Below are 114,637 nucleotides of genomic sequence, written 5' to 3'. Positions count from 1 at the left end.
GCTCTTGAATGAGACCAACATGACGGTGGCGGAGATTTCAGCCGCCACCGGCTTCAGCAGCGCAACCCAGCTGTCGATCCGCTTTAAGAAGCGCTACGGGCAGTCGCCCGCGTCCTTCCGCAAGAGCTGGGCGGAGAAGGCCGCGAAGGAGTAAGCTCAGCCCTCGTCGGAGGCGAGCGCGGTGCTGAGTTCGGAGATCTTTTCAAGCCGCGCCGAGATCCGGTCCTGGAACTGGCCCAGCTCATCAATGATGGAGTTCAGCGATTCCCCTACGTTGCCCAGCCGGGCGCATTCGATCTTGCACAGCACCCGGGTGGTGGTCAGCGCCATGAAATGGCGGTGCAGGGTCTGGCAGGCCTTTTGGATGCGGTCGGCCTCGAACCGGACTGCCTGCAGGCTGGCGCGCGCCTTGGTGAACTGGATTTCCGTCAGGTCGCTCAGAATGCCCTGCTCGCGGGAGATATCCGTGGCGGCACTGCCGTCTTCCTGCTCCAGCTGGCGGGCGCATTCGGTGAGGATGCGGGCAAGGCCCTCCACAAAGATGGCGGCGGTCACGGTGCCCTTGATGGCCCGGAAGTTGCTGTCCTTGCCCCAGACGTGCGCCTCGAACCAGCCCGACATGTCCCGCGACATGGCGCTGTAGTTCTGCGACAGCACCGTCACCGGCCCGCCCGCCGGTTCGATGCGCGAGGCGATGACCCGCAGGTTATGGGGGATGGTGCGCATGGATTCGAATTCCTGCACCAGCGCCTCGGTTTCCTCGAACAGCTGCCCGGCGGTTGCATGCATCGCCCGGCGTTCGGCCAGGCGGGCGCAGGGCGGGCGGTTGAGACCTGCATCGCGCGCCAGCAGCTCCTCTGCCAGGGCGTGGCCGGCAAAATCGTCGTAGGTGGCAAAGCCCAGTTCCCGCAGGCGGGCCAGCAGCCGCGCGGCGCTGTCCTCTGGGCTCAGTTCCCCGGCCTGCTCTGCCTGGAGCAGGCTGGCGTATTCCTGCGCCACCGTCCTGAGCAACGGGCTGGTCGGCTTGATCCGGGCGGAAAGATAGCCGCCGTCGCAGGGGGTGACCACGGCAAACACCCAGTAGTAGCTTCCGTCGCTGGCGCGGTTCTTGACATAGGCGCCAACGGTGCCGCCGCCCTTGATCGTCTCCCACAAAAGCTGGAACACCGCGCGCGGCATGTCCGGGTGGCGGATAATCTTGTGCGGTGCCCCCAGCAGGTCTTCCAGCGGGTGTTTGGCGACCCGGCTGAACACGGCATTGCCGGCCTGGATCACACCGCGGCTGTCGGTGCGGGAAAAGAACACTTCATCAAGGGCAAAGGGAGATTCCCTGCCCGTGGTCCGGGCAGCCAGCGTGCGGTCTTCAAAGGACACGTTTCAATTCCTGTCAGTGGTTCGCTCGTGCCTGCCCTGTTTACCGGCCTGAGCTTGCCAAAATGCTAATGCGGGGCGGGCGGCGCATGTTTTCCCGCCCCGGCAGTTGCGCCAGTCAGGCTGCGGAGCTGCGGGCCTGCGGCGGTGCCTGACGGCTGTCCTCCAGGGTCAGACCGAGGCTGTCGCAGAGCGGCAGGCGGCGGGCGGCGAAATTGCCGGCGCGGGCGCGCAGCAGTGCCAGGTTTTCCTCCGCGCTCTCCAGCACCCGCCCCTCGTGCTGCAGGCGCTGGCCCTGCGGCGCCAGAATGCGCCAGACCAGATCCGCCCACTCCGCGGGCGTTTGCAGCCCCTCGCTGCGGGCCAGCAGGAACAGCTGTTCGAAGCGGTCAAGCTCGACCCCGCCGCCGGTGACGGGCGAGGCGAGATAGCGCAGGGCATCGCTGTCCTCGGCCCGCTTGCAGACCGCCAGGTTGAAGGCACGGCAGGCGGCGGTGCGGCGCTCCTGCCCGTCTTGCGGCAGGCAGGGCGCAATGCAGCCGCTGGCGGCCAGCACTGTCAGCATCCGGGTGATGCCTGCCCACTCCAGAGTGCCGAACACGCCCTGGTCCAGCAGGCTGCGCACCGTGGCCGGCCCGTTTGCGAGCGCTTGCAGCACCGGAGCGTATTGCGCCTGCTCCAGCGGCACATCCTGGCCGCGGTGGTGGAACTTGAGAGCGCCGCCGCCATAGGGCCGGGTTAGCGCCAGCGTGGTGGCAAACCAGGCGCCGATTTCGCCGCGCGGCGTATGCGGCAGCTTGCCCTTGACGAAAATGTCGGTGCGGAAATGCTCATTCAGCATCACGTCGCGCAGGCCCTCGCGGCGGACCGGGTCGCTTTCGCTGTCCAAGAGGGCGCGCTGTCCGTCAGTGAACCGCACCTCGTCGAGGTTGTCGAGCAGGCTGGCCGAGGCAGCAAAGCTCAGCTTTGCGGCGGCCAGTTCGGCGGCCAGATCCTCGAAGAAGAAGGGCGTCCAGTCCTTGTTGAAATACTCATGCGCCAGATAATTCGCGGGCATCGATTTCATGTGCTCCAGCCGGTCTGCCGCCGCCGGGTTGCTGCCGAAAAAGCCCGCACCGGTTGCCGCCAGCTGGCCGGCGAACTCCATCGCGGCGCTGATCCGGTCCGGCAGCGGGCCGCTGCCCTGCTCCACCCGGCTGGTGAGGATTCGGCGCAGCGGCATGGCGGCCGCCCAGCCGGGCTGGGTGTTGCAGCTGACATAGACCAGCCCGCCTGGTTTCAGCCGGTCTGCGATAAAGCGCAGAATGTGCTGGCGGTTCTCCTGCGACACCCAGCTGTAGACGCCGTGCAGCGCGATGATGTCGAAAGACGCAGGCAGGCCGGACGTATCGCCGAAATCCTCGAAGCTGCGTTCGTGGAAGTGCATGTTTTCCAGCGCCGCCTCCTGCGCCAGCTCGCGGGCGCCGGCAATGTGCGAGGGGCTGAAGTCCATCGCGTGAAACTCGATATGCGGGTTGGCCGCCGCCAGCAGGTTGGCGGAGAAGCCTTGGCCGCAGCCTAGTTCGCAATAGGTGAGGTGTTCGCCGTCCAGCCCGTGCCGGTGGCCCTGGGCGGTTGCCGCGAAGCCCAGCAGCGAGGGTGTCAGCTGGCGGTGGAAGTCGAAGGTGTAGTCGATGCCGGCGACATAGCCGGAGGTCCAATCGGTCACGGAGAATCCTGCTGTTTGGGTAAACGTCATGCAGGGCAATTTCGGAAAATTTGGTGAGAATTGGGTTAAGGGCGGAGGGATTGGTACAGGGAAGGCGTGAATACAGGCGGCAAAGCCTGACTGCACCGCCGTTGTGCCGCGCACTTCTAGACCTGCAAAGGTCAGGTCTGAGCCCTGATCAGCCGTTGCCATCTTACCAAACGCTGCAGGTGCAGTGGGTCGGTGTCAGCCCGGAGATCCCACACCTACGTGGAAAAGTCGTCATTCGTTGCGTCACACACCAACGGAAAAAGCGCACATGTGGCCTCGGCTGTTTGAAGCAGCCGACTTGACAGAGCTGTCGTTTAGGTTGTTGGTGCTGATGGCTGCCCCTCCCGTATCGTGTTCAGTTCAGACAGTTAGGGTCAGCGGCGCAGGCGGCTAATCCGTCCAGGAGGGCATTGTCGCTCTCTCCGTCGGGCCAATCACTGTAGTAGCCGACTGATTGCAGGCGCAATTGCCACAAGGAAACATCCATTGCGCGTTCTTTTGCCAAGGCATTCCGCCATGCAGTCAGAGCAGCTCTGGCATTGCCGAGACGGTTGTGTGAATTGCCAAGCCTTGCGTGCATTTGATCAATCATCGCACCCCACTCTTTGGCTTTATCCTCCTGAGTGGCAACCGCTGCGAAGAAATCAGAGATCGATGTGATAGCAGCTGCATCATTTCCCAAGTCATAGTAGATTTTTGCCCTGCCTGCATGGGCGAAAACGTTATTCGGGTCCGATGCAAGAACCGCTTCATACTCAGCAAGGGCGCGGGCTGTTTCACCCACCTTCGCAAAATTTCCGGCCAAAAGCGTTCCAAAGGCTGGACCTGTAATCTTGCGGCCTTCCGGAGTGCTCAGTCTTGCGTTCCTCAGGTGCCGCTCCTCGGCTTCAGATTCCGCGCGATCCAACCCGCGGCGCGCATATTTATAGTCCGATTTGATCGCCAACGCCTGCTCAAAGGCGTCAATAGCTTCGGGGTAGCTATCCAAGCGCAACATAACATATCCTAAGAGTGCAAGGGCGCGACGATTTTTTGGATCGCGTGTCAGCATATGGCGCAGATCAACTTCTGCGTGGTAGGGCAATTTAAGGTGCCGGTAGTAGAGCCAGGCGCGTTCCCGACGCGCCCGCGCATTATCGCCATCATGAATGATGATCCTGGAAAAAGCCTCTAGCGCCAAGTCATATTCGCCTAACTCTTCCAGACTACGTCCACGAAATAACTGCACGCGTAAGTTATCCGGATCGGACTTCAAAGCGATTTCGGTATCCGCGAGTGCCTCATCGTAGCGCTCTAGCAAAAAATAGGCTTCAGCACGATTTTCGCGGAGGTCGAGGGCGTCTGGCTTAACATCCAAACCCCTGTTTAGGTATTGAAGTGCAGTTCCCGGATCATCCTTGTTTAAGTAAATCACACCAAGGTTGTTGAGTGGAGCCTTCCAATCAGGCCAAATTTGAAGAGCAGCGAGATAATCAGCCTCAGCCTGTGACGGATTATTTGGCTCTACTCTATATGCACGGCGGAATAATGCCTTTGCACGATTTTCATTTCCTATATCATCGCGCTCCAACAGTGCAGTGCAAATGGCGACAATCTGAGCCTCTGACTTGTCCTTGGATTGACATGCCCTTAGTTCGGCATTCACACCAAACTGTCCTGAGGAATAGATAAAGGCAGCAGTAATAATCACTGCGATGGAGATTAATCTTATTTTGGTCATAAAATGTCACATGTAAGAATAGCAGCAAGTATTGTAATATACCACAACAATAGCGGTCAAAATACGGCGCTAGATCGTCGTTTCTGCGAAGTTTCCATTCCGCGCTTCTCAGGCCTGCATTGGGGCAAACCGACCGCTCGTTTGAAGGGTCACCAAAGTCGGCACAGGGCCGCTCGTTACGCTTTGCAAGAGTTACTCTTTGCGCAAAGCGGACGCTCTACGTTGCCCAGGCTGCACCCGCAGCGAATGTCAGCAAAGTCCCGCTAATTGCCCCAGGTTCTCCGCTCTTATTGACAAGGAATGGAACAAGGCCCCCTGTAAAGGTCAGCCAACCGCCCCTGCCCTCCTTCCCGCCCCGTTTGCTCCCAACAAAAAACCGGCCCCCAACGGGAGCCGGTTTCTAAATCGTCCAATCCGCGTCTGGATCAGAGGGACATATGGGTGCCCAGGGCTTCCATGTCGGCGAGCAGCTTGGCTGCGTCCTCGACCAGGCCGTGCGGCTGGTCTTCCTCTTTCGCGGTCTTGTACATCTCGCGGGCTTCCTCGATCAGGTCGTTCATCTGATCGCGGGTCATCTCGGCCATCGGGATCGCGCGTTCGGCCAGAACCGACAGGCTGTCGCCTGCGATTTCGGCAAAACCGCCGGTCACCAGATATTCCGAGTTGCCTTCCGGGCTTTCGACCTTCAGCACGCCGGGGCGCAGGGTGGTGATGGTCGGCGAATGCTGAGGCATCGCCGTCATATCACCCTCGGCTCCGGGGATCTGAACCGCGCTGGCCTGCAGCGACGCCAGGGCGCGCTCGGGGCTGACGAGGTCGAATTGCATCGTTTGTGCCATTGGGGCCTCCTTTCAGGGTTCCCCCGCACCGCGAAGGCGCGGGGGAAAATCCGTTCTTAGGCGGCTTCCGCAGCCATCTTCTCGGCTTTGGCGATCACTTCGTCGATGCCGCCAACCATGTAGAAGGCGCCTTCGGGCAGGTGGTCGTATTCGCCGGCCACAACAGCCTTGAACGACGCGATGGTGTCTTCCAGCGGAACCTGGACACCGTCGGAGCCGGTGAAGACCTTCGCAACGTCGAACGGCTGGGACAGGAAACGCTGGATCTTACGCGCACGCGCAACGGTCAGCTTGTCCTCTTCCGACAGTTCGTCCATGCCGAGGATCGCGATGATGTCCTGCAGCGACTTGTAGCGCTGGAGGATCTGCTGAACGTCGGACGCCACTGCGTAGTGCTCTTCGCCAACGATCTGCGGGTCCATCAGGCGCGAGGAGCTGTCGAGCGGGTCCACAGCGGGGTAGATGCCGAGCTCGGAGATCGCGCGGTTAAGAACGGTGGTCGCGTCCAAGTGGGCAAAGGTGGTTGCCGGTGCCGGGTCGGTAAGGTCGTCCGCGGGAACGTAGACGGCCTGGATCGAGGTGATCGAGCCGTTCTTGGTGGAGGTGATGCGTTCCTGCATCGCGCCCATGTCGGTTGCCAGGGTCGGCTGGTAGCCCACAGCCGAAGGAATACGGCCCAGAAGCGCCGACACCTCGGAACCCGCCTGGGTAAAGCGGAAGATGTTGTCCACGAAGAACAGAACGTCGGTGCCGGACTGGTCGCGGAACTGTTCGGCCAGGGTCAGGCCGGTCAGCGCAACGCGGGCACGGGCCCCCGGAGGTTCGTTCATCTGACCGTAAACCAGGGCCACCTGGGAATCTTCCAGGTTGTCCGGCTTGATCACGTTGGATTCGATCATTTCCCAGTAAAGGTCGTTGCCTTCACGGGTCCGCTCGCCAACACCGGCGAACACGGAATAGCCCGAGTGCACCTTGGCGATGTTGTTGATCAGTTCCATGATGAGAACAGTCTTGCCCACGCCGGCGCCGCCGAACAGGCCGATCTTGCCGCCTTTGGAGTAAGGCGCCAGCAGGTCGATCACCTTGATGCCGGTCACGAGGACTTCGGACTCGGTGGACTGGTCGCTGAATTCCGGTGCCGGCTGGTGGATCGCGCGGGTCTCGGTTGCGTTCACCGGGCCCTTTTCGTCCACGGGCTCACCCACGACGTTGAGGATGCGGCCCAGGGTCGCGTTGCCGACCGGGATCGAGATCGGCGCGCCGGTGTCTTCGACGGCCTGACCGCGGACCAGGCCCTCGGTCGCGTCCATCGCGATGCAGCGGACGGAGTTTTCGCCGAGGTGCTGGGACACTTCCAGAACCAGTTTTTTGCCGTCGTTCTCAGTGTTCAGTGCGTTCAGAATTGCGGGCAGGTGGTCGTCAAACTGGACGTCCACAACGGCGCCGATGATCTGAGTCACCTTGCCTTTTGCTTGTGCCATTTGTTGGTCTCCGGTTGTCTCTTAGAGCGCCTCAGCGCCCGAAATGATTTCAATCAGCTCGTTGGTGATCACGGCCTGGCGGGAGCGGTTGAACTCGATGGTCAGCTTGTCGATCATATCGCCCGCGTTGCGGGTTGCGTTGTCCATTGCGCTCATCCGGGCACCCTGTTCGGATGCGCCGTTTTCCAGCAGGCCAGAGAAGATCTGGGTCGCCACGCCGCGCGGCAGCAGGTCCGCAAGGATCTGCTCTTCGCCGGGTTCGTAGTCGTAGACGGCGCCAGAGCTTTCGCCTTCCTCGGCTTCGAAGGAAGCCGGGATGATCTGCTGCGCGGTCGGGATCTGGGTCACGACGTTGACGAACTCCGAGTAGAAGATCGTGGCGACGTCGAATTCACCAGCATCGAACCGGGTCAGGATGTCCTTGGCGATCTCCTGCGCATTGGCATAGCCGATCCGCTTGAACTCGCTGAGGTCCACATGGCCGACGAAATCACTGCCGAGGTCGCGTTTCAGGGCATCGCGGCCCTTTTTGCCGACGGTCAGGATCTTGACCGTCTTGCCCGCGCCCTTCAGCTCGGCCGCCTTCTGGCGGGCGAGCTTGGCAATGTTCGAGTTGAAGCCGCCGCACAGACCGCGCTCAGCGGTCATAACGACGAGCAGATGGGTCTGGTCGCTGCCGGTGCCGCGAAGCAGCTTGGGAGCTGACTCGCTGCCGCCGACCGAGGCCGCCAGCCCCGCCATCACGGCATTGAACCGCTTGGCGTAGGGACGGGAGTCCTCGGCAGCTTCCTGGGCGCGGCGAAGTTTCGCCGCGGCCACCATTTGCATGGCTTTGGTGATCTTGCGGGTCGATTTGACCGACTCGATCCTGTTTTTAAGGTCCTTGAGAGAAGGCATGTCCCGTCTCTCTCCTTATGCGAAGGTTGCGGCGTATTCGTCGATCGCTGCCTTGAGTTTGTCAGCGGCGTCGCCCTTGATCTTGGGATCTTCGTTGGTGATCCAGTCCAGGGTCTCCTTGCCTTTGCCGCGCATATGCGCCAGCAGGCCTGCTTCCCAGCGGCCGACATCCTTGAGGGCGATCTTGTCGAGGTAGCCGTTGGTGCCGGCGAAGATGACGCAGACGATTTCCGCGTTGGTCAGCGGCGAGTACTGCGGCTGCTTCATCAGCTCGGTCAGGCGCGCACCGCGGTTCAGCAGCTGCTGGGTGGCAGCGTCGAGGTCGGAGCCGAACTGGGCGAAGGCCGCCATTTCGCGGTACTGGGCCAGCGACAGTTTCACCGGGCCGGCAACGGTTTTCATCGCGTTGGTCTGAGCCGAGGAGCCCACACGCGAAACCGACAGACCGGTGTTCACGGCCGGGCGGATGCCCTGGTAGAACAGTTCGGTTTCCAGGAAGATCTGGCCGTCGGTGATCGAAATCACGTTGGTCGGAATAAACGCGGACACGTCGCCGCCCTGGGTTTCGATAACCGGCAGAGCGGTCAGCGAGCCGGCGCCGAAGTCTTCGTTCAGCTTTGCCGAACGCTCCAGCAGGCGGGAGTGCAGGTAGAAAACGTCGCCCGGGTAAGCTTCACGTCCCGGCGGACGGCGCAGCAGCAGGGACATCTGGCGGTAAGCCACGGCCTGCTTGGAGAGGTCATCATAGATGATCAGCGCGTGCTTGCCATTGTCGCGGAAGTACTCGGCCATCGCGGTTGCGGCATAGGGCGCCAGGAACTGCAGCGGCGCCGGGTCGGACGCGGTTGCGGCCACAACGATGGAGTATTCCATCGCGCCGGTTTCTTCCAGCTTCTTCACCAGCTGCGCCACGGTGGAACGCTTCTGGCCGACCGCGACGTAGACGCAGTACAGTTTCTTGGACTCGTCTTCGCCGGCGGCGTCGTTGTAGACCTTCTGGTTCAGGATGGTGTCCAGAGCCACGGCGGTCTTGCCGGTCTGACGGTCGCCAATGATCAGCTCGCGCTGGCCGCGGCCGATCGGGATCATCGCGTCAACCGACTTGAGGCCGGTCGCCATCGGCTCGTGCACCGATTTACGCGGGATAATGCCCGGCGCTTTGACGTCTGCCACTTTGCGCTCAGCAGCGTTGATCGGGCCCTTGCCGTCCAGCGGGTTGCCCAGACCGTCGACAACGCGGCCCAGCAGCTCGGGGCCAGCCGGAACGTCCACGATCGAGTTGGTGCGCTTGACGGTGTCGCCTTCTTTAATGTCGCGGTCGGAGCCGAAGATCACGATACCGACGTTGTCGGCTTCCAGGTTCAGCGCCATGCCCATGATGCCGCCCGGGAATTCGACCATTTCACCGGCCTGAACGTTGTCGAGGCCGTAAACGCGGGCAATACCGTCACCAACGGACAGCACGCGGCCGATTTCTGCCACCTCGGCTTCTTGACCAAAATTCTTGATCTGGTCTTTCAGGATCGCAGAAATCTCTGCTGCTTGGATACCCATTTATCCGACCTCTTTCATTGCATTCTGTAGGGAGTTGAGCTTGGAGCGGATCGAGCTGTCGATCATCTTCGAGCCCACTTTAACGACAAGACCGCCGATGATGGAGGCATCGACGGAAGCATTGATGGTAACTTTCTTGCCCACGCGCTCGGCCAGGGTCTTGGCCAGCTTTTCGCTCTGGGTCTTGGTCAGCGCCTTGGCGGACACCACCTCTGCGGTGATCTCGCCGCGGGCTTCGGCCAGGCGGTCGCGCAGCGCGCTGATCAGCGCGGGCACCACAAACAGGCGGCGCTTGTCGGCCATCAGAGCAAGGGTATTGCGCAGCACGGGGTCCAGGCCCATCTTGTCTGCCACCGCAGTGATTGCGGCGCCCTGCTCATCGCGCGACACCAGCGGCGACTGGATCAGGCTGTTGAGATCGTCGCTGTCAGCCAGCGCGGCTGCCAGGTCATTAATGCTGGTTTCAAGGCTGTCGAGCGCCTTGTTCTCTTCCGCGATGTCGAACACCGCCGTGGCATAGCGCGCGGCAATGCCTGCAGAAATCGAAGCTGGTTCGGACACGTCCACCCTTCCGATATGTTTTTGGCCCCGGTTGGCATACCTGGCCTCAGGCGGCGTCCGGGGGCGTGAGTCATCCCCCATTGGCAGCGGGGCGTTGAAATCAGCGTGGGTCTAGCAGAGCGGATGCGACCTATCAACTGCCTATAACGGTAACAGATGAAAGCATGTTTCCTGCGATTTCAATGGCTTGCCGCAAGTGCGGCCCTTTGACCACAGTCGATAAATAAAAAAGTGCGGGTAAACTGCAGGATTTTGCGATTCCGGAAAGCGGCGTTTGCACCAAAAAACGTCACACAAGGGTGCAAAACCACCTGAACGGGCAGTTCCGGTCATTTTCGGGAATCGAAATCCGGCACCTGCGCCCGCCTCCCGCGTCAGGCCGGTTCCGGCATCGGGTTGGACAGGCCTTCCAGCACCCGGATGCGGCTGGGCGTCTTGGTGCGGATCATGTGGCCCTTTTGGGGATAGGTCTGCTTGCTGACCTCGACCATGAACACCCCGCCGGCCAGCATCGCGGGCAGTTTGCGGCCCATCTTCTCCAGCATGGCGCCGGATTTCAGCCAGAACCGCCTGTGGCTGGGCAGCCGGTAGAGCGCCGCGGTGTGCTGCTCAATGGCGAACTGATGCTCGCGCAGCTGGCCCTCCAGCTGGCGCAGCGTGTAGGGGCGGCCGTAGCCGAACGGCGTCAGGTCCGAGCGCGCCCAGAACCCGGCCCGGTTCGGCACGATGAAAATCGCCCGCCCCCCCGGTCCCAGCGCCCGCCAGCATTCCTCCAGCAGCTTGCTGGGCCGTTCCGAGGTCTCCAGCCCGTGCATCACCACCAGCCGGTCGGCCCGCCCGGTGTCGATGGGCCAGCTGGTTTCCTCGCACAGGACCGACACGTTGGGCATCCCTGCGGGCCACTGCATCACCCCCTGCGGCCCCGGCATCAGCGCTATAACCCGGCGTGCCTCCGGCAGATAGGGACGCAAGAGCGGCGCCGAGAAGCCGAACCCCGCCACGGTCTGCCCGCTGGCCTCTGGCCACAGCTCCAGCAGGCGGCCGCGGATCGAGGCCTGCGCCGCACGCCCCAGGGTGCTGCGGTAGTAGAAATTCCTGAGATCCTGAACATCAAGATGCATTGCGGGCGCCTGCTGCTTCGGCCAATCTGGGCGCAGTTTAGCAATGTAAAGGCGAATGACCATGCCTGTTGAAATCATCACCCTGCCCTGCCTGTCGGATAACTATGCTTTTTTGATCCATAATCCCGGCTCCGGGGAAACCGCGCTGGTGGACGCGCCCGAGGCCGCCGCCATCAAAACCGCGCTGGAGGCGCGCGGCTGGGGGCTGGACTGGATCCTGCTGACCCACCACCACTGGGACCATGTGGACGGGGTGGCAGAGCTGCAGGCGGCCTATGGCGCCAAGGTGATCGGCGCAAAGGCGGATGCGCACCGGCTGCCGCCGCTGGACATGGCCGTGGAGGACGGCGGCACCTTTACCCTGATGGGCGAAGAGGTGCAGGTGACGGATGTTTCGGGCCACACGGTGGGCCATATCGCCTTTTACCTGCCGGGCGCGGCGGCGGTTTTCACCGCCGACAGCCTGATGGCGCTGGGATGCGGGCGGCTGTTTGAGGGCACGCCGCAGCAAATGTGGGCCAGCCTGTCGCAACTTGCCGCGCTGCCGCCGCAAACTATGGTTTATTCTGGACATGAATACACCCAGACTAACGGTGCTTTTGCGGTCACCGTCGACCCCGGCAACCCGGCGTTGCAGGCGCGGGTACGCGATATCGCAACGGCCCGGGACAACGGCAAACCGACGGTGCCGTCCTCCTTGCAATTGGAACTTGACACCAATCCGTTCCTGCGCGCCGGTGACAGTGCCGTGAGAGCATGCCTGGGCATGCAAGACGCTGAAGATTCAGAGGTTTTTGCCGAAATCCGCAGCCGAAAGGACAATTTTTGAGCAAATCGGGCGCGGCGGCGTGCAACAGCGGGAAAATAATTGTGACCCCAAAATGAAGAAAAGACCTTGAAGCCGGCGCGCTATCAACCAAACTCTAACCTTATAAGCACATGGTTGAACTGAGGGGTTGGTTAATACCGCCCCACCGGCCAACCCAAGATCAGAGGAGCACGCCCGTGCCTTCATTCTCGAGCACCCTGGAACAGGCCATTCACGCAGCGCTGGCGCTGGCGAATGAACGCCGTCATGAATTCGCAACCCTGGAACACCTGCTTCTGGCCCTGATCGACGAGCCCGACGCGGCCCGCGTAATGCGCGCCTGCAGCGTCGACCTGACCGAACTGCGATCCTCTCTGGTGGAATTCGTGGATGAGGATCTTGCCAACCTTGTGACCGATATCGACGGATCCGAGGCGGTGCCGACCGCCGCCTTCCAGCGCGTCATCCAACGCGCCGCGATCCACGTGCAAAGCTCTGGCCGCACTGAGGTAACGGGGGCGAATGTGCTGGTCGCCATCTTTGCCGAACGCGAAAGCGATGCCGCCTATTTCCTGCAGGATCAGGAGATGACCCGCTATGACGCGGTGAACTTCATCGCCCATGGTGTTGCCAAGGACCCGGCCTACGGGGAATCCCGCCCGGTGAGCGGCGCGACGGAGCAGGAAGAGGACAACCTGACCACCGCCCCCGAGGGCGAGAAAAAGGAGTCGGCGCTGGCCAAATACTGCGTCGATCTGAACGCCAAATCCCGCGACGGCGATATCGACCCGCTGATCGGCCGCGACCACGAGGTGGAGCGCTGCATCCAGGTGCTGTGCCGCCGCCGCAAGAACAATCCGCTGCTGGTGGGCGACCCCGGTGTCGGCAAGACCGCCATCGCGGAAGGCCTGGCGCGCCGCATTGTCTCCGGCGAAACCCCGGCAATCCTGTCGGAAACCACCATCTACTCGCTCGACATGGGTGCGCTGCTGGCAGGCACCCGTTACCGCGGCGATTTCGAGGAACGGCTGAAGGCCGTGGTCACCGAGCTGGAGGACCACCCGGACGCGGTGCTGTTCATCGATGAGATCCATACCGTGATCGGTGCCGGTGCCACCTCTGGCGGTGCGATGGATGCGTCCAACCTGCTGAAGCCTGCCCTGCAGGGCGGCAAGCTGCGCACCATGGGCTCCACCACCTACAAGGAGTTCCGCCAGCATTTCGAGAAAGACCGCGCGCTGAGCCGCCGGTTCCAGAAGATCGACGTGAACGAGCCGACGGTCGAAGACTCGATTGAGATCCTGAAGGGGCTGAAACCCTATTTTGAGGAGCATCACGGCATCAAGTTCACCGGCGATGCAATCAAATCCGCGGTGGAGCTGTCGGCGCGTTATATCAATGACCGCAAGCTGCCGGACAAGGCGATCGACGTCATCGACGAGGCCGGCGCCGCGCAGCATCTGGTCATCGAAAGCAAGCGCCGCAAGACCATCGGCGTCAAGGAGATCGAGGCTGTTGTAGCGAAGATCGCCCGCATCCCGCCCAAGAACGTCTCCAAGGACGATGCCGAGGTGCTGAAGGACCTGGAACGTTCGCTGAAGCGCGTTGTGTTCGGCCAGGACGATGCCATCACCGCCCTGTCGAGCGCCATCAAGCTGGCCCGTGCCGGCCTGCGCGAGCCGGAGAAGCCGATCGGCAACTACCTGTTTGCAGGCCCCACCGGCGTCGGCAAGACCGAAGTGGCCAAGCAGCTGGCGGACCAGTTGGGGGTGGAACTGCTGCGTTTCGATATGTCGGAATACATGGAGAAACACGCGGTCTCCCGCCTGATCGGCGCGCCGCCGGGCTATGTCGGGTTCGACCAGGGCGGCCTTTTGACCGACGGTGTCGACCAGCACCCGCACTGCGTGCTGCTGCTGGATGAGATCGAGAAGGCGCACCCGGATGTCTATAACATCCTCTTGCAGGTGATGGATAACGGCCAGTTGACCGACCACAACGGCCGGACGGTCAATTTCCGCAACGTGATCCTGATCATGACCTCCAACGCGGGCGCCTCCGACATGGCAAAGGCTGCCATCGGCTTTGGCCGCGACCGCCGCGAGGGCGAGGACACCGCCGCCATTGAGCGCACCTTCACGCCGGAGTTCCGCAACCGCCTGGATGCGGTGATCTCCTTTGCGCCGCTCGGCAAGGAAGTGATCCTGCAGGTGGTCGAGAAGTTCGTCCTCCAGCTGGAAGCGCAGCTGATGGACCGCAACGTCTCCATCGAGCTGACCCGCAAGGCGGCCGAATGGCTGGCCGACAAGGGCTATGACGACCGCATGGGCGCGCGTCCCCTGGGCCGGGTGATCCAAGAGCACATCAAGAAGCCGCTGGCAGAAGAGCTGCTGTTCGGCAAGCTGACCAAAGGCGGCGTCGTCAAGGTCGGCATCAAGGACGGCAAACTGGACCTGCGCCTGGAAGGGCCGGGCAAGCCGCGGATTTCCGGGGACAAACCGCCGCTGCTGACCGCGGACTGATGCGTCTCGCGACGCTACTAGCCACATTACCGCTCGCCGCGCCCGCCGCGGCGGGCGATTTACGCTTGCAGTTGCCGCTGGATTGCACCCTGGGCGAGACCTGCCACATTCAGCAGTTTGTGGACCGCGACCCTGGCCCCGGCGCGCGCGATTTCACCTGCGGCACGCTCAGCTACGACGGCCACAAGGGCACCGATTTCGCCCTGCCCTTTCTGTCGGACATGCAGGCCGGCGTGCAGGTGCGCGCGGCGGCTGACGGCGTGGTGCTGGGCACCCGCAACACGATGGCGGACCAGTATGCCACGCCCAAGAATGCCGCTGGGTTTGAGGGCAAGGAATGCGGCAACGGCGTAGTGCTGCGTCACGGCGGCGGCTGGGAAACCCAGTACTGCCACATGAAGCGCGGTTCCGTCCGGGTGGAAAGCGGCGAGAAGGTGAAAGCCGGAGATGTGCTGGGCGAGGTCGGGCTGTCCGGCAAAACCCAATTCCCGCATCTGCACCTGTCGGTGCGCAAGGACGGCGCGGTGGTGGACCCTTTTGCCCCGCTGGCGCTGGAAACCTGCGGCACCGGGGATGGCAGCACGCTCTGGGCGGATCCGCCGGCCTATCAGCCCGGCGGGGTCATGGGGGCGGGCTTCGGCACCGCGGTGCCGGAGTACGATGCCGTCAAGTCCGGGCTTGCCAATGAGGCGCCGCTGGCCGCGGACGCGCCCGCCTTTGTGTTCTGGGCCTATGCCTTTGGCGGCCAGGCCGGCGACACGCTGGAGCTGACCGTGACCGGACCCGGAGGGGAATTCGTCTCCCACAGCGAGGCGCTGAACAAGAACCAGGCGCAGTTTTTCCGCGCCGCCGGGCGGCGCCTGCGCGGCGGCCAGTGGCCCGCGGGCAGCTATACCGGCATCGCCCGGCTGCTCAGGGACGGGCAGGAGGTCGGCCGCCTCGTCCGCAGCATGGAAATCACCGCCCCTGCAAATCCGGATACCCAGTAACCTTGCGCTCTGCAGCCGCGCAGCGGCTGCCCGGCCCAACGGGCGCAGCCGCCCTGGCAGGGCGGATTGGCGCCGGGCGGGAGCCGCCGCCGCACCGGCCAGCCGCGCCACGGCCGGAAATCTGCTGGCTGGATTTGATTTTTCCCGCGCCTGCAATAGTTTATAGCTAGCCCTGCTGCCCGGTGGGGCCGCAACCCGCGTGTAACTAGTAGCTTGTCTCCATTAGTGAAGCGGGTTGCACTCCGCGGCGGCTGACAGGCTGGCCGGCACGGGGTAATAAAACCGGTCTGACAGGGCGGTGGCCCGGTTCATTTCTCTGTGAATTTCAACTCGATCCGCCGGTTCTGCGCGCGGGCCTCTGGCGTGTCCGCAGGGTTGACGGGCTGGTATTCCCCAAAGCCGTTGGCTGCCAGACGCGAGGGCGGCACGCCCAGCGCCTCGACCATATAGCGCACCACCGACAGTGCCCGGCCCTGGCTAAGTTCCCAGTTGTCGGCAAATTTCGGATGCGTCCCCAAGGGCGTGCTGTCGGTATGCCCGTCGACCCGTATGATCCAGTTGATTTCCGGCGGGATCGCCGCCACCACGCTTTGCAGGATCGACACCACCTTGGCAATTTCCACGCGGCCCTCAGGCGACAGGGTGGCGCTGCCCGGGGTGAACAGCACTTCGGAGGCAAAGACAAAGCGGTCGCCCTGGATCCGCACGCCCTCTTGCGTGCCGAGGAGATCGCGCAGCCGACCGAAGAACTCGGAGCGGTAGCGCTCCAGATCCTGCGCCTTGGTGGCGAGCACTGCCGCCTCCGCCTCAAGCCGCTTGCGTTCCTGTTCTTCCAGAAGCCGCCGCTTGCGCTCTTCCGAGGCGGCGCGGGCCAGGGCCGCATTCAGGTCCTGGCCCAGGTTCTGCAGCTGCACCTGCTGCGCCGTGTCGCGGGCCTGGTAGTCGTCCAGAATGGCCTGCAGCCCGCCCAGCTGCTCGCGCAGAGCCGCGACCTGCTGATTGAGCAACGCGGTTTCGCGGCGGGCTTCCTCTGACACCGCCTGCTCTTTCGACAAGGCGTCCCGCGCCTGCGCCAGCAGAGCGGCGCGTTCTTCAGCCCGGCTGAGCTGTTCGGAGGCGGCGGCCTCTGCCGTCTCCTGTGCGCCTACCGCTGCCAGCAGGCGCTGGCGCAGCACGTCCAGTTCCTCTGCCTGGGTGTCCGCTGCAGCGAGGGCAGCCTTGGCCTCAGCCAGCTCTGCTGCCAGCTGTCCGGCCTCGGCGTCGGACTCCGCCCGGGCGGCCTCCAGCTCCGATATCTGCGCATCCAGCTGTTTCTTTGCTGCCTCTGCCGCCGCCAGCAGGGTCAGGGTGTCCTCTGCCTGCTGCCGCTGCGCCTCCAGTGCCAAAGTCATCGCGGTCAATTCTGCGTCCGCAGACTGGAGCTTTTCGCGCAGGGCTTCAGCAGCGGCGGCCTCCACCAGCCGGGCGGCTTCCTCCGCGCTCAGCTGTTCCTGAAGCCCGGCGATTTCTTCGGTTTTCGCAGCTTCTTCGGCCTTCAGGCTGGCAATCAGTGCTTCCATCGCCTCGCGCTCGGCTGCCGCCAGCCGGGCAGCTTCGGTTTGGGCGTCGATCTCGCCGCGGGCCTGGGCCAGCGCCAGGTTCAGGGCCTCCTGCTCGCTGAGAAGTGCGGCGCGGGCGGCTTCGAGGGTTTCGCGTTCGGTGTCCAGATCCGCAACCCGCGCCTGAGCGGCGTCGCGGCTGGCGATCAGGGCGGCCACCTGCGCCTCGAAACTGGTGATGCGGCTGGCGGCTTCGGCCAGTTCTCCGGCCTGGCGGTCGCGTTCTGCGGTCAAAGTGGTGATCAGGCTGCGGGCCTGCGCCAGATCTTGTTCGGCAGTGTTCAGAGTCGAGGTCAGCGCCCCCATCCGGGCGTTCAGGCGCCTGTTCTCGCGCTCCTCCAGCCCCAGGGCGGAGGCCAGCGCGCTGACTTCGGCCGACAGCTCATCCAGCTGGCTTTCCTGGCCGGTGATGGTTTCGCGCAGCACGAACTGCACCACCATAAAGATGGTCAGCACGAACATCAGCACCAGCAAAAGCCCGGTCATCGCATCAACAAAGCCGGGCCATATAGAGGCCTGGAACCGCTGTCCTGTGCGCCGGGAAAGGGCCATCGGTTACTCCCCCGCGCCCCGGTCCGGCCGGCCGCCGCGGGACAATCCGCGCGGGCGGGCAAAGGCCTTGATCATCAGGTCGATGTCCTTGCGCAGCTCAGCCAGGCTTTCCTGGCGGCCTGCGGAAATTTCCTCGAGGATGCGCAGCATCTGCACGTCAATCGAGCGCAGGCGCATCCGGCTTTCGGCATCGATGCCGCCTTGCTCGCTTTGGCTGCGCAGGATCTCGGTTAACGCCTCCTGCCCCACCGCGACCCGGTCCAACGCCGCGGTGATGGTGCCCGTCTGCTCCTGGCGGCGGTTCATCTCCTGGATGGTCTCCACAAGCTCCGTGAGCCGCTGATCCACCGCCGCGCGGCCTTCGGCGGTCTCAACAAACATCTCCTGCAGCATCTCCATCTGCTCAGCCATGGTATCGAGCACCTGCGAGACCACGCCGCTGTCGCCGGCGCCATCCTCGCCTGAGGAGAAGCTGACGCGGGTGATGGAGGACAGCCATTCCTCCAGCTCGCGGTAGAAACGGTTCTGGCCGTGGCCTGCGAACAGCTCCAGCAGGCCGACGATCAGCGATCCGGCAAGGCCCAGCAGCGAGGAGGCGAAGGCCACGCCCATGCCGCCCAGCTGCGCCTCAAGACCTGTCATCAGGCGGTTGAAGACAGACAGGCCTTCTTCCCCTTCTTGCGGCGCCAGGCTGCGGATGGTGTCGACAACCGCGGGTACGGTGGTGGCCAGGCCATAGAAGGTACCCAGAAGGCCCAGGAAAATCAGAAGGTTGACGATGTAACGTGTGATCTCCCGGTCTTCGTCGATGCGGCTGGCGACCGAGTCCAGAATGGAGCGGGTGGAAGAGGAGCCCAGCTGCATCCGCGCGCTGCGTGAGCCCAGGAGCGAAGCCAGCGGCGCCAGTATTGACGGCGGGCGGCGGTGCTCCTGATTGTCGCCAGCGGCGAAGCGTTCGATCCAGCGCACCGAACCGATCAACTGCACCACCTGCCAGAAGCAGGCCAAGACGCCGATCACAAAGACAAAGACGATGAACCCGTTGAGCCACGGATTGGCCTGGAACACCGGCAGCACCCGCGGCAGCGCCACAAAGGCGCCGAACCCCGATAGCCCCAGTGCGATCAGCATCATGATGATCTGCCGCACCGGCTGGGAGAACTGCGGCCGGGTCTTGCGGTCTGGCTGCGCCATATTGCTTGGCTCCTGACTCTTTTTGACTGCTCGTATTGCGTCCGCAGCCTATAAGCAAAGTGTCAGAACCGCCAAGGCTTTATGCGGTGATTTCCCGCACCCTGCCCGCCAGCCAGTCGAGATCATTGTCGTGCAGGCCGATCTCAGCCAGATGCTCCGCCGTGTTGTAAAGGTATTCTGTATTGGGGCCGCGCCCGCCAACCGCATGGGCGATGATCTGGGCCTGCTCCTCAAGGCTGAGGCTGCCGCAATACTGCACGTGGTGCGGGTCGATCACATAGGTAACCGCCGTGACAACGGAGCCATCGGCCAGTTCCACCTCCAGATCGCGCTCCAGATAGGCAGAGGAAATCAGTTCGCGCTCGCGCAGGTCTGCAAGGGTCTGCTCTTCGTGGCCAGCCTCCACCGCTAGGGCGATGCCCTTGCAATGGGCGTCTTCGGTCTCGTCCAGCGCCAGCACCAGGCCGGGCTTTTCTTCGCTGCCGCGGTGATGGATCGAGGACATGCAGAAGGACCGCGCATAGCCGTGCAGCACCGCCACCTCGCGCCGCGCCACCGGGAAGCCCGGGTTCCAAAGAAGCGATCCGTATCCGAATACCCACATGGTCATGTCATCTGGCCCTTTTCGTGCCCTCCCTATAAACAGCAATCCTGATCCGGACAAAAGAGGCTTTCCAATGCGCCTGGCGAAACTGCTGATTGCCGCCCTGCTGGTGTGGAGCCTTTATTGGGGGGCCGCGGCCTGGGGGCTGAAAAACGGCATTGCAGGCTGGTTCGATGTGCAGGAGCAGCGGGGCTGGCAGGCGGAGTATTCGGTGCTGGAAACCCGGGGCTATCCGTTCCGGCACCAGACCCGGATCAGCCGCCCTGCCCTTGCGGATCCCCGCACCGGTGCCGCCTGGCGGGCGGACTGGCTGGAGCTGGACAGCCCCGCCGCCTGGCCAGGCCGGCTGGAGCTGCATTTCCCGGAAACGGCGCAGCGGCTGTCCTATTTCGACCAGACCGCGGTGATTGCCGCGGACGGGCTGCAGGCCAGCCTGCACCTGAAGCCGGGCGTGGCGCTGGAGCTGGAGCAGATGGCCGCCGTGGCGGACAGCTGGCAGATATCCCGCGGCGGTGAAACGGTGCTGAGCGGCGCGGCGCTGGACCTGCGTATGGCGCAGACGGACCGTACCGGGGTTTATTTGGTCACTGCGGACGCCAGAGAGTTCGCGCCGCGCGCTGCCTGGCGGCGGCTTCTGGCCGCCAGCGCGCCGCTGCCAGAGCGGTTCGACACGCTGGCGCTGGACATGACCGTGGGTTTTGATGCGCCCTGGGACCGGACTGCGCTGGAACAGCGGCGGCCGCAGCCGCGCCGGATCGATCTGAAGCTGGCCGACGCCCGCTGGGGCGACTTGCGCCTCAAAGCGACAGGCGCGCTGAATGTCGACGAACAGGGGCTGCCCGAGGGCGAAATTGCGCTGCAGGCGGAGAACTGGCGCGGGCTGGTGCTGATGGCCGAACGCAGCGGCGTCCTGGCTCCGGCGCTGCGCGGCACGGTGGAGCGGGTGCTGGGGCTGCTGGCCGAAACCAGCGGCAGTCCCCGCAATCTGAATATCACGCTGGGATTTGCGGAGGGCTATGTGACGCTTGGACCGCTGCCTCTGGGCCACGCGCCACGGCTGATCATCCGCTAGGCCAAGCGCCGGCCCGTATCCGGCCGAAGACGTATATGCGAGGCGCTGCCTCGCGCTCCGGGATTTTTTTGGCCAGAAGAAGAATAGGGGTCAGGTGAAACCGCAGCCCTTAGCGGCAGTAGGAGCCGCCGCGGTGGCGCGCCACGTCCAGGTGGAAGTGGTCCTTATGATAGCGGTCGGCCTCTGGCCCCAGCACGGTGCCGAAGGGGCCGCAGGCGGCACGCCAGATCTTTTTCAGCTTCTTGCGGGTCTTGCGGGTCTGCCAGCCGCGCAGCACGGTGACAGTCTCGCCGCTGGCGAGGGTGAAGCCGGAGATATCGATCGCCCGGCCCTTGCCGTGTTCGGAGATCTTGGCACCGGGGCGGTTGTTGCGCGTGCGGCAGGCGTAATGCGCGGCGACACGCAAGCCTACCACCTTGTTACGGCGGCCAAAGGCGGTTTCGACTTCGCGGTTGATCCAGGTCTTCAGCGCGCGGGCAGTGTTGCAGGTCATCAGCGAGGCCTGGCTAAGGCGCACTCCGGCAATCTCGCGCACCCGCACCGCGTCCTTGGCACCGCAGCCGGGCAGCGTGCCGGAGACATGGCCGACGCTGTCGCCCTGTATGTCAATGTCGCCGCAGACTGAGCCCTTGCGCAGCTTGCGTCGTTTGAACAGCACCTGCTCTGCCAGGCTGTCCGGGCGGGCCGAGGGCATAAGCGAGGCACCGGGTGCCAGCAACGGCAGTTCTGCGGGGCGGGCGGCTGCCGCCAGGCGCTGTTCCGATTGCGGGCGGGACACGGGCCGCATGCCGGGTACCGGAGCCGCTGCCGGCTTCGGCCCTGCATTTTCCGCTGGGCGTGCGGGCGGCGTCATCGAGGTATCCGGCGCCGCGGCCAGCGCGGTCCCGCCAAAAAATGCTGCCAGTATCAGCACGCCCGCGCGGATCATTTCTTTTGCCCCCGGCCAAAGTCCGGCGCGTCGGTGTCCTGGCCGGCCTCGATGATGCCGCGGCGGATCGCGCGGGTGCGGGTGAAGTAATCGTGCAGGTGCTGCCCGTCGCCGGTGCGGATGGCGCGCTGCAGGGCAAAGAGTTCCTCCGTGAAGCGGCCAAGGATTTCCAGCGTGGCGTCCTTGTTAGTGAGAAACACATCGCGCCACATGGTAGGATCCGAGGCAGCAATCCGGGTGAAGTCGCGGAAACCGGCGGCGGAATACTTGATCACCTCGCTGTCGGTCACCCGGCGCAGGTCGTCGGCAACGCCCACCATCGTATAGGCAATCAGGTGCGGTGTGTGCGAGGTGACGGCCAGCACCAGATCGTGGTGGTCGGCATCCATCTCGTCGACATGAGCGCCCATGCCTTCCCACAGCGCACGCAGGCGTGCGGTGGCCTCAGGGTCGGTGCCCTCAACCGGGACCAGCAGCGACCAGCGGTTATCGAACAGTTCGGCAAAGCCGGATTCCGGGCCGGAGTGCTCAGTCCCTGCCAGCGGGTGGGCGGGCACGAAATGCACGCCCGCGGGGATATGCGGCTGCACAGCCTCGATCACATGGCGTTTGACCGAGCCCACATCCGAGACCGTGGCACCGGGTTTCAGCACCGGCGCGATATCCTCCATCACCGGTCCCATGGCACCGACGGGGACACAAAGCACCACCAGATCGGCATCCTGCACAGCGTCACGTGCGCTGTCGCAGACGCGGTCGCAAAGACCTATGCGGCGGGCGGTTTCGCGGGTTTCGGCGCTGCGGGCATAGCCGGTGACCTCACCTGCAAGCCCTGCGCGCTTCATCGCCCAGAACATTGAGGATGCAATCAGGCCCAGGCCGATCAGCGCGACGCGGCCGTAAACTTGCTCGCTCATGCCTGGCCCTCTTTGAATGCCTTGACACCTAGCGCGATGCGGCGGCAGGAGTCCTCGTCGCCGATGGTGATGCGTAGCGCAGTGGGCAGGTTGTAGCCCGCCACCCGGCGCACGATCAGCCCTTGGGCCTGCAGATAAAGATCGCAGGCCTCCGCCTCTGCCTGGCTGGAGAAGCGGGCCAGGATGAAGTTGGTGCTGGACACATCCGAGGGCACGCCGAGTTCCGCCAGCGCACCCGCCAGCCAGGCGCGCCATTTGGCGTTTTCAGCGCGGCAAAGATCAACATAGTCCGTGTCGCGCACCGATGCCTCGGCCCCTGCCAGCGCGGTGCTGGAGACGTTAAATGGGCCGCGCACCCGGTTCAGCACGCTGATGATCTCTTTGGGGCCGTAGCCCCAGCCGATCCGGGCCCCGCCCAACCCGTAGATCTTGGAGAAGGTGCGGGTCATGAAGACGTTGCTGCGGGAGGCAATCACGGCCGCGCCTGCATCAAAGCCGTCGACATATTCGGCATAGGCCCCGTCGAGCACCAGGAGCGCGCCCGCGGGAAGGCCGTCGGCCAGACGGGCTACCTCCGCCTCGCTGATCATGGTGCCGGTGGGGTTATTCGGGTTGGCGATGAAGACCAGCTTGGTTCTGGCGGTGCAGCCCGCCAGCAGCGCGTCCACGTCGGTGACACGCTCGCGTTCCTTCACCTCCACCGGAGTGGCCCCGGCGGCCAGGGCGCTGATGCGGTACATGGCAAAGCCGTGTTCGGTATAGAGCACTTCATCCCCCGGGCCGGCATAGGCCTGGCACAGGAAGGCGATGATCTCGTCGCTGCCGGCGCCGCAGATGATCTGCTCCGGCTCCAGCCCGTGAACCTCGCCGATTGCCTGCCGCAGCGCCGCGTGGTCCGAGCTGGGATAGCGGTGCATATTGGCCGCCGCGTCCTGCATCGCCTGGACGGCGCGCGGGCTGGGGCCAAGGGGGTTCTCGTTCGAGGAGAGCTTCACAACATTGCTCACCCCTTTCACATGGGCAGCCCCGCCCTGGTACAGAGCGATGTCCATGATACCGGGCTGCGGTGTGAGTTGGGTCATAATACGGGCTCCTTAATTCCAACCCGTCATAACGGCCCAAACGCTGGCGGGGAAGCACCAAGATGATGCTTCCCCTGCGCCGCCGCCCCCCAGCAGCAGCCTGCCGCAGTCCGCGGGCCCGCGTTAATGCGCGGCCGCAGTCTTGGGCATTTTGCGCTTGGCCTCGGCCATGATGATTTTCTGGATCTGCTTACGCAGCTCCATGTCCTTGCGCATCGCCTCGTTGGCCTGTTTCTGCATGGTTGAGGCTGATTGCGAGCCATCGGCACTGTTCAGAGCCTCGCCCGCGTATTTGCTGAGCGTCTTGCCGGAGATTTGCTTGGCAATCTCGCCATAGACCGCGTCACCGTGCAGCTTGATGAAGTCCTCGGTGGCCTTGGTGCCGTATTTGGCTATCAGGTCCTTTTTCACTGCCCCCTCCATTGCGGCGGGTGCCAGCTTGGTCTTGAGGAACTTCTCTGCGCCCGACGTGAAACCAGAAGAGAATTTGTCCAGCGCCTTGCCCGCGCCTGCGGACATGATGCCGGCGGTCAGAATCTTGGCGATGCTTTCCTTGATCTCCTTGGTGTTGGGCGGGCGGCCCTTTTCAATCAGCGGTTTGGCCAGGCCGATGGTTTCCTTCAGCGCCTCTGTCACCATGGCTTCGCCGGCTTTGGATTTCAGAAACTTCTCAAAGAAGACTTTGACCGCCTTCTTCGGCATCTCGCGGGAGAGTTTTGACGCCGCGGCCTTGGCCAAGTCATCGGCAAGGCCTGCGGACAGCTTGGCAGTCAGCTTGCCGCCCGCCGCCCCCGCAAGGCCCGCGATAAAGCTGTCGATGAACACCTTCTTGGCGGCGCCGTCCCAAGTCACCTTGTTGCCCGCCAGGTGCTCACCCAGCTGCCCGGCACTGGATTTCAGCGCCTCGGTGCTGGCAGCGGCAATGGCGTGGGCCTTGGCCGGGGACATGCCCTTGGTCGCCACCAGACGCGCGGTCATATAGGTTTCGACCACAGCAAAGGACACCTCGCGCACAACCTCCAGTTTCCAGACAATGGCGCCTGCAGTGCTGATGCGCTGGTCAATGAACTTTTTGAAAGCCTTGCCGCCCTTATTATAGGCCTTGGACGCCTTGACGTCCTGCTTGTAGACCTTTTTCCAGTCCGGCTTCTTCTTGCTGGTCAGGGTCTTGAGGAAGCTTGCCTCGGAGCGGGCGTTGAGGATCGGTGTCCAGGGCGGATCGGTCTTGTCGTTGACCACGCTGACGGCAAATTCGGTCAGCGCATTCAGGAAGGTTTCGTTGCCCTGGCGGGTGTTCTCAACCTCGTTGCAGAAATCGACCCAGGATTCCGCCTGGCCGTACATCATGTTGGCCTTCGCCAGCAGCTTGCGGCGCAGTTCCTCCTGTCCGGCTTCATACTCCGCCACCGTTATCATCTTGGTCTTGCCGTTCTCGACAACCTCAACCCGTTCGATCTTGGTGTCCGCCGCATATTGAGCGGCCAGTTTCGGCAGACCTGCGTTCCAAGTGCGCATGCCCGGATCGACAATACCGTCGGGTTTCTTGAACCCCAGTTTCTTTTTCTGGAAATCCTTGATGGTCTTGATCAGCCCGGCGTCGCATTTGGTGCTGATATCGACAGAATAGCCGTTTGCCTTGAGCATCAGACGGACCAGTTCGACATCTGCAGGGGCGTTCTTGACCGGTTTGAATTTGCTTTCGCCGGTTTTCGGGTCCGGCTTGGTAATCCGTTTCTTGTCGCCGACAGGGGCGGAAAGCTTGAGAGCCATGTGATTGCTCCAACCAATTAACTACTGGTTCAAGCGTGCCATGGCGATGCGGTTCCGTCGCGGGGGATTTGGAATAGACTTTCCCCCTTTAAATGCGGCGGGAGCCTGCCTACATGTCACAAGCATGTGAGGTGCTTTCCTGCGGCAGGAAAGCACCCGGTGCGGTTGGCCTAGGCCGCCTGCACCTTGAACCGCGCGGTCTGCGGGTCGGCGTCGTAACGGGCCGCGATCTCCCCCGCCTTCAACGTCAGCTCATTGACGCAATCGATGATGTGCTGTGCTGTCTCCTCCGCCATCAGGTAGGAGAAGTTGAGCCGCACCCAGCCGGGTTTCTTCATTTCCTCACCTGCCTGCAGGTCGGCAAACAGGGTTTCCGATTCCGGCTGGCTGATGCCCAGCAAACGGTGTGCATAGGGGCCGGCGCAGGCGCAGCCGCCGCGGGCCTGGATGCCGTAGACGTCGCTCAGCATGCGGGTGAACAATTGCTGGTGCACCGGGTTGCCATCGCCGTCGGAGACCAGGAAGGAGAAGATCGGCAGCCGGTGCGCATCGCGGTGGCCGAGGATGCGCAAGCGCGGATTGGCGGACCAGCCTTCCCATGCCATCTGCGCGAACTTGGCCTCGCGGGCCTCGATCTGCTCCTGGCCTACGGCCTCCTTAACCAGAAAGGCCAGTGCTGCGCGGATGTCGCCGATCACATTGGGGGTGCCGGCCTCCTCGCGGGCGGCCAGATCCTGGCTGTATTCATGGCGCCAGGGAGACACAAAGCTGACGGTGCCGCCGCCAGGCCAGGACGGGCAGCGGCGGCGTACGGCGGTCTGGTTGACGATCAGCACGCCAGAGGCACCGGGGCCGCCCGGGAATTTGTGCGGCGAAACCACGACGGCGTCCTTACGCTCGCCCCCCATGGCGCCCATATCGATGGGCAGATAGGGACCGCCGCCTGCGTAGTCCCAGACAGCAAGCGCGCCATGCGTGTGCAGCACGCAGCTGATGGCGTCGGGAGCGGTGACGATGCCGGTCACGTTGGAGGCGGCAGAGAAGCTGCCGATCTTCAGGTCGCTGTCCGCGTGCTGTTTCAGCGCAAGTTCCAGCACCGCCAGATCCGGCCCGCCCTCTGGCGCTTCGGGGATCTCGACCACCTCGGCCTTGCTTTCGCGCCAGGGCAGGATGTTGGAGTGGTGCTCATAGGGGCCGATGAAGACAACCGGCCGGGCGGCCTCATTCACGCCAAACAGGCTAACCAGACGGTTGAGGCCCGCAGTTGCGCCCGAGCCGGTGAAGATCACCGCATCCTGTGCCGTGGCGCCAGTGATGCGGGCGATTTCGCTGCGCGCCTCGCGGCGCAGGCGGGTCATCCGGGTACCGCAGTAGGAGGCCTCCGTATGGGAATTGGCGTAGAACGGCAGTACCTGGTCCGCCACAAAGTCCTCCACCTGGCGCAGCGCGCGGCCGGAGGCGACGTAATCGGCATAGACCAGCGGCACGTCGCCATCCAGACCGGGGATCATCACGCCGTCGCCGATGACACTGCGGCCCAGAGCGCCGTCCTGTGCCGCTTGCCGGATTGTCTGTTTGAATGCTGCCAGGGTCATGTCGCGCCTCCGAAATCTGTTGAGACACAATGAACGGAATTTAGCGCGGAAACTTAATCAATTACTGAGTGGATTGCGCTACATTTGTGTCATATGATCGCATAATGAGCAAAAATGCAGACAGTATTGATCGCGCCATCCTGCGCGCCCTGCAACAGGACGCCAGTCTGTCGCAGCGGGAGCTGGCGGACAAAGTGGGGCTGTCGCAGAACGCCTGCTGGCGGCGGCTGAAGGCGCTGAACGAGAGCGGCCTATTGAAGGGGTCCACTGCGCGGCTGGACCGCAAGCAGCTGGGGCTGGATCTGGTGGTGTTCGTGCTGCTGCGCACCCGGCACCATTCGGCGGACTGGCTGCAGAAATTCCGCCGCCATGTGCTGACCATTCCTGAGGTGGTGGATTTTCACCGCATCGGCGGCGATTACGATTATCAGCTGAAAGTGGTGACCGAGGACATGGCCAGCTACGACAAGGTCTATCAGCGGCTGATCTCAGGCGTGGAGCTGGACAGCGTCACCTCCTATTTCGCGATGGAGGCCATTGCCGAAGGCCGACCGCTGCCGTTGTGAGGATGCTGGCAGGGGTCAGCCCCCTGCCCCGCGGCCAAGGCTGTCAGTGCCCGAAGGCGCTGTCCTTCATCCATTTCGGGCGCTTGCCGTCCGGGCCCATGCGCATGTGCAGACAGGCAGTGCCCAGGCGCTGGAAGTAGAGGATATCGACCGGATACCAGCCGGCCGAGGGCACCTCGACCCGGGTCACGATGGTGCTGTCGCAGGACTGGCGGCCGTCGAATTCGCCCACCACCTGGCCGCCGATTTTGGCAAGCAGCCCGTCGTTGGTCAGGAAGTCGATGTTGTGGACGCCGGGAGTATCCAGTTTCACGTAGCCGGTAATGCGCGCGGCCACATGCATCGGCCGCTTGGAGGTCAGCGTGTTCTGCCCTTCCTCAGTATCGCGGTTGTCCAGCCCGGCAATCGGGCGCCCCGGTTCGCTGCTGATCTTCAGCGCGGAGGAGGCCTCAGCCAGTGATTTAACATCCTGAGGATAGGCGTAGACCACCGCAAGCCCGGGCTTGACGCCGGAGGGTTGCGGGTTTGCAGGTGTGAGTTTCAGCGGTGCCGCGCCTGCCGCCGCCGCCAGAACCGTGAGCCCCGCCGCAGCGGCTGCTTTGATCAAGAAATTCATTGGTCGCTCCCTGTCGTTTCGGATCAGGATAGACCCAATGGCCCTGCCGGGCCACCGCTTTTGGAGAGGCCCGCCCCGTGCGGTGCTGGCCCGGCAGACCGGCAAAGAAAAAGGGCTGCCCCGCAGGACAGCCCTTCCGCCAGATGCCCCTTGGGCAGCAGGCTTAGTTCTTGGCGTAGAATTCGACGACCAGGTTCGGTTCCATCATAACCGGGTACGGCACGTCGCCCAGGGACGGGGTGCGCACGAAGGTTGCGGTCATCTTGGAGTGGTCGGCTTCGATGTAATCGGGCACATCGCGCTCAGCCAGCTGGACGGCTTCCAGAACGGCAACCATCTGCTTGGATTTGTCACGGACCTCGATCACGTCACCCTCTTTCACGCGGTAGGAGGGGATGTTCACGCGCTTGCCGTTCACGGTCACGTGGCCGTGGTTGACGAACTGGCGGGCCGCAAAAACGGTTGCCACGAACTTGGCGCGGTAGACGACAGCGTCCAGGCGGCGCTCGAGCAGGCCGATCAGGTTTTCACCGGTGTCGCCGGAAACACGCACGGCTTCGCCGTAGATGCGGCGGAACTGCTTCTCGGTCAGGTCGCCATAGTAGCCCTTGAGCTTCTGCTTGGCGCGCAGCTGAATGCCGAAGTCGGACAGTTTGCCCTTGCGGCGCTGGCCGTGCTGGCCCGGGCCGTAGTCGCGGCGGTTGACCGGGGACTTCGGACGGCCCCAGATGTTTTCGCCCATGCGGCGGTCGATTTTGTACTTGGCAGACGTGCGTTTGGTCACGGCTGATCTCCTTCGTTTAAGGTTTCGAAGGGCGTTGTCCTCTTGCCTTGCGGCATGACAGGGATCCCCTCGCGGGGGCCACCAACACCAATGAAGCCGCGCTTATATAGGGGGATGGCGCAGAGTCAACACGGCGTTTGCCTGTTTGGCAGGAAAATCCGCTTGCGGGACAGGCTAGCTGCCTGCCCTACGCGGCATCATGCCCCAGAATGGCGGCCTCTGAGGCGCTGAGGTTGCGGCGGGCATGAGGGCCGTAGGACAGCGGGTCGCGCTGCAGATCCGGCTGCAGGCGGAACAGGCGCGCCCTGTCTGCGTCGCTGAGTGCTGTAAGGGAGGCGTTTGACGGGTGGAAGCTCTCTGTTTCTACCCCGTTAGCCCAGAGCACCTGATGACTGGCCAGCATCAGATGGATATAGGAGACTTCGCGCACCGAGGTATCAGGCAGGATGGTGCGGCCGTTGACCAGATCGCCGGCCGCGACCAGAACTTCCGGCGTGTTGAACAGCTCCCGCACACGCGCGCCGCGCAGCAGCATCCGGTGGCCGGGGGACACCAGCAGCTCCTGTTCCGGGCGGTCGATTCCCAGGGCGCCTGCGTGGATGCGGACCGGACGCAGCCGCGGCATCACGTAAAGCCGAGCGCCGCTGACCCGGCGGGAGCCGATCCACAGGATTTCCTGGGCGCCGTTGTCGCGGGTCTGAACCCTTTCGCCTTCGCGCAGCTGTTCCACCGGTTTCGGGCCGTTCGGGGTGGCGATCAGGGTTCCGGGGGTAAAGCAGATCACCCCGGTGCTGCCCGGAGGCTGGTCCGGACGGGCGTTCAGGGCGTGGCTGACCACCCACATATCTGCACCGCGCGGCGGCAGCTTATCCATGAACATCAGAAGCGGGCGCTTGCCCTGCCCGGTTTCGATCAGGGTGACAGTGAAACTTTGAACCCCATTGGTCACGACAAAGCTGCGGTCCATTAGTGGCTCGTCCACCTGAATCGCATGCACATCGGTGCGATTCTGAACGGCAGCACCGACCAGCCTGCGCACTGAACGTGCAGCACGGCGCCGCAAATCTTCTGCACTGTCTGCCAAATCCTGACGCAACACCCCGGCCGGGCCATCCACCCGCACAGCATCGCCATGCCAGCACCACGACGCGCCCACATCCAAAGCGTTCGCCGGCGCGGCCGGAAGGCCATCGATTTCGGTCTGCGACCAGGAAACAACAAACGTGCCGCCAATGCCCGTTCTCATCTGCCTGTATGCCTGCTCATTCTCGTATTTTTTCCAATACGGTAACAACGCACCCGCCGGCAGGAAACAGTGCGGCTGGAATAATCATGAAGACGTGCCCTTTACGCACCAATCCTCGGTCAGGCGAATGCCGCCCTTGCGTCACTCAATTCAAAGCTGTGCGGGCCAGGTGACGGAGCAGACCACACTTGCGGCCAGTGCTTCAACTCATCGGACGGTAGCTGGAGCGCAATCCGTCCGCGGCCTGCCTGACCACGTCTGCTACTTGTATCAGCTGCCGGGCCAGCGGATTGCTTCGCCGCCAGATCATGCCGATGGTGCGTGCCGGCTGCGGGTCGCGGAAACGGGCAACAGACACCGCTGCTGAGCGCGTTTCCACCGGCACCGCCATTTCGGGGATCAGCGTCACCCCGATCCCGGCGCTGACCATCTGCACCAAAGTTGACAGGGAGCTGCCGTCCAGCAGTTCGCGCGGTGCTGCGGACTGCATCTTGCAGAAAGACAGCGCCTGATCGCGGAAGCAATGCCCCTCCTCCAGCAGAAGAAGCCGCATCTGGCGCAGGCCTTCGGGACCCGGAACAGGTGTTCCGCCATCTTCGCCGGGGCGCACCAGAACAAAGTTCTCAGAGAACAGCGCGACCTCCTCAAACGAAGGTTCAGAGACCGGCAGCGCCACGATGGCGGTATCCAGACGCCCCTCCCCCAGTTCCTCCAGCAGTTTGGGCGTGACGGTCTCGCGCACGCGGATGTCGGCCTCGGGGTATTGCCGGGTCAGATTGCCGACGATGGAGGGCAGCAGATAGGGCGCAATGGTGGGAATCACTCCGATGCGCAGACGCCCGGCCAGCCCGTCGCGTGATGCCCGCGCGAGTTCCCCCAGCTCATCCACTGAGCGCAGGATGCCGCGCACGCGGAAGGCCAGGTCCTCCCCCAGGCCGGTGAGCCGCACCTGGCGGGCGCCGCGCTCCACCAGCTGCACCCCCAGCGTTTCCTCCAACTCTTTGATCTGAACGGACAAAGCCGGTTGGGACACGGCGCATGCGTGTGCCGCGCGGCCGAAATGGCGATGCTGGGCCAACGCCTCGAAGTAGCGCATCTGGCGGAGGGTCACGTTTATCATAGGGTTTCATTATCAGAGCGATGAATAAATGCAACTTATCCCAATGATATTTCCCTGCTAGCCTCCTCTCCAGGAAGACAGGGAGACCCGGCACTGGCAGCCATGGCCCCGCTTGCATTTTCAGGCGGCACGGGCTGCTGGGCTGGTTCCGGGGCGCTTCCGCCGCGACGCAGTTCAATAATTTGAAGCCACGATCGGAGATGGAAATGGACGGAAATACCCCCGCAGGAAAATGCCCTGTGATGCACGGTGCAGCGCTGAACACCGACAGCGGCGGCACCTCGAACCAGGATTGGTGGCCGAACCAGCTGAACCTTAAGATCCTGCATCAGCATTCCCCCAAGTCGGACCCGATGGGGGCGGATTTCAACTATGCTGAGGAATTCAAGAAGCTGGACCTGGAGGCAGTGAAGAAGGACCTGTTTGCGCTGATGACCGACAGCCAGGACTGGTGGCCGGCGGATTACGGCCATTATGGCGGGCTGTTCATCCGCATGGCCTGGCACAGTGCCGGCACCTACCGCACCGCGGACGGGCGCGGCGGCGGCGGCACCGGCAACCAGCGGTTTGCGCCGCTGAATTCCTGGCCGGATAACGGAAATCTGGACAAGGCGCGCCGCTTACTGTGGCCGATCAAGCAGAAATACGGCAACAAAATCTCCTGGGGCGATCTGATGATCCTGGCAGGCAACTGCGCCATTGAGTCGATGGGCGGCCCTGTGTTCGGCTTTGGCGGCGGCCGCGAGGATGTCTGGGAGCCTGAAGAGGATGTCTACTGGGGGTCCGAGACTGAGTGGCTGGCCACCAGCGACCAGGCCAACAGCCGCTATTCCGGCGACCGCGACCTCGACAACCCGCTGGCGGCGGTTCAGATGGGCCTGATCTACGTGAACCCGGAAGGCCCGGACGGCAACCCCGATCCGGTCGCCTCGGGTCTGGACGTGCGCGACACCTTTGCGCGCATGGGCATGAACGACGAGGAAACCGTGGCGCTGGTGGCCGGCGGCCACACCTTTGGCAAGGCGCATGGCGCGGGCAACCCGGACCTGGTGGGCGCAGAGCCGGAAGCAGGCGATATGGAGCTGATGGGCTTTGGCTGGACCAATTCACATGGCACCGGGCGGGGCGCCGACACGACCACTTCCGGCATCGAAGGGGCCTGGAAGCCAAACCCGACCACCTGGGATATGGGCTATTTCGATGTGCTGTTCGGCTATGAGTGGAAGCTGGTCAAAAGCCCGGCGGGCGCCAACCAGTGGCAGGCGCAGGACGTGAAGCCCGAGCACATGGTGGTGGACGCCCATGACCCGAGCAAGACACATGCCCCGATGATGACCACCGCCGACATGTCGCTGCGGATGGATCCGGAGTACGAGAAGATTTCGCGCGATTTCCACGCCAACCCGGAGAAATTCGCCGATGCCTTTGCCCGCGCCTGGTTCAAGCTGTGCCACCGCGATATGGGGCCGAAGTCGCGCTACCTGGGGGCGGATGTGCCTGCTGAAGACCTGATCTGGCAGGATCCGGTGCCGGCAGTGGATCATGCGCTGGTGGATGCGCAGGACGTCTCGCAGCTGAAGGCGGCGATCCTGGGTACCGGCCTTACGGTTTCCGAGCTGGTTGCAACGGCCTGGGCCTCGGCCTCGACCTTCCGCAGTTCCGACATGCGCGGCGGTGCCAATGGCGGCCGCATCCGGCTGGCCCCGCAAAAGGACTGGGAGGTGAACGAGCCCGCGCAATTGGCCAAGGTGCTGAACGCACTGGAGCAGGTGCAGAGCGAGTTCAACGCTGGTGCGTCCGGCGGCAAGAAAGTGTCGATGGCCGATCTGATTGTTCTGGCGGGCTGTGCCGGGGTTGAGGAAGCCGCCAAGGCCGCTGGGCACCCGGTGGATGTGCCCTTCACCCCGGGGCGCACAGATGCCACGCAGGAGCAGACCGATGTCGACGGCTTTGCGGTGCTGGAGCCGGAGGCGGATGGCTTCCGCAATTACCTGAAGGCCGAGTACAGCGTGCCGGCCGAAAAGATGCTGGTGGACCGGGCGCAGCTTTTGACCCTTGGCGCGCCAGAGATGACCGCGCTGGTCGGCGGGCTGCGGGTGCTGGGGGCCAATCATGGCGGGTCCAAGCATGGTGTGTTCACTGACCGGGTTGGCGTGCTGAGCACGGACTTTTTTGCCGGTATCACCGACATGGGCGTGGAATGGAAACCGGCCGGCGACGGCACCTATGAGGGCCGGGACCGGGCCAGCGGCGCGGTCAAATGGACCGGCACCCGTGCGGATCTGGTGTTCGGCTCGAACTCCCAGCTGCGGGCACTGGCCGAAGTCTATGCCCAGGGCGACGGCGCCGCGGCCTTTGTCCGCACCTTTGTGGCGGCCTGGGTCAAGGTGATGAACGCCGACAGGTTCGATCTGGCGGCATAATCCACTAACTGCACGAAACTGAAGCGCCCCGGATTTCCGGGGCGTTTTTTGTGCGCGGTTTCATCCGCCCAGCGCTGCGCGGCGATTGAAGAAGCCGGAGGATTTCTCCCCCGGCCTCTCCGCCCCACCCGGGGCTGTTCGACGACACCCGGGCAAACGCGGCAGCGCTGCCCGGTGTCTGTTTCTTACTCGGCCGGAGCCGCAGCCTTTTCACGCTGCCCGTCGCGGAACAGTGCTTTTGCCAGTGACACGCACATCAGACCCATCACCATGGTGAAGGGCAGCGCGCCGATGATCATTGCGCTCTTCAGCGCTTCCATCGGGTCGGCCCCGCCATTCTGCTTGCCTGCAAACAGCAGGGTGCCGATCACGGCGGTCAGGATCAGGCCCCAAACGATCTTGTGCTTGTTGCCGATGTTCTGGTCGCCGCCGGACATGATGGTGTTCATCACCAGGATGCCGGAGTCCGCCGAGGTGACCAGGAAGGTCATGATCAGCACCACGCACATGATAGTGATGCCGGACAGCAGGCCGCCGTCGATCATGCTTTGCAGGGTCACGAACAGCTTGGCGGTGTTGGACGCGCCGATGATGGCACCTTCGGCCGCACCGTTCAGCTCCAGGTCGATGGCAGTGCCGCCCAGGATGGTCATCCAGGCAAAGCAGACCAGCGCCGGAGCAATCACACAGCCGAGGATGAATTCACGCACCGAACGGCCGCGGGAAATGCGTGCCAGGAACAGGCCCACGAAGGGCGAGAATGCAATCCACCAAGCCCAGTAAAATGTGGTCCAGCCTGACTGCCAGCCGAACTGGCGCTGTGCCTCGCCAGCTGCGTAGGTTGCTGCCAGAACCTCATCGGACAGAGCTGCCGCTTCGCCTTCCAGACCGGACTTGAAGCCTTCGAAGGAGCCCCAGGCGTTGGTTGCACCGCCGCGCAGCGCGTCGGCATGAGGCGCTGCCTCGGCCGGCAGAGCTGCCGCGAATTCAGCCGCCGACTGCGGGCCGTAGGCACCGAAGCTGAGCGAGGTGAACTGCAGGATGTAGTCCACGAAGGCCGATGCATAGGTGGTCATTGCGAACATGAAGGAGCCGAAGACCACGAAGGTCAGCAGCAGGATGATCGACAGAACCAGGTTGAGGTTCGACAGATACTTCACGCCGCGGCCAACGCCGGAGACAGCCGAGATGATCGACAGGCCCATGATCGCAAACAGGCCGGCCAGCAGGCCAACGGTGCCCGGTGCAGGCGCGTCGCCGCTCATGTCCATCATCCACTCCATGCCGGTGATGGCATAAACGCCGTCCACGAACTGGGAAACGCCGAAGCCGATGGTCACGGACACACCCAGGATGGTGGCAACAACACCCAGAACGTCAACGACGTGGCCCAGGAAACCGTTCATCAGCTTGCCGAACAGCGGGGTCAGCGCGGTACGGATGGTCAGCGGCATGTCGCGGGTATAGGCGTAGTAGGCCAGCGACAGGCCGGTCACCACATAGATTGCCCAGGCGTGGAAGCCATAGTGCAGGAATGTGTAGCGGAAGCCGGACTGGATGGCTTCTTCGGTGTTCGGAACCACATTCTGCGCCAGCACTTCCGGGTTGGAACCCCAAAGGCCCAGCGGCTCTGCGGTGGCAAAGACCATCAGGCCGACGCCCAGACCGGCGCCGAACATCATCGAGAACCAGGAAAAGTCCGAGAACTCCTTGCCCTGGCCCGGTCCCCCCATGATCCGCTTACCGGTTTGCGGCAATGCGGCGACCACAAACAGGAAAAAGGCGAAGAAACCGACGATGATGATGTAGAAGGCGTTGAAATCCTCAAGGATGCGTCCGTTGAGATTGCCCAGCTCGCTCGTGGCGTTTGCCGGCCAGACCAGGGCCCAGAGAACCAGGGCGACCATGATCCCCTTGCTGAGCAAGGCGATCTCGACGCTGTGCCCCTTATAGAAGCCCTGGTCTGAGGTCTTGATCTCAAGATCCGTAAAAGGTTGCTTTATTGACATGCGTTTCCTCCCGTTTCGCACGTGCCGCACCGGGGTGCGGATTGTCCGGCGGTTCGCGCAACCACCGGAATCTGGCGTCAGCCCAGCAGGGCTTCGATCCTTGCCAGCGTTGCAACGCTGACAGCGACGCCGTCTTGACGGGCCTGCAAGCGTTTTGCCCGCCGCCCGTCTCCGGGCAGATGTGCGCCGGCTTGGCCGCGCACCGCTTCCACGATCCCGGCCATTCCAGCACTGAAAGCGTCATTTGCTGTCGCAGCCGGGTCGATTGCGATGAACATCTGGCCGGTTTTGGGCGGTCCGCCCGCAGTGCCGGAGAAGGGCGATGCATTGATGCCGAGGGTGGCTCCAGTCAGTGCAGCGGCCATAATTTCGGTCAGCAGCGCCACCCCGACGCCCTTGTAGCCGCCCGAAGGCGCCATTGACCCTTTGAGGCCTGCGTCCGGATCAGTGGTGGGGTTGCCTTCGGCATCCAGCGCCCAGCCCAGCGGGATCTCCTTGCCCTCGCGGGCGTGTTTCATCACTTCGCTCTTGGCGATGGTGCTGGCGCTTTGGTCGATGAGCAGCTCCGGCTCGCCGTCCGCACCTGGAACCGCGACCGAGAACGGGTTGGTGCCCACAACCGGCTTGTTGCCGCCCGAGGGCGCAATCGAGGCCGGGGCATTGGTAAAACCCAGGCCAACCAGCCCGGCGCGGGCCAGACGGGCAGTGTGGTACCCCAGCACGCCGCAGTTGTAGCTGTTGCGGATGGCCAGAACCGCGACGCCCTGTTCGCGAGCTGCCGGGATCAGCGTCTCAAACCCCATATCGATGGCGGAATGGGCAAAGCCAGTTGCCGCATCCGCTGCCACGACACCGGGACGCGGCTGGGTCAGAACAGGCGACGCCTTTCCGTCCACCTTGCCGCATTGCACATGCTCCGCATAGATCGGGATGTAGGCAAGGCCGTGGCTGGCCACGCCGTCCGCTTCGGTGGCCGCGGTCGCCACCGCCAGGGGCCGCGCGTTGGCCTCGGAGGTGCCTGCCGCCACCAGGGCGCGGAAGGACAGATCCTCGATCTCGGCAAGGGTCATGGTTCTGGTTTCGGTCATATCGGTGCCTCTTCAGTCGTTGTCCGACAGCCCGGCGCCGGCACCCAGCAGGCGCGACTCCTCGGTGGCCGGAGCGTAGGTTTTATGGGCAAACCGGTTGAGCGCGGCCCAGGCCGCCTCCTCCGGATCGGCCCGGGTTTGGCTCGGAAGCGGGTTTGACAGGCTGCCCGCAACGCGGATGGCCAGCTGGACTGCCGTTTCCGGCAGAGTGCCCTCGCAATGCAGTGCGGCGCCGTCGGTGACGGCCTGAAAGCCCTTGCCCTCAACCGTGACGCAAGCGCCAAGCTGCCGCGCGGCCGCTGCGGCAAAGGGCAGGATCATCGCAGGCTGGGACACCGGTCCAAGAGACAGCGGCGCATCCCGCAGCCGCGCAGCGCAGTCCGAAAGAGCTGCGCCGGTTGTCAGCGGGCAGAGCGGCGCCTGCGCCGACCAGCTGCCGTCCAGCGATTGCGGCACATGGGCGGACAGGTCAGCGGCGTAGCCGGCAGCCAGAAGGCCTGCCAGCACCGCGGCCCCGTCCAGCCCCTGCGCACAGAGCCAGCGGGTGGCTTTTGCAGCTTCCTCGGCCAGGCCCCAGTTGTACCCTGCCCCGCGGGCAGCGCGTTTAGCGGTGGCTTCCACTTCGTTCAGCGCATAGCTCATTGGTCTGCCTCCGGATAAACCCACAGGTCGGCGTTTGCGGTGGTCAGGTCCTCCGGGTACGGCGCGCCTGCGTACATGCAGATCCGCACCCAGCGGTCGGAGCGCGGGTCGAAATGAGTGGCCCCGAAAAACGACAGCTTCGCCCGCAGCATGTCGATCGGCAGCACCCGGTCACTGATGGTGTTGCTGCGGATCTCGCCATAGGGCGCGACCTGGCTCATCTGCGCCCGCCGCACGGTGTGGCGGTGCTCAGGATGGCGCAGCAGGAAGGCCGCGATGGGTTCATCAGCTTCCCAGTCTGACAGTGCTGCATGGGCCAGGGCCGCGTCGCGGGCCGGGGCCAGCGGCTGCTCGAATTCGGCAATCGGCTCATCGAAGCGTTCGCCCATGCGTGGCTCCAGCTTCTCCTCCGAAACATACCAGGCGCGGGCGCAGTTTTCGCGGGCAGCCCAGTCCAGATCCAGCGCCCAGGCAAAGCTGGCCTCGATCAGCTCCCGCACCCGCGAAACCGGCATTGCGCCATTGATAATGAACGCGTCCTTGTTGGCATCGGCCATGCAGTCAGACAGCCCGTCTACAAGGTCCGCATAGGGTTCGAGGATCAGCGAGGCCGCCAGTTCCTGCCCTTCCAGCCCCAAGGCTGTCTCGCTCCAGCGGATCAGGCGGTCCCAGGGGCGGTCATTGAGCAGATCGTCTGCCGCCACCCAGGCAGCCAGCGCCTCCAAGTCCTTGTGCAGGGTTGCCAGCTTTTCGATCTGCACCGGGTGTTCTGAATGCCAGCGCGCTGCCGACAATTCGCTCCGCCGCAGCATGCGGCGGAAGCAGGCTGCCTCCTCCGACGAAGCTGTTTCGACCGAGCGCACCCGGGCAATCGCCTCTTCCCGGGCCGCAATCCAGTTGTTGAACAGCACCGGGTGGTTGACGATGTAGGGCGCCATGCCAAGGCCGGTAGAATTGCCGATGCCTAGCCGTTTTGCAGTTTCCAGCGCCAGCGGAACGGCATTATCGCCGCCTTTTGCGCGGGCCATATACTCCACCAGATCGCGCACAAAGACCCGGGTCAGATAGACTGACAGCATCTCTGCCTGGAACGGCGCGTTAAGCTCGGGGCGGCCGGCAATCGCCTCACGGTCGGCGGCCCCCAGCTTGCCGGAGCCGTAAACCGCAGTGGTGCGCATCAGGTAGCCGACTGCGTCCACCTGTGCCGGATCCGGCTGCTGGCCTCGTGACAGCGCATCGACAAAATGCGCCCACAGGCGCACCGAGCGGTTGGCGCGGGAAACAGACAGGGATTTCTCGTTGACCCGGCCCGCCTCCTGATAGGGCACGTTCTTCGAGAGCCGTTCAATGTCGGCATCCGTTGGAACCCCGTCAAACAGAGTGAAAGTAGCATCCCAAGCGGTGGCGATCACCCGGTCAGAGCGCATCTCCGGCGGCAGGTCGTGGGCAAAGGCAATCAGAGAGTAGGTCCGCGCAGGGCCGGTGGCGGTATAGACCGCAACGCCGACGCCCTTGGCATCGATATCAAACTTGGGGCGCCCAAAGCTCCAGTTTTCCCGGGCCATGCGGCGTGTCAGCACCCGCATGAAGCTGAGGCGGCACTGATGCAAGGAGCCGAGCCGGCTGAGGCGCATGACCTGTGCCGGGTCCCGTCGTGATATCGTTGTCTGCGCGGTTGTTTCCATGACCTATCCCTTTGGGCCAAAGTTTTCGGCGAAGAACCGGTACCAGTTCCCACCCATGATGCCGCTGACCTCGTCATCGTTCATGCCCGTCGCGCGAAGGCCGTCTTCGATGTTTCCAAAGTCGCGGTTGTCCTTGAACCAGCTGGGCATTGCCGGGAAGCCCGGCGCGGCGGCTGATCCTTCGCCGTAGTCGATTTCCTTGGTCCAGCGGCCGACCCGCATCCATTCGACGACGCTGTCAGGCTGGTTCTGGCAGAGGTCGGTGCCGATGCCGAGGTGTTCTGCCCCGTATTTCTCTGCGGTGCGTGCAATCATCTCGCAGAAGCTTTGCAGGGTGCAGTCCGATTTATCCTTGAGGTGGTGGGGATACACCGAGAAGCCCAGCATGCCGCCGTGGCCAGTCACCGCGCGGATCACATCGTCCTTCTTGTTGCGCAGCGCAGGCGACCATTCATGCGGGTTGGCATGGGTGATGGCGATGGGGCGGGTGGATATCTCCGCCGCCTCGATGGTGGAGCGGTCGGCGGAGTGGCTCATGTCCACCACCAGGCCCACCCGGTTCATCTCTTTGATGACCTGCTTGCCCATACGGGTGATGCCCGTGTCCTCGGCCTCATAACAACCGGTCGCCAGCAGCGACTGGTTGTTATAGGTGAGCTGCATGAAACGGGCGCCCAGGGTGTGCAAGATCTCAACCAGGCCGATGTCGTCCTCCATCGGCGAAGGATTCTGGAAGCCGAAGAACACCGCGGTGCGGCCGGTTTCGCGGGCCTTGTCGATGTCGGAGGCCCACTGCCCCTTCATGATCAGGTCCGGGTACTGCTCGAACCAGCGGTTCCACTGCTCGAAGTTCAGAACCGTCTCGCGGAAGTTCTCGTGATAGGCAATGGTGACTTGGATCGCGTCCACATTGCCTTCGCGCAGCTGGCGGAAGATCTTTTCCGACCAGTTGGCATATTGCAGGCAGTCGATACGGTATCCGGTCATTCAAGCACCTCGGTTTTCAAAGTCCAGCACCCGGCCTTCTGGCGGCGGGCAGGAAGCGCCCGCCGCAGGGGAAACATGGAGGGCGGGCGCGTCCGCAAACTGGCAGGCCGGTATCCGGCGCTGCCACAGTTTCAGTTTCAGACCGGCTTGCCGGCGCTGATGTAGGCGGTCTTGACGGTGGTATAGAACTCCGCCGCTGCCTTACCCTGCTCGCGCGGGCCATAGGAGCTGTCGCCGCGGCCGCCGAAGGGCACGTGGTAGTCGGTGCCTGCGGTCGGCAGGTTGACGGTGACGACACCGGTTCGCGCGTTGCGGCGGAAATGGGTGGCACGGGCCAGCGACTGGGTCACGATGCCCGAGGTCAAGCCGAAGTTGGTGTCGTTGACCACCGCCAGTGCCTCATCATAGCTGCCGACCTTGATCACGGAGGTCAGCGGCGCAAACATTTCCTCGCGGTTGATGCGCATGTCGTTGGTGGTGTTCAGGAAAACGCCGGGGGACATGTAGAAGCCTTCGTGCGGCATCTCCAGCCGCTGGCCGCCGCAGGCCAGCTCGGCGCCTTCGGTTCTGCCCAGTTCGACATAAGCCAGGTTCTCATTCAGCTGCTGCTCGCTGACGACCGGCCCCATCTGCACGCCCTCTTCCAGCGCGTGGCCCACTTTCATGGCCTGTGCCCCGGCGACAAGCTTGTCGACGAAGGCGTCATGAACAGCCGCGTGGACCACGAGCCGGGAGGAAGCGGTGCATTTCTGACCGGTGCCGCCAAAGGCGCCGCCCAGTGACAGCGCAACGGCCAGATCCAGATCGGCATCGTCCATCACCGCCAGCGCGTTCTTGGAGCCCATTTCCATTTGCACCTTGGTCAGGTTCTGGATGGCAGCGGCGGCGATGCCTTTGCCCACCGGCACCGAGCCGGTAAAGGAGATCGCGTTCACCTTGGGGCTTTCGACCAGGCGCTGGCCGATCGAGCGGCCTGAGCCCATGACCAGCGAGAACAGGCCCTTGGGGATGTCCTGGCGCTCGATGATCTCGGTCAGGGCCACGGCTGATGCCGGGGTGATGTTCGCCGGTTTCCAGACCACGGCATTGCCATAGCAAAGCGCCGGTGCAATTTTCCAGGATGCGGTTGCAGTCGGGAAGTTCCAGGGGCTGATGATCGCCACCACGCCTACCGCCTCGCGGCGCACGTCGACTTCGATGTCGGGGCGCACTGAGTCGGCGTTTTCGCCGATCTGGCGCAGGCATTCGGCAGCGTAATAGGTGAAGAACTGGCCGGCGCGGTAGACTTCGCCCTTGCCCTCGGCCAGCGGCTTGCCTTCTTCGCGGCTCAGCAGCGTGCCCAGTTCCTCGGCGCGTTCCATCAGCTCATTGCCGATGTTCATCAGAACCGCCTGTTTGCGCTCAAGGCCGTATGCCGCCCATTCGCGCTGCGCGACTTGAGCCTGATCAAGGGTGGCTTCCAGCTGATCGGCGCTGGCCTGGGCAAACATGCCGACCAGATCGCTCAGATCCGAAGGGTTGCGGTTTTCGATTTCGCTTTCGCCCGCCAGCCATTCGCCGGCAATCAGGTTGAGTTTGGTCACGGAGAAGCCCCAGATGCTGAATTTCAGATTTGCAGCAGGATGGACTCCGCAGCCCACATCAGTCAAACTCAATAAACTGTAAGCAACTTCAGGATTTCTGAAGCGTGACTCTGAAAATCGAAATGCTGCGCGCCTTCTGCACCGTGGCGCAGACCGGCAATCTGTCCGAGGCCGCCAACCGGCTGGGCCGGACTCAATCCGCGGTTTCCATGACGCTCAAGCAGATGGAAGACCATTTGGGCAAGAAACTGTTTGAGGGCGAGCGCAAGAACCAGCTGTCGCCATTGGGGCAACAGGTTTTTGAACTGGCGCAGCAGCAAGTGCGCCGCTTTGACCAGACCGTGCAAAGCATCGAGCTGGCCGCGGAAGCGGCCCACGGATTGCTGCAGATCGTCTCGGTCCCCTCCGTTGCGGCGCTGGTTTTCCCGGCAGTTCTGGAACATATGACAGCACGCCACCCTGGCCTGAAAGTGGAGTTGCGCGACACTGACACTCAGGAAGTGCTGGATGCGCTGGCGGAGGGAAAGGCGGATATCGGCATCGCTTCTGGTCATCACCCGCTGAACGGTGTCAGGGCTGTGCCGCTGTTCGAGGACCGTTTTGGCTTGGTTTGCGCAACCGATCACCCGCTGTACCTGCAGAAGGCCGCCCCCACAATTGCCGATGTGACCAGCGCGTCCTTTGTCGGCAATGCCCTGTGCGATCTGATCCGGAACGAGCGTTTCGTTAAGGCGAGCAGCAATGCGGATGTGACGATCCACAACACCCATTCGCTGATTACCATGGTGCGGACCGGCAAATGGGTCACGGTGCTGCCGCAGACCGTTGCACGGTTCATGCCGGAGGCAACCGCCTTCCGTCCGATCGCCGACCTGCCCGACAAGCGGGCAGTCTACCTGTACCAGCGCGAGCGGTCGCGCTTTGCAGCGCTGACTGAGGAGTGCTGCACTTTCATTCAATCCTGCGGCCTGTCCGGCGAGCCAGACTGAAACAGTCTGCGCGGTGCCAAAAAAGAACTCAGCGCCCGCCGGTGCGAAATCAGGCTAGCTGAAAGGACAGGAAGGGGTCCTCGCCCCCGGCATCCCGGACCCAACGGGCCTTGATTCCGAAGATTTCAGAAACGGTTTCCGGCGCCAGCGCCTGGCTGGGCGGCCCAAACGCCAGAAGTCGCCCGTGCGACAGCACCGCAACCTGGTCGCAGGTCAGCGCCTGATTCAAGTCATGCAGGGCAACCACAGTTGTCACTTTCAGATTGCGGATACAATTCAGGATCGACAGCTGGTGGTGAATATCCAGATGGTTCGTCGGCTCGTCCAGCAGCAAAAGCCCAGGCCGCTGTGCAAGGGCCCGGGCGATGTGCAGCCGCTGCCGTTCGCCGCCAGACAACGTGGCCCATTCGCGGCGGGCAAAACCTTCCATCTCCACCGTGCGCAGCGCCTTGTCTACCAGCAGCGTGTCTTCTCCGCTCCAGGGTTTCAACGTTGACAGCCATGGGGTGCGGCCCAGTTCCACGACCGACCGCGCGGTGATGCGCTCAGCCGTATCTGCCTGCTGTTCGACGATGGCGATCCGCTGGGCGATGTCCCGGCGGGTGAGTCCGGCCAGCGGTTTTTCCGCCAGCAGCACCTCGCCCTGCGCAGGCCGTGCCAGGCCGGACAGCAGGCGCATCAGGGTCGACTTGCCGGAGCCGTTGGGGCCGACAAGCGCCAGCGTTTCCCCTGGCTGCGCCGTCAGCGAGACGTCTTCCAGCAAAGTCTTGCCGCGCACAGCGAAGGACAGATTGCGGGCCTCGATCTTCATCGTGCCGCCTTTTGACCGCGTATCAGAATCACCGCAAAGGATGGTGCCCCGATCAGGGCAGTGACCACGCCGATGGGCAGCACCTGGCCGGGGATGATGATGCGGGACACAATGTCGGCGGCAATCAGGAAAACGGCGCCGGTCAGCGCCGCGGCGGGCATCAGCCTGCGGTGGCCCGGACCGACCAGGAACCGCGCTGCATGCGGGATCACCAGGCCTACAAAACCGATGGAGCCGACGATCGACACCATCACCGCGGTCATCAGCGCGGTAGCGAAGATCAGCACCACCTGCACCCTCCGGACCGGAATCCCGAGCGACGCCGCCGAGTCGCTGCCAAAGGTGAAGGCATCGAGGGCGCGTGCGTGAAACCGGCAGATCATCCAGCCTGCCAACGCCAGCGGCACCGCCAGCCACACATCCGGCCAGCGAACGCCGCTGAGGTTGCCCATCAGCCAAAACATGATACCGCGAGCCTGATCGGCATTGGCGGACTTGGCGATAACAAAGGCGGTCAATGCGTTGAACAGCTGCGAGCCGGCAATGCCCGCCAGCACGATCTGCGCTGCGGCTGCACGATTGTCCCCTGCCCCGGCCGCTCGCGCCAGGATGGCAACAAAGCCAAACGCCAGCAGCGCCCCGTTGAAGGCGCCAAAGGAGAGCGACAGGGCGCCGCCGCCGAGCCCGGCAATGGTGACGGCAACCGCCCCGGTCGAGGCACCCGCCGAAATGCCCAGGATGTAAGGATCGGCCAGCGCGTTGCGCAGCAAGGCCTGCAGCACCACCCCGGTCACCGCCAGCGCTGCCCCGCAGGCCGCAGCCACCAGCGCCCGCGGCAGCCGGTAGCTCCAGATGATACCCTGATCCACCGGGTCCACCACTAGCCCCGCCCCGGCCAGCTTGTTGGCTAGAACGGACAGAATAAGGTCAGGCGCAAGCGGGGTTTCCCCGATCATTGCGCCTGCCAGAACCGCCGCAGCCAGCACCGGCAGGGCCAGGCAAGCGCCCCGGACGCCCTGCAATGCCAGTGCAGCGGCTGCGCTCATGCGCCGTTGCCGATCGCGCTGAGTTCAGCGGCCAGGTCCTCCAGCGCCGGGATGGCGCGGATGGTGGCGTCCATGGCCTGGGCGTCCATCACGACGATACGGTTGTTCTTTACCGCATCCATCTGGCTGGCGACCGGATCATTGCGCAGGAACTCCAGCTTCTTCTCGTAATCATCCGCAGCAAAGCGGCGGCGGTCCATACGGGCAATCACGATCACCGTGGGGTTGGCCTTGGCGATGGTTTCCCAGCCGACGGTCGGCCATTCCTCGTCAGTCTCAATAACATTGCGCAGGCCCAGTTGCTGCATCATGTATCCCGGCGCGCCCTTCTGGCCGGCCACAAACGGGTCGCTTTCCATCTCCGGCGAAGAGAACCAGAACACGGCAGAGGCGTCGTCCAGTGCAACCTCCTGCGCCTTGGCAACAGCTGCGGCTTCACGGGCCTTGTAGTCGGCAACCAACGCTGCACCCTTTTCGGCCTCTCCGAAGATCGCCGCCAGTTCCTCAATGCCCTGATACAGGCTCTTAGTGGTGAACATCTGGGTGCGGGTGCCGTCGCCGCCGGTGGTGTTGTCCTTGCCAACGCAATCCGCGGGCATCACATAGGTGGGGATGCCGAGATCATGGAACTGCTCGCGCTTGGCGACAACACCTTCGGGTCCGACGTGCCATTCATATTGCGCCGCCACCAGTCCCGGGCGTTTGGCCACCACGCTTTCAAAGCTCGGATCGTTGTCGGCCAGCCGCTCTACCTTGTCGTTCACGTCCGCGTATTCGGGCAGCACGTCGTTGAACCAGACCGAGGTGCCAAGCACTTTGCCGCCCAGCTCCAGAGCATAAAGCACCTCTGTCGCGGCCTGACCGACGGTCACGGCGGACGCAACCGGCGCCTCGAAGGTGACGGTCTCGCCGCAGTTTTGAAGGGTCAGCGGGAAAGCCTCGCCGGCCGCTGCGGCCTGAGCTGCCGCAAAGAAAGAAAGGCCCATCAGGCCGGAACGCAGAAACATGATTTCGATCTCCATCTGTCAATGACCGGAGAACGGGTGAAAGGGCATTGACCGGTTAAGCAGGAGCCTGGCCCCCTTTATGCGGCACCGGACAGCGGCGGCACACCTTACCGGCAACCTCCCCGGACAACCCCGTCCGGTGTGTTTCGGTTTTTCGCCGGCAGGTCTCCTGACTGGCGGGTCACTGTCTGCCCCGTCTTCCCGGACCGCTCTGGTCCAGTGACACGATGGGACAGCACTCGCCGCCTACAGTTGCGGGGGCAGTTCCGTTTGGCGCCGGCTGGCGCCGCGGATTCCCTCTTAGCCCTTACGGGACCGGTGAAGCGCGCGTAGCGCATCACATTCGCTGCGGCAAGAAAAAGTTCACCGGATTGCAGGAATCTTCACGCAGAGAAGGAAGACCTGCCGCACTGCGGAAGCCAAAAGTCCTGCAACAACCCTGGTCTGATTGCGACCACTGCAAGCGCGGGCAGGCCCGCCCAGGCAAAGCGGCGGTCCCTGCCCGCGGCCTGCGGCACGCGTTGCTGGGCGGCGCTATGCGGCCTTAAAGCAGCGGTCGACCAAAGCGGTTGTGTCCATGATCAAAATCGACTCGGGCTTGCCATCAGGGGACTTGTGCTGCAGGCATCCGGTTACATCCTCGGTAATGCTCTTGGACGCTTGCTGCTGGTCCAAGGGCTTCAGCTCAGCAACCCGGTTTTCCGTCGTGATGATGATTTCATCGACGGAATCCACGAGGATTCCGAATTTCTGCGCGCCATGCCTGAAAATCAACACCTTCTGGTCCTGGCTGGACACCGGCGGCAAGCCGTAGAGCACCCGCGGATTGAAAAGAGTGATCAATTCCCCCCGCAAATTGAGGATGCCTTCGACAAAACTGAGCGAGAACGGTGGCTCAAGCAGGTCCTTGGGGCGGTTGATCACTTCACTGACCTGAGACGTATCCAGGGCAAATCTCTTTTCAAACGTGAATTTGATAAACGTGCGGCGCGCTGCCCGGGTCGCCAGATCGGCGGCTTTTTCCTCCTCCGTATCGGGTGGATAGATCTCTTGGCAGGACTTTGCCGCTGCCAGAAAACTGGGTTCTTGCAGAAGTTTTTCCGGATCCAGCATCATGACGATTTGATTTTTCTTATCAATCAGGCACCCATTGACCAGATCCCCGCGCGGCAGTGCGAGCTTGGCGAACGGCCGTACTTCATCCTCGTAATAGGGCAGAATGCTGTCGATGGAAAACACCATCAGCCCGACTGGCCCTTCGGCAGTTTCGACCACCAGCATTCTGCGCTCCTTGGGCAAGGTCGCCCCAAACACAAACTTTGCGCCGTCCCCCATGAAGCCGCGAAAATCTATGACTGGCAGAATGACGCCACGCAGGTTTGCAGTGCCGATCACGTTGCCGCCCGTCAGAAGGGACTGCTCCAGCTTGGGGACAGTCTTGACTTCTTTCACGTGCCGCAGGTCCATGGCACAGGTGGTATGGCCGGTCTGAAAGGACACGCAGGCGAGTTTCTTGCCTCTGCTGCGTTTGACGGCCTCCTGCCCGGCGCCATTATCGGCCCTCGGAAGCTTTTCCAGGTTCAGCAGTTCATGCGGGTCCAGCACCTGGACCAGCCTTTCACCCTTATCGAATTTCAGCACCCCGTCGATGACAACATCCTTGATGCCCTCGCCATTGGGGCGGAAATCCACCCGTGCCACGCCTTTACCGTTCAGGACCTCTCCTGTCCTGTCAAACAGAAGGCCGATGCAATGCGCCCCATGTTCGACAATGGCAACCTTGCGTGGTTGCGTGCTGTCAGTTGCGGGAAACTCCAGCAACCTGCGCAGGTCAATCACCGGAACAATCATGCCCCGTAGGTTGAACAGGCCCAGCATAAATGGCGGTGCAAGCGGCACCGGAGAGATGTCATCCGGTTCGTTCACGATCTCCTGAAGCGCAGTGACAGGGATGGCAAATTCGCTATCGTCAATCAGAAAGGAGCCGTATTTTTCAGCGTGGCCTTGCCGCGCCCGGCCGCCGGTGCTCTCGACAGGCTTCTGCGGCTCGGCAGCACCCGGTAGGCCGGCATTACCGGCGGGATTTTCGCCTTCTCCAGGCAGCTTGCCGGGGCCAAGAACCAGCGGTTCTGAGGTGTCGGGTTTCATCTGTGTGCCCCCAAACGCGGGATGGACTTAACTGTGAATTCGCCGCTTGTGCAGTCGATGGTCACCTGCCTTCCCTGCACTCCCCCGACGTCTTCATGGATGTTGCGGACACCGGCCTCCCGCAGGGCCCGGTAGGCGGAACGTGCATTGATGGCTCCGACAAGCCGGGCGGGATCTGTATCAGCAGGCATTGTCATATTGGCACCGCCAACGATGATTGCCTTAACTTGACGCAGATCTTTGCCGGAAACCTCCATCAGGGACTGCAGCGATTTGAGTGCCTGATCCACGTGCCTGCCACTGATTGCATCGCTCGCTTCCGGCGACTTAGACAGCAGGCAATGGGCCAGCCCGCAAAGCCCCTTGGCCGGTTGGAGAAGGCCGAGGCCTATGCAGGAGCCCAGGATCGCATTCAGCGATTGCCCCGCCCGGCCGGTCTTCACCTGCCCGATCTGAACATGAATTTTCTGCACCTCATTCACGCACATGGGCTGCCCACCCTGGCGGCCGGCCGGTAAATGATCGGGGCGACTTGTTCAAACCCGGTGCGCAGGTTGTTCAATGTCTCACTCTCGCCAATGAACAGGACGCCATCGGGTTTAATCAGGTCACGGATATGCCTGAGGATCTTTTCCTGATCCTCGTCGGTGAAGTAGATCAGCACGTTACGCAGGAACACCGCATCAAACGGGCTGGTTCCGCCGAGCTTTTCCAGCAGATTGTGCAGCTTGAACTTCAAGCGCGCCCGGACTTGAGGCACCGCCCTGTACCCTGCTGCATCGCTGCCGGTCATTTGACTGGCGAACAACTCGGACTGCTCCTTGCGGAAGCGCGCAATTGAGCGGCCGTTGTAGACCCCCTTTTGCGCCACATCCAGCACCCGGGAAGAAACATCAGTGCCCAGCACAGAGTAGTCGAACCCCGGTTTCGCCAAGCGCTGATGTTCCAGCATCGCACCGATGGTATGCGCCTCCTCCCCGGTCGAGGCCGCTGCCGACCAGACCCGCATGCGGCGGTTCTGACCGTTTGCCAGGAATTCAGGAATGAACACGTCCTGGAAGTAATCCCAGACCCGCGGGGTGCGGTAGAAGTAGGTCTCGTTGGTGGTCACCCGGTTGGTCAGCTCCTGCATCTCCTCCGGGTCTTCGGACAGGCGGGAGATGTAGGCGGCAAAACTCGGCTCATTGACCTCGCGCAGCCGGCGGCGCAGCCGGCTGACCAGCATTGTTTTCCGGGTTTCACCGATGGTAATCCCGGTATTTTGATGAACAATGGCACGGAGTTTGGAAAAATCCCCATCGCTCATAGTGACGTCTGTGTCAGGTTTTCTCATGCCCCCTCCTTAGACCAGTGCGACGGGTCAGCAGCCGAGCTTGCCGACTTCTGCTTTCAGCTCTTGGGCTCCGGTATTCAGCTCTTCCGTTGCTGCCGCGATGGTGTCGGAGGCAATGACGGCCTCTTCTGACGCATCGACGATGCTCTGGATCGCTTCTGCCACATCCCGCGCCGCGGTTTGCTGCTCGTTGGCGGCAACCGAGATCTGAGCGATGGAATCGGTGGTATCGGTAATCCCCGTCAGGATCTTGGTGAAGGCGGCGCCGGCCTCTCTGGAGACCTCACTGCCCTGGCTCACCCGTTTCACCGTATCACTGATCAGCTTGCTGATTTCCTTGGCCGATTGCGACGACCGCTCTGCCAGCTTACGCACCTCATCGGCAACCACTGAAAAGCCCAGGCCATGCTCGCCAGCCCGCGCCGCCTCAATCGCGGCGTTAAAGGCCAACAGGTTTGTCTGACTGGCAATTTCGCTGATGGTCTTTACGATTTCGCTGATTTCCTCGGAAGAGGCATTGATCAGGTCCATGGCTTCAATCGAACGCTCGATCGCCTGAGCACCCAGATCGGCTTCTTCCTTGGTCTTCTGAGCGATTTCATCGGAATGGTTGCTGTTTTGGGCAATCGAGTCGATGGAGGCACTCAGTTCTTCGACAGAAGCACTGATCTCTTCTGTCGTGCATCCCAGTGTCTGGGCGCCGCTGGCGACCGTCAATGCCTGTTCAGATATCGCCTTGGACTGCTCGGCAAACCCTGAAGCGATCCGGGTGACCTCTTGTTCGACGCGCTTTGCAGCGGTGATGTTGGTTGCAAACTTCACGACCTTGATAGGTTTGCCATCGGCATTGAGCACCGGATTATAAGACGCGTTTATCCAAACCTCTTCGCCCCCCTTTCCGAAGCGCCGGAATTCACCGGCCGCAAACTCGCCTGTGGCCAGATCCGCCCAAAATTTCCGGTACTCAGCAGTTCGGGTGTAGTCTGAATCGCAGAACATCCGGTGGTGCTGGCCGCGGATTTCCTCCAGCGCGTAACCAACCGTGTTCAAGAAGTTTTCATTGGCGGTCAGAATGGTGCCGTCGAGGTCAAACTCGATCATCGCCTGAGCCCGGCTGATTGCGGCCATCTTGCCGTCCTGCTCCGCTGTGCGCTGCTTTTCACTGGTGATGTTGGTCGCAAACTTAACAACTTTGAACGGCTTGCCGTCCGCATCGAAGATTGGATTGTAGGACGCGTTGATCCACACCTCCTCGCCCCCCTTGCCGAAACGCTTGAATTCACCGGCCGAAAACTCACCCGCGGCCAGATCCGCCCAGAACTTCCGGTACTCGGCAGAGCCGGCATAGGCCGGGTCGCAAAACATGCGGTGATGCTGGCCGCGGATTTCCTCCAATGAATAGCCAACTGTGTTCAGAAAATTCTCATTGGCAGTCAGAATGGTGCCGTCCAGCTCGAACTCAATCATTGCTTGAGCCCGGCTGATCGCCGCAGTCTTGCCCTCTTGCTCCGCTGTGTGCAGTTTCTGGCTGGTGATGTTGGTGGCGAATTTGACAACTTTGAACGGTTTGCCGTCTGCATTGAAGATCGGGTTGTAGGAGGCGTTAATCCATACTTCTGAACCGCCCTTGCCGAAACGCTTGTACTCCCCGGCAGAAAATTCCCCCATCGCCAGTTGCAGCCAGAAATCGCGGTACTCATCCGAAGCGGCGTATGCCGGTTCACAGAACATGCGGTGATGGCGGCCCTGAATCTCCTCCAGTGCATAGCCGACCGTCGCCAGAAAATTCTCATTTGCCGTTATAATCGTGCCGTCCAGCTCAAACTCAATGACAGCTTGAACCCGGTTGATAGCATCAACAACCCCTGCAAGTTCAGCACTGCCGTGATCGGAAACTGCAGCAGCAGCCGGTTCGTTCGCACCCATACTTTCGCCTCACTCGTTTAGGTAACGGATTAGCTTCAACTTGAGGGTGAGCCGTTAATAACCTCATACCAATGTATCGAATGCATGTTTCAGCCGGAGTTTTTATTCATAAAATACAACCAAAAGATGACCCGCCCCCATCTGCCCAGAATTGGCGGGCACCCCAGCGGTGCAACTGCGCCTAGCGGTCTGGCTGACGTGCTGCCTGCTGACGCAGGCCTCGGCGGTCAGGGCGGCCGCGAAGAGAACGCCCAAGCACCCAAGGGCGCCCGGGCCATTTTCAGGTCAGACTGCGTACCAGAGCTGGTAGAGCAGGCCCACAGCGAAGGCGCCGGACAGCGACAGACCGAGGTAGAGTGCGAAGACCTGCAGGCGGGCCAGCGCCCAGACCGCCATCGCTGCGGGGATCGAGGTGACGCCGCCGGCAACAAGGAAGGCAAGACCAGCACCGGGCGCCATGCCTTGATCGATCAGACCGCCGACCAGCGGCAGCGCGGCGTAGCCGTTGAGATAGGCAGGCACACCGACCAGAGTCGCGGTGACAATCGGCAGCAGGCCTTCACCGCCCAAAGCAGAGGCCACGGTTTCTGCCGGAACCCAGGCCAGCATCAAGCTTTCCAGAATAAAAGCCAGCAGCAGCCATTTGGCCAGGAACAGGGCTGTGGTCCAGGCAGTTGTTGCGAATTTCGCACGGCGCCCTGCCTCGCGCCAGAATTTCCAGACCACCGGCTTGGGCGCGCGCATTTTGGAGCCGCCGCAGCCGCCGTTGCCAACACCTTCGCGCAACGGGTCCGTCAATGCCCCGGTATGGCTCAGCATGTGGACGGTCAGCCCGCCGAACAAGCCCAGGCCGACAGCGGCAATGGTTTTGGCGACGGCGAACTCGATGCCCAGCACGCCTGCTGTGAGAAAGAACATTGAGGGGTCCATGATCGGCGAGGCCAGCCAGAATGCCATGACGGCTGACAGCGGCACTCCCATCGCCAGAAGCGCTGCGATAAGCGGGATCACTCCGCAGGAGCAGAACGGTGACAGCCCGCCAGCCACCGCCCCTAGGGCGATCATCAGGAGCGGCGAGCCGGTAAACGCCTTGGCCACCAGGTTGTCCGCACCGGTCGCCCCGGCCCAGGCCGCGACGGCAATGGAAAACAGCAGGTATGGCGCAGTGTGGAGCAGCGCCGCTCCGGCAAAGGCTGCGCTGCCCGCGGATTGCGCAGGATCGAACAGGGCCAGCAGCAGCAGGATGACCGCGGAGGCTGCCCAAACCCGCTGATCCTTGGCAAACCGCCAGATCGCGGCGCCGGGCCTTGGGGAGTTTTCGGTTGTGCTTGTCATTTCCAAATCACCAGTTTTATAGTTTCTTTCAATCCAAGAAAAGGCCGCCTGCGTCTCAAGCGGTCTCCTCCTTTGCCGTCAGGGTCACACCCGCGCAGCATTCCGACGTCAGAAAGTTCACCACAGACAGCATGACGGGATAGTCGACCCGGTTGTACACTTCGCGCCCGCGCTTTTCCTGCACCACCAGTTTGGCATCGACCAGCGTTGACAGGTGGTGCGCCAGTGTGGAAGCCGCCAAGCCAAGATGATCAGCGATGTCGCCAACCCGCAGCCCGTCCTCCCCGGCTTTGACAAGCAGCCGGAAGATGGCCAGGCGGGCGTCGTGGCCCAGGGCGGCAAGGGCGCGGGCATTGAAGCTTGATGTTGTCACACCTCAAAAATAACCACAAAACCAGTTTTGTCAATATAACTGTGTCGCGCCGCGCGTTGCCGTGGCGTCCAGACCGGTCTTGTTGTGCTCTATGGCACCCAAGGCTGGTGCAACTGGCCGCGCCTCACATGCGGCGGCCAGTTGCCAGTGTTTTGGCTAGCGGCTGCGCCAGGCCTGGGTACGGCGCAGGATGCCGCGGGAGGCCAGCAGGTGAAGGATCCGGGCCAGAGCGTTGGTGTAGAAGATCATCATCCCCATGGCCGCTGCCGGGGCAATGTCGCCTGCGTCATCCATATTCAGCACCGCAATCGACGCCAGTGTGGTTTTGGGCGAATAGAGGAACACCACTGCCGACACCGTCGTCATCGCGTTGACGAAGAGATAGATGGAGATGTCCAGGACCGCCGGCAGGCAAACCGGAACCGTGACGCGGGCGAACAGCTTCATGGTCGGCTGCTTGAGCGACGCGGCGACAGACTCAAACTCCCGGTCCATCTGCTTGAGTGCGGTAACCGCTGTCAGATGCGAAACTGTGTAAAAGTGGGTAACGGTGCACACCACCAGGATTGCCATGGTGCCGTAGATCGCGTTAAGCGGGTTGGCCGGATTGTTGAAGAAAAAGATATACGCCAGCCCCAGCACCATGCCCGGGATCGCCATCGGCAGCATTGCAAACATCTGGAAGATGGCGCGCCCGGTGCGGAAGCCTTTGGATTTTTCCACCAGATACGCGCCGAAGAACACCACCGCGGTGCCAGCCACAGCCGTCATCAGCGCCAGCTTGATGGAGTTCACATACGACCCCCAGCCGCCGCCATCCATTTTGTCGAACTGATAGTTGTTCAGGCTGAAGCTCAGGTCATAGGGCCAGAACTTGATCAGCGCCGCGAACTGGCAAACCGCCAGCAGCCCAGCGATGAAGATGCCGATCAGGGTGCAATAGGCAAAGAAGATCCGGTCCGTTTTCTTGTTCGGCTGCGGCTCATAAGGCACCGAACGGGCCGACAGCAGCGCCACCTGTTTCGATTGCACCATACGGTCGATGGCAAAGGCGAGGATCGCCGGGATCACCAGCACCACTGAGACCACGGCGCCCATTTCAAAGTTCTGCTGGCCAATCACCTGCTTGTAGATGTCCACCGCCAATACGTTGAATTGGCCACCGATCACCTTGGGCAGGCCGAAGTCAGTGATCACCAGGTTGAAGACCACGAAAGCGGCAGAGATCAGGCCATAGCGCGCGCCTGGCACCGTGACGGTCCAGAAAGTGCGCCAGGGGGTGGAGCGCAGGCTGGCCGCAGCCTCGTACAGGCGTGCGTCAGAGATTGCCAGCGCGGTTGAGATGATGATGAAGGCATGCGGGAAGGTGAAGAAAACCGAACCGATCACGATGCCAATAGGGCCGTATATACTGGCGCCGAACAGCAGCTCCTTGATCATGCCCTGGTTGCCGAACAGGTAAACCAAAGCGATGCCCGGCAGCAGCGACGGCACCAGGATCGGCGCCATGGCAATCAGGCGGAACACACCCTTGTATTTCATGCAGCTGCGGTTCAGCGCATAGGCGAACCAGAAGGCCAGCGAAACGGTCACAACCGTGCTCAGCACCGCAATCCACAGCGAATTCTTGATTGAATTGAACAGCGCCGGCGTCGAGAAGTAGGAGACAAAGTTGTCCAGCCCCTGCGCTTTTACCGGCCGCAATTGCACCCGGCGGAAGGTATTGGAGTCCAGGGTGGCCCATTCGGTGCCGGTCTGCAGGTTGGAGCCTATCAGGAAACGGCCTGTGCCGGAGGTATTGCGGATCTGATACATCACCGGGCTGCGGAAGCTGAAGTCCGGGAAGAAACCGGTGACCGGCAGCCGCCCGTCGGCGCCGGTGGACAAATCGGCTTCGGCAAAGGTGCCGGTGCGGGCATTCAGCTCGGCACCGGTCAGCACTGTGCCGTCAAACTGTCCGGCTTCGTCGCTGACCTGGAATTCATACTGCGACAGCTCCATCCGGTACGTCGAGAACGATTTGGACAGCATCGCATAGAGCGGAAACACCATCGACACGACCAGATACAGCGCGATGATGATCATACTGCCGCGCATGATGATGTCGTCGCGGCTGAGCTTGCCCTTGATCAACGGGCCTGCGGGCAGGACATCCTGGGTTGTATCAGTCATCTGCTTCACCCCCCCTGCCCGTCTTGTGCAAAGGCCATCAGCCGGTTGTCCGGCAGTTCGATTTCCATCTGGCAGCCTGCGTCAAGCTCCAGGCGCCGCACTGCGTTGATGGAGAAGTCGGCAATCAGCTCCTTGCCGCCAAAGCGTTCATTGGTCAGGCGGCAGCGCCAGAAGGAGCCGAGGAATTCCATCTCGGCCAGCTGCACATCAATACAATTCCGGTTGCCGCTGCTTTCCAGGTAGCCGGTCTCGTGCGGGATAACATCCTCGGGCCGGATGGCGGCAATGACGGGCGTGCCGTCGGCAAATTCATGCGACAGGCAGGCAAAGGTCTTTTCGCCCACCGCAAGGCGGCCGCCCTTGGCAACGGAAGAACTGATCTGGTTCATCTCGCCGATGAACTCGGCCACAAACAGATTGGCCGGTTCCCGGTAGATTTCAGTGGGGGAGCCGACCTGCTCGATCACCCCGTGGTTCATCACCACGATGCGGTCGGCCATGGCCAGCGCCTCTTCCTGGTCATGGGTCACCATGATGGTGGTGACGCCCAATTTGCGCTGCAGTTCCTTGATCTCGTGGCGCAGGTGAACACGCACCTTGGCATCCAGTGCCGACAGCGGCTCATCCAGCAAAAGAAGGCCGGGATTAGTGGCAATGGCACGCGCCAAGGCAATCCGCTGCTGCTGGCCCCCAGACAGCTGTGCCGGGTATTTGCGGCCTTGGTCCGGAAGCCCGACCAGTTCCAGAAGTTCAGCGACGCGCGAATTGATCTCCGGCTTGCTGCGGCCTGCATTTTCAAGGCCGAAGGCGATGTTCTTTTCGATCGTGAGGTTCGGGAACAATGCATAGGATTGGAACACGATCCCAAAGTCGCGCTCTGACGGAGGCAGGTTGGAGACATCCTGACTGCCCTGTGTCACCGTGCCCTTGGATTGCAGGTCCAGGCCGGCAATTGCGCGCAGCAGGGTGGTCTTGCCGCAGCCTGAGGGGCCAAGGAAGCAGATGAATTCGCCGTCCTTCACGTCCAGAGAAATGTCCTTTAGCGCGATGAAGCTGCCGAAGGCTTTCCAAAGATCGCGAATGCTCAGGTAGGTTTCTTTTGGCGGGGTCATTTGAAGCACGTCGTCAGTCCTTGCATATGCCGGCACCGCGCCTTGGCTGTTTTCAGCAGGCGGCATGGCTCAGGGCATGGGGCAATGTGATACAGAAAGGCGAAAGGGGCGAAGGCTGGCCTCCGCCCCTGAAGGCTCATTTCGCTTCCGACTTGCCGTCGTAGCGGGCCTGCCATTCCTTCAGGATAGCGGCGCGGTTGTTGGCGGCGAATTCGAAGTCATTGTCGATCATAGCGTCCAGAAGGCCTTCGGGGAAATATTCGACCGGTTTGGCGACACCCGGATAAGCGACAACCGCATAGCCGGTGTTGTACATTTCATTGGCTTCCTTGGTGACGGTGAAATCAACCAGCGTCTGCGCCGCTTCCAGATTTGCGGTACCTGCCACAATGGCGGTTGCCTCCATGTCCCAGCCGACGCCTTCGGACGGAACAATAATCTCTAGCGGTGCGCCTGCAGCCTTGGACTTGGCCCCGCGGAAGGCAAAGGAAATGCCAATCGGGATTTCACCAGATGCCGCCAGCTTGCAGGGTTTGGAGCCGGAATGGGTGTAACGCGCGATGTTTTCGTGCAGCGCGTCCATGAACTTCCACCCCTCTTCCTCGCCAAACATCTGCAGCCAGCTGGAGACATCGAGGAAGCCGGTGCCGGAAGAATTCGGGTTCGGCATGATCACATGACCCGCGTATTGGGGATCGGTCAGATCCTTCCAGGATGCCGGCGGTGTCAGGCCCAGTTTCTCTGCCTCCACCGTGTTGTAGCAGACAGAGGCCACCCAGGCGTCCATGCCGACCCAGCTTGGCGGGTTGTCGCCGTCGACAAATTTGGGGTCGAGGTCGTCAACCCCGGCCGGCGCATAGGCTTCCAGCATCCCTTCTGACTTCAGCAGCAAGAGCGAAGTTGCGGCTAGCCCCCAGACCACATCGGCCTGCGGATTGTCCCGCTCTGCCAGCAGCTTGGCGGTAATGATCCCGGTAGAGTCCCGCACCCAGTTGATCTTGATATCCGGATGGCTCTGATTGAAGGTCTCTGCATACCGCGCAAGGTCTTCCGCCTCCACCGCAGTGTAGACGGTCAGCTCTGTTTCAGCCAGCCCGGCAGTGGCTGCCGTCATGGTGAAGGCCAGAGCGGTTAAAAATGACGCTTTCTGTTTCATGGATTTCCTCTGTTGGCTTGATGTCACTTTTTGACGCCTTCTGACGAGACGCTTTGGACTTATGGTTTTTAGTGACTGGCAGTTTGACAGAAATGCAGAGCAAGAAAAATCGATTATACACATCATATCATAGGTCAAACCTATGGAACCAGCCAGGGCTGTTCACCTGCCCTGGCGGGGATCGTGCCCGAGCTTTTGTTAAGTCCAAAGCCTGCCCTGGCGTCAATACAACAGCGCGTCGCTGGATGACGGTGCAGAAACTGCCGCCCAGTAATCCGCTGCGGGAAACCAGTCGAGGCCATCAAACTCTGTTCTGATGCTGTTGCGGCTTGCGATGGCGTGAATGAACTCCACGCCAAACACTGTGATGCCAAGCTCGCTCAGAACACCATCTTCGCCACCGCTCTCAAAAGCAAGGTAACTGGCCTCGTCCAGAACAAGATAAAGCGTGTCGTCTCCTGTGCCGCCTCGAAACACATCGTTTGAAGGTCCGCCGCCGCCAATGAGTGCCGTTTCCGTGAAGATGAATGTGTCATTACCCGCTCCGCCGAAAACCGTATCATCGCCGCGTCCGTCCACGATGACATCCCTGCCCGCAGCGCCGCGCAGCTCGTCCGCGCCGTCACCGCCGCTGAGGATATCGTTGCCTTTGCGGCCCTTCACGATGTCATTGCCGCTGCCGCCGAGCAGAATGTCCTTGCCGCCGCCGCCATGGAGTTCGTCATCGCCCGTGCCGCCGACTACGACATCATTGCCGCGGCCAGCCCTTACAGTGTCATCTCCGCCCAGCGCAAAAACGGCGTTGGCATCCGGCCCCGGGCTCAAGATGTTAGCGCCGTTATCCAACAGCGCGGTCGTGCCGCCGCCCATGACAAATTCAGCGTAAGCCCCCCAAACCTGATGCGCCGTTTCCGCCGGATGAATGGCGTCCCACGCCAGAACCTGGTCGCTGTCGAACGCACTTCCGTCGATCAGGTAGTCTGTCCGGTCCGCGAGTATGCCAAACCCCTCCGGGTCTTCGGTAACCGCTTTTGAAACCGCGAACAGGTCAACAGACCTGGCATCGATACCGTCGTTGCGAAGTTCCGCAATTCTGCCGCCGAGTCCGGCATTGAACATGTCGACCAGCAGATCCGCAAACCCTGCCTGTTCGGGCGGGAGCGTGTCGAACTCCGGATAGAAGCTATCGGCAGGCTGAGTTGCCAGAAAAACCGTGCCAACCCCTGCAGCGCTGGTGGTTTCGGCAGCGGAAACAATCTGCGCAATCAACGCCTCGACTACTGGCGACGCAAGCGCCAGAAATTCAGCCGGGTTGGTGATATTCTGTTCCTTTACGGTCCTCAGAAGATCAATGAAGTCATTGCCGCCAATCAGAAAAAACGCCGCAGAATCAGGCGGCACGCCACGGGCGGCATCCCTTTCAAAATCTTCAACTTGCGCTTCGAGATCGATCAGGCCCTCCAGCGGGCCGTCGCCCAAGGCTGTTGCCGTTGCCACTGCGTAGTTCCCGACCTTGAAGCCACCGAGTGCGGCAGCATAGCTGGCATGGGTCAGTGCATTGGTCACAGCGCCTTCTGGTCCGACCTCGCCGAAACTGCCGATCACTGTCTGCCGGGCCACAATTTTTGCTTCAGTCCGAAGCTGTTCCAGATCTTCCGACGAAGGAAACCCGCCAAAGCTGGCGATCAAATCCAACAGGATAACCGGTTCAATGACTGATGCCAGAATATCTACGGCATTGCCTTCGTCTGTCAGGCTGTCGCCGAAGTAATAGACTTCTGAAAATGGTGTCATCATCGCCCCCTTCGGGAGCCGCCGCGGCAGCCCCAATCGACTGGATCAAAAGAAGACGAAGCGCAGCACTTTCAACCCAGTGCCATGCAGCATTCTTGCGTGCGCGCCACTGCTGAATATGGAGCGGGTCAGCCCCTTGGCAAGACTGAACAGTGACCGGCGATCGGGAGAATAACGCAAGGGCTGGCGCTGATTGCCGGGGTAGCCGATACCGGGGTTGCCCGCTTCAAACTCGCCCAGCTGATCTTGCCACACACGGCGAAGATGCTCAAAAGCGTTTTTTCCCCGCAAAGACCCAGCATTGTTCGATAGGGGGGCGGACCCTCGGCCGCTTCCCACGGTGCGCTCCACCGGTCTGCACGCAGCTGAGAGGCGCTGTAGCAGTCCCGGATTGACGGCGACGTCTTCTTACGCGAGCGCAAGTTCAAAACCTGCCTCAGCTCTTTGCGGCCGGTTTCCTGCAGACGGCACCCGGCCCGTAGACGCCAGAGGCATAACATTGGAACTGCGCAGCAGTTGCCCAAGCAATTGCGAGTTCCGCATCCCGGTCGGTGGTGCCTGTCAGAACCGGATGCAGCAGCACTCCGACGCCTTTGCTTGTCAGTTGGCGGGCGGTTTTCGGGAACGGGAAGTTATAGCAGATCGACATGCCGAAGCGGCCTGCCCCCGGCACGTCGAACACACAAAACTCAGTGCCGGCCGAAATCCCCGCCTCATACGGTGAAAAGGGCCATCAGAATTTCAATCAGGTAGCGTACCCCTTCAACATTTGAGTGCAACGCGCCAACGTGCGTTTGAACACCAGCAACAGCAAAAGGTGTCATGAGGGAGGAGCTCCAGCTGTATTAGTTCAAGCCGGTTTATGAGGGTTGGCAACCTTGGCTAGACCGTTTTTCCACTTGCCAGCATCATTCGTTGCAGCCGGGACTGCGGGAGTTCGGCTGGCGCAGCCCATTGCGCCGCACTCCGACCGCTTCCGCTCTATGGAGACCAGGACTGCGCACGCGGCGCGGACAACGCCAACATGTCGACCGCCCGGGCAGCAATCTGGTGGGAAGCTTGTTCGATGGTGTCATGCGCCAGATAAAATGCGGGAACCGGCGGCATGACAATGGCCCCCATTTCCGTCACCGCCGCCATGTTCCGGAGGTGAGCCAAAGTCAGCGGTGTCTCGCGCGCGAGCAGAACCAGCCGCCTGCGCTCCTTGAGCTGGACGCCAGCAGCCCGCGTCAGCAAGTTATCATCAAGCCCGTGCGCAATTGCGGCCAGTGAACGCATCGAACAAGGCGCGACGATCATTCCTGCCGCCGGAACCGATCCTGATGCGATGGCTGCACCGATGTCATGCACCGGGTGGCTGCGCGCTGCCAGGTTCCGGAGCGCTTTCACGGCATCCGGGCCGCATTCCTGGTCAAGGGTCCGTTCGGCAGCGGCACTGGCCACAAGATCAATCTCCACGCCTTGCTTCTGCAAGTGCCGCGCAACTGCCAGGCTGAGCATGGCGCCGGACGCGCCCGACACCCCCAGCACAACCCGCTGGCCGCTCATACGGTCAGCTCCGGCATCAGCCGGGCCACCAGATCCGCGGCAAAGGCCTGATCCTTGGCATCCCCCCGCATGACTTGCCCCCATTCCCGGGTCGTCTCGCTGCCGATTTTCGTCGTCGCGTCGATGCCGATCTTGCCCGCTAGACCCGGCTGCGGCGAAGCAAAGTCGAGATAGTCCATCGGTGTATTCTCCAGAACCATGACATCGCGGGACGGGTCCATGCGGGTGGCCAGCACCCAGGCGATATCATCCCAGTTTCTCGGGTCGGTATCAGCATCCACGGCGATCATCATTTTGGTATAACTGAATTGCGGCAGCATCCCCCACAGCGCCATCATCACCCGCCGGGCCTGACCGGGGTAGCGTTTGTCGATGCTGACAATGGCAATGCGGTAGGAGCATGCAGCGGGCGGCAGCCACAGGTCGCGGACTTCGGGAATTTGCGCCTGCACCGTTGGCAGGGCCAGCCGGTTGAACACCTCGCCGATGATGGCAGGCTCATCCGGCGGCCGGCCGGTATAGGTGGAGAGATACAGAGGATATTCGCGATGCGTCACCGCGCTCACTTGCATAACGGGAAAGGGCTCCGCCGGATTGTAATAGCCCGTATGGTCGCCAAAGGGGCCTTCGGGCGCGGTCTTTGCGGCGGACACCCAGCCTTCCAGCACGATCTCTGCATCGGCAGGCACCATCAGCGGTATGGTCTTGCAGGGCACCAGGCGCGGGCGCGCCCCGCTGAGAGCGCCGGCGAAAGTCAGCTCCGACACCGTTTCCGGCAGGGGAAGAGCTGCGGACAGCAGCGTTGCCGGATCTGCTCCCAGAACCACGGCAACCGGCATCGGCTCCCCTTGCCTGACCCAACTGCGGTGGTGCGCAGCACCGCCCCGATGCGGCAGCCAGCGCATGATCAGCCGCGAACGATCCAGAATCTGGGTCCGGTAGACCCCTGCATTGTAGATGTTGACGTCCTCCGGGGCGCTGCCGTGGGGGCGGGTTATCACAACGGGCCAGGTGATCAGCGGCCCGGCGTCCCCGGGCCAGTGGGTCTGTACCGGAAGGCCATCAAGGCCAGCATCCGGCCCTTCTCGGATGATGGCCTGAACCGGGGCGGATTTCACCGTCTTCGGCCGGGTGGCCAGCGCCGCCCTGAGCATGGGCCAGCGGGACAAGGCATCGCGCAGCCCGTCCGGCGGGGCCGGTGACCTGAGCGCCGCCAGAAAGCGTCCCAGATCGTCCAGACCTTCCTGCGGCACCCCAAGGCCGGCCGCCACGCGTTCAGCAGTTCCGAACAGGTTCACCACCACCGGGATGTCCGAAACCTGACCGCCGTCCAGCACCGGGCGGTCGAATTTCAGCACCGGGCCGCCAGCCTCCAGCACCGCCCGGTGCACCGCCGTCATCTGATGCCGGACAGAGACCGGGTCGCCGACCTTCTGGAACTGCCCGGCTGAAGCGCACCAATCGAGGAAATGGCGAAGGCTGGGATATGGCGGAAGTGTGCGAATTGGACCGCTCCAGTGCTGGTTTACACCGATCCCTAGCAAAGTTTCCCGCCGCGAATTTGTCCGCCGTCAAACTCTGGCCGCGTGCAGGGCCATAAACCCACTGCAGTCGAAGCCACCGGAGGGAAGGATATATTTTTGCCACACGCCCAGCCACAGATCCCAATTTGTCCGGCAGCCCTAGCGCGCTTGCTGCGCGTCGTACCCCTTGTCCCCGTTTCGCTTTCGCTCACGGCCTGTTCCCGGCGGATCGCCAAGCGCCACCCGGGCCTGTTCCGCCGCCTGGGCGAGCACAGCCGCAAACGGTTTGTCCTGGACCCAACCGATCTGCCCGTTCTTCTTTGCCTTGATCCCAACGCGGGCCAGCCGAAAGTCCGTGCGCTGCGCGGCAGCTGTGACGGCGACGCCAGGATATCCGGACCGCTGGCAGCACTGCTAGGCCTGGTTCACGGAACCTATGACGGAGACGCACTGTTTTTTTCGCGGGACCTGGTGATTGAGGGCGATACCGCGGCGGCGCTGGCGTTGCGCAATGCAGTGGACGACGCCGAGCTGGACATCTCGCAGGAAATCGCCGCCATGTCCGGACCGTTTGCCCGGTTTCTGTTGCGGGCCGTTGCCTTTGCCGAGAGGCGCACAGGCGTTCCCCTGGCCCGGCCGGAGGAGGAAACAGCATGGTGATGGAAATCGTCTGCCCGGCAGGCACGCCTGCAGCCCTGCGGGCCGCTGTCAAGGCCGGGGCGCATACGGTCTACTGCGGCTTCAACGACGAAACCAACGCGCGCAATTTCCCGGGCCTCAATTTCGATCGCGCAGAAATGCGCGAAGGCGTGGGTTTTGCCCACTATCACGGCGCCAAGGTTCTGGTGGCGATCAACACATTCCCCCGCGCAGGCGATCAGCCCCTATGGCACCGCGCCATTGACGACGCCGCGCAATCCGGCGCGGATGCCGTGATCCTGGCGGACCCTGGGTTGCTGAACTACGCCGCGCGCAGCCAACCAGACCTGCGGCTGCATCTTTCGGTACAGGCCGCAGCCGCCAATGCCGACATCATCAATTTTTATGCCAGCACATTCGGCGTAAAACGGGTGGTTCTGCCGCGCGTCCTCTCTGTGCCGGAAATCGCGGCCATCAACGCAGAAACAGAGGTGGAAACCGAGGTCTTTGTCTTTGGCGGATTGTGCGTAATGGCCGAAGGGCGCTGTTCGCTTTCGTCCTATGCGACCGGGCTGTCGCCCAACATGAACGGAGTCTGCTCTCCCGCCAGCCATGTGGAGTACAGCGACGACGATGGCGCGCTGGATGCCAGGCTGGGCGGATTTACCATCCACCGTGTGGCAAAGGATGAGCCTGCGCCCTATCCGACCCTGTGCAAGGGCTGCTTCTCGGCGGGCAGTCAGACCGGCCACCTGTTTGAAGACCCGGTCAGCCTCAACGCAGAGCAGCTGATCCCTCAGCTGCAAAAGGCCGGTGTCACCGCGCTGAAGATCGAAGGGCGTCAGCGTTCGAAATCCTACGTGGCGCAGGTCGTGCGCAACTTCCGCGCTGCCGTTGATGCGCTGGAGGCTGGCCAGCCGCTGCCGCAGGGCATGCTGGCGCGGCTGTCCGAGGGCCAGGCGATGACCACCGGCGCCTATAAGAAAACCTGGAGATAACAACATGGAATTGACCGTCGGGCCGAACCAATTCTTCTGGCCGGCCGAAAGCTGGAGCGCGTTTTACGGCGCTTTGGCCAAGGCCCCTGTTGACCGCGTTGTTCTAGGCGAACTGGTTTGCTCCAAACGCCTGCCTTTTTACCAGGACCGCATACCTGAGGCGCTGGCCTTGCTGGCGGAAGCGGGCAAGGAAGCCGTGCTGACCAGCCTTGCCCTTGTCACGCTCAAACGCGAGCGCAAGCTGACGGCCGACCTTGCCGCGATGGGTGTGCCGGTTGAGATCAACGACCTGACGGCGCTGGCGCATCTGCCCAAGGGCATGAGTTTTCACGTCGGCCCGCTGGTCAATGTCTATAACGAGGGCACGTTGGCCTGGCTGGCATCGCTTGGGGCCACCCGGGTCTGCCTGCCGCCGGAGCTGCCGCTTGCGTCGGTTGAGACACTCACCCGCGCTGGCAGGGAAATGGGCGTTGCCATCGAAGTCTGGGGGCACGGGCGGCTGCCGCTGGCGATCTCCGGGCGCTGCTACCATGCCCGGCTTCACAAGCGGACCAAGGACAATTGCCAATTCGCCTGCGAGGATGACCCGGACGGGCTCGACGTGCGCACGCTGGAAGAACAGCCCTTCATGGCGATGAATGGGGTTCAGACCCTATCGCACAGCTATGCCTGCGCCGATTACCAGATTGAGGCACTGGCAGATGCAGGTGTTTCCGCCCTGCGCCTGTCGCCGCAGTCACAGGGCTTTACCCGGCTTTGCCAGATCTACCGCGACCGGCTGCATGGCGCCTTACCCCCTGGCGCCATTGCCGCAGAAGTGCAGGAGACATTCCCGCAAGCCCGCCTGAGCGACGGTTTCCTGACCGGACCCAGCGGCGTGTCCTGGTCCGCTGACCCGGCACCTTCGTGATCCGCGGCCGGGGCTTCAGCGCGTTCTGGCAGGCCCCATACCGGCCGCTGTTTCTTTCGGCATTTCTGTGGGCGCTTCTGACGGTCGCCTGGTGGCCGCTGGGAGTGAAACTGGGGCTGCCGGAGCCGGGTCTGGAGCCTGCCGTGTTATGGCACGTGCACGAGCTGCTCTTTGGCTTTGCGCCCGCCGCAATCGGCGGCTATCTCCTGACGGCGCTGCCGGGCTGGACAGGACGCTCGCCTTTGCGCGGCACCGGCCTGAAGATTTTGGTTTCCCTCTGGCTGCTGGCCCGCGCCGCAACAGCAATATCTGCGGCGGTGCCGCTTGCTGCCCTCCTGCTCTTGAACGCTGCGTTTTTTCTTGCCCTTGCCGGGTATCTACTGCTCGAACTGACCGCTGCCCGGGCATTTCGCAAACTGGGGTTTGCCGCCGCAGTTTTGGCGCTGGGCCTGGCGGAGACTGTTTTCCTCGCAAATGCCGCCGCCGAAAATGTCTGGAGCAGCCTGGCCCTTGCGCAAACTGCCGTGACCGGCCTGGCACTCCTTCTGTTCAGTGTAGGGGCGCGGGCGATCCCGGCTTTCACTCGCAATTGGCTGGAGTTGTCAGGCGGCAGAAAGGCACAGGTCCGGGAACGCCCGCAGATAAGGGCTGTTTCGCAGGGTCTGCTGGCATTCGCGCTGGCAATGCAAATGGCCGGAGCCGCCACGGCCGCAAATGGTGTTTTGATCGCAGCGGCCATAGCCATGCTCTGGTCCACGCTGGGCTGGAGAACGGTCGCCGCGCTTTCAAACCCGCTGCTGGCAGCGCTTCACCTGGCTTGGCTCTGGCTGCCCCTTGGCGTGTTGGCAGCGCGCGCCACCGGGCTGGGACTGTTGGACTATCCTTTGTCTGCTGCCGTTCATGCCATCACGATCGGCGCCATGTCGGGGCTGATCATGGCCATCGCCGGCCGGGCGGGCGCCCAGTCCGACGACGGCATCCTGCGCGCCCGTGCTGGATTTACCACCGGGGCAGTTCTGATCTGGCTCACGGTCTGGATCCGGCTGGCAGTTCCCTTCTTTCCAGCAATTTCTGATAACTTGATTGCTGCTGCGGGTGTCTTCTGGTGCACCGGCTGGATCGCCTTCATTTCAGGCTTTCGCCGCGCGCTCTGCGGCCCTGTTCCCCGACCGGTTCTGAGCGGAAAGCGAAGCGGTGCTCTCCTTTTAACCGCCGTGCGGTCACAGAAACAGTGAGACCTGTTTTCACGGATCACTTGAACGCACCCAGCACAGGCATATCCTGGGGCAGCCTGAATATCAGGAAGCAGTTTGCACTCAGCTCCGGTAAGAATTCTGGCGCGGCAGCAGTGGAGCCCCAGCGAAAGGCTCGGCGATCATTGTCAAGGTTTCCCCGCAAATCGAAGGGCGCAGCACTGTTGGTTAACGGCCTTGGGCACCTTGGCTTATGATACCATTGAGCCATTCAGCAAAGGCTTCGCCTCCCATATTGCTCAATATTTTGAACACTGGTAGTGACAAGTGAGAAGGATCTCAGGATTCGTGCAGACAGCAGCCAAGTAGCGATGGAGTTGCGAGGATGGCGCCAGAATTTGACGTGGGTGCCCGCCTGAGGGCCTTAAGAACGCAGTTTGGCCTATCGCAAAGGCAGCTGGCAGATGCTGCGGGTGTGCCGCACGGCCAAATTTCGATGATAGAAACCAACAAAAGCAGCCCATCCGTGGCTTCCTTGCGCAAAATTCTGGGCGGCCTCGGGATGAGCATGTCAGAATTTTTTGAACCGGAAGCCGCGATAAACCATCAGCCGTTTTTCACCCCGTCCGAATTGCGCGATCTGACGAGCTTGCTTTTTCAGGACAACGATCCGTCGTGCCGCAGGATTGCCATCAAGCAGGTTGGCGACGCCAAAGCCCATGGGCTGCAAATCCTGCACGAACGGTACGAAGCCGGGGCCGATACCGGCGATTCAATGATTGAGCACGATGCCCACGAAGGCGGCATCGTGATCTCAGGTGAGCTTGAAGTCACTGTCGGCAGCGAGATCCGGGTACTGAAAGCTGGCGATGCCTACCTGTTCAATAGCCGGGAGCCGCATCGGTTCCGCAATATTTCAGACTGCCCAGCCGAAGTCATTTCTGCCTGCACTCCGCCCTATCTGTAAACCGCGCGGGCCGCATTGGGCCGTAAACAAAAGGACACCCGCATGTCTCCTCTCAAAGGCCTGAAAGTTGTCGAACTTGCCCGAATTCTTGCCGGCCCCTGGATTGGCCAGTCGCTTGCCGATCTTGGTGCCGAGGTCATCAAGGTGGAAGCGGAAAGCGGCGACGACACCCGCAGCTGGGGCCCGCCCTTTATCGAACGGGATGGCGACAAGACGGCCGCTTACTACTATTCTGCAAACCGCGGCAAAACCTGTGTTACCGCGGATTTCCGCACAGAGGAGGGCCGCAGCAGGGTACTGGAGCTGATCCGCGGCGCCGACATCCTGATCGAGAATTTCAAAGTTGGCGGGCTTGCGAAATACGGTCTCGATTACAGCAGCTTGAAGGAGCTGAACCCGCGCCTGATATACTGCTCAATTACTGGGTTTGGCCAGGACGGCCCTTATGCGGAGCGTGCAGGATACGACTTTCTGATTCAGGGCCTGTCCGGTCTGATGTCCATCACCGGAGAGCCCGGCCAGCAGCCGCAAAAAGTCGGTGTAGCGGTGACTGACGTTGTGACTGGCCTGTATGGCACCATCGGTATTCTGGCGGCCGTGGAGCAGAGGCACCGCACTGGAAAGGGGCAGCATCTGGACATGTCCCTGCTGGATTGCGCTACAGCGATGCTGGCAAACCAGGCGATGAACTACCTGGCCACCGGCGAAAGCCCCATGCGCAAGGGTAACGACCACCCCAATATCTCACCCTACCAGGTTTTGCCGACCGCTGACGGCCACATCATTCTGGCGGTTGGGAATGACGGGCAATTTCAGCGTTTCTGCAAAGTGATTGAGCGGCCGGATTTGCTGCAAGTGCCGGATTACGCCAGCAATGGATTGCGGGTTGCGAACCGTCAGGCGCTGACAGCTGAGTTGGAACGGTCTCTCGAAAGCTGGGTTTCGGCGGACCTTCTGGCCGCGCTCGAAGCGGCCACGGTCCCGGCGGGGCCGATAAACTCGATCGGGGAAGCCTTCAACGACCCGCAGGTTCAATTCCGCGGCATGGTGATTGAACCGGAGGGCGTGAAAGGCGTGCGCGGACCATGGAAGTTCTCGGATGCTGAGCTGTCACTGGAAAAAACTGCACCGGTTCTGCCCAAAGGAAGCTGACAGAACGCCCGAACCGGTTGCGGCCTTGACAGCTTATTAGGCCCGCCCGCTACCGGCCTGATTTTCATATTCAAGCGCTGCCGCCTTCGCCCCCACCCTAGCCCCGCCTTCGAAGCAGGGCGAAGCGCGGGCAAATCATAGCGGTATGTGCCTTTAAGCTTTGGCAAGCTGATCCGGCGCTGATTGCAATTTGGATGGCTTCTTCTCAGCCTGGCGCAAGGGCTGGCAATGTGATGCAGCTTAATACCCTACCTGTCTGCCGGACGCATCGTGGCGACCAGCTCCGCAACCTTGATGCCGAACTTGTGCATTTCCGACTTGTTCAGAATGACCCCGCTTTGCGTCAGGTACAGCCAATCTGTCGCTTTCAGCCGGTGCCCGCCGGACTCCTCTGGCAGGATAATTTCATACTCCATTCGCACAGTGGAGCCGGAAACCACTCCCCGTGCTTCGCCCACGATATCCTCAGCGGTCGCCGTAAAGCTGTTTCCCTCCCCCAATGTCAGGAACCATTTGCGGCTTTGGTTTCGGCCATTGGAGTAGATGAACTCTTCGCTCAGCGTTCCTGTGTTTCCATCCCATTCCCCAAACATCCGGGCAGTGAAGCTGTTCTTCATCCGGCCGTCAGGGCCAAAAATCAGCCCTTCCGACAATATCTCTCCGGAAAGATGGGTTTTAAGCGTGAACTCCGGCCCGGAAGCCGCATAATCGGCAGGGGATTGGGCGCGAAAGCTGAAGACCAGGGATTTGGTAAGAACCGCGACCATGGCGATCAGCAGGATTGCAGCAAGAAGTTTCATGCGGTTTTTCCCTCCGTGGGAAGCGCCAGAACCAGCGCGAAAGCGCCCAGTTTCAAGACGCAAGGCACAACGGCATAGAAGATATTGAGTGTCGCAAGAGCAGATGCGCTGTTGGCAGCACCGGGTGAAAAGCCGCTGCGCTCTAGCAGCGGAAGTGTCGCAAAGGCCGCCAGTGCCAGCGCCAGCTTGCCCGCAAAGGACCAGATGCCGAAAGCCAGTGAAGCCTTGAGGCCGGCACGGGCCAAGGCGATGGAAAACATGGCAGGCAACAGAACCATATCCGCCCCCAGCGCGGCACCGGAGGCTACGCAGATCACAGCAAAACCTGCAAGATTGCCTGGGGCAAGCTGTGCCGCCCCGGCAAAGCTGAGGATGGCCAGCGGCATCGCCATCAGCAAGGTGGCCTTGGCCCCGGCACGGCGGCTGAGGGCAGCCCAGACTGGCACACTTAGGCCTGCGCTCAGAAAGAACAGGATCAGCAGCGGCCCAGCCATACCAGCCAGTTGCAGACGGTCCTCGGTGAAAAACAGAAACAGGGTCGAGGTGACGGCCACAGGCAGCGCATTAACCAGTGCAAGTATCAGCAGCCTCAAGGCACCAGCCTGCTGCAGCCCGGCCAGAGACAGCTGCCGCGCCGCAGGAGCCGGACGCCGCCACAGCGGCAGCGACGCAAGTCCTGCCGCCAAGGCGATCCCACCCAAAAACAAGCCGAAGGCCGGGTACCCCTGATTGTCAGCACCCAGTGCGGCAAACGCGGAAGGCGCCGCGGCAGCAACGGTCACACCAGCGAGCATCCCTGCCTCGCGCCAGGCGGCCAGATCCGTCATTGATGCAGCGTTCGGCTGGTTGGCCAGTGCTGCGGAGCGACCATAGAGGAGGATCATACCAAGGCTGTAAGAAGAAAATAGCAGCACCAAAACCGCCGCCAGCCGCAGCGCGGCCTGTGGTTCCGGCGCTATCCTGAACAACAGCGGGAATCCCGCCGCCAGCCCGGCTGCTGCAGCCAGCGCAAAAACACCCTGCAATCGCGGCCATCGATCGATGGCCCAGCCGAAGGCGGGATCCTGCACAAGGTCCACTATCCGAACCGCAAGCAGAAGCCCGCCGGCAGCGGCCAAATCGATGCCAAGATTGACCGAGGCAAACCGCGGCAAATGGATATACAGCGGGATGCCGGCCGCGGCCAGCATCAGCGCAAAAAGGCTGACACGCGGATAGACCATCACTCCCCCGCCAGCGCCACTGCAGTCAGGCGGTTACGTATGAATCGGGGCATGTTCGATCTCCACCTGCACGACATTGGTGTGCCCCAAAGCAAAGGAGGCAGCGCAAATCTCCAGATAATACTGCCAGTTGCGGCAGAAGGCCTCACCGTAGCCCATCGCCAGGACGCGCGGCTTCAGCGCCCCAAGCCGTGCGGCCCAAATCCGACAGGTACGGGCGTAATCCTGGCCAAATGCATAGCTGTTGCGCACTTGCAGCCCGGCCTGTTGCGCCTGAGTGCGGATTACACCGTCGGAGAGAAGCATCCCGCCGGGAAACACATACTGCCGAATATAGTCGGAAGAGGTCCGGTAGGTGTGGAAGAAACTGTCCTGAACCGTGATGGCCTGAAGCACTGCCCGCCCGTCGCCGGCCAGCTTCTGCTTCAGCACCGCAAAGTAACTGGGCCAGTACCGTGCCCCAACCGCCTCAATCATTTCGATTGAGACAATGTTGTCGTAAGTGCCTTCAATATCGCGGTAATCGCACAGCCTGATGTCGGCGCGGCCATCCAGGCGGGCATCAGCATAGCTGTGCTGATTGCGAGAAATTGTGATACCAGTTACGTCACGGCCCTCCTGCGCCGCTTGTTCCGCAAAGCCGCCCCAGCCGCATCCGATCTCCAGAACCTGTCCGCCGCTGCCCAGCCGCGACAAGATACGGGCGTTCTTGCGGGCTTGGGCACGGACGAGATCACTGTCGGGCACATCAAACAGGGCCGAGGAGTACGTCATCCCCTCGTCCAGCCAAAGCGCATAAAACTCATTCCCGACATCATAATGCGCACGGATATTGCGCCGCGCGCCGCGCCGTGAATTGGCACGCATGAGGGTGTCTGCCAGCCGGAACCGGGCGCGGTTCAGCGGGCTTGCCTGATCGTAGGCCGCAAGGCTATCGCGGTTGCGCATCGCAACCGACATCAGCGTTTCGATCGACGGCGTATCCCACAGGCCTTCTACATAAGTTTCGCCCAGACCAACCTGGCCATGTGCAGCCAGCGCCGGAACCACTGACCAGTCTCGGATCGCCATCTCAGCCTCAGGGCCGGAAGTTCCGAAATGGTACCGCTCTCCCTCTGGCGTGCGCAGGATCAGCCGGCCTTCACGAAGCTGTTCGCAGCTGGACAGAAATTTCGTTTTCAGTGCCTTGCTGGTGAAACGCATGTTCCAATCCTTCTGGTTGGGGCTGACTGGTCAGGCTGCGCACGATGCGCATGGCGCTGGCGATGCCGTCCTCATGAAATCCATGCCGGTTCCAAGCGCCAGCAAACCAGGTGCGGTTCTGGCCCTGCAAAGCGCGGATACGCTCCTGCGCCCGCAAAGCTGCCAGGTCGAAAACCGGATGAGCGAAATCGGTCTGGTCATAGATAGACTCTGCAGGAATTTCGCTCGACGGGTTCAAGGTCACAAACAGCGGATCGTTCTCGGGGATGTTTTGCAGCCGGTTCATCCAGTAGGTGACCCCGATGGCACCGTCTTGAGACCGGTAAGCCCAGCTTGACCAGCACTCCCGGCGTTTCGGCATCTGGTGCGGATCGCAGTGCAGCACTGCACGGTTCCGCTGATACCTGATGCTGCCCAGCGCCTCTGCCTCTGCCGGGGTGGCATCTTTCCCCAGCAGCGCCAGTGACTGATCTGAGTGACAAGCCAGGATCAGCTCATCAAAGTGCTGAGGGAGCAGCCCTTCCGCCGCAACGGTCACCGTTTGACGGCCGCGCCACACCTGCCGAACCGGCGTGCCGGTACGAATGCTGACGCCGCGTGCAGCAAGTGCAGTCTCCAGCCGGCGGACATATTCAATGCTTCCGCCCTTCACTGTCCACCACTGATGCTTGCCCGTTCCGGCCAAAAGCGCATGATTACGGAAGAACCGCACTAGGGATTTTGCCGGAAACTGATCAACTTCTGTCACTGGTGTCGACCAGATCGCGCCGCACATAGGCATCAGGTAATGATCGCGGAACCAGCGTCCCAGGCGCAATTCTTCTACAAGTGCGCCGATGGTCTTGCTGTCATCGCGGGCTGCGGCCTCTGCCTGATTGCCGAACCGCAAGATATCCAGGATCATCTTGTAGAACTGCGGCCGCATCAGGTTGCCCTTTTGAGCCGTCAGCGCACCCAGCGTGTTCAGACCATATTCCAGCCAACCGTCGTTGATACTGGCCCCGAAGCTCATTTCACTCTTGATCACCGGCACATCCAGTTCACTGAAAAGCCGGGTCAGGTAGGGATAAGTCGCGTAATTAAACACTATGAAGCCGGTATCTACAGGCCGATCACCGTTCCGCCCTGCCAGTATGGTGCGGGCGTGGCCGCCCAGCCGCGGCGCGGCCTCATACAGGGTCACATCGTGGAAAGGAGACAGGTAATAAGCCGCTGCCAAGCCGGAAACACCACCGCCGGCGATGGCAATCTTCTTGCGCGCAATACTGGACTGATCGAACATGAATATCCCGTTTTTGGTGCAATGTCCAAAGGATACGTCCCCACTCTGCAACCGGATCATATTCAGCGGGAGAAATATTTCCCGCCTTTTACGCTTTTGACTGAACACCAGGTGAACCAACGGCAAACGCCGCACGTATTCACCCTATGACACTGGATCACATCCAAGCTGAAACCTTTCACGCACGCCGGGGTACGCTTAACAACGCGTTCACCTACGGGGTGGATTTCGTGCTTACAGACTTCAGCGCCCCCTGTCCGCGGCTGCTCTCCCGGAACCGATTCAATCTCTGGTCGCTTTGGGACCGCCACCATGGCGGCCGCCGAGGAAAAGGGCGAGGACTAGCCTGGTTCCGCGAGGTGCTGGCGGCCCGGGATGTTCCTTTGCAAGGCACTCAGCTGCTGCTCCTAACGCAGCCCAGCTTCCTTTGGTTTAACTTCAACCCGGTCAGCTTCTGGATTGCCCTGCGCGGCGGCCAGCCTTGTGCCTTTGTCGCTGAAGTCAACAATACATTTGGGGGTCGCCATTGCTATTTTTGCGCGCACGAAGATTTCCGCCCGATCCGCAGATCAGATCAACTAATCGCGGAAAAGCTGATGCATGTCTCGCCTTTTCAGAAAGTTGAAGGTTTCTACCGGTTCAACTTTCACCTTGGCGAAAGCGATATCAGCATCCGCATTGCATATGAAAATGGCAGTCAGGGCGTGCTGGCGACTCTGAGAGGACGCCGCAGTCCGGCTAACAGTGCCAGCCTGCTGCGCGCCGCCTTGCGGCGCCCGCTGGGCGCGGCCCGGGTACTGGCGCTGATTTATTGGCAGGCGGCAATCCTCACCATGAAACAGGCGCCATTCCTTAGACGGCAGCCCGCGCCGAAGGCCCTGATCTCCGACAGCAACAACATTGCCAAGGCCCGCCAATGACCGCCCTTGAAGGCAAAACCTATTGGCTCGTCGGTGCCAGCGAAGGGCTCGGCAGAGCATTGGCCAGCGCGTTGCATGCAGAAGGCGTGCATCTCATTCTGTCAGCGCGCAGCGTTGAGCGATTGCAAAGCCTGACACGCAGTCTGCCCGGTTCTCGCATACTGCAGCTGGACGTAACTGACGAGGACAACGTCCGGCAGGCCGCGGCAGGCATTCCCCACCTGGACGGTCTGATTTATTGCGCTGGCGTCTATGACCCCATGCGCACTCAAGACTGGAACAGCGAGAAGGCCCAGCAGATGCTGGAGGTGAACTTTACCGGTGCTCTGCGTGTTCTGGGCGAGGTAGTTCCCCGTTTTGTGGAAGAAGACTGTGGCGATATAACCCTGATCGGTTCGCTGGCTGGATACCACGGGCTGCCGGCATCAATAGGATACGGTGCCAGTAAGTCGGCGCTTGTTAGTTTGGCGGAAACCATGCGGTTTGACCTGCGGAAAACGGATGTGACAGTACGCCTGGTCAATCCCGGCTTCATCAAGACCCGGCTAACAGAAAAAAACAGCTTTAAAATGCCGATGCTGATGGATCCGGAGGATGCCGCCGGCCGGGTGCTAGCCGCGATGCAAAAAAAACGCTTCCGGACCGATTTCCCGGCCCCGTTCTCCTGGGCCATCCGCAGTCTGCTTTTTATTCCCGACTGGCTGCTTTATCATCGCAGGTAAGGGGCTCTCCCCGCTTCCTCAGATCCGGAACAGGGGCTGCAGCAGCCGCGGCATGAAGGCCCGGAAACGCAACGGCGCATCGGTTGCCGCCAGGCAAACACATGGCTCACCTGCACCTGCCACAGGTGTATGATCCACCTCCTCGTCAGCTACCTCCAAGTCGCCAACACCGAACTCCCCGGTTGCGTCGCTGAAGCTGCCCTGCAGAACCAAGGTCAGCTCCAGCCCATTGTGGCCATGATCCGGGACCGCCTGCCCGGCAGGAATATGCAACAGCCGGACCGAACCCGTCTTATCCTCCAACAGGATATCCTGTCGCACGCCCATGCCCAGCGTCTTCCACTTTGGCAGACGCCCCTTCATCGCCGCTACCACAGGTCCGGGGAAGATGCCGGACCGGTCATAAGACGGCACCGGGGTGAACGGTGCGTCCAGCTGCGCCAGAACGTCCTGGCGCAACTCGCTTGACACCGGCTCCCCCGCGCAGCTTTCCAGCAGCAGCCCGCCGATGGCCTGATGCGCCTCCAGCGCCGCGCGGCACTGGATACACATCGAAACATGGGTGGCCAAAACAACGGAAAACGAGTGCGGCAAAGTTCCCGCGGCAAAAGACGCGAGCATAGCGTCCGGAATGTGATGATGGATGACACTCATGACATGAGGTCCTTCAGTTCGTGCCTTAGACGCTGCAGGCCAAGCCTGATCCGCGACTTGATAGTGCCTAAGGGCAGCCCGGTCTGACGGCTGATCTCCTGATGGGTCAGTTCGCCTAGATAGGCTTTTTCCAGTATGTCGCGCTGCTCCGGCCTTAGCTGGGCAAGCGCGTGTTTCAGGTGCACCGCCTCCTGTTCCAGCCCTAAAATCTGGCTGGCATCGGGTTCTGTGCCCGGCACTTCACGCAGTTCCTCAGGCACAGCGCGGTTTTCCTTCCGGGCCACATCAATTTGCCGGTTGCGCGCGATTTGGTAAATCCAGGCCGACACCTGCGCCCGGTGCGGATCGAAAGTTGCTGACTTGCGCCAGACCGTCAGCATGACGTCCTGCACGATCTCTTCCGCTTGCGACGGCGGCGCACCTGCGCGAATTACAAATCCTTTCAGCCGCGGTGCAAAATAGTCAAAAAGCGCTGCAAACGCGGTGCGGTCGCGCCCGTCGCGCACTGCGATCATCCAAACGGTTTGCTGCGAAAAACCGGGATCTTTCTGCGTCACGTAATTGCTTTCCTCGCGGCGTGCCTTCGACGCGTGGAGCGGGCAACGCAAAGGCTGAATATCTGCAGTTTCGATCAGCATAGACTGGATACGGCACTGATGGGTATAGGGATCACTTTTCTTTTCCAGCCTCATTCAGGCATCAGCCTGTCAATGCCGGATTTGGCGTGCTGGCCAAAAACTCCGTGACCAGAGGGTTTTTGAAAGCGGCAGCGTAGGGTGATGGCACAGAACCTCTCCCGGATGCGCGAATGTTCCGAAGCTTCCACCAAGCCCTGATTTTCAATTCGTCCTGCACGACAATCTGCGGCTCCAGCGCAAGGCCGATGTCCTCACACGCCAAGAGGCGCATCAAAGTGATGTCATCCACCACCGCCACCACCTGCGGGTGCACTCTCAACCGTCTTTGCGCGGCTGGCAAACCACAAAAGGCCGTCATCGCAGCGGTTGCCAGTAAGCTCGCCACAATCGCGAACGCGCTAGGCAAATCGCGGCAAAGGCGGGACGCTCAGACCGCTTGCACATTTTCGGTTCTAATGCGGCATCTGAAGTTCAAATACTGGAATAAAGACCGCAGGTGCCAGAGATAATTCAAGTATTCTCAGGTCTTTGGACTGCTGGCCGAAAATTTGGATCTCAGGCCCCAGATGCGTGAACTGCAGCTTCTTTTCGATCGCCCGCACCGCCATTTCTATGGCCAAGCGGCCCTGCAGCACGGGCAGATCCGTAGGGGTGGCAATGATCCGGTTACGAAGAACACCGCGATAGACCGCATGTGTCATGTAATCTGAAACGATTTGAACCTGGTCCTGCAACCCACGGGCGCGGAGGACTGATACAGCAGCCTCTGCTGCCGGCGCAGAGCCGGCGATGTAATCGAGGTCTGCGACCTCATCCAAGGCTTCCTCAACCAGCCTAACTTGAATTTCACGGCCAGTATCACCGTATTTGGTCGCTGCAATCTCAGCTGAACTGCCCGAGAGAGCCGCGTAAAAACCTTGTTCAACAAACTTCACCCAACCCGCCTCTGCCGGACCAGGGAACCAGGCAACTTTCACCGGAGGAGAGCCTTTGGGATGCCGCTCCGCAATAATGCGGGCTGCTGCGGCCCCCATTTCTGTCCAGGAGACGCCAACTTTCGCCGTTACACCGTTGTCGGCAATATCATTGACCGCAGCAATAACCGGTATGGACGCGGCAATACGCTCTACAGTGCTGCTAAGGCCATCATAGGACACGGTGCCGACCACAAAGGCATCAGCGCCTTCTGCGACGCAACTCTCAGCCTGCTGCTTCTGGCGCTGTAAATTCGGATACCCGCCGGCCTCAACCAGCTTGAAGGACACACCCAGCCGGCGTGCCTCAGTAACCATTCCGTAGTTGACACTAAGCCAATAGGCATCCTTTAAGTGCGGGTAAGCAATGCATAAACGCCAAGCCTGCGCTGCTTTTTCCAGCGGCTGGTAGTCAACGGTTTCATATCCGCTGTTGTAATCATACGGCATCCGGGGAGCCTGCAGGCGCCAGCTGTCCGCTGCGGCGCCGGAGCAAAAGGCCGCCAGCCAAAAATACCAAAAAACGCGCATTAACTTCCTTTCCTGCCGCCAAAGTTAGACACGCGGCCGGTAAAAAGAAAATTCAAATTTGCGATTTTCGCAACTCCGCGCGAGAGTTTAGGAATGTTCAGAAACATCGGATTAAGCGGAAAACTGAGCCTGGCGTTCATTGTGATCGCTGGGCTGCCCACCCTCGCGGGACTTCTTGGGGTGTTTGAGCTGCGGGTGCTTGCCCGCCGCCAGGCCGACGTCATCAGTCAGACGATACCAGCCATCGCGGAAGTGCGCGGCATGGCAGAGGAAAGCACCCGCATCATCGCCATCGCTCCTGAGCTTTCGGAGGTAGAAACGCAGGCCGACCGGAAGAACCGTGCGGAGTTCCTTTTGAATCAGATCGGTGCGCTAACACGGCGGATCGATACGCTGAACCTTGAAGAAGGCACCGGCACAGAGCAGTTGCGTGCCACGGTGGCACATGCTGCCAAGGCGCTGGATGAATTGAACGGTTTGGTAGAGATCCGCATTTCATTGCATCGCGCCTTCAAAACGCTCACCGAGCGTAACCTTGCAGCGGCAAATGACCTTCTCGGAATGGCCGACACGCTGGTGGCGAATGCGGAGATGGGCACAACCGCGGTGATTTCGAGCCTATACGATCCGCCGGCATCCCCCCCGGAAGACGAAGCGCGCATCAACACTCTGGACAAGCTGATCGAAGTTGATCTGTTCCAGCTCGGCCTTATGTTCGAGCTTCGCTCGCAAACCGCTGAAATCGGCCTGCTGATCAACCGGATTGACGAGGCGCAGGGCGAAACCGAATTGGCCGCAATCGAAGCTTCGTTGACCAGCCGCCTGTCCATCGTATCACGCAGGGTTAAAGCGATCAGAGATCCAGGGCGGCGCCAGCAAGCGGAAGCATATGTCGCCCTGCTCCAGTCCATCACCCGCGGTGAGCCGGGTTTGTTTGGGCTTAGAAACCAGATCCTGATCACATCGGCCCGGATCACGGTGCTGAAACAGGAGCTTCAGGATACTGCTCTCCGGTTAGGCCAGGAGGCGGCTGCCGTGGCCGACCAGGCGCAGGCAAAGGCAATCGCGTCCGGCAACCTGGCTGCAACTGAGATGCGGCAGGCACAGTATAGAAACGCCGTAGCGGCCGCCGCCGGCCTGCTTCTGTCGCTTGCCGTCGTGTGGTTTTTTGTACGCGGGCATGTGACAAGGAGGCTGAACCGGCTTTCTGGCACCATGGCCGCGCTCATGCGCGGGCAGCTGGACCGGGAGGTGCGGCCTAAAGGCCGCGATGAAATTGCTCGCATGGAAGAGGCCGTTGAGGTCTTCCGTCAGCAGGCCATCGAAAAAAACGCACTGGAACGGCAGCGGGACCGGAATGAGCAGGAATTGCGGGAACACCGTAACAACCTGCAAAACATGGTCGAGGAACAGACGGAACGGCTGCGCCATGAAGTTGAAGCCCATGACGAGGCGCGGCAAAAAGCGGAAGCTGCAGACCTCGCCAAGTCCGAGTTTCTGGCCATGATGAGCCACGAAATCCGCACACCGATGAATGGCGTTCTCGGGATGCTGCGCAGCCTTTCAGACGATAACCTTACTTCTAGGCAGATGGAACGGTTGCGAGCTGCTCTCGTCTCGGGCCAGAACCTTCTGAAAATTCTGAATGACATCCTGGATTACTCGAAAATCGAGAGCGGCGGGCTGATACCGGACAACGTAACCTTCTCGCTGCGAGAGCTGTACACGGGCATTATCGTTCTGATGCGCCCCAGTGCAGATGAAAAAGGCATCCACCTGTGGCTTGATGCGCCTGAAACCCTGCCTGATGCAGTGATTGGCGACATAGCAAAGCTGCGCCAAATCCTCTTTAACCTCCTGTCCAATGCGCTAAAGTTTACCGATGACGGTGAAGTAATCCTCCGGGTACGCGCAACTGATACCGGTTCAGGCCGCCGTTTGGTGACGTTTGAAGTCAGCGATACCGGCAAGGGGATTTCGGCAGACGCGAAATCGCGGATTTTCGAAGCGTTTGAGCAAGAAGATTACGATACAGCGCGCCGGTTTGGCGGTACTGGCCTGGGGCTCGCCGTCAGCAAGCGGTTTGCCCGCGCAATAGGCGCGCGGCTGTCGCTGGAAAGCACAAAGAATGTAGGCTCAGTCTTTTCGCTTTCGGTCGAATTGAAAGATGGAAATCCTGCTGACTTGGCCCCTCAGGAAAGCGATACAGGAGTTGCCCAGGCGGATGTCAGCCTGTCGATCCTGGTGGTGGAAGACAATGAAATAAACCAGATGGTTGCCCAAGGCTATCTTGAGCGCATGGGCCATAGCTGCGTTTGCGTTTCCGGCGCGGAACAGGCGCTTGAACTACTGCCGCGACGACAATTCGATCTTGTTCTAATGGACGTGAACCTACCGGGAATTAGCGGCACCGAAGCGACTCGCAGGCTGCGGGCGCACTCTGACCCGAAGCTTGCCAAGCTGCCGGTGATCGGCATCTCTGCGCATGTGCAGGAAGATCAGATTGAAGCGCATCTACGGGCAGGCATGAACGGTTTTGTCGCCAAGCCGGTTTCGCCGGAGCGACTGGCCTGGGCACTGGCAAGCGTCAGCGAAGGGCGCCGGGGAGAAGTGTATCTGTCTGCGCGCCAAGCCGCAGCAGATACCGAAGGGCGAATTGCTGCCCTGCACCGATTGTTCCGTAACAATATCCGGGATCTGGGAGAAACTCCGGCGCTGGAAATTGCACGGCTGTTTCTCAAGGAACTGCCGCAGAATGTCGCCGCCATCGAAGCCGCCTTAGCAGCGCAGGACATGTCCGTTCTCGCCAAAACCGCTCATCGCGCCAAAGGGGCGGCAGGCACCTTTGGCCAATCTGACCTTGCTAGTTTGCTTGCCGAACTGGAAAGCTGCGCCGCGCAGAATGAGGCCGGGCGCACCAAACAACTGGTTCAAAACCTGAAAGACCTAGTGCCCATAGTGTTGAGCGCAGTGACGGATGTTGTGAGCGAATTCGAAAGTGTCAGCGCAAAGGTGCGGTAAAGACATACCCCTCGCCATGCACCGTTGTTATGATACGCGGGTGCGCAGGATCTTCTTCCAGCTTACCGCGCAAACGCCGTACCAGTACATCTACGGTCCTCGGGTTAACGCCATACTGCCTGTGGGTCACGCGGCTCATCAGCGCATCCCGCGTTGCGATCTCGCCTGCCCGGCTAACCAGCATTTCCAGCACCTCGAATTCGGCACGGGTCAGTGCGATGCTATTACCCTCTTCTGTTTGAAGATGCCGTGCTGCCACATCGAATTGGAACTTTCCAAACTTGTAGACCCGGCGGGACAGCCGCCGGATATCCTGTGTCCGCCGTAGCAGGTTCTTAAGCCGGGCCAGCAATTCTCGCCGGTTGAATGGTTTGCAGACATAGTCATCCGCACCCAATTCCAGCCCGACGATCCGGTCAATCTCATCATCCCGGCCAGTCACTAGTATGATCCCGACCTCTGACTTGGCACGCTGTTCACGGGTGATCTGCAGCCCGTCTTTTCCGGGCAAATTGATGTCAACTAGAAGCAGGTCAACCTCCTGCCCATCTAAGATTTTCTCCGCTTCTTCTGCAGTCTCAGTCTGCGAGACTGTGTACCCTTGCGCATCCAGATAGCTCGCGAGTGTCGCTCGGGTGACCGGCTCATCCTCGATGATCAGTATATGCGCCATGAATGCAGGGCCCTCTGGGGTAATATTCCTATCGGTTAACAAATTTTAACAAAACTGGCCAGCCTGTTCATCCCGCCAGGCTGACCCGTTCACATCTGCTTCATACCTTCCTTCCCCGAAAGCACGGCTTTCACACAGCAAAAAGCTCAGGCCATCAGGACCGGAGCTGTGAAACAGGGAGACAAACATGAAAATCCGGCAATACCTAATGGCCAGTGCGGCGGCCATGACAATGGCAGCCCCGATGGCGATGGCCGAAGACTCCTCCGATCCGATTATTATCCCGGTCCACAACTGGTCCAGCCAGATCGTGATGAGCCACGTCGTCGGTCAGATATTCGAATCGATGGGCAACAACGTCGAATATGTGTCGACCGACAGCCAGGCCGTTTATGAATCTGTCCGGCTGGGCGACGTCACCCTGGAACTGGAAGTCTGGGAAGGCGCCTTCGGAAAATCCTTCAACGAGGCACTTTCGAAAGGCGGCTTGCATGACGCGGGCGACCACAATGCCGTCACCCGCGAGGACTGGTGGTACCCGGCCTGGACCAAGGAGGCCTGCCCCGGCCTGCCAAGCTGGGAAGCGCTGAACGATTGCGCCGCTGTCTTTTCCACACCTGAGACTGGCGACAAAGGCCGCTTTCTGGGCGGTCCCGTCGACTGGCTCAAGCATGATGCGGAGCGGGTTGAGGCGCTGAACATGAACTTCACCGTGGTGAACGCAGGCTCTGCTTCGGCGCTTTGGGCCGAAGTGGCCGCGGCCGAGAAGACCAAAAGGCCGGTAGTGATCTTCAACTGGACCCCGAACTTTGCCGAGGCCGTCTGGCCCGGCGAATTTGTCGAGTTCCCGGCTTGGGTCGAGGGGTGCGATAAGGACCCCTCCGTGGGACCGAACCCGGACGCCACCTATGACTGCGGCAACCCGGCGAATGGCTATCTGAAGAAAGCCGCCTGGGACGGCATGAAAGAGAAATGGCCGGCCGCCTATCAGACCCTGACCGAAATCAGCTTCACCAACCCGCAGATCGCCGAGATGGCCAAGCTGGTCGACATTGACGAAATGGAGCCTGAGGACGCGGCCACCGAATGGCTGGAAGCAAACGAGGATCTCTGGAAACCCTGGACCGGCTCCTGATTTTCACTCTTTCCACAACTTCACCGGGGCGGTTGCCTGCCCCGGCATCTTTGCTAACGAAAGTTGACCAATGACCGCCTCCCCCCCTGTCATTTCCTGCAAGAACGTCTGGAAGCTGTTCGGCGCTAAACCGGAGCAGTACCTGAAGTCGCTGACAGGCAACCCCGGCTTCGATGAAATCCGCCAGGCCGGCTATATCGCCGCCGTCCGGGATGTATCTCTGGACATCGCCAAGGGAGAGATGCTGGTAATTATGGGACTGTCCGGTTCAGGCAAATCGACCTTCGTTCGCTGCCTGTCCCGGCTCATCGGCATCACGGGTGGAGAGGTGTGCGTTGAAGGCCAGAACATCGGTGAAATGTCCGAGAAAGATCTGATCGATCTGCGCCGCAACAAGATGGGCATGGTTTTCCAGAGCTTTGGTCTGCTGCCGCACCGCACCGTGCTGGATAACGTCGCCTTCCCGCTGGAAATGCGCGGCCAGGACCGCCACGAACGCCGCGCCCGGGCGCTGGAAGTAATTGAGCTGGTGGGCCTCTCGGGCCGTGAGGACTATTTCCCGCGTGAACTCTCAGGCGGCCAGCAGCAGCGTGTCGGCATAGCCCGCAGCCTGGCAATTGAACCTGACATCTGGTTCCTGGACGAGCCCTTCTCTGCTCTGGACCCGCTTATCCGCCGCGAAATGCAGGATGAGTTTCTGCGTTTGCAGGAAATGCTGGGCAAGACCATCGTTTTCATCACCCACGACTTCGACGAAGCTCTACGCCTCGCCGACCGCATCGCCATAATGAAGGACGGCGTGGTCGAGCAATGCGCAACGCCAGATCAGATCGTGCTGAACCCGGCCACCGGATACGTCGCCAAGTTCACCGAAGAAATCGAGAAATCCCGGGTAGTCCATGCCGGGGTTTTGGCGCGGGACATCAATGGACACAGCATGACGGGTGCGCCAGTCGGCGAGAAACAGACCATCTCTGAACTGGCCCGCCTTCTGGTCAATGACAGCCGCGATTTCCTTCCTGTCGCTGACGGCTCTGGCAGCCTGATCGGCGCATTGAACCGCCAGGAAGCACTCGATTTGCTGCTGAGGGGCACGTCATGACCGACCAGACCATGCTACTTTCCAGTAAGTCCCAAACCTGGACACAAGCCAAGACTGGATGGATCATATTTGCCGCCGCCTGCGTGCTTGCACTGGGGAACTCGCTCCTGCCCGCCGGGCTGATGCGGCCTCCGGAATGGCTTATTTTGCCTTTCGCCGACTGGGTCAACGCAATCTTTGTGTTTCTTCGAGACGACCTGGGCCTTCTCTTTCTTACCCGTACCTTTGCCGACGCGGTCGAATGGCTGCTCGATGTGACCGCCAATCTGCTTTACGGCAAAAACCGCTGGCCCCGCATCGGACCTATCCCGTGGACAGTGATCGCGAGCATCGGCTTTGTCGTCGGCTATGCCCTTCAGGGCTGGCGGCTGTCGCTGCTCACAGGCGGAACATTTGTCTGGATCGCCGTCATGGGGCAGTGGAAATGGGCGATGGAAACACTGTCGGTCATCGTCGTCGCAGCACCATTTTCGATCCTGTTCGGACTTTTGATGGGCGTCCTCGCCTGGCGGTCCAGGACCTTTGAGCAAATCCTGAACCCGATCCTCAACATAGCGCAAAGCCTGCCGCATTTCGCCTATATGATCCCGGTTGTGGTCTTCATCGGCGTCGGCCCCAAGGCAGGTGCCATTGTCACCATTATCTTCTCGGTGCCGCCGATGATCCGCATGTCGCTGCTGGGCCTGCGCAAGGTCCCGCATGAGGTGATCGAAAGCGGCCATATGTGCGGCTCGACCCGCTGGCAGCTCTTGCGACATGTGCGCATCCCCACCGCCCGGACCGAGATCCTGGTCGGCGTCAACCAGGTGATCATGCAGTGCCTCGCCATGGTGGTTCTGGCCAGCTTCATCGGTATGCCGGGGCTGGGGCAGAAACTTCTGCAATTGCTGCAGGCGCTGAAGATCGGCCGCTCTGTCGAAATCGGCATCACTATTGTCCTGCTGGCCATCATGCTGGACCGCTGCACCAAGGCCTGGGCCACCAAACAGCCGGAGCATTACGAGAAAGGGACCTCCTTTGCAGTTCGCAACAAGTTCCTGCTTCTGGGCCTCGGGCTGTCGCTGGGCTGCCTGGTACTGGCGCAATTCATCCCGCTGATGGACCAGATCGGCCGCCGCGACGCCTTCACCATCTCCAAGCCTATCGACGCAATCGCGGACTGGTTCATCGTTCTTATCGACCCTGTCACCCAATGGCTGCGCTGGTTCCTGATCACCTGGGTGCTGATCCCGATCCGCGATGCCTTTCTGTGGATGCCTTATGCTGCTGTTCTGGCATTCTTGGCAGCGGTTGGGTGGGCCGTTGGCGGTCTGCGTTCGGCACTGGTTTGCCTCGCATTCTTCGGCCTTATTGCCATCTCCGGCTGGTGGGACAGAGCCATGATCACTGTATACACCGTCGTGGTTGCCGTCTCCATAGCCGCGGTGATTGGCTTCCCGCTCGCTATCTGGGGATCCTTCAATGAGAAACGGGCTGAAATTGCACTGCTCGTCTGCGATACCCTGCAAACCTTCCCCAGCTTCATCTACTTGATCCCTGTCGTCATGCTGTTTGGTGTGAACGACGTTGCCGTGGTCGGCGCGGTCGTCCTTTTCGCCGCCGTGCCGCTGATACGCTACACAATCGAGGGCCTGCGCCAGGTGCCGGAAACCTTGATCGAGGCCGCCGACATGTCCGGCGCCACCCGGATGCAGACCCTGTGGAAGGTGCGGTTGCCCATGGCGCTGCCGACCATCATGGTCGGGGTTAACCAGTCGGTGATGTTCTCGCTATTTATGGTAATTATTGCAGCCTTCATCGGCACCCAGGATCTGGGCCAGGAGATGCAGCGCGCGCTGTCCTCCACCGACGTCGGCAAAGGGCTGGTGCTGGGTCTTGCCGTTGCATTCATGGGACTGATGGTGGATCACCTGATAACCACTTGGGCAAGGTCCAGGAAAAAAGCGCTGGGACTGGAGTAACACCTCGACCATTCACGCAAATTGCTCCGGCCTTTCCCACTAATAACCCGCATTGGCTACCTGCTTTTTCCAGGCTTTCCGTAAACGTTGCCTCTGCCCCAGCGTTGTTGCATTAGCCACGCGTGAGAGGTGACTTCCCCTTTCCCCGTTGACGTCATGACACGCGTTGGATCGCGGCGGTGCCGAGGGCCGAGAAACGGTTCATGAGGGCTATGCGGATGTGGATATCGGCGGTCTGGCGGTCGGGGTCTCTGGCGGCGATGCGTTCTCCGAAGGCTTTCAGGCAGCGCATCTTCGCTTCGATCCGGCTTCGGGCGTGATAGCCCGTCCAGCGCTTCCAGAAGGCCCGGCCATAGTATCGGGTGGCGCGCAGGGTTTCGTTGCGGACGCATGCTGCCGGGCGGTCTTCCTTCCGCAATCGACCATTCTTGCGGATCGGAATGATCGGGACGGCGCCGCGCGCGAGGACCGCGCTGTGGCACCGGCGCGTGTCATAGGCTCCATCCACTGCCCGGCAGGCGATTGCGAAGCAATCTGCCGGGAGGGGGCGGTCACCGCACCGATCTGCTCGCCCTCTGGGACCTGGCCGAGCAGGTCCGGCAGGACGGGGCTGCCGGACCTGCTCGGCTGGGGGTGAACTCGACTGCGCGGATGTCGGATGTGGCCGTGTCCATGGCCAAATGCACTTTGCGCCCCTCTCATTGATTGCTTTGCAATCAACTGCCGGGCAGTGATTGGCGTCGGCCCTGAACACCATGCTTGCGGGCTTGCCATTCGCCATCGCCGAGGAACTTGATCCCGGTACTGTCCACGAGCAGGTTCAGCGGGCCATCCGCGCGGCGATAGGGGATCCGAACCGTCAAGGTTTTCTGCCTGCGGCACAAGGTGGAGAAGTCCGGTACAGGCCAGTCCAGCCCCGCCAACCGGAGCAGGCTGGCTACCATCCCTACGGTCTGGCGCAACGGCAGCTTGAACAGGATTTTGATCGATAGGCAGAACTGAATAGCCGCATCGGAAAAAACCGACGGGCGTCCGGGCCGCCCGTCAGGCGGCGCGTGCCAGGTCATGTCCTTGTCGACCCAGATCAGCAGAGACCCACGCTTGCGCAGCGCCGCGTTGTAGTTGGACCAGTTCGTCGAACGATAGCGGGTGGGAAGTGGCTTGCTCATGCAGTCCGTGTAACCGCATGGATTCGCGAAGTGAATGCTATGGCGTCAGGATGTGCAACAACGCCGTCACCGGTGTGGCGCACCCTCAGGTTGTTTTGAACGTGTTCACCCCCCGACACGGACACTGCGCAATCCTCTGCCGCCGCTTGAAATTCCTAGACTCCACGAACCCGCTCAGAGTTAACATGAGGAGCGGCCGGTACTCGCTGCCGTGCTCCCAGCTAGACTTTGCATTTACTGGCTCCTTCCCGCATTAAACTGGCTTTAGGGAGGCCGCATTTTCGATTTCGGCAAGCGTCGGATAAGCTGGTTCCCGCCTATTTAGCGGCAGGAAACCCGATAGCGCTTGGAGAGGAAATGAGATGAGGGCATTCAAGATCTCGCGTGGAGAAGAAGCAATTTCAGCGGCCCGTTGCGCGGAGGCCCAATTGGCCGCGGTGCGGTCCTTCGCGCCGCGGCCAGTTGTTTCTGTGATCAGTTGATCTCCGATACTGCCAGATTTGTCAGCTTGCTGTTGGCGGCCTTTTCCTGATCCAGAATTCCCGTCAGCAAATCATGCGCTTCATCATGGCCGAGAACCTTCGCCCATTCACGCAGGGTTCCGTAGCGCGCGATCTCATAGTGCTCGACCGCCTGACAGGCTCCGATAAGGGCGGCGTTTTTCGCATCCCCCGTAGCCTCTTTCATAATTTCTTCGGCCTCCCGGATCAGCCCTTCGATGGCTTGGCATTTCTCCCCGGCAGCCTTCTCGCCGACGGATGAGAAGACTTTTTCGAGTGTTTTCACCTGCTGCTTGGTTTCTTCCAGATGATCGGCAATCGCGTCCTTTAGCTTTTTGCCATTGGCGGCTTCCTGCACGTCAGGCAGGGATTTCACGAGTTTGTTTTCAGCGTAGTAGACATCCTGCAGAGTGTGCAGAAATACGTCTTGCAGAGTTTTCATAGAATTCACCTTTACGATATTAAATGAGAATTGATCGGGCGCTCGCAGCTGCGCCTGACACGATTCGGTGAAGCGCAATAGGCGGTGCTTCAGATCCAGTAATAAGGGACGCCAAAGTGGTCGTGAGCCCGCGTTTCGTATTCGCGGTCGGCATACCAGCTTTCAGGCCGCTCTGGGGCACCCTCAAGTTGCTCCTTCGTGATATCGGTCACAAAACCGCCGGCGCCGGTATCGTAGGAAAGCTTGCTCCAAGGAATAGAATGCTCCTGTTCACCCATTCCTAGAAACCCGCCGAACGTCATCACCGCGTAGGCCACCTTCCCCGACTGTTTGTCGAGTATCAGGTGATCAATGGTTCCGACATGCTCCCGGCCCTGGCTGTACACCTCGGTGCCGTTCACATCGGCAGATGAAACAAGTGTTCCGCCCGTGCGATTTTCGTCATTACCCAGCATAATCTTACTCCCGTAGATTAAGTACGCGTACAGCAGGTGCGCGTACCGCCAACATGGCCAATGCAGGATTATTCCACACATGAGGGCGCAGCTCATTCATCTAAATTAATGCTGGGCCAGACGGGGCCGGATCACATAGGCCGGGATAGTTCCTGTGCCATGGCGTCAGAGGAAAGAAGTCCGGTGAAGGAGCTTTCATTCCGTCACGGGTGTACGGGAGGCCCCGCCCTGGGCCGGGTACGGATCTTGTGAACATTAACGGCTGCTCGAGCGAAAGACTGGGATAAGCTGACCCTCATGGATCACACGCCATTTTTTGAAGTTGCCTCTTACCACGTTCTGCTGGCGACCATGGGCGGAGCGATTATCCTGGCCAATTGGGCGCCGCGGTTCTTTTCAACGCGGGAGCCGGCAGCGCCACCGCTGCTGATCCTGCTGGGGATGCTCGCATACTGGCTGCTGCCGGAACTTCCAGTAGTACCGGCCCCGTCTGTATCCGAAGCCATGGGAAATCGTCAGCGAGCTGACGGTGATTGTAGCGCTGTTCGCAGCCGGGCTCCGGCTTGACAGCCTTCGGCCCGGGCAAAAATGGCGCCCGACGGTCAGGCTTCTGCTGATCGGCATGCCGCTGACCATCGCCGCGGTTGCCGTGCTGGGATGGGGTCTGGGCGGGATGACGACAGCAGGAGCGATCCTGCTAGGCGCTGTGCTAGCGCCGACAGATCCCGTGCTGGCCGGGGATGTTCAGGTCGGGCCTCCGATGGAAGGCAAGGAGCACCCGGTTCGCTTCACTCTGACAACTGAAGCTGCATTGAACGACGGGCTTGCCTTTCCTTTTGTCTACTTGGGCTGATCGTCGCGGTCCAGGGGCTGGACCCTCAAGGCTGGCTTGCGGACTAGCTGCTGGTCGATGTGATGTACCGGATCTCGGCAGGTGCGGTGATGGGGATCTGCGGCGGCTGGGCTCTGGGCCAGGTTCTGTTTGTCTTCCCCCGATGAGCCGCGCTCGCCAGCACCGGTTCGGGTGTTGTGGCGCTGGCCGGCGCCCTACTGTGCTATGGGACCACGGAACTGGTGGAAGGCTATGGTTTCATTGCGGTAGCAGCAATGGGGCTGACCCTGCGCCGCATCGAAAATGAGCATCATTTTCACCGCCGGCTGCACGACTTCTGCGAAACCACAGAACATGCGCTGACGGTGCTGCTGCTGGTGGCGCTCGGCAATGCGCTCCCGGTTGTGTTCGAAGATCTGAACTGGATGCAAGTCCTGATGGCATTTTTGCTCATCGCGGTGATCCGCCCCATGGCCGGCTGGATTTCGCTCATAGGATCCGGTCTCAGCTCGCGTGACCGTGCTGTTGTTTCCGTCTTCGGGGTGCGCGGGATCGGGTCGATCTATTATCTTTGCGATGCCGGAGCCCACCTGGAATTTGTGAATGAACCGGAACTCTGGGCATTGATTGGATTGACCTTCCTGTTGTCAACCATGCTGCATGGTTTCACCGTCGGCCGCGCCATGGAGGACATCGCAGAGAAATGAATGCTTCGGCGGTCCGCTTTCGGCAGGTCTCTATCGAAAAGGTTAGCTAAAAAAGCGCGGCGGCCAGCATGGCGCCGCTGCCGGGTACGGCTGGCTAGCGATTTACGTTGGCCCGGTTCGCGGATTGATAGCAATGTTGCTCAGGATTCAGCTTACGCATCTGCAGAGAATGGCTCTTTCGACGGGTCGCTACGTATGTTCTCTCTGCGCAGCGGCTGCGGAAACCTTCCAGAACAAGCACGGAGAGCAGCCATTCGCCGCGGTCAAAACCGGCCGGCTGCCAGGCCGAGTGCTGGTATTCAACCGGCACAGTTTCATGCTGCACTCCGGCGAGCTGCAAGACTTCTCCGGACGCGAATTTCCGCGTCCTGGCCCGAGCCTGCCTCAGTCCCGGATCACCGCCATGACTGCGCCGCCAAGCTCCTGCAGGGCCGCGTTGCGCGTGTCGAAATCCGCATCTGCGTCCGACAGAAAAATGGTGATGATCCACGGCGCGCCTTTGCGGGGTGTGACAATAGCGATGATGTTGCGCGTGTGGCTGCCGCTGCCGGACTTGTCGAGGACCTGCCAGTCCGCGGGCGCGTCAGCGCGCAGCAGGTTGCCCGTCACGCCGCCATGGCTCATCCAGTTTGCCAGCTGGCCGCGCGATGCCGGGGACAGCGCACTGCCCAGCAGCAGCTTTTCCAGCGTGGCGGCCATTGCCGCCGGGGTTGTGGTGTCGCGCGGATCGCCGGGGACGAAGGTGTTCAGGCCGGGCTCGCGCCGGTCCAGACGGCTGACCGGGTCGCCGATGCTGCGGAAGAACTGCGTGACTGCCTGCGGCCCGCCAAGATGGTCGATCAGGATATTGGTTGCGGTGTTGTCGCTCATGTCGATGGCAGCCAAGCACAGCGCGTCGATCGTCATATCCTCGCCAACCCGCGTTTCCGTGACCGGCGCGTAGGACTGCAGGTCCGCCTCGCGCACCGGCAGCGCGTCGGAAAGAGCCAGAGCCCCCGCATCGTGCTGCGCGAGAACGGCCCCGCAGATCGGCGCCTTCACGGTGCTGTTCATCAGGAAACGTTCATCTTCCCGGTGCGACCAGGACGTCTGCCCGCCGACCTCTTCGAGCGACAAGCCGACGCGCCCGCCAAGCCTTTGCTCAACTTGCGACACAGTTTCGGCCAGCGCCTTGAGGCGCGTGTCAGCTGCGGACATGGTGGCCAGAGACAGGCCAAGAGCGAGCCCTGCCGCTGCGCGCGACAAGACGGAAGCGGTGAACCGCATGGGGTGTTCCTTTCCGGATATGTGCCATAGACGACATCAGGTGATGTCATGCGTCTGGTATATTTCAGCTTGATCCGGCGCTACAAACGACAAATCTTATCGCCTGCCATTAGCTGAGGTATTGCCATGGATCGCCCCGACCTGCCGTTGAACGCCCTGCGCGTGTTCGAGGTTGCCATGCGGCAGGGCAGTTTCACCAAGGCCGCCGTCGAACTGCGCGTGACCCAGGCCGCAGTCAGCCATCAGGTCGCGCGGCTGGAGGATCTGCTGGGCGCCACCCTGTTCCTGCGCACCTCGCAAGGGCTGGTGCCCACCGACGAGGGGCAACGGCTGTTCCCGGTGCTCGAACACGGGTTCGACGCGATGGCGCGGGTGCTCGGCCGCCTTGATGGACAGCGCGACGTGGAGGTGCTGAAGGTCGGCGTGAACACAACCTTTGCGCTCGGCTGGCTGATGCCGCGGGTCGATGCCTTCCGGCAGGCGCATCCAGAGATCGATCTGCGGATTTCGACCAACAACAACCGGGTGGAGATCCTGCGCGAGGGGCTGGACATGGCGATCCGCTTCGGCACCGGCGGCTGGACGGGCCATGACGCAATCCCGCTGATGAAGGCGCCTCTGGCGCCGCTCTGCGCGCCGGGGCTGGCGGCGCGCCTGCGGCACCCGTCGGACCTCGGACAGGTGACGCTTCTGCGCAGCTACCGCAGCGCTGAATGGCCGGGCTGGTTCGAAGCCGCAGGTGCGCCCTGTCCGCTGGTCACAGGCCCGGTTTTTGACAGCTCGGTGGCGCTCGCGGAACTGGCCGCCTCGGGGGCAGGTGCTGCGTTGTTGCCCGTCGCCATGTTCGAGAGTTTCATTGCCCAAGGCCGACTGGCGCAACCCTTCTGCGTCACCTTTTCCGCCGGGCGTTACTATCTGGCCTGGCCGTCAGACCGCCCGGCAACACGAGCAATGAACTCATTTTCCCGATGGCTCTCTGGGCAGAGCGCGGAAGAGGCAAAGCCTATAACCTTTGCTGGCGCGTGACCTGCTGACCGGTGGACTTCACACCGTCCCATCGCTGCGGCCAGTTTCGATAGGCTGCGCAAATGGCCTAACCACCGACAGAGGTGGGGCCTAAGTATCGAAATGCGGAGCAGCCTGTAGAAGGCGAAAATCGCAGTGGCGCGCAAGCTAGCTGTCGTAAAGCATCGCATGTGGCGCGACAACGCCCCGTTCCACACCGGAGCGGGTCGACGATGAGGTATCAAACCAACTGACTGAGACGGAAACCGCGAAAGTAATCTCCTAAATGCTGTCTTAGATTAGTTTGACCGCAATCCCTCCGGGTTCTGTATCTGATACCCTTGGATCAGCTTGAAAAAACGGCAAAATCGCCAATTTGGGCCGCCGATGGCGGTGTCACGAAGCCCCGTGCTTTGCGTTTAAGGCCTTCGGCTAATCGAAACGATAGGTAGTGTTGTCAGTCACCGACGATGGCGGTTCGGCTGACGCCGTCAGTTGTTTAAGGATACCAAAATGACCTCAACCACGAGAATACTCCTCGGCACCGTTGCACTTGGAGCAATTGTTGCTGGCAGCGCATTTGCGCAGACCACCGATACCGACGAAACCACCGTTCCCGTTCAGGGCGGCCAAGTGGTCGTTGAGCAAGAAGACGCCACCGTCAATGTGACAGTCCCCGATCCCAACGTCGAAGTAACGCAAGGCCAGGCGGTCGTTACTGTTGACCAGCCGCAACCAGAAATCACAGTGGTCGTGCCCGAACCGACTGTGCGCGTGCGTCAGCAAGCACCTACCATTACCATTGAACAAGCTCAGCCGCAGATTACTGTCGTCATTCCTGAACCGGTCGTCACCGTCATGGTGCCGAAGCCGCAGGTTGATGTGGAGACCGGTGAGCCGATTATCGATCTGGACCAGCCGGAGCCCGTCGTCCGGTTCATTCGACCAAAGCCCAAGATTACAATCCAAGAGGCGCAGCCTCGCATTGAGTTCCAGCAGGGAGAGGCTCAGGTCAATATCTCTGAGGCAGATGCTGCTGAGGTGAACGTGACGCAGGAAGATGCGCAAGTGAATGTGGAGCAAGGCGACAGCGCCAACGTGTCTCTCACGAGCGAGGATCCGGAAGTCAACATCTTGGACGGCGGCGAAGCTGACGTGGAAGTCGAGCAGATGCAGGCGCGTGTCGTCATGCAAGACTTCAAAGCCGACGAAAATGGTAACATGGCGGACGAAGATCGCGCACACTATCAGGATACGGTCAAGGTCTTGCCGATCTTTGATCGCAAGGCTGAAGACCTGATCGGTCGCAGCGTGGCAACTGATACCGGCGAAGACGTTGGCGAGGTTGACTTCATCGGTATGCGCGGCCAGACGCTTGTGGCGATCATCGGTGTGGGCGGTTTCCTTGGCATGGGCGAAAACGAAGTTGCTGTGCCTGTCGAAAAACTTATCTTGCGCCGGGACGAACTGATCCTGCCGGAATTCACGCAATCCCAGCTTGAGAACATGCCGGAATACAACGAGAACGAGGTCCGCGTATTGAATCCGGGCCTCCGATTGGCGGAACAGCTTGGCCTTGATTAAGCGCCCATGGCATAGCAACAAGTTTGGCTATGTCATCCAAGGGGGGAGTGTCTGAGCCGGTGTTCCTTGTTTTCAGGCACTTCACCTATTTCTTGCCCTCAGAAGGCGTGGAAGCAAGGAAGCAAGGAAGCAAGGAAGCAAGGAAGCAAGGAAGCAAGGAAGCAAGGAAGCAAGGAAGCAAGGAAGCAAGGAAGCAAGGAAGCAAGGAAGCAAGGAAGCCATATGACTGGGATAAGCTGGACTGTCAAAGCCGATTGAACTTTCCATAAAAGTGCCGAAGTAAATTTCCCTGCTTGCCCGGTCCCGGTAATCAGCAAGCGTCAGTGATCAGCGGCTCCATTCCTTGTTTTGATGGCCGTCGGCGGCGCTTTGGTGGCGGTGGCGGAGCGATTGGGGCGATGCAGGGATATGCTTGGGCAGGAGGTCGGTATAGTTGTGCAGACCGTAGCTGGCACCGTCGATCCGGATGACACAGCATGATTCAGGAGCCCGCCGAGAAGCGCGGTGGCGACAACAGGATCGCCGAGTGTCTCGCCCCATCCGGCGACGCCACGGTATGAGATGATGATCATGGCGCCCTTGTCGTAGCGGGCGTTGACGAGCCAAATGAACAAATTGGCGCCACCGGTGGTGATTGGCGGGTAACCAATCTCGACGACGATCAGCAGAGAAGCCCGGGCATGGAAGCGGAGTTTGAAAGCCAGCCGGTCCGCTCGCTCGGCTTGGCTCAACGCTACAATCAGATCGGTTAGGGTTGTGCAAATAACGATTTTGCCCGCCTTGAACCGCGGCTACCATGAGTGCCGTGGCTAAATGCGATCTTCCTGTGCTTGGCGAGGCGAGAAAGTGGGCGGCTTCGGCGCGGCGGACGAAGTCGAACTGGGCCAGGGCCGCGATCCGCTCTCGGCCGAGCGATGGCTTGAATATGACATCAAAGCCCTCGAGCGTCTTGACGGGCAAGAGTTTGACGGTGTTGCGGATCATGACGGATCGCGGCACGGAATATTGCGGTCGTGTCGGCCAACACGATTTCTAGCTCTTACAGGCCATCGACGACATCGACCACACCAAGACCAAGGTGAAGTCACCCCAGACGAACAGGAACTGCGAGCGGTTCCAAAAGACCATGCTGCAAGAGTTCTATCAGATCGCGTTCCGCAAGAAGCTCTATGACAGCATCGACGCGCTTCAAGACGATCTGGATGACTGGCTGCGCCACTTCGATCACGGGCCCACTTATCAGGGCAAAATGCGTTGCGGCAGAACACCGTTCGACACCACGATCGAGGGCAATGAAATCTGGAAGGTAAAGTTCGTGAGCCGGACTTGACATGACATGACAGGCCCCGCCCGAAAACGGCCAACCGTCAGGTCACATCTAAACCACTACAAAATAGTGCCAGCAAGCCGTAGCCGGCAACGCCAGCCGCAATCAATCCGACGCGATCTTCTGCGATTTCATCCTTTGGGCGCAACGCGATGTCCTCCGTCCAGTTGCCGGACTTCTGCAAGTGTTTCAGCCTCCCGGCCTCGTGTCATAGACCCACCTTGCGGCTACAAATAAGGGGCGGCCGAATCGGCCGCCCCTTCATGAACTTAAACTTTCGGCTTACCGAGACCTTTGTCCTTGGCAGACGTCTGAGCCTTGTCCGCCACGCGTTTCGCAGCGGATTTTGCCTTGTCACCCACTGCTTCGACAGCCGACTTTTTACCGGGCGCACTAGCATCAAGATCCACCTTGGCCTCCAATGCGATATCCTTGACTTCATCTTTGACAGCCTCGGCGACCGACAGTGCTTTGGCTGTCTCTTCCTCGAAAATGCGTTCCGCCTGGTCAAAAAGGTCGTCGCTTCGCGCGCCCATTATACCGTCTTCAGTCTTGGTCCGAGGCAGCGCGCCGCCCATGGCCGCCCCAACAGCCAGCGCAAGCGCACCGACCACGAGAGGTTGGCGGTCATAGAAATCGGCAGCAGTATTCGCACCATCTGACATTGTCCGCGCTGCCGTTCGCTGCATCTCAATGGCCTTGCGACGCGCAGTGACCACCCGCCGACGGGCTTCCTCTGACAATGCTTCTGTACCCTCAGCGATGCGGCTGCCCATTTTCCCCGCGCTGTCCCGCACGGATTGTGCGCCACTGGCAACGAATGACTTTGCAGAGACGGCAGCCTTTGACATGGACGAGCCAGCCTTGGACGCTCCATGTTTGACCGACGCGGTGGCGTGTGCAGCGTTGTCTTTCGAAGCAGCGGCATTGTCAGACAGCTTGTTACCCATGCCACTACTGTCACCGTCGTCGACGTCGCGCGCCCAAGACGGTGTTGCGCTATTGTCCGAAATATAAGTCCTCGGCGGCGTGGAAGAACGCCCTTGCGCCAGCCGCGTGCGGCGGAAGTCTCGTTCCGCATCACTGTGAGGATTCTCGTCATTTTGCACCGCGCGCCCTACTGGTCGCTGCGCGTTTCCGATCATCATCCATGCAAGCCCGATACCAGTCAGTGCTAGCGGGATAGGATTGGCTTTGACCTGATTGGAGATCGAACGACCCATGTCCCCACCGTGTTCGCGGAACTGATCGCTGATCTGTCGCACGACCGTGTCGATGGAAAACTTGTCCTGCAAATGCTCAATGTTCGACGCGAGGTCTGATCGCTGCTCTTCAATCTCGCGTTCAATTTCTTTCGGGCTGCGGCTATCATTTGCCATCGTATGCGTCCTTTACGGCTGCTGCATCGCGCTGAACGTTTTTGACCGTCCGTGTCGGGGCGAGGCTTGAGAGTTTGAGGTCATTGATGCCCTTGTTGATCAGGAAATAGGCCAGCAGGCCCAGCACTGCGCCAACGATCAGGGCAGACCATCCCGCGTCCAGACCAGCTTCAGTCAATGCTGCAACAAGGGCTGCTGCCAGCACGTTGAGAGCAACCAACGCAATAACGGCCGCGCCTGCGATCAAGCCGATGGCCACGCCCGATTTGGCGATATTCTCGCTGATTTCCGCACGGGCGAGATCAACTTCGCTGCGCACCAGACCGGTGACATTGCTCATTACATCCGACAGGAGGTTGCCGGCGCTTTTGTTGGTGGGGTCGTCGCTCATGAGTAGTCCCCCGATTGCGGTGCGTAGCGGTCATGTGACAGCTCCGAATTCCCGTCACTCGAAGCCTTGGCAAATCGCGTTGCTGCGAAACCGATCAAGGCAGCGCCTCCGAGAAACACGAGCGGGTTCTTCCGAGCGAAAGCGCTGACATCCTGCACCATCGTGCCGAAATCTTTTTCGCGCATGGCATCGGATACATCTGCTAAACCTTCGGCGATCTGACCAAAGGTGCGCTCTTGAGGTGACCCCGTGCGCATCTCTTCGGCTGCAGTACGCAATGCGGAGGCGACGCCTGACACCTCATCTGCGACGGATGATTTAGCTGCATCAGCTTGTTTGGCTGCTGCAGATGCAGCATCCCCTGCTACTTCACCGGCAGCTGATTTGGCCTGCTCAGCTAGCGTGCTCGCCTTCTGTTTCGATTTCGTCGTGACCGGCGACTGTTGGCCGGCCTTCGAGGTCTTGTCTGTCGGCATTGTGTTTCTCCAGTTCAGGTTCAGAATGCGAGATTGATGACGGCCAAAACGACGACAATCAGTCCGATGAGATAGAAAAGGTTGTGCATTAACGGCTCCTCCGAGATGGGGCTGCATGCAGGAGCCCTTGATCGGAGCAGCATAGAAGCTTCCAATGACGGCAGGGACGTCCAGACACTAATCTCGTTTAGCTTCAGAAGAAAAATCATCGATTTCGCAACTTTTTGCGCTTACTGAGCAATTGGTCTGGGATAGTATGAAGGCGCATTCTGAAGGGACTGGCAATGCGTATCAGCACATTGGAAGACCTCTACATCGAGCAACTCAAGGACATCTATAGCGCGAACACGCAGGCGCTGGATGTAACCTATGAACTGGCGGCCGCCGCGGCTGAAGAAGGCCTGGTCGAAGCGCTCAAGGCGGGGTCGGCTGGCATTAAGGATGGGATTGCCGCGCTTCAGGAGATCGCTGACCGGCACGACGAGCGCATTGAGGGTGAGCACTGCAAAGGAATGGAAGGTTTGGTGAAGGAAGCACGCACCCACGCGCTTGAAGAACCTTTCGGCGAAGTCGAAACCAAAGATGCTATGATAATTACCCAGTATCAACGGCTCGTCCACTACGCGATCGCAGGATACGGTTGTCTCGCCGCCTTTGCCGACCGGCTGGAGTTGGATGATGATCTTGCTGCGCTGAAAGGCTGCCTCGACGCCTCCTATGATGGAGATCGCACAATGACAGAACTAGCCACCGGCGGCATTAATGAGGACGCCGTTGCCTGAAGTTGATTGGCACAGCTCTTTCGGTTGCGCCGACCGTTTCGCTTTAAATGGCCGGGGGAAACCACGAAGTGTCCATGGTTTGATAGGCATTCACGAATTCGCAGTCTTTTTCCCATTCATCGCGCTTTAAAAGGCGAACATAAGGGCGCTCGATTTTGATGTCGCCATTGTCGACAAATTTGCGCAATAGCTTGTTCACGTAAATTGATGTGAGCCCGATCGCTTGTCCGATCTCGACTTGGCTGAATGGCACCCGGAAATGGTTGCCGAGTCCCACATTTGCCACTTCAAGCCGCGAGCGCAGTTGCAATAGCCAAAATTTTAATCTGCTCGACGCATCCATCGCGCCGAGACTGTTCGCGTGGTGCCGCAGTGCGATCTGGTCAAGACTGCTCAGCGCAGTTAACAAAGCACCTAACCTCGGATACTCGGAGTAGAGAGGTGCGAGACCTTTTCGTGGAAACGGGCAAACCTTTCCATTGGTCTGCATGGTGATGCGATGATTGGCGTGGGTCGCGCCAAGTTCTGCAATGCCCATGACCTCCCCCGGCAGATAAACGCGCAAGATTTGGCTTCGACCGTCTGAGCTGAAAGCCTTCACAACAGCCCACCCGGTTTTCAGGACCATAATCCCCTCGGTCAGGTCACCGACATCTACAACGATCCGCCCTTTACGAAGCTCGTGCTCATCTTTCTCCATTTCCATAACGAATGCACTTTCCGCTTCCGTCAGGGCCACAAAGCGCGAAAGTCGACTTACCAGGCAGCTATCATAATCAGCAGTCATGCAACTTCTTACCACGGATTAACGCTGCCGCGCACATTCCCCACTACAAGCGGGCTATAAAAGGCTTTCGCAAAAGACTGCGCTCAAGAGGACAGATCATCGTGTACCTTGTCCTTATCATTTTTTCCGTCATCATCCCGCCGCTCGGAGTGTTTCTCCAAGTCGGCTTGAACCGCCCCGGGTTTGCCGGAGGCTGCGCCATTGGCGCCGCCCCTGAACGCCGCGCTTGCGGGCCTGCCACTCACCATCGCCAAGGAACTTGATCCCGGTGCTGTCCACAAGCAGGTTCAGCCGCTCGTCGGCGCGGCGATATGGGATCTGGACGGCCAGCGTTCGATGGGCTTACGCGGCCCCACTGGGGCCACGGTCCCAACTCACTCTGTCGGCGGCACAGCGTAGAGAAATCCGGAACGGGCCAGTCCAGACCCGCCAGGTGCAAAAGGCTGGTGACCATCCCGACGGTCTGCCGGAGTGGCAGCTTGAACAGAACCTTGATCGACAGGCAGAACTGGATCGCCGCATCCAAGAAAACCGCAGGGCGGCCGGGGCTGCCATCATGCGGCGCGAGCCAGGTCATCTCTTTGTCCAACCAGACCAGAAGCGCCCCCGCTTTCTGAGCGCATCGTTATAGTGGGACCAATTCGTCGTACGGTAGCGGGCAAGTGCGGGCTTGCTCATCTGCCCCGTCTAACCGCATGGATCCGTGATGTGAATCCTTAGCGATCAGAGTTCTGCAGCAACGCCGGTTGCACACCATGTGGCGTGCGCTGCGGAGCTTCTGTGATTTTACTAACACAGCATGCAGATCCTTGCCCGGTGCCGGACAGTGTAAAAACTCATGGAGTATGGAAACGGGTCTTGACCGCACCGCGATGAGATGACCGCTACATGCGGCGAAGTGGCCGATCGCCGCGGCGGCGCTGACTGCCGGTTTGTTCGAGAAAAAATGCTGGATCTTGTATAAGCGTTGCGTAAGCCCTGCCGTGCGCCAAACTATCCTCTACTGCGCCTGAAACTCGTATGCTATCGGTTCGCAGATGGTCCGCTTTGCCGGACGGTCCTCCATTTGCAAACACACGAAAGCCGTTACTTCGATGAGCAATACCGCAACAGCTACCGTTCTCGCTATTCTTGAAGAGGAATTCCAGGCCGTTCACGAGGCCTGGCTGGGCACACAGGGTGAAGAAGGCCTGAAACGTTCGGATCTGTTTTCCGACAGCGAAGGCCGAGAGCATACAGTCGCTCTGCTGCAGTCATTCGCCATGGGTGTCCGCAATGGGGTGACTGGTGAGGATTTCGACCTGGACGGGGCCGCTTGGTCCGAGCTGCGCAACGTTCTGGCAGATCTCACCAAAGAGCGCGTGCGCCGCGGTGTCACCCCGACCGAGATGGCATCGTTTGTTTTTGCTCTTAAACCTGCCCTGTTTGAGCGGATGCGTCAGCGCAAATCGCACGATCCAGCCACCCTGATCGAAGAAGTCTGGCTGATCTCCCGCGTCATTGATGCCTTTGCCCTGTACACCAATGAAATCTTCATTGCTGAACGCGAGCAGGTGATCGAGCGCCAGCGCGAAGAGATGCTGGAGCTTTCGACGCCTGTGGTCGAATTGTGGGACAGGGTGCTGACGCTGCCGCTGATCGGAACCCTCGACTCCGCCCGTGCCCAGGACGTGATGGAAAACCTGCTCGAGGCGATCATGCGCGAGCGCGCAGAGGTGGTGATCGTCGACATCACCGGTGTGCAGGTGGTGGATACGCAGGTTGCCCAGCATCTGCTGCGTACTGCCTCCGCCGTGCGGCTGATGGGGGCGGAGTGCATCATCAGCGGGATCAGCCCGAAAATCGCACAGACCATGGTGCAACTGGGTGTGGATGTCGGAAATGTGACCACCCGCTCGACAATCCGCAGGGCCATCGGCGATGCGCTGGACCGGCTTGGCTACCAGATCACGGCCAAGGGCGCCTGACCAATGGATGCCGCCTCGATCCACCTGGTTGAAGACGTCCTGCTGGTCGCCATCCAGGAAGACATCACCGACACCGATATTCTCGACCTTCAGGACGTTCTGTCAGAGCGGGTTTCGGCCGAAGGCGCGCGCGGTGTCGTGATCGACATCAGCACGTTGGAAATCGTCGACACCTTTGTCGGCCGGGTCATTGCGCAGCTCGCCAACATCGCAAATCTGCTTGACGCCGATACCTTCGTGGTGGGAATGCGCCCTGCTGTTGCGATGACACTTGTGGAACTCGGCATGCACCTGCCCGAGACGCAAACCGCACTCAGCCTCACGCATGCGGTGCAGCGGCTGCGTGCGGCTGCCGGAGGATGACCGCGCAGGAAAGCCAGCCCGCAGGGCGGATTGCCTTGCTGAGCGACCGCGATGTGGCGCGCGCCCGCCGGGCGGTCGCGCGCGCGATGGAGGACCTCGGTGCCCGCGCGATCCGGCGGACGCGCTTCGTCACCGCCGTCAGCGAAATTGCCCGCAACGCCGTGGTGCATGGCGGCGGCGGAGAGATGACCGTTTTTGTCCACGGCGACCCGCCAGGGGTTAGTATCTGCTGCCAGGATAACGGCCCGGGAATTGAGAACATCAAGCTGGCGATGAGCGATGGCTTTACGACCGCTGGAGGGCTTGGGCGGGGATTGGGCGGCGCACGGCGGCTGGCCGACAGCTTTGAAATCGAAACCGCTCCCGGCGCCGGGACAATAATCCGAATGGCGGCACAGCTATGAATTTGTGGCTTGAAATTGATGACCCTGCCGCGGTGGCGCCTGCCAGGCGGCGGGCCAAGCAGGCAGCCCAAGCCCTGGGGCTGTCCGAAACCCGCCAAGAAGAGGCCGCCATTGCAGCGACCGAGGCTGCGACCAACGTGCTGCGCCATGGCCGTGGCGGCCGCTTTCTGATCCAGGCATTGCGGCTGCCGCGCGGTGCGCGGCTGGTCCTCATTGCTGCTGACGACGGTGACGGAATTTCGGACCCGGACCGTATGATGCGCGATGGCGAAAGCGGCAGCGGCACTGCCGGCCTTGGCCTTGGCGGAATGCAGCGCCTCTCCGACCGGTTCGACCTTTGGACGCAGCCCGGCAAAGGCACCATCACCGTCTGCGAGTTTGCGGCGCCGGGTGCCGAGCTATCGCGGGAGGGCGTGGATCTCGCGGCTTTGACGGTTTGCCACCCTGCAGAGACCCGCTGCGGCGACGCCTGGTCTGTCCGGGAAACGCCGCAGGGCACCGAAGTTCTGCTGTGCGACGGCCTAGGCCATGGTGCGTCCGCGGCAGCGGAGGCCGAAGAAGTCATCACGACCTGTGCCGCGGAGAGTGGAACGCCGGAACAAGTGCTGAGCCGCGCATCGCGGGTCCTCAGCGGCCGCCGGGGCGCTGTCGCATCCGCCCTGCGCATACGCCCAGGGCTCGACATTCTGGAGTTCGGCGGCGTCGGAAACATCGCCACCTTCAAGGTCAGCGGCGGTGTCTCCAAGCGTTTCCCGGTGCGCGACGGCCGTCTTGGCGGTCCGCCCTTGCACGCATTCGGTGAAGAGACCGCGCTGACGCCCGGCGATCTGATCATCATGCATACTGACGGGATCGCCACAATCCGCACCGGCGATTTGCCCGCCGGGCTTTTCAGCCGCGCACCGCTGACGATTGCCGCGGCGCTGATGCACTGGAACTTCCGCGGGCGGGACGACGCCGGAATAGTCGTGCTGCGCGTGAACAAGACTGGGTAGGATTATGACGGAAACACTCATCACCCTTCGCATCGAAAAAGATACGGACATCGCCCGGCTGCGGCAGGCCGCGGCGGCTGTGGCAGATGTGCTGGGGTTCGGAACATTCAGCAGAACACGCGTGGTGACCGCCCTCATAGAACTTGCGCGCAACGCGCTGGAATACGCGGGCCATGGCCGCGCACGCCTCGCGCTCAAGGCGGATGGAAACCGTCTTGCGTTGCGCGCGGTGGTACTCGACCAGGGTCCGGGCATTGCGCAACTGGACGAAGTCCTGGGCGGCAACGACATAACAACCAGTGGGCTTGGACTGGGCTTGCGCGGCGTCCGCCGGATTGCCGACAGTTTCGATGTCCAATCCAGCGCCGAGGGCACGAAGGTCGACGTCAGCTTTCGCAGCGATCTGCCGGCGGCCGCATTCAGCGAAGCGACCGGGCGGGTCACCGAGGCCCTTTCTGGCATGGAGGGGGCCGATCCGTCGGCCCTGCTGGCGGAGCAAAACCGCGAATTGCTCGAGGCGATCGAGGCCCGGGATCTGCTCATGCAGGAGATCCATCACCGGACCGGCAACAACCTCACCCTGATCAGCGCCCTGATCCGCATGAGCGGTTCCTCAACACAGTCCCCGGAGGCCAAGCAGCTGCTCAGCGAGCTGGATACCCGCGTCCGCGCCGTCATCAAGGCGCACGAGCTGATGCAGCATTCCAACAGCGGGGACATGGTGCCGCTGCTGCCGTTTCTGCGCGATATCGCCCGAAATGCCGAAAGTGCGTTCAACGGGGCGTGTTTGAGCGTGGGGGTTGAGGTTGGAGGCGATGAGCTTTGCGTCTCAGGCAAGACCGCCGTGGACCTCGGGCTAGTGGTCGGCGAGCTTGTAACCAACGCCTACAAACACGCCTTCACAGGCCGCAGCCAAGGCACGATTCAAATTGAGCTGGATTGCGGAGACGAAAATTCCTGCCTGACAATTGCGGACGACGGCAAAGGATTGAGCGATGGCGCCGAGCGTCCCGAAAGGTCGAACTCACTGGGCTGGCGGCTCATTCGGACAATCGCTCAGCAATATGGGGGCGCCATTGAAACGAATGGAGAAAACGGGCTCTCAGTTTCGATCTGCTTTTCAGAACGATTGGTGTGATCCTCCGAATTCCGTCTCATAGGGGCCAACTTTCAACGTTGGCGGACAGCAAATTTCATTTGCTGGTAACGGGCTTTCGGATTTGGGTAGGAGGCCATCACCGGCAGTACACTAAGTGCCGGCGAAGCAACTGCATTGCTTGCAGCGTGTTACCGGGAGCGGGTGTCGCGGCTGATCCGGAGCCTTGGGTCTGCCGAGGGGATGGAAGAGGCCAAGGAGGCGCTGCGCGCATTGGTGGAGCGGATCGTGCTGACGCCTGCGGCGGAGGGCACCGGCCTGGATCTGACCCTTGAGGGCGACCTGGCCGGGCTGCTGCGCCTTGCGGCGGGTGCGGAGCGCCCAAACACGAAGAAGGCCCCGGACGGTTTGCCCGAAGCCTTTGATATTTCTAGAGAATTAGTGTTGGTTGCGGGAGCAGGCAACCGCCGTATCCTACCTGCTCTCTCTGCAATTATATAGACCCATGATAGCACGCAGCTAACGGCACCTTTGCACAGGTAGCGACCATTGCAAAGTCGCGAACTGTGGGCGCCCTTCAGAACCCAAACGGCCCTCACCTGCCATTTGTCAGGGTTCCCGTCGCCACAGTCCAGCCTCCCCAATGCGGCCGTTCGCAATCAGGTACAGCATTTCTAACTAACCAATGCCTCGGCCGGGACGAAACACTCTTTGGCCACATGTAAACCAAGGCATTTCTGAGTAATCCATGCTACCTTTCCACGGGTAGTATTCTGGTAGCGGGTATTTGTGGTGGGACGAGTGCGGCAAGGTTTGAGTGAAGGACAGGCGCACGCCTTAGAAGCAGCCTACAAGGCGGCGAAAACCTATCGCCAGGAACTGCCAAAGGCGCCAGCGCGGCCTGCCTTGGGACTTGGCGAATCTGCGAGCCGTTTTCTGAGCCCTCTTCCTGAAACGGGGGTGCCGGAAAGTGAGGTAATCGGGGACATCGTGCGGCGGTCTGAAGGCGGTCTGCACAAAATGGCGGGGCCGACCTTCTTCGGCTATGTCCTCGGCGCATCGCATCCCGTCGGTGTAGCTGCCGACATTCTGGTATCAGCCTGGGGTCAGAACGCGGGTTCATCTTTTGAAACGCCTGCAATAACCGGAATGGAGCGCGCTGTTTGCAACTGGGTTATTGAGTTGCTGTCACTGCCATCCAAAAGCGGAGCCGGTCTTGTCACGGGCGGCACAGTGGCAAACATGGTTGGCGTCATGGCCGCACGCAATGCGCTGCTGGCTGCGCAAGGGTGGGATGTTGAAGCTGACGGGCTGTTTTCTGCACCCGAGATCCCCGTATTGATCGGGCAGGATGCGCATTCCGCCCCATTCGCTGCCCTGCGTTATGCTGGTTTCGGCGCGGGCCGGACAAACATCGTCGCGGCGGACGGCGAAGGGAGGATAAAACCGGATGCGTTCCGGGCTGCCCTGGACAGCTGCAGCAGCCCGCCGCTTATTATCCTGCAGGCAGGTCAAATAAACACCGGCGCCTTTGATCCGTTTGCCGAGCTCATACCAATGGTGCGCGAGCGGAACGGCTGGGTTCATGTGGATGGTGCTTTCGGGCGCTGGCTCGCTGCCGTGCCTGAATTCGCAAACCGCTTGGAGGGTGTCGAAAAAGCAGACAGTTGGGCGATTGACCTGCACAAGTGGCTGAACGCTCCATTCGATGCGGGCATGGTAATCGTGCGCGACCGGGCGCCGCTCGTTGCATCGATGTCTGCCCGGGGTGCATATCTTCCGGATACAACAGAGCATTGGGAGCCAAGTGATTCAACGCCGGAGCTATCCCGGCGTGCAAGAGGTGTCCCGAGCTATGCGATACTTCAGCACCTCGGGCGGGCAGGCATTTGTGAAATGGTAGCCCGCCACTGCCGACTGGCAGAGCGCATTGCCCGAACGGTTTCGAACGAGCCCGGCCTGATGGTTCTGAACCAGATCCACAGCAACCAGGTCGCTATTTGCTGCGGCGAGGGGCCGGATGGCGACGATCTGACCATGCGGGTCCTGAAGCGCATTCAGGACAATGGAAAGGTATACCCCACCCATGGCGAATGGGCGGGCCGGAAGATCATTCGAGCCTCTGTTATCGGATACGATATGAGGGAGGAGGATGCTGATCTTCTCTCATCTGAAATCATTGAAGCTTATCGTCTTTGTAGTACTGGTGGTCCCTGAGATGATTGGCCTTGTTGCACAAATCGGGGGCTGAACGCAGCTCCCCTTTCCCCGGATAGACTTATTCCACGGGCCGCGTAACAGGCATGCCAAGCGCGGTGTAGCCGCTCAGCACGGCGATACGAACCTGCAGCTCGGCGACCTGGCGCTCGAAGTCTCGGGCCATCAGGGATTGGCCGAGCAGCTTGATGCAGTTCATCTTGCTTTCGACACGGCTCCGACGGTGGTAGCCGCTCCACCGTCGCCAGATGGCGCGGCCCAAGCACTTCGAGGCTCGCAGCGCTTCGTTGCGGGCGACGGCGCCGGGACTCGTTGGTTTCCAAGGCTTTGCGTTCTTGCGTGGCGGTATGACAGCGGCGGCATTTCGGGCAGCGATTGCCTCGTGGCACTTTCGGGTATCATAAGCTCCGTCGGCGGTGACCGATGCGATGCCCTGATCCGCTTCGATCTGCCAGAAACTCGCGGGCTGCAACTGGATGAGAATGAACTTCTGTGTACAAGGTCGGCGCATCAGAACGCAGTCTGCGGGTGTAGCTCTTGCCGGACGACGCCGTGACTGTTTCACGTATTTCACAGCAGCGCCGGTCATGCAGCGCCTGCAGTTCGCTGATTGGGATGGCGCCGTGGCGCAGGACCGGAACCGGCGCACGCCGATGTTCGACATGTTTGGAGAATTCCGGACTTCTCAGCGCTTCTTCAAATATCTGTCTTGTACTGTTCCACTGGTCTTTCGTGCCCTTCACCAGCTGCGGCTTCCGGGTATAAGTTTCGACGTGGACGTACTGGTAGGCCATGAGGCGGTACTCCTTTTTTCATTGGGTACGCGGCCTCGGCGAAAACGCAAAACGCGGGTCCGCCTCAGAAACTCTTCCTTACGAGGATAAGCTCTTTTGCCATATTGTTTTTCTGTCTCTTTGGGCAGCTCAGACAGGCGCACAAATGCGCGTAAAGCTCCCCAAAGAGACAGACTATAGGTAGCTGAAGCTACCTCGTCTGCCCCTTACGCCGGGGAGGCGCTCCAGCAGCCCTGCGGGTGCTTGCGCGGCCGGTTCCCGGCCTTGCGTTTGGACTGTTTCGAACGGCTTGAAGTGCTTTCGAGTGTCCATCTCGACTTCAAAGCGGCCAGCTTGCCAGCACTTTTTTGCGCAACCCAGGGTTTTGGCTATCACAAGGATGCTCCGAAAGCCTAGGTCAAGGCTCGCGTTACTTAGCAGGCCGCACTCCGGTAGAAAAAAGCAGTTTCAGTATTGCTTCCACCTGTTTCAAGAAGCTCAACCACAGTCTGATGCCGCGGTGATTTCCGGCACACGGGATCGGTTGCGCCTGCATCCCCGGCCAGGGCCAGCGCCTGGCAGCGGCAGCCGCCAAAATCGGTTTCCCTACGGTCACAGCTGCGGCAGGGCTGCGGCAGCCAATCCGTGCCCCGGTAGGCATTGAATGCCGCGCCCTCGTACCAGATCGCCGCCAGCGGTTTGCTGCGTATATTGTCGAAGTTCAGATGCGGGATGGTTTGGGCCGCATGGCAGGGCAGCACGGTGCCGTCTGGCGCAATGTTCAACCCGGCTGTGCCCCAGCCGCCCATGCAGGCCTTGGGATAATCCGCATAATAGTCCGGCGGCACAAAGTCGAAGGCCAGCACCCCGCGCAGCCGCTGCTCTGCCTCTGCGACGATGCGTTTGGCGTCCTCAGTCTGCGCGCGCGTCGGCAGCAGCTGGGCCCGGTTGCGGGACGCCCAGCCGTGAAACTGCACACAGGCCACTTCGAGCCGCCGGGCACCCATTTCGACGGCCATGTCGACGGTGCGTTCCAGATCATCCAGATTGTGCCGGTGCATGACGGCGTTCAACGTCAGGGGAATTTCCCGGGCCTTGATCTCCGCCGCGATCTTCATCTTGCGGTCAAACCCGCCCTTGTAGCCGCCGATCCAGTCCGCGAGCTCTGCAGTCGTGCCCTGCAGGGACAGTTGAATATGGTCCAGCCCCGCTGACTCCAGGGCATCCAGCCGCTTGGGGGTCAGGCCGATGCCGCTGGTGATCAAATTGGTATACAGGCCGCAGCCCTGTGCCGCGGCGGTCAGTTCCGCCAGATCGGGGCGCGCGGCGGGTTCGCCGCCGGACAGGTGCAGTTGCAGGACGCCCAGTTCGGCAGCCTGGCGGAAGGCATCCGCCCATTCGGCGGTGGTCATCTCCGCCTCGCGGCCCAGCAGGTCCTGCGGGTTCGAGCAATAGGTGACCTGCCCCCCGCGAAATCCCTCACCATGATGTAGAGTCTGCCCAACCCTGAAGGAGCAGACGAATGCGGAAGAGCCGTTTTACCGAGGCGCAGGTTATCGGGATGATCAAGGAGCAAGAGGCAGGCATGCCGACGGCGGAGGTGTGCCGCAGGCACGGACTCAGCCCAGCAACATTCTACAAGCTGACGTCCAAGTATGGCGGCATGGGGGTGTCGGAGGCCGCGCGGCTAAAGGTGCTGGAGGACGAGAACGCCAAGCTGAAGCGGCTGCTGGCCGATACGATGCTGGATCGAGCCATTGGAACGCCATTGGTCCGAGAGACAATGGCGAGGGTGGTTCTGAAGGATCTTCTGGGAAAGAACTGACGACGCTGACCAAGCGGCGAGAGGCAGCGCTCAGGGCGCTGCGGGATCACGGCATCTCGCAGCGCCGGGCCTGCCGGCTTGTCCACTGCCCGCAGTGGTTTGCTTGCAAACCGTGAGAGGGGGTGTCGACCCAAAGACAGTCCGGCGCGAACGCCCGCCGGACTGCCCTGAGATCCGTAAAGAGATGCAGGAGATCGCCGGAAAGCGGCGCCGGTTCGGCTACCCGTTGCCCGGCAGGCGATGCTTGCATCGCCGAGAGGGGCGGATTGGCGTGTTGCTTGTCCGGCGATCACGACCATGGGCGCTCCGCCTTTGGCAGACTGGTTGCGGAAGCGGCTTTCTGGGCGCCGGCGGGCCTGCTGCCGGGGCCGCATGTCCGGTGGGAAGAGGCGGGGCCCGATACGGCACGTGCGATCATCGCCTATGACGGCCTTGAGCAAACGGTCGATATCGAAGTCGCTCCCCATGGCCAGCCCCAATCGGTTGTGATCCAGCGCTGGAGTTCGGAGAACGCCGACAGGACCTACCGACAGCAACCCTTCGGCGGCCACCCGAGCCTGTCATCCCGGTACCGGGAGCTGATCGGGGACCTGGCTGGCGCCCTGAATGCGCCAGAGGTGCGGCGGGAGGCAACGGCGTCGCTGCGGGCGCTGATTTCGGAGGTGCGGATGGTTCCGGACGCGGATGCGCCGGGCGGGCATCAGCTTGAACTTGTTGGGGAATTAGCAGGGATCATGGCTCTGGGGAGCCCTGAATCGAAAAAGCCCCCGCTTTTTGCGGAGGCTTGGTCGGAAACGCTGGTTGCGGGAGCAGGATTTGGACACTGTTTCATTCAAGCCCGATAACTTGCGGCTGCGTTGCCAGCTGCCATCCGTTGCAAGCGTAGTCTAGTTTTCTCTAACGTCCGCTGTGCGCAGGAAGCTGCCGCTTCACAGTTGCGAACCGTCGTCGCCCTTCGGAACCTGACCGGCCCATTCCAGACCTTCGCCCTACCTTCACTTTGCTGCAGGCGCAGCCCGCTTTCCGGTCATTCGCTGCGCGAGCAAAATCTGGAGATGATCGTACTCACAGACGCGGGACATTCCCGACTTTGGGTTTTCGCTCTTCGCTGACGCAGCATCAGCTCGCGCCCGCAGCACATTTGTTGCGGCATCGCAGCGGTCATCACCGAAGCGGTCATCAAAAAGCTCAGAATTCGACCCGATCCCAGACCACACTTTCGCTGCAGCTCGATTGGACGCAAGTGGGCGCCAAGGAGCTCTGCCGAAAGCACCGCATTAGCGATGGCACCTTCTATAAATGGCGCTCGAAGTATGGCGGCATGGAAGTGTCCGAGGCCAAGCGGCTGAAAGCGCTCGAGGCCGAGAACGCCAAGCTGAAGAAGATGCTGGCCGAACACATGCTCGATGTCGCCACGCTGAACGAGATGCTGGGAAAAAACTTCTGAAGCCCGGTGCAAGGCGGAGAGCGTGGACTGGGCCATGAAAAAGAAGAATTACAACCAGCGGCGGGCCTGTGCCTTGGCCGGGATTGATCCGCGCGTCTATCATCGGCGATCAACCAGGCCTGAGGACACGGAGCTCCGAGAGAGGCTGAAGGAACTGTCCGGAGAGCAGCGGCGCTTCGGCTATCGACGGCTGCACCTCCTGCTGGGCCGGGAGGGCGGCAGGTGAACTGGAAGAAGCTCTACCGGATCTACCGTGAAGAAGGCCTGACAGTGCGTAAGCGTGGCGGTCGCAAGAGAGCGATCGGAACGCGTGCGCCCATGGTGATCCCGCAAGGGCCGAACCAGCGATGGTCCCTCGACTTCGTCTCGGGCAGCCTCTCGGACGGGCGCCGGTTCCGGGTGCTTTGCGTCATCGACGACTTCAGCCGGGAATGTCTTGCCTGTATCATCGACACGTCGCTGTCCGGTCAGCGGGTTGCCCGTGAACTCGACAAGATCGCCCGGGTGCGTGGTTATCCCTGCATGGTGGTCAGCGACAACGGAACGGAACTGACATCGAATGCCATCCTGCGCTGGCAGGAAGACCGACAGGTCGGATGGCACTACATCGCGCCTGGAAAGCCCATGCAGAACGGCTTCGTCGAGAGCTTCAATGGCCGCCTGCGTGACGAGTGCCTTCTGTAATCGGGGCGTGTTCGTCAAGCGCGGTCGGGTTTGGTTCCGTCATGGGGTCATGCTTCTGTCCGCGGTCGGCCCGTCGTAGGGCGCGCCGCATGTTGGCGGTCGAAGGTGAGGCGGACGATGCTAAACGGCGGGCTTGCGTGACTGCGCGCAGATGCAGCACCAGGCACTCGTGCGGCCTTCGCCTCATCCCCGTCCCTGACGGGACCCTTTCCGAAGCACTGGCGAGCTGGCGCGCCGGCTTCGGGATTGAGCCTCCCCAACTGAACTGGTCCAGCGCTATGTTTAGGAAACGGAGGACCGAGAATGGCAAACAAGCGACCCAAGCCGGAAGAGATTGTCTCGAAGTTACGGCAGGTTGAAGTTCTGATGGGTCAAGGAATGCCCCGTCTTGATGCGATCAGGCCACCCAGATCGGCGTTGTTGAACAGACCTATTACCGCTGGCGCAAGCAGTATGGCGGAATGGGCGTAGATCAATTGAAGGAACTGAAGCGGCTGCAGAAGGAAAACGAGCAACTGAGAAGAGCTGTATCTGATCTGACTTTGGATAAATTGATCCTGAAGGAAGCTGCTCGGGGAAACTTCTAAGCCCCGTGCGCCGTCGCGCTTGCATCGATCACGTTCGAAGCCAGCTCAAGGTATCGGAACGCAGGGCCTGTCGGGTTCTTGGGCAGCATCGCTCCACACAAAGGCATATCCCGAAAGGCCCTGCAGATGAGGGTCGTTTGGTTGCCGACATGATCGAACTGGCCAGACAGTTTGGCCGCTACGGCTATCGTCGGATCGCTGCTTTGCTCAGAGAGGCAGGTTGGTCGGTCAGTGATGGCCGTGTCGAACGGCTCTGGCGGCGAGAGGGGCTGAAGGTTCCAGCAAAACAACCGAAGAAAGGGCGGCTCTGGCTGAATGACGGATCATGTGTCCGGCTGAGGCCCGCGTATCGGAACCATGTCTGGAGCTACGACTTCGTGCATTGTCGGACAGATGACGGAAAGGTCTTCCGGACGCTGAACATCATTGATGAGCACAGCCGGGAATGTCTGGCGATCAAGGTGAAGCGCAAGCTGAACTCGACAGACGTGATTGATGTTCTGACAGACCTGTTCATCCTGCGTGGCGCTCCCGCCTTCATCCGCTCGGACAATGGCCCTGAGTTCGTTGCACAGGCGGTTCGGGACCGCAAACGGGTCACCCAGCTGATCAAGGGCCTTGGCTCCGCCGGAGGCATGGAAGAGGCCAAGGAAGCGCTGCGCGCATTGGTGGAGCGGATCGTGCTGACGCCTGCGGCGGAGGGCACCGGCCTGGATTTGACGCTGGAGGGGATCTGGCCGGGCTGTTGCAACTGGCGGCGGGTGCGGAAGTCCCGAACACGAAGAAGGCCCCGGATGTCTTACCCGAAGCCTTTGATATGTCAGGTGAATTAGTGTTGGTTGCGGGAGCAGGATTTGAACCTGCGACCTTCAGGTTATGAGCCTGACGAGCTACCTGGCTGCTCCATCCCGCGTCAGGTTTGTTTGATATCGTATTGAGAGATTTTGGATTTTACTAGGTTTGGCGGTGACCTACTCTCCCAGGGCTTGAGCCCAAGTACCATCGGCGCGACAGTGCTTAACTTCCGGGTTCGGGATGGGACCGGGTGTTTCACTTGTGCTGTAGCCACCAAACCGAGAAAAATCCACTCCGGCGCGCCTTTATTGGGAGCGCCGGTACAATCACGTTGTCCAAGTCAGTTAGGGATGTTTGCTTTGATTGGTTTTGTAACACTGTCTGTTACTGGATCAAATCAAGCCTATCGGGCGATTAGTACCGGTCAGCTGAACGCATTGCTGCGCTTACACCTCCGGCCTATCGGCGTGGTGGTCTTCCACGGCCCTCAGGGATACCTTGTTTTGAGGGGGGCTTCCCGCTTAGATGCCTTCAGCGGTTATCCTGTCCGATCATAGCTACCCAGCACTGCTATTGGCATAACAACTGGTCCACCAGTGGATCGTTCACCCCGGTCCTCTCGTACTAGGGGCAACTCCTCTCAAGTATCCTACACCCACGGCAGATAGGGACCGAACTGTCTCACGACGTTCTAAACCCAGCTCACGTACCTCTTTAAACGGCGAACAGCCGTACCCTTGGGACCTGCTCCAGCCCCAGGATGAGATGAGCCGACATCGAGGTGCCAAACACTGCCGTCGATATGGACTCTTGGGCAGTATCAGCCTGTTATCCCCGGCGTACCTTTTATCCGTTGAGCGATGGCCCTTCCACGCGGGACCACCGGATCACTATGGCCGACTTTCGTCTCTGCTCGACTTGTCAGTCTTGCAGTCAGGCTGGCTTCTGCCATTGCACTCAACGAGCGATTTCCGACCGCTCTGAGCCAACCTTCGCGCGCCTCCGTTACTCTTTAGGAGGCGACCGCCCCAGTCAAACTACCCGCCACGCAGGGTCCCGGATCCGGATAACGGACCGCGGTTAGACATCAAGAGTGCGAAGGGTGGTATCTCAAGGGAGGCTCCACCGGAACTTGCGTTCCGGTTTCGATGCCTACCACCTATCCTGCACATCACAATCCTGATGCCAGTGCGAAGCTGTAGTAAAGGTGCACGGGGTCTTTCCGTCTAACCGCGGGAAGCCTGCATCTTGACAGGCAATTCAATTTCGCTGAGTCGATGTTGGAGACAGCGGGGAAGTCGTTACGCCATTCGTGCAGGTCGGAACTTACCCGACAAGGAATTTCGCTACCTTAGGACCGTTATAGTTACGGCCGCCGTTTACCTGGGCTTCAATTCGGAGCTCTCACCCCTCCTTTTAACCTTCAGGCACCGGGCAGGCGTCAGACCCTATACGTCGCCTTGCGGCTTCGCAGAGCCCTGTGTTTTTAATAAACAGTCGCCACCCCCTGGTTTGTGCCCCCGGATCCAAGTTGCCTTGAACCCGGGCCTCCTTCTCGCGAACTTACGGAGGTATTTTGCCGAGTTCCTTCAACATCGTTCTCTCAAGCGCCTTGGTATTCTCTACCAGTCCACCTGTGTCGGTTTAGGGTACGGTCTGATGGAGGGCTATTTCCAGGGACTGATCAGCAGCCCATTCAATCCGATAAGGATGAACTACCTTCACAATCCGTCACATCCTCCTGGCCCACGAATATTAACGTGGTTCCCATCGCCTACGCCTTTCGGCCTCGGCTTAGGGGCCGGCTTACCCTGCTCAGATTAGCTTTAAGCAGGAACCCTTGGACTTTCGGCGAGAGTGTCTCTCACACTCTTTGTCGCTACTCATGTCATCATTCTCGCTAGTGATCTCTCCACCGGATGGCTCACGCCCCGGCTTCATCGAAAGCTCCTTGCGTCCAATCTTTCCCGCAGGAAAGTAAGGACGCATGGAACTATGTCACACTACGCTCTGCTACCATGCACTATGTGCATCCTCGGCTTCGGCTCATGGCTTGAGCCCCGTTACATCTTCGCCGCAAGACATCTTGATTAGACCAGTGAGCTGTTACGCTATCTTTAAAGGATGGCTGCTTCTAAGCCAACCTCCTGGTTGTTTTGGACGTCTCACCTGCTTTCCCACTTAGCCATGAATTGGGGGCCTTAGCCGGAGGTCAGGGTTGTTTCCCTCTCCACGACGGACGTTAGCATCCGCCGTGTGTCTGCCATCTAGTACTCCCGGGTATTCGGAGTTTGGTTAGGATCAGTAAGCCTGTGGGGCCCCATTACCCATCCAGTGCTCTACCCCCCGGGGTATTCGGATGACGCTCTACCTAAATAGATTTCGCAGAGAACCAGCTATCTCCGAGTTTGATTGGCCTTTCACCCCTAGGCACAGCTCATCCCGATCCTTTTCAACGGATGTGGGTTCGGTCCTCCAGTGCGTGTTACCGCACCTTCAACCTGGCCATGCCTAGATCACTCGGTTTCGGGTCTGATCCCACGAACTCATGCGCCCTATTAAGACTCGCTTTCGCTGCGCCTCCGCCTAACGGCTTAAGCTTGCTCGTGAGACCAAGTCGATGACCCATTATACAAAAGGTACGCTGTCAGCCCTCAAGGGGCCTCCAACTGATTGTAGGCGTTCGGTTTCAGGTACTGTTTCACTCCCCTCGCCGGGGTGCTTTTCACCTTTCCCTCACGGTACTGGTTCGCTATCGGTCAGTAAGGAGTACTTAGCCTTCGGAGGTGGTCCTCCGATCTTCGAACAGGATTTCACGTGTCCCGCCCTACTTAATACGTCCCTCAGAGCTTAGAATACGGGGCTGTCACCCGCTATGGCCATGTTTCCCAACATGTTCTTCTCACTCATCAGGCTCGGCTGGTCCGCGTTCGCTCGCCACTACTAACGGAGTCTCTATTGATGTCCTTTCCTCCGGGTACTTAGATGTTTCAGTTCCCCGGGTTTGCTCTTAAAGACCTATGTATTCAGTCCTTAAGTACCTGGTTAAACCCATTATTGATTACCAAGGGTAACAATAACGGACTTTCAGGTGGGTTCCCCCATTCAGAGATCTTGGGATCAAAGCCTATTCCCGGCTCCCCCAAGCTTATCGCAGGGTATCACGTCTTTCATCGCCTCTTACTGCCAAGGCATCCACCAAACGCCCTTCTCGCGCTTGATTTGATCCAGAAAAAGACAGTGTTTCATGCCACGGTGCGGAAGCTGGTAAGAAACCGCACCCTTATTCTGAACCAAAAAGCAAACTATCCCGCTCCCGGTCATGTCGGTGACCAGGAACTTGTTGCGCAGTCTTGCGACCGCGCGGGTTAGTGTACTTGACTTGGACAACACTGTCGTTTCAACCAGGCATACTCCAGGACGTCTGAGGAAACATGACGTGTTCTGAAGCTCGCCTCACTTCCGAAGAAGATCAGCACCTGACTGAGGTCTGTCCCACACTCGGGCGACCAACAGTATTGTTGATTGTATCTCTCTTAACGATGTCAATTTTCGTCTGAAGAACAGACGTTCAAACAGTCTCAAACTGCTTGAAGATATGTTCTTCCATACGGCCACCCCTGCGAGGGGTGGTGGGTCGAGGAGGACTTGAACCTCCGACCTCACGCTTATCAGGCGTGCGCTCTAACCACCTGAGCTACCGACCCGTATTGTTGCGGGCCGTTTGCATAAGTGGTGGAGCCTAGGAG

General features: G+C 61.0%; 96 protein-coding genes, 3 tRNA genes, 2 rRNA genes, 9 pseudogenes and 1 riboswitch (2 of these 111 cut by a window edge). Of the genes and pseudogenes, 37 read left to right on the top strand and 73 right to left on the bottom strand.

Annotation, left to right across the window (positions count from 1 at the left end):
• Positions 1-154, top strand: the final stretch of a protein-coding gene (locus AC5STB_RS12970; RefSeq protein ID WP_495443232.1) for a GlxA family transcriptional regulator. The gene continues 869 nt to the left of window position 1, outside the view; 154 of the gene's 1,023 nt are visible here — the last part of the coding sequence; the start codon falls outside the window, past its left edge; its stop codon occupies positions 152-154.
• A gap of 2 nt (positions 155-156) precedes the next feature.
• Here the strand turns inward: AC5STB_RS12970 and AC5STB_RS12965 are convergent, their stop codons facing one another.
• The 9 genes from AC5STB_RS12965 to AC5STB_RS12925 form a co-directional block, all read right to left on the bottom strand.
• On the bottom strand, positions 157-1,374 hold the full coding sequence (locus AC5STB_RS12965) for a PAS domain-containing protein (RefSeq protein WP_495443231.1): 1,218 nt from the start codon (positions 1,372-1,374) through the stop codon (positions 157-159).
• A 115-nt stretch (positions 1,375-1,489) separates the two neighbouring features.
• Positions 1,490-3,079 carry a methyltransferase regulatory domain-containing protein gene (locus AC5STB_RS12960; RefSeq protein ID WP_495443230.1) on the bottom strand — a complete coding sequence of 530 codons (1,590 nt, stop codon included), beginning with the start codon at positions 3,077-3,079 and terminating at the stop codon, positions 1,490-1,492.
• A 385-nt stretch (positions 3,080-3,464) separates the two neighbouring features.
• Positions 3,465-4,829 carry a tetratricopeptide repeat protein gene (locus AC5STB_RS12955; RefSeq protein WP_495443229.1) on the bottom strand — a complete coding sequence of 455 codons (1,365 nt, stop codon included), beginning with the start codon at positions 4,827-4,829 and terminating at the stop codon, positions 3,465-3,467.
• Positions 4,830-5,254: 425 nt separating this feature from the next.
• Positions 5,255-5,668 (bottom strand): F0F1 ATP synthase subunit epsilon, encoded by a 414-nt coding sequence (locus tag AC5STB_RS12950; protein WP_495443228.1) that lies wholly within the window; start codon positions 5,666-5,668, stop codon positions 5,255-5,257.
• A gap of 56 nt (positions 5,669-5,724) precedes the next feature.
• The gene (gene atpD, locus AC5STB_RS12945) at positions 5,725-7,149 is read right to left on the bottom strand and encodes a F0F1 ATP synthase subunit beta (protein ID WP_495443227.1); all 1,425 of its coding nucleotides are present in this window, start codon (positions 7,147-7,149) and stop codon (positions 5,725-5,727) included.
• A gap of 21 nt (positions 7,150-7,170) precedes the next feature.
• Positions 7,171-8,046, bottom strand: a complete 876-nt coding sequence (locus AC5STB_RS12940) for a F0F1 ATP synthase subunit gamma (protein WP_495443226.1) — start codon at positions 8,044-8,046, stop codon at positions 7,171-7,173.
• Between the two features lie 15 nt (positions 8,047-8,061).
• Complete coding sequence (gene atpA, locus AC5STB_RS12935; RefSeq protein ID WP_495443225.1) at positions 8,062-9,600, bottom strand: F0F1 ATP synthase subunit alpha; 1,539 nt, start codon at positions 9,598-9,600, stop codon at positions 8,062-8,064.
• On the bottom strand, positions 9,601-10,161 hold the full coding sequence (locus tag AC5STB_RS12930; protein WP_495443224.1) for a F0F1 ATP synthase subunit delta: 561 nt from the start codon (positions 10,159-10,161) through the stop codon (positions 9,601-9,603).
• A gap of 374 nt (positions 10,162-10,535) precedes the next feature.
• Positions 10,536-11,282 (bottom strand): class I SAM-dependent methyltransferase, encoded by a 747-nt coding sequence (locus AC5STB_RS12925; protein WP_495443223.1) that lies wholly within the window; start codon positions 11,280-11,282, stop codon positions 10,536-10,538.
• Between the two features lie 55 nt (positions 11,283-11,337).
• Here AC5STB_RS12925 and gloB point away from each other — a divergent pair, with 55 nt between their 5' ends.
• From gloB to AC5STB_RS12910, 3 genes are all read left to right on the top strand, one after another.
• Positions 11,338-12,111, top strand: coding sequence for a hydroxyacylglutathione hydrolase (gloB, locus tag AC5STB_RS12920; RefSeq protein WP_495443222.1), 774 nt, complete (start codon positions 11,338-11,340; stop codon positions 12,109-12,111).
• Positions 12,112-12,287: 176 nt separating this feature from the next.
• The gene (gene clpA, locus AC5STB_RS12915) at positions 12,288-14,612 is read left to right on the top strand and encodes an ATP-dependent Clp protease ATP-binding subunit ClpA (RefSeq protein WP_495443221.1); all 2,325 of its coding nucleotides are present in this window, start codon (positions 12,288-12,290) and stop codon (positions 14,610-14,612) included.
• Positions 14,612-15,601, top strand: coding sequence for a M23 family metallopeptidase (locus tag AC5STB_RS12910; protein ID WP_495443220.1), 990 nt, complete (start codon positions 14,612-14,614; stop codon positions 15,599-15,601). The genes clpA and AC5STB_RS12910 overlap by 1 nt, the downstream gene beginning before the upstream one ends.
• A gap of 308 nt (positions 15,602-15,909) precedes the next feature.
• Here the strand turns inward: AC5STB_RS12910 and AC5STB_RS12905 are convergent, their stop codons facing one another.
• From AC5STB_RS12905 to AC5STB_RS12895, 3 genes are all read right to left on the bottom strand, one after another.
• Positions 15,910-17,751, bottom strand: coding sequence for a peptidoglycan -binding protein (locus tag AC5STB_RS12905; protein WP_495443219.1), 1,842 nt, complete (start codon positions 17,749-17,751; stop codon positions 15,910-15,912).
• Between the two features lie 3 nt (positions 17,752-17,754).
• Positions 17,755-18,945, bottom strand: coding sequence for a biopolymer transporter ExbB (locus AC5STB_RS12900; protein WP_495443218.1), 1,191 nt, complete (start codon positions 18,943-18,945; stop codon positions 17,755-17,757).
• Between the two features lie 79 nt (positions 18,946-19,024).
• A complete protein-coding gene (locus tag AC5STB_RS12895) occupies positions 19,025-19,555 on the bottom strand; it encodes a gamma-glutamylcyclotransferase (protein WP_495443217.1) in 531 nt (176 codons plus the stop codon).
• A 67-nt stretch (positions 19,556-19,622) separates the two neighbouring features.
• Between AC5STB_RS12895 and AC5STB_RS12890 the strand changes: the two genes are divergently transcribed.
• Positions 19,623-20,621, top strand: coding sequence for a DUF2125 domain-containing protein (locus tag AC5STB_RS12890; RefSeq protein ID WP_495443216.1), 999 nt, complete (start codon positions 19,623-19,625; stop codon positions 20,619-20,621).
• 109 nt (positions 20,622-20,730) lie between these two features.
• Here the strand turns inward: AC5STB_RS12890 and AC5STB_RS12885 are convergent, their stop codons facing one another.
• The 5 genes from AC5STB_RS12885 to AC5STB_RS12865 form a co-directional block, all read right to left on the bottom strand.
• A complete protein-coding gene (locus AC5STB_RS12885; protein ID WP_495443215.1) occupies positions 20,731-21,549 on the bottom strand; it encodes an extensin-like domain-containing protein in 819 nt (272 codons plus the stop codon).
• Positions 21,546-22,466 carry a prephenate/arogenate dehydrogenase family protein gene (locus AC5STB_RS12880; RefSeq protein ID WP_495443214.1) on the bottom strand — a complete coding sequence of 307 codons (921 nt, stop codon included), beginning with the start codon at positions 22,464-22,466 and terminating at the stop codon, positions 21,546-21,548. The genes AC5STB_RS12885 and AC5STB_RS12880 overlap by 4 nt, the downstream gene beginning before the upstream one ends.
• A complete protein-coding gene (gene hisC, locus AC5STB_RS12875; protein ID WP_495443213.1) occupies positions 22,463-23,548 on the bottom strand; it encodes a histidinol-phosphate transaminase in 1,086 nt (361 codons plus the stop codon). Before hisC ends, AC5STB_RS12880 begins: the two co-directional genes overlap by 4 nt.
• Positions 23,549-23,671: 123 nt before the next feature.
• Complete coding sequence (locus tag AC5STB_RS12870; RefSeq protein WP_495443212.1) at positions 23,672-25,318, bottom strand: peptidoglycan-binding protein; 1,647 nt, start codon at positions 25,316-25,318, stop codon at positions 23,672-23,674.
• A 170-nt stretch (positions 25,319-25,488) separates the two neighbouring features.
• Positions 25,489-26,913, bottom strand: coding sequence for an aminotransferase class V-fold PLP-dependent enzyme (locus tag AC5STB_RS12865; protein WP_495443211.1), 1,425 nt, complete (start codon positions 26,911-26,913; stop codon positions 25,489-25,491).
• Positions 26,914-27,017: 104 nt separating this feature from the next.
• Here AC5STB_RS12865 and AC5STB_RS12860 point away from each other — a divergent pair, with 104 nt between their 5' ends.
• The gene (locus tag AC5STB_RS12860; RefSeq protein ID WP_495443210.1) at positions 27,018-27,479 is read left to right on the top strand and encodes an Lrp/AsnC family transcriptional regulator; all 462 of its coding nucleotides are present in this window, start codon (positions 27,018-27,020) and stop codon (positions 27,477-27,479) included.
• A gap of 43 nt (positions 27,480-27,522) precedes the next feature.
• Here the strand turns inward: AC5STB_RS12860 and AC5STB_RS12855 are convergent, their stop codons facing one another.
• The 4 genes from AC5STB_RS12855 to AC5STB_RS12840 all read right to left on the bottom strand — a co-directional run bounded on the left by AC5STB_RS12855 (position 27,523) and on the right by AC5STB_RS12840 (position 31,245).
• Positions 27,523-28,095 carry a PA14 domain-containing protein gene (locus AC5STB_RS12855; RefSeq protein WP_495443209.1) on the bottom strand — a complete coding sequence of 191 codons (573 nt, stop codon included), beginning with the start codon at positions 28,093-28,095 and terminating at the stop codon, positions 27,523-27,525.
• Positions 28,096-28,258: 163 nt separating this feature from the next.
• Positions 28,259-28,879 carry a 30S ribosomal protein S4 gene (gene rpsD / locus AC5STB_RS12850; protein WP_495443208.1) on the bottom strand — a complete coding sequence of 207 codons (621 nt, stop codon included), beginning with the start codon at positions 28,877-28,879 and terminating at the stop codon, positions 28,259-28,261.
• A 187-nt stretch (positions 28,880-29,066) separates the two neighbouring features.
• Positions 29,067-30,125, bottom strand: coding sequence for a Hint domain-containing protein (locus tag AC5STB_RS12845; protein ID WP_495443207.1), 1,059 nt, complete (start codon positions 30,123-30,125; stop codon positions 29,067-29,069).
• Positions 30,126-30,327: 202 nt separating this feature from the next.
• The gene (locus tag AC5STB_RS12840) at positions 30,328-31,245 is read right to left on the bottom strand and encodes a hydrogen peroxide-inducible genes activator (protein WP_495443206.1); all 918 of its coding nucleotides are present in this window, start codon (positions 31,243-31,245) and stop codon (positions 30,328-30,330) included.
• A gap of 206 nt (positions 31,246-31,451) precedes the next feature.
• Between AC5STB_RS12840 and katG the strand changes: the two genes are divergently transcribed.
• A complete protein-coding gene (gene katG, locus AC5STB_RS12835) occupies positions 31,452-33,668 on the top strand; it encodes a catalase/peroxidase HPI (protein WP_495443205.1) in 2,217 nt (738 codons plus the stop codon).
• Positions 33,669-33,853: 185 nt separating this feature from the next.
• On the opposite strand, the gene AC5STB_RS12830 is transcribed toward katG, so the two are convergent.
• The 6 genes from AC5STB_RS12830 to AC5STB_RS12805 all read right to left on the bottom strand — a co-directional run bounded on the left by AC5STB_RS12830 (position 33,854) and on the right by AC5STB_RS12805 (position 41,662).
• Entirely contained in the window at positions 33,854-35,677 is a 1,824-nt protein-coding gene (locus AC5STB_RS12830; protein WP_495443204.1) for a BCCT family transporter, read from the bottom strand.
• Positions 35,678-35,754: 77 nt separating this feature from the next.
• On the bottom strand, positions 35,755-36,765 hold the full coding sequence (locus tag AC5STB_RS12825; protein WP_495443203.1) for an Ldh family oxidoreductase: 1,011 nt from the start codon (positions 36,763-36,765) through the stop codon (positions 35,755-35,757).
• Positions 36,766-36,777: 12 nt separating this feature from the next.
• Positions 36,778-37,407 (bottom strand): DUF3726 domain-containing protein, encoded by a 630-nt coding sequence (locus AC5STB_RS12820; protein WP_495443202.1) that lies wholly within the window; start codon positions 37,405-37,407, stop codon positions 36,778-36,780.
• Positions 37,404-39,092, bottom strand: a complete 1,689-nt coding sequence (locus AC5STB_RS12815; protein ID WP_495443201.1) for a hypothetical protein — start codon at positions 39,090-39,092, stop codon at positions 37,404-37,406. The genes AC5STB_RS12820 and AC5STB_RS12815 overlap by 4 nt, the downstream gene beginning before the upstream one ends.
• Before the next feature lie 3 nt (positions 39,093-39,095).
• Positions 39,096-40,079, bottom strand: a complete 984-nt coding sequence (locus AC5STB_RS12810; protein WP_495443200.1) for a membrane dipeptidase — start codon at positions 40,077-40,079, stop codon at positions 39,096-39,098.
• Positions 40,080-40,216: 137 nt separating this feature from the next.
• The gene (locus tag AC5STB_RS12805; RefSeq protein ID WP_495443199.1) at positions 40,217-41,662 is read right to left on the bottom strand and encodes an aldehyde dehydrogenase family protein; all 1,446 of its coding nucleotides are present in this window, start codon (positions 41,660-41,662) and stop codon (positions 40,217-40,219) included.
• Positions 41,663-41,766: 104 nt separating this feature from the next.
• On the opposite strand from AC5STB_RS12805, the gene AC5STB_RS12800 reads away from it, so the two are divergent.
• Entirely contained in the window at positions 41,767-42,651 is an 885-nt protein-coding gene (locus AC5STB_RS12800) for a LysR family transcriptional regulator (protein ID WP_495443198.1), read from the top strand.
• A 49-nt stretch (positions 42,652-42,700) separates the two neighbouring features.
• Here AC5STB_RS12800 and AC5STB_RS12795 read toward each other — a convergent pair whose 3' ends face one another.
• The 17 genes from AC5STB_RS12795 to AC5STB_RS12715 all read right to left on the bottom strand — a co-directional run bounded on the left by AC5STB_RS12795 (position 42,701) and on the right by AC5STB_RS12715 (position 61,917).
• On the bottom strand, positions 42,701-43,462 hold the full coding sequence (locus AC5STB_RS12795) for an ABC transporter ATP-binding protein (protein WP_495443197.1): 762 nt from the start codon (positions 43,460-43,462) through the stop codon (positions 42,701-42,703).
• Positions 43,459-44,508, bottom strand: coding sequence for a FecCD family ABC transporter permease (locus AC5STB_RS12790; protein ID WP_495443196.1), 1,050 nt, complete (start codon positions 44,506-44,508; stop codon positions 43,459-43,461). The genes AC5STB_RS12795 and AC5STB_RS12790 overlap by 4 nt, the downstream gene beginning before the upstream one ends.
• On the bottom strand, positions 44,505-45,515 hold the full coding sequence (locus tag AC5STB_RS12785) for an ABC transporter substrate-binding protein (protein ID WP_495443195.1): 1,011 nt from the start codon (positions 45,513-45,515) through the stop codon (positions 44,505-44,507). The genes AC5STB_RS12790 and AC5STB_RS12785 overlap by 4 nt, the downstream gene beginning before the upstream one ends.
• A 142-nt stretch (positions 45,516-45,657) precedes the next feature.
• Positions 45,658-45,850, bottom strand: a riboswitch (cobalamin riboswitch).
• A gap of 199 nt (positions 45,851-46,049) precedes the next feature.
• A complete protein-coding gene (locus tag AC5STB_RS12780) occupies positions 46,050-47,663 on the bottom strand; it encodes a chemotaxis protein CheW (RefSeq protein WP_495443194.1) in 1,614 nt (537 codons plus the stop codon).
• Positions 47,660-48,151 carry a chemotaxis protein CheD gene (locus AC5STB_RS12775; protein ID WP_495443193.1) on the bottom strand — a complete coding sequence of 164 codons (492 nt, stop codon included), beginning with the start codon at positions 48,149-48,151 and terminating at the stop codon, positions 47,660-47,662. The genes AC5STB_RS12780 and AC5STB_RS12775 overlap by 4 nt, the downstream gene beginning before the upstream one ends.
• Positions 48,142-48,996 carry a CheR family methyltransferase gene (locus AC5STB_RS12770; RefSeq protein ID WP_495443192.1) on the bottom strand — a complete coding sequence of 285 codons (855 nt, stop codon included), beginning with the start codon at positions 48,994-48,996 and terminating at the stop codon, positions 48,142-48,144. Before AC5STB_RS12770 ends, AC5STB_RS12775 begins: the two co-directional genes overlap by 10 nt.
• Before the next feature lie 27 nt (positions 48,997-49,023).
• Complete coding sequence (locus AC5STB_RS12765) at positions 49,024-50,922, bottom strand: methyl-accepting chemotaxis protein (RefSeq protein WP_495443191.1); 1,899 nt, start codon at positions 50,920-50,922, stop codon at positions 49,024-49,026.
• Positions 50,923-51,207: 285 nt separating this feature from the next.
• Positions 51,208-52,257 carry a permease gene (locus tag AC5STB_RS12760; RefSeq protein WP_495443190.1) on the bottom strand — a complete coding sequence of 350 codons (1,050 nt, stop codon included), beginning with the start codon at positions 52,255-52,257 and terminating at the stop codon, positions 51,208-51,210.
• 55 nt (positions 52,258-52,312) lie between these two features.
• The gene (locus AC5STB_RS12755; protein WP_495443189.1) at positions 52,313-52,630 is read right to left on the bottom strand and encodes an ArsR/SmtB family transcription factor; all 318 of its coding nucleotides are present in this window, start codon (positions 52,628-52,630) and stop codon (positions 52,313-52,315) included.
• A 156-nt stretch (positions 52,631-52,786) separates the two neighbouring features.
• Complete coding sequence (locus AC5STB_RS12750; RefSeq protein ID WP_495443188.1) at positions 52,787-54,802, bottom strand: putative 2-aminoethylphosphonate ABC transporter permease subunit; 2,016 nt, start codon at positions 54,800-54,802, stop codon at positions 52,787-52,789.
• Positions 54,803-54,807: 5 nt separating this feature from the next.
• On the bottom strand, positions 54,808-55,914 hold the full coding sequence (locus AC5STB_RS12745; protein WP_495443187.1) for a putative 2-aminoethylphosphonate ABC transporter ATP-binding protein: 1,107 nt from the start codon (positions 55,912-55,914) through the stop codon (positions 54,808-54,810).
• A gap of 136 nt (positions 55,915-56,050) precedes the next feature.
• Positions 56,051-57,070, bottom strand: a complete 1,020-nt coding sequence (locus AC5STB_RS12740) for a putative 2-aminoethylphosphonate ABC transporter substrate-binding protein (protein WP_495443186.1) — start codon at positions 57,068-57,070, stop codon at positions 56,051-56,053.
• Positions 57,071-57,292: 222 nt separating this feature from the next.
• Entirely contained in the window at positions 57,293-58,864 is a 1,572-nt protein-coding gene (locus tag AC5STB_RS12735; protein ID WP_495443185.1) for an SGNH/GDSL hydrolase family protein, read from the bottom strand.
• 45 nt (positions 58,865-58,909) lie between these two features.
• Positions 58,910-59,155: a hypothetical protein gene (locus AC5STB_RS12730; RefSeq protein ID WP_495443184.1), complete on the bottom strand. Its 246-nt coding sequence runs from the start codon at positions 59,153-59,155 to the stop codon at positions 58,910-58,912.
• Positions 59,156-59,300: 145 nt separating this feature from the next.
• Positions 59,301-59,546 carry a hypothetical protein gene (locus AC5STB_RS12725; protein WP_495443183.1) on the bottom strand — a complete coding sequence of 82 codons (246 nt, stop codon included), beginning with the start codon at positions 59,544-59,546 and terminating at the stop codon, positions 59,301-59,303.
• 299 nt (positions 59,547-59,845) lie between these two features.
• Entirely contained in the window at positions 59,846-60,412 is a 567-nt protein-coding gene (locus tag AC5STB_RS12720) for a UbiX family flavin prenyltransferase (RefSeq protein ID WP_495443182.1), read from the bottom strand.
• Complete coding sequence (locus tag AC5STB_RS12715; protein WP_495444601.1) at positions 60,409-61,917, bottom strand: UbiD family decarboxylase; 1,509 nt, start codon at positions 61,915-61,917, stop codon at positions 60,409-60,411. The genes AC5STB_RS12720 and AC5STB_RS12715 overlap by 4 nt, the downstream gene beginning before the upstream one ends.
• 186 nt (positions 61,918-62,103) lie before the next feature.
• Here AC5STB_RS12715 and ubiT point away from each other — a divergent pair, with 186 nt between their 5' ends.
• The 6 genes from ubiT (at position 62,104) to AC5STB_RS12685 (ending at position 67,794) form a co-directional block, all read left to right on the top strand.
• Entirely contained in the window at positions 62,104-62,595 is a 492-nt protein-coding gene (gene ubiT, locus AC5STB_RS12710; RefSeq protein WP_495443181.1) for a ubiquinone anaerobic biosynthesis accessory factor UbiT, read from the top strand.
• Positions 62,595-63,572, top strand: a complete 978-nt coding sequence (ubiU, locus tag AC5STB_RS12705; protein WP_495444600.1) for a ubiquinone anaerobic biosynthesis protein UbiU — start codon at positions 62,595-62,597, stop codon at positions 63,570-63,572. The genes ubiT and ubiU overlap by 1 nt, the downstream gene beginning before the upstream one ends.
• Positions 63,573-63,576: 4 nt before the next feature.
• Positions 63,577-64,482, top strand: coding sequence for a ubiquinone anaerobic biosynthesis protein UbiV (gene ubiV, locus AC5STB_RS12700; RefSeq protein ID WP_495443180.1), 906 nt, complete (start codon positions 63,577-63,579; stop codon positions 64,480-64,482).
• Entirely contained in the window at positions 64,479-65,717 is a 1,239-nt protein-coding gene (locus tag AC5STB_RS12695; RefSeq protein WP_495443179.1) for an NnrS family protein, read from the top strand. The genes ubiV and AC5STB_RS12695 overlap by 4 nt, the downstream gene beginning before the upstream one ends.
• 343 nt (positions 65,718-66,060) lie before the next feature.
• Entirely contained in the window at positions 66,061-66,642 is a 582-nt protein-coding gene (locus tag AC5STB_RS12690; RefSeq protein ID WP_495443178.1) for a cupin domain-containing protein, read from the top strand.
• 42 nt (positions 66,643-66,684) lie between these two features.
• Entirely contained in the window at positions 66,685-67,794 is a 1,110-nt protein-coding gene (locus AC5STB_RS12685; protein ID WP_495443177.1) for a CaiB/BaiF CoA transferase family protein, read from the top strand.
• A 248-nt stretch (positions 67,795-68,042) separates the two neighbouring features.
• Here the strand turns inward: AC5STB_RS12685 and AC5STB_RS12680 are convergent, their stop codons facing one another.
• The 4 genes from AC5STB_RS12680 to AC5STB_RS12665 are packed head-to-tail and all read right to left on the bottom strand — an operon-like array spanning position 68,043 to position 72,302.
• Positions 68,043-68,594 carry a DUF3833 family protein gene (locus AC5STB_RS12680; protein WP_495443176.1) on the bottom strand — a complete coding sequence of 184 codons (552 nt, stop codon included), beginning with the start codon at positions 68,592-68,594 and terminating at the stop codon, positions 68,043-68,045.
• Positions 68,591-69,817 (bottom strand): MFS transporter, encoded by a 1,227-nt coding sequence (locus AC5STB_RS12675; protein WP_495443175.1) that lies wholly within the window; start codon positions 69,815-69,817, stop codon positions 68,591-68,593. Before AC5STB_RS12675 ends, AC5STB_RS12680 begins: the two co-directional genes overlap by 4 nt.
• Before the next feature lie 33 nt (positions 69,818-69,850).
• Entirely contained in the window at positions 69,851-71,020 is a 1,170-nt protein-coding gene (locus AC5STB_RS12670; protein WP_495443174.1) for a class I SAM-dependent methyltransferase, read from the bottom strand.
• Positions 70,959-72,302, bottom strand: a complete 1,344-nt coding sequence (locus AC5STB_RS12665; RefSeq protein ID WP_495444599.1) for an NAD(P)/FAD-dependent oxidoreductase — start codon at positions 72,300-72,302, stop codon at positions 70,959-70,961. The genes AC5STB_RS12670 and AC5STB_RS12665 overlap by 62 nt, the downstream gene beginning before the upstream one ends.
• 146 nt (positions 72,303-72,448) lie before the next feature.
• Between AC5STB_RS12665 and AC5STB_RS12660 the strand changes: the two genes are divergently transcribed.
• Positions 72,449-73,222: a DUF1365 domain-containing protein gene (locus AC5STB_RS12660; protein WP_495443173.1), complete on the top strand. Its 774-nt coding sequence runs from the start codon at positions 72,449-72,451 to the stop codon at positions 73,220-73,222.
• Positions 73,219-73,944 carry an SDR family NAD(P)-dependent oxidoreductase gene (locus tag AC5STB_RS12655; RefSeq protein WP_495443172.1) on the top strand — a complete coding sequence of 242 codons (726 nt, stop codon included), beginning with the start codon at positions 73,219-73,221 and terminating at the stop codon, positions 73,942-73,944. The genes AC5STB_RS12660 and AC5STB_RS12655 overlap by 4 nt, the downstream gene beginning before the upstream one ends.
• Before the next feature lie 18 nt (positions 73,945-73,962).
• On the opposite strand, the gene AC5STB_RS12650 is transcribed toward AC5STB_RS12655, so the two are convergent.
• The 4 genes from AC5STB_RS12650 to torT form a co-directional block, all read right to left on the bottom strand.
• Complete coding sequence (locus AC5STB_RS12650) at positions 73,963-74,598, bottom strand: ChrR family anti-sigma-E factor (protein ID WP_495443171.1); 636 nt, start codon at positions 74,596-74,598, stop codon at positions 73,963-73,965.
• A complete protein-coding gene (locus AC5STB_RS12645) occupies positions 74,595-75,113 on the bottom strand; it encodes a sigma-70 family RNA polymerase sigma factor (protein WP_495444598.1) in 519 nt (172 codons plus the stop codon). Before AC5STB_RS12645 ends, AC5STB_RS12650 begins: the two co-directional genes overlap by 4 nt.
• Positions 75,114-75,297: 184 nt before the next feature.
• The gene (locus AC5STB_RS12640; RefSeq protein WP_495443170.1) at positions 75,298-75,594 is read right to left on the bottom strand and encodes an SH3 domain-containing protein; all 297 of its coding nucleotides are present in this window, start codon (positions 75,592-75,594) and stop codon (positions 75,298-75,300) included.
• Positions 75,595-75,688: 94 nt separating this feature from the next.
• The gene (gene torT / locus AC5STB_RS12635; RefSeq protein WP_495443169.1) at positions 75,689-76,741 is read right to left on the bottom strand and encodes a TMAO reductase system periplasmic protein TorT; all 1,053 of its coding nucleotides are present in this window, start codon (positions 76,739-76,741) and stop codon (positions 75,689-75,691) included.
• A 93-nt stretch (positions 76,742-76,834) separates the two neighbouring features.
• Here torT and AC5STB_RS12630 point away from each other — a divergent pair, with 93 nt between their 5' ends.
• The gene (locus AC5STB_RS12630; protein WP_495443168.1) at positions 76,835-79,762 is read left to right on the top strand and encodes a response regulator; all 2,928 of its coding nucleotides are present in this window, start codon (positions 76,835-76,837) and stop codon (positions 79,760-79,762) included.
• Here the strand turns inward: AC5STB_RS12630 and AC5STB_RS12625 are convergent.
• A complete protein-coding gene (locus AC5STB_RS12625) occupies positions 79,743-80,435 on the bottom strand; it encodes a response regulator (RefSeq protein ID WP_495443167.1) in 693 nt (230 codons plus the stop codon). The two genes, AC5STB_RS12630 and AC5STB_RS12625, sit on opposite strands and share 20 nt — an antisense overlap.
• 187 nt (positions 80,436-80,622) lie before the next feature.
• Between AC5STB_RS12625 and AC5STB_RS12620 the strand changes: the two genes are divergently transcribed.
• The 3 genes from AC5STB_RS12620 (at position 80,623) to AC5STB_RS12610 (ending at position 84,633) form a co-directional block, all read left to right on the top strand.
• Positions 80,623-81,570, top strand: coding sequence for an ABC transporter substrate-binding protein (locus tag AC5STB_RS12620; protein WP_495443166.1), 948 nt, complete (start codon positions 80,623-80,625; stop codon positions 81,568-81,570).
• Positions 81,571-81,640: 70 nt separating this feature from the next.
• The gene (locus AC5STB_RS12615; RefSeq protein WP_495443165.1) at positions 81,641-82,672 is read left to right on the top strand and encodes a quaternary amine ABC transporter ATP-binding protein; all 1,032 of its coding nucleotides are present in this window, start codon (positions 81,641-81,643) and stop codon (positions 82,670-82,672) included.
• Positions 82,669-84,633, top strand: a complete 1,965-nt coding sequence (locus AC5STB_RS12610; protein ID WP_495443164.1) for an ABC transporter permease — start codon at positions 82,669-82,671, stop codon at positions 84,631-84,633. The genes AC5STB_RS12615 and AC5STB_RS12610 overlap by 4 nt, the downstream gene beginning before the upstream one ends.
• A gap of 154 nt (positions 84,634-84,787) precedes the next feature.
• Here AC5STB_RS12610 and AC5STB_RS12605 read toward each other — a convergent pair.
• The 3 genes and pseudogenes from AC5STB_RS12605 to AC5STB_RS12595 all read right to left on the bottom strand — a co-directional run bounded on the left by AC5STB_RS12605 (position 84,788) and on the right by AC5STB_RS12595 (position 87,199).
• Positions 84,788-85,802, bottom strand: a pseudogene (locus AC5STB_RS12605) (IS5 family transposase).
• Between the two features lie 474 nt (positions 85,803-86,276).
• A complete protein-coding gene (locus AC5STB_RS12600; protein WP_495443163.1) occupies positions 86,277-86,744 on the bottom strand; it encodes a YciE/YciF ferroxidase family protein in 468 nt (155 codons plus the stop codon).
• Positions 86,745-86,833: 89 nt separating this feature from the next.
• Positions 86,834-87,199 (bottom strand): PRC-barrel domain-containing protein, encoded by a 366-nt coding sequence (locus AC5STB_RS12595; RefSeq protein ID WP_495443162.1) that lies wholly within the window; start codon positions 87,197-87,199, stop codon positions 86,834-86,836.
• Between the two features lie 529 nt (positions 87,200-87,728).
• Here AC5STB_RS12595 and AC5STB_RS12590 point away from each other — a divergent pair.
• Both AC5STB_RS12590 and AC5STB_RS12585 read left to right on the top strand, forming a co-directional pair.
• Complete coding sequence (locus tag AC5STB_RS12590) at positions 87,729-88,052, top strand: cation:proton antiporter domain-containing protein (protein WP_495443161.1); 324 nt, start codon at positions 87,729-87,731, stop codon at positions 88,050-88,052.
• Between the two features lie 176 nt (positions 88,053-88,228).
• On the top strand, positions 88,229-88,738 hold the full coding sequence (locus tag AC5STB_RS12585; RefSeq protein WP_495443160.1) for a cation:proton antiporter domain-containing protein: 510 nt from the start codon (positions 88,229-88,231) through the stop codon (positions 88,736-88,738).
• A gap of 384 nt (positions 88,739-89,122) precedes the next feature.
• Here the strand turns inward: AC5STB_RS12585 and bla are convergent, their stop codons facing one another.
• Positions 89,123-90,004 (bottom strand): class A beta-lactamase, encoded by an 882-nt coding sequence (bla, locus tag AC5STB_RS12580; protein WP_495443159.1) that lies wholly within the window; start codon positions 90,002-90,004, stop codon positions 89,123-89,125.
• 126 nt (positions 90,005-90,130) lie between these two features.
• On the opposite strand from bla, the gene AC5STB_RS12575 reads away from it, so the two are divergent.
• Both AC5STB_RS12575 and AC5STB_RS12570 read left to right on the top strand, forming a co-directional pair.
• Positions 90,131-91,030 (top strand): LysR family transcriptional regulator, encoded by a 900-nt coding sequence (locus tag AC5STB_RS12575; RefSeq protein ID WP_495443158.1) that lies wholly within the window; start codon positions 90,131-90,133, stop codon positions 91,028-91,030.
• A 492-nt stretch (positions 91,031-91,522) separates the two neighbouring features.
• Complete coding sequence (locus AC5STB_RS12570) at positions 91,523-92,593, top strand: PRC-barrel domain-containing protein (RefSeq protein WP_495443157.1); 1,071 nt, start codon at positions 91,523-91,525, stop codon at positions 92,591-92,593.
• A 320-nt stretch (positions 92,594-92,913) separates the two neighbouring features.
• On the opposite strand, the gene AC5STB_RS12565 is transcribed toward AC5STB_RS12570, so the two are convergent.
• Together AC5STB_RS12565 and AC5STB_RS12560 are read right to left on the bottom strand one after the other, a co-directional pair.
• Positions 92,914-93,324: an ATP-binding protein gene (locus tag AC5STB_RS12565; protein ID WP_495443156.1), complete on the bottom strand. Its 411-nt coding sequence runs from the start codon at positions 93,322-93,324 to the stop codon at positions 92,914-92,916.
• 112 nt (positions 93,325-93,436) lie between these two features.
• Positions 93,437-93,577, bottom strand: a pseudogene (locus tag AC5STB_RS12560) (AAA family ATPase); the annotation flags it as partial.
• On the opposite strand from AC5STB_RS12560, the pseudogene AC5STB_RS12555 reads away from it, so the two are divergent.
• Positions 93,558-93,923: pseudogene (locus tag AC5STB_RS12555) on the top strand (integrase core domain-containing protein); the annotation flags it as partial. The pseudogenes AC5STB_RS12560 and AC5STB_RS12555 overlap by 20 nt on opposite strands.
• Positions 93,924-93,960: 37 nt before the next feature.
• Here AC5STB_RS12555 and AC5STB_RS12550 read toward each other — a convergent pair.
• The 4 genes from AC5STB_RS12550 to AC5STB_RS12535 all read right to left on the bottom strand — a co-directional run bounded on the left by AC5STB_RS12550 (position 93,961) and on the right by AC5STB_RS12535 (position 96,166).
• Positions 93,961-94,104 (bottom strand): hypothetical protein, encoded by a 144-nt coding sequence (locus tag AC5STB_RS12550; RefSeq protein WP_495443155.1) that lies wholly within the window; start codon positions 94,102-94,104, stop codon positions 93,961-93,963.
• Positions 94,105-94,189: 85 nt separating this feature from the next.
• The gene (locus tag AC5STB_RS12545; RefSeq protein ID WP_495443154.1) at positions 94,190-95,299 is read right to left on the bottom strand and encodes a DUF3618 domain-containing protein; all 1,110 of its coding nucleotides are present in this window, start codon (positions 95,297-95,299) and stop codon (positions 94,190-94,192) included.
• Positions 95,289-95,690 carry a phage holin family protein gene (locus AC5STB_RS12540; protein ID WP_495443153.1) on the bottom strand — a complete coding sequence of 134 codons (402 nt, stop codon included), beginning with the start codon at positions 95,688-95,690 and terminating at the stop codon, positions 95,289-95,291. The genes AC5STB_RS12545 and AC5STB_RS12540 overlap by 11 nt, the downstream gene beginning before the upstream one ends.
• Entirely contained in the window at positions 95,687-96,166 is a 480-nt protein-coding gene (locus AC5STB_RS12535; RefSeq protein WP_495443152.1) for a hypothetical protein, read from the bottom strand. Before AC5STB_RS12535 ends, AC5STB_RS12540 begins: the two co-directional genes overlap by 4 nt.
• 284 nt (positions 96,167-96,450) lie before the next feature.
• Between AC5STB_RS12535 and AC5STB_RS12530 the strand changes: the two genes are divergently transcribed.
• Positions 96,451-96,948 (top strand): DUF892 family protein, encoded by a 498-nt coding sequence (locus AC5STB_RS12530; protein ID WP_495443151.1) that lies wholly within the window; start codon positions 96,451-96,453, stop codon positions 96,946-96,948.
• A 43-nt stretch (positions 96,949-96,991) separates the two neighbouring features.
• Here the strand turns inward: AC5STB_RS12530 and AC5STB_RS12525 are convergent, their stop codons facing one another.
• Together AC5STB_RS12525 and AC5STB_RS12520 are read right to left on the bottom strand one after the other, a co-directional pair.
• Entirely contained in the window at positions 96,992-97,735 is a 744-nt protein-coding gene (locus AC5STB_RS12525; RefSeq protein WP_495443150.1) for a Crp/Fnr family transcriptional regulator, read from the bottom strand.
• A gap of 189 nt (positions 97,736-97,924) precedes the next feature.
• Positions 97,925-98,413, bottom strand: a pseudogene (locus AC5STB_RS12520) (IS5 family transposase); the annotation flags it as partial.
• 416 nt (positions 98,414-98,829) lie between these two features.
• Between AC5STB_RS12520 and AC5STB_RS12515 the strand changes: the two are divergent.
• The 7 genes from AC5STB_RS12515 (at position 98,830) to AC5STB_RS12485 (ending at position 104,777) form a co-directional block, all read left to right on the top strand.
• Entirely contained in the window at positions 98,830-99,702 is an 873-nt protein-coding gene (locus AC5STB_RS12515; protein WP_495443149.1) for an STAS domain-containing protein, read from the top strand.
• A gap of 3 nt (positions 99,703-99,705) precedes the next feature.
• Positions 99,706-100,065 carry an STAS domain-containing protein gene (locus tag AC5STB_RS12510; protein WP_495443148.1) on the top strand — a complete coding sequence of 120 codons (360 nt, stop codon included), beginning with the start codon at positions 99,706-99,708 and terminating at the stop codon, positions 100,063-100,065.
• Complete coding sequence (locus AC5STB_RS12505; RefSeq protein ID WP_495443147.1) at positions 100,062-100,469, top strand: ATP-binding protein; 408 nt, start codon at positions 100,062-100,064, stop codon at positions 100,467-100,469. The genes AC5STB_RS12510 and AC5STB_RS12505 overlap by 4 nt, the downstream gene beginning before the upstream one ends.
• Complete coding sequence (locus tag AC5STB_RS12500; protein ID WP_495443146.1) at positions 100,466-101,464, top strand: ATP-binding protein; 999 nt, start codon at positions 100,466-100,468, stop codon at positions 101,462-101,464. Before AC5STB_RS12505 ends, AC5STB_RS12500 begins: the two co-directional genes overlap by 4 nt.
• A 4-nt stretch (positions 101,465-101,468) precedes the next feature.
• Positions 101,469-102,602 (top strand): sensor histidine kinase, encoded by a 1,134-nt coding sequence (locus AC5STB_RS12495; protein ID WP_495443145.1) that lies wholly within the window; start codon positions 101,469-101,471, stop codon positions 102,600-102,602.
• A gap of 135 nt (positions 102,603-102,737) precedes the next feature.
• Positions 102,738-103,061 carry a hypothetical protein gene (locus tag AC5STB_RS12490; protein ID WP_495443144.1) on the top strand — a complete coding sequence of 108 codons (324 nt, stop codon included), beginning with the start codon at positions 102,738-102,740 and terminating at the stop codon, positions 103,059-103,061.
• Between the two features lie 312 nt (positions 103,062-103,373).
• Positions 103,374-104,777 carry a pyridoxal phosphate-dependent decarboxylase family protein gene (locus AC5STB_RS12485; RefSeq protein ID WP_495443143.1) on the top strand — a complete coding sequence of 468 codons (1,404 nt, stop codon included), beginning with the start codon at positions 103,374-103,376 and terminating at the stop codon, positions 104,775-104,777.
• Between the two features lie 61 nt (positions 104,778-104,838).
• Here the strand turns inward: AC5STB_RS12485 and AC5STB_RS12480 are convergent.
• From AC5STB_RS12480 to pqqE, 3 genes and pseudogenes are all read right to left on the bottom strand, one after another.
• A pseudogene (locus AC5STB_RS12480) lies at positions 104,839-105,228 on the bottom strand (transposase); the annotation flags it as partial.
• Complete coding sequence (locus AC5STB_RS12475; RefSeq protein WP_495444641.1) at positions 105,176-105,571, bottom strand: hypothetical protein; 396 nt, start codon at positions 105,569-105,571, stop codon at positions 105,176-105,178. The gene AC5STB_RS12475 and the pseudogene AC5STB_RS12480, both read right to left, overlap by 53 nt.
• A 413-nt stretch (positions 105,572-105,984) precedes the next feature.
• Positions 105,985-107,004: pseudogene (gene pqqE / locus AC5STB_RS12470) on the bottom strand (pyrroloquinoline quinone biosynthesis protein PqqE); the annotation flags it as partial.
• Between the two features lie 68 nt (positions 107,005-107,072).
• On the opposite strand from pqqE, the pseudogene AC5STB_RS12465 reads away from it, so the two are divergent.
• From AC5STB_RS12465 to AC5STB_RS12450, 4 genes and pseudogenes are all read left to right on the top strand, one after another.
• Positions 107,073-107,664: pseudogene (locus tag AC5STB_RS12465) on the top strand (transposase); the annotation flags it as partial.
• Positions 107,642-108,220 carry a DUF6544 family protein gene (locus tag AC5STB_RS12460; protein WP_495443142.1) on the top strand — a complete coding sequence of 193 codons (579 nt, stop codon included), beginning with the start codon at positions 107,642-107,644 and terminating at the stop codon, positions 108,218-108,220. The pseudogene AC5STB_RS12465 and the gene AC5STB_RS12460, both read left to right, overlap by 23 nt.
• 404 nt (positions 108,221-108,624) lie before the next feature.
• A pseudogene (locus AC5STB_RS12455) lies at positions 108,625-109,500 on the top strand (IS3 family transposase); the annotation flags it as partial.
• 309 nt (positions 109,501-109,809) lie between these two features.
• Positions 109,810-110,680, top strand: a pseudogene (locus AC5STB_RS12450) (IS3 family transposase); the annotation flags it as partial.
• A gap of 249 nt (positions 110,681-110,929) precedes the next feature.
• Here AC5STB_RS12450 and AC5STB_RS12445 read toward each other — a convergent pair.
• From AC5STB_RS12445 to AC5STB_RS12425, 5 genes are all read right to left on the bottom strand, one after another.
• Positions 110,930-111,006, bottom strand: a tRNA-Met gene (locus AC5STB_RS12445).
• Positions 111,007-111,051: 45 nt separating this feature from the next.
• Positions 111,052-111,166, bottom strand: a 5S ribosomal RNA gene (gene rrf, locus AC5STB_RS12440).
• Between the two features lie 115 nt (positions 111,167-111,281).
• Positions 111,282-114,111 (bottom strand): 23S ribosomal RNA (locus AC5STB_RS12435).
• A 407-nt stretch (positions 114,112-114,518) separates the two neighbouring features.
• A tRNA-Ile gene (locus tag AC5STB_RS12430) sits at positions 114,519-114,595 on the bottom strand.
• A gap of 26 nt (positions 114,596-114,621) precedes the next feature.
• A tRNA-Ala gene (locus AC5STB_RS12425) sits at positions 114,622-114,637 on the bottom strand (it continues 60 nt past the right edge of the window).

It is taken from the genome of Leisingera sp. CC-HEC093 (genome assembly GCF_059429195.1).
This window is presented reverse-complemented; position numbering and strand designations above follow the sequence as displayed.

Excerpts from the sequence above, each read along its gene's own strand:
- AC5STB_RS12545 (WP_495443154.1), bottom strand. The coding sequence starts at position 95,299 with ATGGCAAATGATAGCCGCAGCCCGAAAGAAATTGAACGCGAGATTGAA.
- AC5STB_RS12515 (WP_495443149.1), top strand. The coding sequence starts at position 98,830 with ATGAGCAATACCGCAACAGCTACCGTTCTCGCTATTCTTGAAGAGGAA.
- AC5STB_RS12630 (WP_495443168.1), top strand. The coding sequence starts at position 76,835 with ATGTTCAGAAACATCGGATTAAGCGGAAAACTGAGCCTGGCGTTCATT.
- AC5STB_RS12810 (WP_495443200.1), bottom strand. The coding sequence starts at position 40,079 with ATGACCGGATACCGTATCGACTGCCTGCAATATGCCAACTGGTCGGAA.
- AC5STB_RS12600 (WP_495443163.1), bottom strand. The coding sequence starts at position 86,744 with ATGAAAACTCTGCAAGACGTATTTCTGCACACTCTGCAGGATGTCTAC.
- AC5STB_RS12745 (WP_495443187.1), bottom strand. The coding sequence starts at position 55,914 with ATGACCCCGCCAAAAGAAACCTACCTGAGCATTCGCGATCTTTGGAAA.
- AC5STB_RS12620 (WP_495443166.1), top strand. The coding sequence starts at position 80,623 with ATGAAAATCCGGCAATACCTAATGGCCAGTGCGGCGGCCATGACAATG.
- AC5STB_RS12940 (WP_495443226.1), bottom strand. The coding sequence starts at position 8,046 with ATGCCTTCTCTCAAGGACCTTAAAAACAGGATCGAGTCGGTCAAATCG.
- AC5STB_RS12610 (WP_495443164.1), top strand. The coding sequence starts at position 82,669 with ATGACCGACCAGACCATGCTACTTTCCAGTAAGTCCCAAACCTGGACA.
- atpA (WP_495443225.1), bottom strand. The coding sequence starts at position 9,600 with ATGGGTATCCAAGCAGCAGAGATTTCTGCGATCCTGAAAGACCAGATC.
- AC5STB_RS12690 (WP_495443178.1), top strand. The coding sequence starts at position 66,061 with ATGGCGCCAGAATTTGACGTGGGTGCCCGCCTGAGGGCCTTAAGAACG.
- AC5STB_RS12885 (WP_495443215.1), bottom strand. The coding sequence starts at position 21,549 with ATGATCCGCGCGGGCGTGCTGATACTGGCAGCATTTTTTGGCGGGACC.
- AC5STB_RS12780 (WP_495443194.1), bottom strand. The coding sequence starts at position 47,663 with ATGAAACCCGACACCTCAGAACCGCTGGTTCTTGGCCCCGGCAAGCTG.
- AC5STB_RS12910 (WP_495443220.1), top strand. The coding sequence starts at position 14,612 with ATGCGTCTCGCGACGCTACTAGCCACATTACCGCTCGCCGCGCCCGCC.
- AC5STB_RS12510 (WP_495443148.1), top strand. The coding sequence starts at position 99,706 with ATGGATGCCGCCTCGATCCACCTGGTTGAAGACGTCCTGCTGGTCGCC.
- AC5STB_RS12900 (WP_495443218.1), bottom strand. The coding sequence starts at position 18,945 with ATGGCGCAGCCAGACCGCAAGACCCGGCCGCAGTTCTCCCAGCCGGTG.
- AC5STB_RS12825 (WP_495443203.1), bottom strand. The coding sequence starts at position 36,765 with ATGACCGAAACCAGAACCATGACCCTTGCCGAGATCGAGGATCTGTCC.
- AC5STB_RS12500 (WP_495443146.1), top strand. The coding sequence starts at position 100,466 with ATGAATTTGTGGCTTGAAATTGATGACCCTGCCGCGGTGGCGCCTGCC.
- AC5STB_RS12775 (WP_495443193.1), bottom strand. The coding sequence starts at position 48,151 with ATGTGCGTGAATGAGGTGCAGAAAATTCATGTTCAGATCGGGCAGGTG.
- AC5STB_RS12740 (WP_495443186.1), bottom strand. The coding sequence starts at position 57,070 with ATGAAACAGAAAGCGTCATTTTTAACCGCTCTGGCCTTCACCATGACG.
- AC5STB_RS12625 (WP_495443167.1), bottom strand. The coding sequence starts at position 80,435 with ATGGCGCATATACTGATCATCGAGGATGAGCCGGTCACCCGAGCGACA.
- AC5STB_RS12660 (WP_495443173.1), top strand. The coding sequence starts at position 72,449 with ATGACACTGGATCACATCCAAGCTGAAACCTTTCACGCACGCCGGGGT.
- AC5STB_RS12475 (WP_495444641.1), bottom strand. The coding sequence starts at position 105,571 with ATGGCCTACCAGTACGTCCACGTCGAAACTTATACCCGGAAGCCGCAG.
- AC5STB_RS12840 (WP_495443206.1), bottom strand. The coding sequence starts at position 31,245 with ATGATAAACGTGACCCTCCGCCAGATGCGCTACTTCGAGGCGTTGGCC.
- ubiV (WP_495443180.1), top strand. The coding sequence starts at position 63,577 with ATGGAATTGACCGTCGGGCCGAACCAATTCTTCTGGCCGGCCGAAAGC.
- AC5STB_RS12855 (WP_495443209.1), bottom strand. The coding sequence starts at position 28,095 with ATGAATTTCTTGATCAAAGCAGCCGCTGCGGCGGGGCTCACGGTTCTG.
- AC5STB_RS12925 (WP_495443223.1), bottom strand. The coding sequence starts at position 11,282 with ATGCATCTTGATGTTCAGGATCTCAGGAATTTCTACTACCGCAGCACC.
- AC5STB_RS12575 (WP_495443158.1), top strand. The coding sequence starts at position 90,131 with ATGGATCGCCCCGACCTGCCGTTGAACGCCCTGCGCGTGTTCGAGGTT.
- AC5STB_RS12670 (WP_495443174.1), bottom strand. The coding sequence starts at position 71,020 with ATGCGTTTCACCAGCAAGGCACTGAAAACGAAATTTCTGTCCAGCTGC.
- AC5STB_RS12570 (WP_495443157.1), top strand. The coding sequence starts at position 91,523 with ATGACCTCAACCACGAGAATACTCCTCGGCACCGTTGCACTTGGAGCA.
- AC5STB_RS12950 (WP_495443228.1), bottom strand. The coding sequence starts at position 5,668 with ATGGCACAAACGATGCAATTCGACCTCGTCAGCCCCGAGCGCGCCCTG.
- AC5STB_RS12820 (WP_495443202.1), bottom strand. The coding sequence starts at position 37,407 with ATGAGCTATGCGCTGAACGAAGTGGAAGCCACCGCTAAACGCGCTGCC.
- AC5STB_RS12655 (WP_495443172.1), top strand. The coding sequence starts at position 73,219 with ATGACCGCCCTTGAAGGCAAAACCTATTGGCTCGTCGGTGCCAGCGAA.
- AC5STB_RS12905 (WP_495443219.1), bottom strand. The coding sequence starts at position 17,751 with ATGGCCCTTTCCCGGCGCACAGGACAGCGGTTCCAGGCCTCTATATGG.
- AC5STB_RS12890 (WP_495443216.1), top strand. The coding sequence starts at position 19,623 with ATGCGCCTGGCGAAACTGCTGATTGCCGCCCTGCTGGTGTGGAGCCTT.
- AC5STB_RS12665 (WP_495444599.1), bottom strand. The coding sequence starts at position 72,302 with ATGTTCGATCAGTCCAGTATTGCGCGCAAGAAGATTGCCATCGCCGGC.
- gloB (WP_495443222.1), top strand. The coding sequence starts at position 11,338 with ATGACCATGCCTGTTGAAATCATCACCCTGCCCTGCCTGTCGGATAAC.
- AC5STB_RS12540 (WP_495443153.1), bottom strand. The coding sequence starts at position 95,690 with ATGAGCGACGACCCCACCAACAAAAGCGCCGGCAACCTCCTGTCGGAT.
- bla (WP_495443159.1), bottom strand. The coding sequence starts at position 90,004 with ATGCGGTTCACCGCTTCCGTCTTGTCGCGCGCAGCGGCAGGGCTCGCT.
- AC5STB_RS12650 (WP_495443171.1), bottom strand. The coding sequence starts at position 74,598 with ATGAGTGTCATCCATCATCACATTCCGGACGCTATGCTCGCGTCTTTT.
- AC5STB_RS12860 (WP_495443210.1), top strand. The coding sequence starts at position 27,018 with ATGAGCAAAAATGCAGACAGTATTGATCGCGCCATCCTGCGCGCCCTG.
- AC5STB_RS12530 (WP_495443151.1), top strand. The coding sequence starts at position 96,451 with ATGCGTATCAGCACATTGGAAGACCTCTACATCGAGCAACTCAAGGAC.
- AC5STB_RS12955 (WP_495443229.1), bottom strand. The coding sequence starts at position 4,829 with ATGACCAAAATAAGATTAATCTCCATCGCAGTGATTATTACTGCTGCC.
- AC5STB_RS12525 (WP_495443150.1), bottom strand. The coding sequence starts at position 97,735 with ATGACTGCTGATTATGATAGCTGCCTGGTAAGTCGACTTTCGCGCTTT.
- AC5STB_RS12870 (WP_495443212.1), bottom strand. The coding sequence starts at position 25,318 with ATGGCTCTCAAGCTTTCCGCCCCTGTCGGCGACAAGAAACGGATTACC.
- AC5STB_RS12865 (WP_495443211.1), bottom strand. The coding sequence starts at position 26,913 with ATGACCCTGGCAGCATTCAAACAGACAATCCGGCAAGCGGCACAGGAC.
- hisC (WP_495443213.1), bottom strand. The coding sequence starts at position 23,548 with ATGACCCAACTCACACCGCAGCCCGGTATCATGGACATCGCTCTGTAC.
- AC5STB_RS12680 (WP_495443176.1), bottom strand. The coding sequence starts at position 68,594 with ATGAAACTTCTTGCTGCAATCCTGCTGATCGCCATGGTCGCGGTTCTT.
- AC5STB_RS12675 (WP_495443175.1), bottom strand. The coding sequence starts at position 69,817 with ATGGTCTATCCGCGTGTCAGCCTTTTTGCGCTGATGCTGGCCGCGGCC.
- AC5STB_RS12785 (WP_495443195.1), bottom strand. The coding sequence starts at position 45,515 with ATGTTTCTGCGTTCCGGCCTGATGGGCCTTTCTTTCTTTGCGGCAGCT.
- AC5STB_RS12880 (WP_495443214.1), bottom strand. The coding sequence starts at position 22,466 with ATGAGCGAGCAAGTTTACGGCCGCGTCGCGCTGATCGGCCTGGGCCTG.
- ubiU (WP_495444600.1), top strand. The coding sequence starts at position 62,595 with ATGGAAATCGTCTGCCCGGCAGGCACGCCTGCAGCCCTGCGGGCCGCT.
- AC5STB_RS12830 (WP_495443204.1), bottom strand. The coding sequence starts at position 35,677 with ATGTCAATAAAGCAACCTTTTACGGATCTTGAGATCAAGACCTCAGAC.
- atpD (WP_495443227.1), bottom strand. The coding sequence starts at position 7,149 with ATGGCACAAGCAAAAGGCAAGGTGACTCAGATCATCGGCGCCGTTGTG.
- AC5STB_RS12720 (WP_495443182.1), bottom strand. The coding sequence starts at position 60,412 with ATGAGCGGCCAGCGGGTTGTGCTGGGGGTGTCGGGCGCGTCCGGCGCC.
- AC5STB_RS12495 (WP_495443145.1), top strand. The coding sequence starts at position 101,469 with ATGACGGAAACACTCATCACCCTTCGCATCGAAAAAGATACGGACATC.
- AC5STB_RS12645 (WP_495444598.1), bottom strand. The coding sequence starts at position 75,113 with ATGATCGCAGTGCGCGACGGGCGCGACCGCACCGCGTTTGCAGCGCTT.
- torT (WP_495443169.1), bottom strand. The coding sequence starts at position 76,741 with ATGCGCGTTTTTTGGTATTTTTGGCTGGCGGCCTTTTGCTCCGGCGCC.
- AC5STB_RS12770 (WP_495443192.1), bottom strand. The coding sequence starts at position 48,996 with ATGAGAAAACCTGACACAGACGTCACTATGAGCGATGGGGATTTTTCC.
- AC5STB_RS12790 (WP_495443196.1), bottom strand. The coding sequence starts at position 44,508 with ATGAGCGCAGCCGCTGCACTGGCATTGCAGGGCGTCCGGGGCGCTTGC.
- AC5STB_RS12640 (WP_495443170.1), bottom strand. The coding sequence starts at position 75,594 with ATGACGGCCTTTTGTGGTTTGCCAGCCGCGCAAAGACGGTTGAGAGTG.
- AC5STB_RS12615 (WP_495443165.1), top strand. The coding sequence starts at position 81,641 with ATGACCGCCTCCCCCCCTGTCATTTCCTGCAAGAACGTCTGGAAGCTG.
- AC5STB_RS12845 (WP_495443207.1), bottom strand. The coding sequence starts at position 30,125 with ATGAGAACGGGCATTGGCGGCACGTTTGTTGTTTCCTGGTCGCAGACC.
- AC5STB_RS12685 (WP_495443177.1), top strand. The coding sequence starts at position 66,685 with ATGTCTCCTCTCAAAGGCCTGAAAGTTGTCGAACTTGCCCGAATTCTT.
- AC5STB_RS12815 (WP_495443201.1), bottom strand. The coding sequence starts at position 39,092 with ATGGAAACAACCGCGCAGACAACGATATCACGACGGGACCCGGCACAG.
- AC5STB_RS12595 (WP_495443162.1), bottom strand. The coding sequence starts at position 87,199 with ATGCTGGGTAATGACGAAAATCGCACGGGCGGAACACTTGTTTCATCT.
- AC5STB_RS12535 (WP_495443152.1), bottom strand. The coding sequence starts at position 96,166 with ATGCCGACAGACAAGACCTCGAAGGCCGGCCAACAGTCGCCGGTCACG.
- AC5STB_RS12765 (WP_495443191.1), bottom strand. The coding sequence starts at position 50,922 with ATGGGTGCGAACGAACCGGCTGCTGCTGCAGTTTCCGATCACGGCAGT.
- AC5STB_RS12505 (WP_495443147.1), top strand. The coding sequence starts at position 100,062 with ATGACCGCGCAGGAAAGCCAGCCCGCAGGGCGGATTGCCTTGCTGAGC.
- AC5STB_RS12760 (WP_495443190.1), bottom strand. The coding sequence starts at position 52,257 with ATGACAAGCACAACCGAAAACTCCCCAAGGCCCGGCGCCGCGATCTGG.
- AC5STB_RS12735 (WP_495443185.1), bottom strand. The coding sequence starts at position 58,864 with ATGACACCATTTTCAGAAGTCTATTACTTCGGCGACAGCCTGACAGAC.
- katG (WP_495443205.1), top strand. The coding sequence starts at position 31,452 with ATGGACGGAAATACCCCCGCAGGAAAATGCCCTGTGATGCACGGTGCA.
- AC5STB_RS12750 (WP_495443188.1), bottom strand. The coding sequence starts at position 54,802 with ATGACTGATACAACCCAGGATGTCCTGCCCGCAGGCCCGTTGATCAAG.
- AC5STB_RS12895 (WP_495443217.1), bottom strand. The coding sequence starts at position 19,555 with ATGACCATGTGGGTATTCGGATACGGATCGCTTCTTTGGAACCCGGGC.
- AC5STB_RS12795 (WP_495443197.1), bottom strand. The coding sequence starts at position 43,462 with ATGAAGATCGAGGCCCGCAATCTGTCCTTCGCTGTGCGCGGCAAGACT.